123 protein-coding genes, 2 pseudogenes and 1 riboswitch (2 of these 126 cut by a window edge) are annotated in these 115343 nt (G+C 29.2%); of the genes and pseudogenes, 41 read left to right on the top strand and 84 right to left on the bottom strand.

The window, feature by feature from the left end:
• From L8V82_RS00900 to L8V82_RS00890, 3 genes are all read right to left on the bottom strand, one after another.
• Positions 1-109 carry the start of a MotA/TolQ/ExbB proton channel family protein gene (locus L8V82_RS00900; RefSeq protein WP_039626332.1) on the bottom strand. It extends 1223 nt beyond the left edge of the window, so 109 of the gene's 1332 nt are visible here — the first part of the coding sequence; the start codon lies at positions 107-109; the stop codon falls past the left edge of the window.
• A gap of 75 nt (positions 110-184) precedes the next feature.
• Entirely contained in the window at positions 185-1249 is a 1065-nt protein-coding gene (gene fbaA, locus L8V82_RS00895; RefSeq protein ID WP_263723671.1) for a class II fructose-bisphosphate aldolase, read from the bottom strand.
• Positions 1249-2064, bottom strand: a complete 816-nt coding sequence (locus tag L8V82_RS00890; RefSeq protein WP_047208348.1) for a peptidylprolyl isomerase — start codon at positions 2062-2064, stop codon at positions 1249-1251. The genes fbaA and L8V82_RS00890 overlap by 1 nt, the downstream gene beginning before the upstream one ends.
• A 78-nt stretch (positions 2065-2142) precedes the next feature.
• Between L8V82_RS00890 and nth the strand changes: the two genes are divergently transcribed.
• Positions 2143-2769, top strand: coding sequence for an endonuclease III (nth, locus tag L8V82_RS00885; RefSeq protein ID WP_263723670.1), 627 nt, complete (start codon positions 2143-2145; stop codon positions 2767-2769).
• 23 nt (positions 2770-2792) lie between these two features.
• Here nth and gltS read toward each other — a convergent pair whose 3' ends face one another.
• The 4 genes from gltS to L8V82_RS00865 all read right to left on the bottom strand — a co-directional run bounded on the left by gltS (position 2793) and on the right by L8V82_RS00865 (position 8520).
• Complete coding sequence (gltS, locus tag L8V82_RS00880) at positions 2793-4001, bottom strand: sodium/glutamate symporter (protein ID WP_263677566.1); 1209 nt, start codon at positions 3999-4001, stop codon at positions 2793-2795.
• 115 nt (positions 4002-4116) lie between these two features.
• Complete coding sequence (locus tag L8V82_RS00875; RefSeq protein ID WP_263723669.1) at positions 4117-5457, bottom strand: TolC family protein; 1341 nt, start codon at positions 5455-5457, stop codon at positions 4117-4119.
• Between the two features lies 1 nt (position 5458).
• Positions 5459-7390, bottom strand: a complete 1932-nt coding sequence (locus L8V82_RS00870; protein WP_263723668.1) for an ABC transporter permease — start codon at positions 7388-7390, stop codon at positions 5459-5461.
• Entirely contained in the window at positions 7387-8520 is a 1134-nt protein-coding gene (locus L8V82_RS00865) for an efflux RND transporter periplasmic adaptor subunit (protein ID WP_263723667.1), read from the bottom strand. Before L8V82_RS00865 ends, L8V82_RS00870 begins: the two co-directional genes overlap by 4 nt.
• 126 nt (positions 8521-8646) lie before the next feature.
• Here L8V82_RS00865 and L8V82_RS00860 point away from each other — a divergent pair, with 126 nt between their 5' ends.
• From L8V82_RS00860 to mnmH, 9 genes are all read left to right on the top strand, one after another.
• The gene (locus tag L8V82_RS00860; protein WP_263723666.1) at positions 8647-9255 is read left to right on the top strand and encodes an NAD(P)H-dependent oxidoreductase; all 609 of its coding nucleotides are present in this window, start codon (positions 8647-8649) and stop codon (positions 9253-9255) included.
• Positions 9256-9324: 69 nt separating this feature from the next.
• Positions 9325-12837, top strand: a complete 3513-nt coding sequence (locus tag L8V82_RS00855) for an acyl-[ACP]--phospholipid O-acyltransferase (protein ID WP_263723665.1) — start codon at positions 9325-9327, stop codon at positions 12835-12837.
• Positions 12838-13051: 214 nt separating this feature from the next.
• On the top strand, positions 13052-13996 hold the full coding sequence (locus tag L8V82_RS00850; RefSeq protein ID WP_263723664.1) for an NAD(P)-binding domain-containing protein: 945 nt from the start codon (positions 13052-13054) through the stop codon (positions 13994-13996).
• A complete protein-coding gene (locus L8V82_RS00845) occupies positions 13990-14682 on the top strand; it encodes a tRNA1(Val) (adenine(37)-N6)-methyltransferase (RefSeq protein ID WP_263723663.1) in 693 nt (230 codons plus the stop codon). The genes L8V82_RS00850 and L8V82_RS00845 overlap by 7 nt, the downstream gene beginning before the upstream one ends.
• Positions 14672-15043: a YkgJ family cysteine cluster protein gene (locus tag L8V82_RS00840; RefSeq protein ID WP_263723662.1), complete on the top strand. Its 372-nt coding sequence runs from the start codon at positions 14672-14674 to the stop codon at positions 15041-15043. The genes L8V82_RS00845 and L8V82_RS00840 overlap by 11 nt, the downstream gene beginning before the upstream one ends.
• Positions 15019-16254 (top strand): tetratricopeptide repeat protein, encoded by a 1236-nt coding sequence (locus tag L8V82_RS00835; RefSeq protein ID WP_263723661.1) that lies wholly within the window; start codon positions 15019-15021, stop codon positions 16252-16254. Before L8V82_RS00840 ends, L8V82_RS00835 begins: the two co-directional genes overlap by 25 nt.
• On the top strand, positions 16239-16841 hold the full coding sequence (locus L8V82_RS00830; protein ID WP_263674550.1) for an indole-3-glycerol-phosphate synthase TrpC: 603 nt from the start codon (positions 16239-16241) through the stop codon (positions 16839-16841). The genes L8V82_RS00835 and L8V82_RS00830 overlap by 16 nt, the downstream gene beginning before the upstream one ends.
• Positions 16841-17329, top strand: a complete 489-nt coding sequence (locus L8V82_RS00825; protein WP_257396669.1) for an HIT family protein — start codon at positions 16841-16843, stop codon at positions 17327-17329. The genes L8V82_RS00830 and L8V82_RS00825 overlap by 1 nt, the downstream gene beginning before the upstream one ends.
• The gene (mnmH, locus tag L8V82_RS00820; protein ID WP_263723659.1) at positions 17322-18305 is read left to right on the top strand and encodes a tRNA 2-selenouridine(34) synthase MnmH; all 984 of its coding nucleotides are present in this window, start codon (positions 17322-17324) and stop codon (positions 18303-18305) included. The genes L8V82_RS00825 and mnmH overlap by 8 nt, the downstream gene beginning before the upstream one ends.
• Here the strand turns inward: mnmH and L8V82_RS00815 are convergent.
• From L8V82_RS00815 to L8V82_RS00805, 3 genes are read right to left on the bottom strand one after another with little or no spacing between them, the layout of a single operon-like run.
• Positions 18300-19820 carry an inorganic phosphate transporter gene (locus L8V82_RS00815; protein ID WP_039628409.1) on the bottom strand — a complete coding sequence of 507 codons (1521 nt, stop codon included), beginning with the start codon at positions 19818-19820 and terminating at the stop codon, positions 18300-18302. The genes mnmH and L8V82_RS00815 overlap by 6 nt on opposite strands.
• 46 nt (positions 19821-19866) lie before the next feature.
• Positions 19867-20967 (bottom strand): 4-hydroxythreonine-4-phosphate dehydrogenase, encoded by a 1101-nt coding sequence (pdxA, locus tag L8V82_RS00810; RefSeq protein WP_263723658.1) that lies wholly within the window; start codon positions 20965-20967, stop codon positions 19867-19869.
• Positions 20964-21731, bottom strand: coding sequence for a pyridoxine 5'-phosphate synthase (locus L8V82_RS00805; protein WP_263693364.1), 768 nt, complete (start codon positions 21729-21731; stop codon positions 20964-20966). Before L8V82_RS00805 ends, pdxA begins: the two co-directional genes overlap by 4 nt.
• A 55-nt stretch (positions 21732-21786) precedes the next feature.
• Between L8V82_RS00805 and L8V82_RS00800 the strand changes: the two genes are divergently transcribed.
• The 3 genes from L8V82_RS00800 to L8V82_RS00790 are packed head-to-tail and all read left to right on the top strand — an operon-like array spanning position 21787 to position 23850.
• Positions 21787-22746, top strand: a complete 960-nt coding sequence (locus tag L8V82_RS00800; RefSeq protein ID WP_263723657.1) for a Ppx/GppA family phosphatase — start codon at positions 21787-21789, stop codon at positions 22744-22746.
• Positions 22747-22756: 10 nt separating this feature from the next.
• Entirely contained in the window at positions 22757-23200 is a 444-nt protein-coding gene (locus L8V82_RS00795; protein ID WP_263723656.1) for a GatB/YqeY domain-containing protein, read from the top strand.
• Positions 23197-23850, top strand: a complete 654-nt coding sequence (locus L8V82_RS00790) for a DNA/RNA non-specific endonuclease (RefSeq protein ID WP_263723655.1) — start codon at positions 23197-23199, stop codon at positions 23848-23850. Before L8V82_RS00795 ends, L8V82_RS00790 begins: the two co-directional genes overlap by 4 nt.
• A 31-nt stretch (positions 23851-23881) precedes the next feature.
• On the opposite strand, the gene dnaK is transcribed toward L8V82_RS00790, so the two are convergent.
• Genes dnaK through L8V82_RS00775 form a run of 3 tightly spaced genes read right to left on the bottom strand, consistent with a single transcriptional unit; the run spans position 23882 to position 27055 of the window.
• Positions 23882-25744, bottom strand: coding sequence for a molecular chaperone DnaK (gene dnaK / locus L8V82_RS00785; RefSeq protein WP_114640400.1), 1863 nt, complete (start codon positions 25742-25744; stop codon positions 23882-23884).
• A gap of 22 nt (positions 25745-25766) precedes the next feature.
• The gene (grpE, locus tag L8V82_RS00780; RefSeq protein ID WP_263723654.1) at positions 25767-26276 is read right to left on the bottom strand and encodes a nucleotide exchange factor GrpE; all 510 of its coding nucleotides are present in this window, start codon (positions 26274-26276) and stop codon (positions 25767-25769) included.
• Positions 26273-27055, bottom strand: coding sequence for an HrcA family transcriptional regulator (locus L8V82_RS00775; protein ID WP_263723653.1), 783 nt, complete (start codon positions 27053-27055; stop codon positions 26273-26275). Before L8V82_RS00775 ends, grpE begins: the two co-directional genes overlap by 4 nt.
• Before the next feature lie 238 nt (positions 27056-27293).
• Here L8V82_RS00775 and L8V82_RS00770 point away from each other — a divergent pair, with 238 nt between their 5' ends.
• Positions 27294-27425, top strand: coding sequence for a hypothetical protein (locus L8V82_RS00770; protein ID WP_256374638.1), 132 nt, complete (start codon positions 27294-27296; stop codon positions 27423-27425).
• Here L8V82_RS00770 and L8V82_RS00765 read toward each other — a convergent pair.
• From L8V82_RS00765 to L8V82_RS00745, 5 genes are read right to left on the bottom strand one after another with little or no spacing between them, the layout of a single operon-like run.
• Positions 27414-28043, bottom strand: a complete 630-nt coding sequence (locus L8V82_RS00765; RefSeq protein WP_263723652.1) for a hypothetical protein — start codon at positions 28041-28043, stop codon at positions 27414-27416. The two genes, L8V82_RS00770 and L8V82_RS00765, sit on opposite strands and share 12 nt — an antisense overlap.
• Complete coding sequence (locus tag L8V82_RS00760; protein WP_039626390.1) at positions 28040-28276, bottom strand: hypothetical protein; 237 nt, start codon at positions 28274-28276, stop codon at positions 28040-28042. The genes L8V82_RS00765 and L8V82_RS00760 overlap by 4 nt, the downstream gene beginning before the upstream one ends.
• On the bottom strand, positions 28260-29312 hold the full coding sequence (locus L8V82_RS00755) for a DHH family phosphoesterase (RefSeq protein ID WP_039618500.1): 1053 nt from the start codon (positions 29310-29312) through the stop codon (positions 28260-28262). The genes L8V82_RS00760 and L8V82_RS00755 overlap by 17 nt, the downstream gene beginning before the upstream one ends.
• 9 nt (positions 29313-29321) lie before the next feature.
• Positions 29322-31481: a flagellar biosynthesis protein FlhA gene (gene flhA / locus L8V82_RS00750; RefSeq protein WP_263723651.1), complete on the bottom strand. Its 2160-nt coding sequence runs from the start codon at positions 31479-31481 to the stop codon at positions 29322-29324.
• Positions 31474-31878, bottom strand: coding sequence for an Rrf2 family transcriptional regulator (locus L8V82_RS00745; RefSeq protein ID WP_263695407.1), 405 nt, complete (start codon positions 31876-31878; stop codon positions 31474-31476). The genes flhA and L8V82_RS00745 overlap by 8 nt, the downstream gene beginning before the upstream one ends.
• A 185-nt stretch (positions 31879-32063) precedes the next feature.
• On the opposite strand from L8V82_RS00745, the gene rpsO reads away from it, so the two are divergent.
• On the top strand, positions 32064-32336 hold the full coding sequence (gene rpsO / locus L8V82_RS00740) for a 30S ribosomal protein S15 (protein ID WP_039618506.1): 273 nt from the start codon (positions 32064-32066) through the stop codon (positions 32334-32336).
• A 188-nt stretch (positions 32337-32524) separates the two neighbouring features.
• Here the strand turns inward: rpsO and L8V82_RS00735 are convergent, their stop codons facing one another.
• The 5 genes from L8V82_RS00735 to ilvC are packed head-to-tail and all read right to left on the bottom strand — an operon-like array spanning position 32525 to position 36633.
• The gene (locus L8V82_RS00735; protein WP_263723650.1) at positions 32525-33418 is read right to left on the bottom strand and encodes an RsmB/NOP family class I SAM-dependent RNA methyltransferase; all 894 of its coding nucleotides are present in this window, start codon (positions 33416-33418) and stop codon (positions 32525-32527) included.
• On the bottom strand, positions 33405-33791 hold the full coding sequence (gene ruvX, locus L8V82_RS00730; protein ID WP_263723649.1) for a Holliday junction resolvase RuvX: 387 nt from the start codon (positions 33789-33791) through the stop codon (positions 33405-33407). Before ruvX ends, L8V82_RS00735 begins: the two co-directional genes overlap by 14 nt.
• Complete coding sequence (locus L8V82_RS00725) at positions 33788-34555, bottom strand: DNA-processing protein DprA (RefSeq protein WP_263723648.1); 768 nt, start codon at positions 34553-34555, stop codon at positions 33788-33790. Before L8V82_RS00725 ends, ruvX begins: the two co-directional genes overlap by 4 nt.
• Positions 34542-35609, bottom strand: coding sequence for a divergent polysaccharide deacetylase family protein (locus L8V82_RS00720; RefSeq protein WP_263723647.1), 1068 nt, complete (start codon positions 35607-35609; stop codon positions 34542-34544). The genes L8V82_RS00725 and L8V82_RS00720 overlap by 14 nt, the downstream gene beginning before the upstream one ends.
• Before the next feature lies 1 nt (position 35610).
• Positions 35611-36633: a ketol-acid reductoisomerase gene (ilvC, locus tag L8V82_RS00715; RefSeq protein WP_012661655.1), complete on the bottom strand. Its 1023-nt coding sequence runs from the start codon at positions 36631-36633 to the stop codon at positions 35611-35613.
• 107 nt (positions 36634-36740) lie between these two features.
• On the opposite strand from ilvC, the gene L8V82_RS00710 reads away from it, so the two are divergent.
• The 6 genes from L8V82_RS00710 (at position 36741) to L8V82_RS00685 (ending at position 41600) form a co-directional block, all read left to right on the top strand.
• On the top strand, positions 36741-38681 hold the full coding sequence (locus tag L8V82_RS00710) for an RNB domain-containing ribonuclease (protein WP_047208373.1): 1941 nt from the start codon (positions 36741-36743) through the stop codon (positions 38679-38681).
• The gene (gene holA / locus L8V82_RS00705; protein WP_263723646.1) at positions 38674-39639 is read left to right on the top strand and encodes a DNA polymerase III subunit delta; all 966 of its coding nucleotides are present in this window, start codon (positions 38674-38676) and stop codon (positions 39637-39639) included. The genes L8V82_RS00710 and holA overlap by 8 nt, the downstream gene beginning before the upstream one ends.
• Positions 39640-39729: 90 nt before the next feature.
• The gene (rpsF, locus tag L8V82_RS00700) at positions 39730-40104 is read left to right on the top strand and encodes a 30S ribosomal protein S6 (RefSeq protein WP_012661658.1); all 375 of its coding nucleotides are present in this window, start codon (positions 39730-39732) and stop codon (positions 40102-40104) included.
• Positions 40105-40107: 3 nt separating this feature from the next.
• Positions 40108-40635: a single-stranded DNA-binding protein gene (locus L8V82_RS00695; protein WP_047208374.1), complete on the top strand. Its 528-nt coding sequence runs from the start codon at positions 40108-40110 to the stop codon at positions 40633-40635.
• Positions 40636-40646: 11 nt separating this feature from the next.
• Positions 40647-40907, top strand: coding sequence for a 30S ribosomal protein S18 (gene rpsR / locus L8V82_RS00690; RefSeq protein ID WP_039618521.1), 261 nt, complete (start codon positions 40647-40649; stop codon positions 40905-40907).
• Positions 40908-40958: 51 nt separating this feature from the next.
• A complete protein-coding gene (locus tag L8V82_RS00685) occupies positions 40959-41600 on the top strand; it encodes a MarC family protein (protein WP_047208375.1) in 642 nt (213 codons plus the stop codon).
• Here the strand turns inward: L8V82_RS00685 and L8V82_RS00680 are convergent.
• The 5 genes from L8V82_RS00680 to fliW are packed head-to-tail and all read right to left on the bottom strand — an operon-like array spanning position 41582 to position 44129.
• Positions 41582-42004: a hypothetical protein gene (locus L8V82_RS00680; protein ID WP_257927458.1), complete on the bottom strand. Its 423-nt coding sequence runs from the start codon at positions 42002-42004 to the stop codon at positions 41582-41584. The genes L8V82_RS00685 and L8V82_RS00680 overlap by 19 nt on opposite strands.
• Entirely contained in the window at positions 42001-42729 is a 729-nt protein-coding gene (locus tag L8V82_RS00675; protein ID WP_263692460.1) for a type II secretion system protein, read from the bottom strand. Before L8V82_RS00675 ends, L8V82_RS00680 begins: the two co-directional genes overlap by 4 nt.
• Entirely contained in the window at positions 42713-43009 is a 297-nt protein-coding gene (locus L8V82_RS00670; protein WP_039628432.1) for a hypothetical protein, read from the bottom strand. Before L8V82_RS00670 ends, L8V82_RS00675 begins: the two co-directional genes overlap by 17 nt.
• Positions 43006-43734: a pyrroline-5-carboxylate reductase gene (locus L8V82_RS00665; protein ID WP_039628434.1), complete on the bottom strand. Its 729-nt coding sequence runs from the start codon at positions 43732-43734 to the stop codon at positions 43006-43008. Before L8V82_RS00665 ends, L8V82_RS00670 begins: the two co-directional genes overlap by 4 nt.
• Positions 43734-44129, bottom strand: a complete 396-nt coding sequence (fliW, locus tag L8V82_RS00660) for a flagellar assembly protein FliW (protein WP_012661666.1) — start codon at positions 44127-44129, stop codon at positions 43734-43736. The genes L8V82_RS00665 and fliW overlap by 1 nt, the downstream gene beginning before the upstream one ends.
• Positions 44130-44305: 176 nt before the next feature.
• On the opposite strand from fliW, the gene bamD reads away from it, so the two are divergent.
• Positions 44306-44962 carry an outer membrane protein assembly factor BamD gene (gene bamD / locus L8V82_RS00655; RefSeq protein ID WP_263663167.1) on the top strand — a complete coding sequence of 219 codons (657 nt, stop codon included), beginning with the start codon at positions 44306-44308 and terminating at the stop codon, positions 44960-44962.
• Positions 44962-47340, top strand: coding sequence for an endopeptidase La (gene lon / locus L8V82_RS00650; RefSeq protein WP_263723645.1), 2379 nt, complete (start codon positions 44962-44964; stop codon positions 47338-47340). The genes bamD and lon overlap by 1 nt, the downstream gene beginning before the upstream one ends.
• Before the next feature lie 16 nt (positions 47341-47356).
• Here the strand turns inward: lon and L8V82_RS07755 are convergent, their stop codons facing one another.
• The 10 genes from L8V82_RS07755 to L8V82_RS00600 form a co-directional block, all read right to left on the bottom strand.
• Complete coding sequence (locus L8V82_RS07755) at positions 47357-48091, bottom strand: methyl-accepting chemotaxis protein (protein WP_412175305.1); 735 nt, start codon at positions 48089-48091, stop codon at positions 47357-47359.
• Positions 48092-48741: 650 nt separating this feature from the next.
• On the bottom strand, positions 48742-49233 hold the full coding sequence (locus L8V82_RS00640) for a PAS domain-containing protein (protein WP_263723644.1): 492 nt from the start codon (positions 49231-49233) through the stop codon (positions 48742-48744).
• Between the two features lie 43 nt (positions 49234-49276).
• Positions 49277-50488 (bottom strand): threonine ammonia-lyase, encoded by a 1212-nt coding sequence (gene ilvA, locus L8V82_RS00635; RefSeq protein WP_012661672.1) that lies wholly within the window; start codon positions 50486-50488, stop codon positions 49277-49279.
• A 2-nt stretch (positions 50489-50490) separates the two neighbouring features.
• Positions 50491-50850: a CoA-binding protein gene (locus L8V82_RS00630; protein ID WP_052243414.1), complete on the bottom strand. Its 360-nt coding sequence runs from the start codon at positions 50848-50850 to the stop codon at positions 50491-50493.
• Between the two features lie 69 nt (positions 50851-50919).
• Positions 50920-52092 (bottom strand): MFS transporter, encoded by a 1173-nt coding sequence (locus L8V82_RS00625; RefSeq protein WP_263723643.1) that lies wholly within the window; start codon positions 52090-52092, stop codon positions 50920-50922.
• Positions 52093-52103: 11 nt separating this feature from the next.
• A complete protein-coding gene (locus tag L8V82_RS00620) occupies positions 52104-52445 on the bottom strand; it encodes a MarR family winged helix-turn-helix transcriptional regulator (protein ID WP_263674730.1) in 342 nt (113 codons plus the stop codon).
• A gap of 135 nt (positions 52446-52580) precedes the next feature.
• Positions 52581-53621 carry a tRNA (uridine(54)-C5)-methyltransferase TrmA gene (gene trmA, locus L8V82_RS00615; RefSeq protein ID WP_263723642.1) on the bottom strand — a complete coding sequence of 347 codons (1041 nt, stop codon included), beginning with the start codon at positions 53619-53621 and terminating at the stop codon, positions 52581-52583.
• On the bottom strand, positions 53622-55334 hold the full coding sequence (locus tag L8V82_RS00610) for a Na+/H+ antiporter NhaC family protein (protein ID WP_263723641.1): 1713 nt from the start codon (positions 55332-55334) through the stop codon (positions 53622-53624).
• A 16-nt stretch (positions 55335-55350) separates the two neighbouring features.
• Positions 55351-56097 carry a short-chain dehydrogenase/reductase, subgroup 5 gene (locus tag L8V82_RS00605; RefSeq protein ID WP_039618550.1) on the bottom strand — a complete coding sequence of 249 codons (747 nt, stop codon included), beginning with the start codon at positions 56095-56097 and terminating at the stop codon, positions 55351-55353.
• Entirely contained in the window at positions 56094-57341 is a 1248-nt protein-coding gene (locus L8V82_RS00600; protein ID WP_263723640.1) for an ankyrin repeat domain-containing protein, read from the bottom strand. Before L8V82_RS00600 ends, L8V82_RS00605 begins: the two co-directional genes overlap by 4 nt.
• Positions 57342-57450: 109 nt before the next feature.
• Here L8V82_RS00600 and L8V82_RS00595 point away from each other — a divergent pair, with 109 nt between their 5' ends.
• Together L8V82_RS00595 and L8V82_RS00590 are read left to right on the top strand one after the other, a co-directional pair.
• Entirely contained in the window at positions 57451-57903 is a 453-nt protein-coding gene (locus tag L8V82_RS00595; RefSeq protein WP_263723639.1) for a methylated-DNA--[protein]-cysteine S-methyltransferase, read from the top strand.
• 1 nt (position 57904) lies between these two features.
• Positions 57905-58783, top strand: a complete 879-nt coding sequence (locus L8V82_RS00590; protein WP_263723638.1) for an EamA family transporter — start codon at positions 57905-57907, stop codon at positions 58781-58783.
• On the opposite strand, the gene truA is transcribed toward L8V82_RS00590, so the two are convergent.
• From truA to glmU, 7 genes are read right to left on the bottom strand one after another with little or no spacing between them, the layout of a single operon-like run.
• Positions 58737-59471 carry a tRNA pseudouridine(38-40) synthase TruA gene (truA, locus tag L8V82_RS00585; RefSeq protein WP_263723637.1) on the bottom strand — a complete coding sequence of 245 codons (735 nt, stop codon included), beginning with the start codon at positions 59469-59471 and terminating at the stop codon, positions 58737-58739. The two genes, L8V82_RS00590 and truA, sit on opposite strands and share 47 nt — an antisense overlap.
• Entirely contained in the window at positions 59471-60496 is a 1026-nt protein-coding gene (locus L8V82_RS00580) for an LptF/LptG family permease (protein ID WP_263723636.1), read from the bottom strand. Before L8V82_RS00580 ends, truA begins: the two co-directional genes overlap by 1 nt.
• Complete coding sequence (locus L8V82_RS00575) at positions 60493-61242, bottom strand: prepilin peptidase (protein WP_263723635.1); 750 nt, start codon at positions 61240-61242, stop codon at positions 60493-60495. The genes L8V82_RS00580 and L8V82_RS00575 overlap by 4 nt, the downstream gene beginning before the upstream one ends.
• The gene (gene uppS / locus L8V82_RS00570) at positions 61239-61907 is read right to left on the bottom strand and encodes a polyprenyl diphosphate synthase (RefSeq protein WP_263674584.1); all 669 of its coding nucleotides are present in this window, start codon (positions 61905-61907) and stop codon (positions 61239-61241) included. The genes L8V82_RS00575 and uppS overlap by 4 nt, the downstream gene beginning before the upstream one ends.
• Position 61908: 1 nt before the next feature.
• Positions 61909-62529 carry a hypothetical protein gene (locus tag L8V82_RS00565; RefSeq protein WP_263664407.1) on the bottom strand — a complete coding sequence of 207 codons (621 nt, stop codon included), beginning with the start codon at positions 62527-62529 and terminating at the stop codon, positions 61909-61911.
• A complete protein-coding gene (gene coaBC / locus L8V82_RS00560; protein ID WP_263723634.1) occupies positions 62526-63689 on the bottom strand; it encodes a bifunctional phosphopantothenoylcysteine decarboxylase/phosphopantothenate--cysteine ligase CoaBC in 1164 nt (387 codons plus the stop codon). The genes L8V82_RS00565 and coaBC overlap by 4 nt, the downstream gene beginning before the upstream one ends.
• Positions 63686-64978, bottom strand: coding sequence for a bifunctional UDP-N-acetylglucosamine diphosphorylase/glucosamine-1-phosphate N-acetyltransferase GlmU (glmU, locus tag L8V82_RS00555; RefSeq protein ID WP_257938473.1), 1293 nt, complete (start codon positions 64976-64978; stop codon positions 63686-63688). Before glmU ends, coaBC begins: the two co-directional genes overlap by 4 nt.
• Before the next feature lie 137 nt (positions 64979-65115).
• On the opposite strand from glmU, the gene fliP reads away from it, so the two are divergent.
• The 7 genes and pseudogenes from fliP to L8V82_RS00520 all read left to right on the top strand — a co-directional run bounded on the left by fliP (position 65116) and on the right by L8V82_RS00520 (position 74141).
• The gene (gene fliP, locus L8V82_RS00550; protein WP_012661688.1) at positions 65116-65850 is read left to right on the top strand and encodes a flagellar type III secretion system pore protein FliP; all 735 of its coding nucleotides are present in this window, start codon (positions 65116-65118) and stop codon (positions 65848-65850) included.
• Between the two features lie 9 nt (positions 65851-65859).
• Positions 65860-66769: pseudogene (locus L8V82_RS00545) on the top strand (AEC family transporter).
• A gap of 8 nt (positions 66770-66777) precedes the next feature.
• Positions 66778-68526, top strand: a complete 1749-nt coding sequence (locus L8V82_RS00540; protein ID WP_263723633.1) for a bifunctional anthranilate synthase component I family protein/class IV aminotransferase — start codon at positions 66778-66780, stop codon at positions 68524-68526.
• A complete protein-coding gene (locus L8V82_RS00535; RefSeq protein ID WP_263723632.1) occupies positions 68523-69095 on the top strand; it encodes an anthranilate synthase component II in 573 nt (190 codons plus the stop codon). The genes L8V82_RS00540 and L8V82_RS00535 overlap by 4 nt, the downstream gene beginning before the upstream one ends.
• Positions 69096-69130: 35 nt before the next feature.
• Positions 69131-70387 carry a TolC family protein gene (locus L8V82_RS00530; protein WP_263723631.1) on the top strand — a complete coding sequence of 419 codons (1257 nt, stop codon included), beginning with the start codon at positions 69131-69133 and terminating at the stop codon, positions 70385-70387.
• Positions 70384-71124: an efflux RND transporter periplasmic adaptor subunit gene (locus tag L8V82_RS00525; RefSeq protein WP_263723630.1), complete on the top strand. Its 741-nt coding sequence runs from the start codon at positions 70384-70386 to the stop codon at positions 71122-71124. The genes L8V82_RS00530 and L8V82_RS00525 overlap by 4 nt, the downstream gene beginning before the upstream one ends.
• A 2-nt stretch (positions 71125-71126) precedes the next feature.
• Positions 71127-74141, top strand: a complete 3015-nt coding sequence (locus L8V82_RS00520) for an efflux RND transporter permease subunit (protein WP_263723629.1) — start codon at positions 71127-71129, stop codon at positions 74139-74141.
• Here L8V82_RS00520 and L8V82_RS00515 read toward each other — a convergent pair whose 3' ends face one another.
• The 18 genes from L8V82_RS00515 to L8V82_RS00430 form a co-directional block, all read right to left on the bottom strand.
• Positions 74142-74471, bottom strand: coding sequence for an ArsC/Spx/MgsR family protein (locus L8V82_RS00515; protein ID WP_263723628.1), 330 nt, complete (start codon positions 74469-74471; stop codon positions 74142-74144).
• The gene (locus tag L8V82_RS00510; RefSeq protein ID WP_263723627.1) at positions 74465-75805 is read right to left on the bottom strand and encodes a class II 3-deoxy-7-phosphoheptulonate synthase; all 1341 of its coding nucleotides are present in this window, start codon (positions 75803-75805) and stop codon (positions 74465-74467) included. The genes L8V82_RS00515 and L8V82_RS00510 overlap by 7 nt, the downstream gene beginning before the upstream one ends.
• Positions 75806-76040: 235 nt before the next feature.
• On the bottom strand, positions 76041-76211 hold the full coding sequence (locus tag L8V82_RS00505; RefSeq protein ID WP_263723626.1) for a hypothetical protein: 171 nt from the start codon (positions 76209-76211) through the stop codon (positions 76041-76043).
• 2 nt (positions 76212-76213) lie between these two features.
• Complete coding sequence (gene rplS, locus L8V82_RS00500; RefSeq protein ID WP_012661698.1) at positions 76214-76570, bottom strand: 50S ribosomal protein L19; 357 nt, start codon at positions 76568-76570, stop codon at positions 76214-76216.
• Between the two features lie 11 nt (positions 76571-76581).
• Positions 76582-77286 carry a tRNA (guanosine(37)-N1)-methyltransferase TrmD gene (trmD, locus tag L8V82_RS00495; RefSeq protein WP_263723625.1) on the bottom strand — a complete coding sequence of 235 codons (705 nt, stop codon included), beginning with the start codon at positions 77284-77286 and terminating at the stop codon, positions 76582-76584.
• Positions 77283-77807, bottom strand: coding sequence for a ribosome maturation factor RimM (rimM, locus tag L8V82_RS00490; protein WP_263723624.1), 525 nt, complete (start codon positions 77805-77807; stop codon positions 77283-77285). The genes trmD and rimM overlap by 4 nt, the downstream gene beginning before the upstream one ends.
• Positions 77797-78042, bottom strand: coding sequence for a KH domain-containing protein (locus L8V82_RS00485; RefSeq protein WP_012661701.1), 246 nt, complete (start codon positions 78040-78042; stop codon positions 77797-77799). The genes rimM and L8V82_RS00485 overlap by 11 nt, the downstream gene beginning before the upstream one ends.
• A 2-nt stretch (positions 78043-78044) precedes the next feature.
• Positions 78045-78272 (bottom strand): 30S ribosomal protein S16, encoded by a 228-nt coding sequence (rpsP, locus tag L8V82_RS00480; RefSeq protein ID WP_012661702.1) that lies wholly within the window; start codon positions 78270-78272, stop codon positions 78045-78047.
• Positions 78273-78343: 71 nt separating this feature from the next.
• Positions 78344-79681, bottom strand: a complete 1338-nt coding sequence (gene ffh, locus L8V82_RS00475) for a signal recognition particle protein (RefSeq protein WP_263723623.1) — start codon at positions 79679-79681, stop codon at positions 78344-78346.
• Between the two features lie 64 nt (positions 79682-79745).
• A complete protein-coding gene (locus L8V82_RS00470; RefSeq protein ID WP_263723622.1) occupies positions 79746-80498 on the bottom strand; it encodes a pseudouridine synthase family protein in 753 nt (250 codons plus the stop codon).
• On the bottom strand, positions 80479-81663 hold the full coding sequence (gene waaA, locus L8V82_RS00465; RefSeq protein WP_263723621.1) for a lipid IV(A) 3-deoxy-D-manno-octulosonic acid transferase: 1185 nt from the start codon (positions 81661-81663) through the stop codon (positions 80479-80481). Before waaA ends, L8V82_RS00470 begins: the two co-directional genes overlap by 20 nt.
• Positions 81660-82379: a zinc ribbon domain-containing protein gene (locus tag L8V82_RS00460; RefSeq protein WP_263723620.1), complete on the bottom strand. Its 720-nt coding sequence runs from the start codon at positions 82377-82379 to the stop codon at positions 81660-81662. Before L8V82_RS00460 ends, waaA begins: the two co-directional genes overlap by 4 nt.
• Positions 82380-82390: 11 nt before the next feature.
• Positions 82391-83116 (bottom strand): Nif3-like dinuclear metal center hexameric protein, encoded by a 726-nt coding sequence (locus tag L8V82_RS00455; protein ID WP_263723619.1) that lies wholly within the window; start codon positions 83114-83116, stop codon positions 82391-82393.
• Positions 83106-83966: a glycine--tRNA ligase subunit alpha gene (gene glyQ / locus L8V82_RS00450; RefSeq protein WP_039618598.1), complete on the bottom strand. Its 861-nt coding sequence runs from the start codon at positions 83964-83966 to the stop codon at positions 83106-83108. Before glyQ ends, L8V82_RS00455 begins: the two co-directional genes overlap by 11 nt.
• A complete protein-coding gene (locus L8V82_RS00445) occupies positions 83963-84469 on the bottom strand; it encodes a DUF3972 domain-containing protein (RefSeq protein WP_263695382.1) in 507 nt (168 codons plus the stop codon). Before L8V82_RS00445 ends, glyQ begins: the two co-directional genes overlap by 4 nt.
• 9 nt (positions 84470-84478) lie before the next feature.
• A complete protein-coding gene (purE, locus tag L8V82_RS00440) occupies positions 84479-84973 on the bottom strand; it encodes a 5-(carboxyamino)imidazole ribonucleotide mutase (RefSeq protein ID WP_263677245.1) in 495 nt (164 codons plus the stop codon).
• Positions 84970-86226 (bottom strand): peptidase U32 family protein, encoded by a 1257-nt coding sequence (locus L8V82_RS00435; protein WP_263683893.1) that lies wholly within the window; start codon positions 86224-86226, stop codon positions 84970-84972. Before L8V82_RS00435 ends, purE begins: the two co-directional genes overlap by 4 nt.
• Positions 86223-86930 (bottom strand): protein phosphatase CheZ, encoded by a 708-nt coding sequence (locus tag L8V82_RS00430; RefSeq protein WP_263723618.1) that lies wholly within the window; start codon positions 86928-86930, stop codon positions 86223-86225. The genes L8V82_RS00435 and L8V82_RS00430 overlap by 4 nt, the downstream gene beginning before the upstream one ends.
• Before the next feature lie 201 nt (positions 86931-87131).
• On the opposite strand from L8V82_RS00430, the gene glnA reads away from it, so the two are divergent.
• On the top strand, positions 87132-88562 hold the full coding sequence (glnA, locus tag L8V82_RS00425) for a type I glutamate--ammonia ligase (protein ID WP_263695379.1): 1431 nt from the start codon (positions 87132-87134) through the stop codon (positions 88560-88562).
• A 28-nt stretch (positions 88563-88590) separates the two neighbouring features.
• On the opposite strand, the gene purU is transcribed toward glnA, so the two are convergent.
• The 14 genes from purU to L8V82_RS00355 form a co-directional block, all read right to left on the bottom strand.
• Positions 88591-89418: a formyltetrahydrofolate deformylase gene (gene purU, locus L8V82_RS00420; protein WP_263723617.1), complete on the bottom strand. Its 828-nt coding sequence runs from the start codon at positions 89416-89418 to the stop codon at positions 88591-88593.
• Positions 89415-90524, bottom strand: a complete 1110-nt coding sequence (locus tag L8V82_RS00415) for a CCA tRNA nucleotidyltransferase (RefSeq protein WP_263723616.1) — start codon at positions 90522-90524, stop codon at positions 89415-89417. Before L8V82_RS00415 ends, purU begins: the two co-directional genes overlap by 4 nt.
• Positions 90493-90930, bottom strand: coding sequence for an effector protein CiaD (gene ciaD / locus L8V82_RS00410; RefSeq protein WP_263723615.1), 438 nt, complete (start codon positions 90928-90930; stop codon positions 90493-90495). Before ciaD ends, L8V82_RS00415 begins: the two co-directional genes overlap by 32 nt.
• Entirely contained in the window at positions 90927-91175 is a 249-nt protein-coding gene (locus L8V82_RS00405; RefSeq protein ID WP_263723801.1) for a hypothetical protein, read from the bottom strand. Before L8V82_RS00405 ends, ciaD begins: the two co-directional genes overlap by 4 nt.
• A 62-nt stretch (positions 91176-91237) precedes the next feature.
• A complete protein-coding gene (locus tag L8V82_RS00400) occupies positions 91238-92410 on the bottom strand; it encodes an MFS transporter (RefSeq protein WP_263723614.1) in 1173 nt (390 codons plus the stop codon).
• A 2-nt stretch (positions 92411-92412) separates the two neighbouring features.
• The gene (locus tag L8V82_RS00395; RefSeq protein WP_263674658.1) at positions 92413-92580 is read right to left on the bottom strand and encodes a hypothetical protein; all 168 of its coding nucleotides are present in this window, start codon (positions 92578-92580) and stop codon (positions 92413-92415) included.
• Between the two features lie 2 nt (positions 92581-92582).
• Positions 92583-92918 carry a chaperone NapD gene (locus L8V82_RS00390; RefSeq protein WP_039641788.1) on the bottom strand — a complete coding sequence of 112 codons (336 nt, stop codon included), beginning with the start codon at positions 92916-92918 and terminating at the stop codon, positions 92583-92585.
• Positions 92905-93831 (bottom strand): WD40 repeat domain-containing protein, encoded by a 927-nt coding sequence (locus L8V82_RS00385; protein ID WP_263723613.1) that lies wholly within the window; start codon positions 93829-93831, stop codon positions 92905-92907. The genes L8V82_RS00390 and L8V82_RS00385 overlap by 14 nt, the downstream gene beginning before the upstream one ends.
• Positions 93832-93835: 4 nt before the next feature.
• Complete coding sequence (locus tag L8V82_RS00380; RefSeq protein WP_039626505.1) at positions 93836-94354, bottom strand: periplasmic nitrate reductase, small subunit, cytochrome c550 protein; 519 nt, start codon at positions 94352-94354, stop codon at positions 93836-93838.
• A complete protein-coding gene (gene napH / locus L8V82_RS00375) occupies positions 94344-95135 on the bottom strand; it encodes a quinol dehydrogenase ferredoxin subunit NapH (protein WP_263723612.1) in 792 nt (263 codons plus the stop codon). Before napH ends, L8V82_RS00380 begins: the two co-directional genes overlap by 11 nt.
• Positions 95132-95881, bottom strand: coding sequence for a ferredoxin-type protein NapG (gene napG, locus L8V82_RS00370; protein ID WP_263723611.1), 750 nt, complete (start codon positions 95879-95881; stop codon positions 95132-95134). Before napG ends, napH begins: the two co-directional genes overlap by 4 nt.
• Before the next feature lie 2 nt (positions 95882-95883).
• On the bottom strand, positions 95884-98658 hold the full coding sequence (gene napA / locus L8V82_RS00365) for a periplasmic nitrate reductase subunit alpha (RefSeq protein WP_263723610.1): 2775 nt from the start codon (positions 98656-98658) through the stop codon (positions 95884-95886).
• Between the two features lie 168 nt (positions 98659-98826).
• Positions 98827-99621 (bottom strand): flagellar basal-body rod protein FlgG, encoded by a 795-nt coding sequence (flgG, locus tag L8V82_RS00360; protein WP_039626513.1) that lies wholly within the window; start codon positions 99619-99621, stop codon positions 98827-98829.
• 17 nt (positions 99622-99638) lie between these two features.
• Positions 99639-100451 (bottom strand): flagellar hook-basal body protein, encoded by an 813-nt coding sequence (locus tag L8V82_RS00355; RefSeq protein ID WP_263723609.1) that lies wholly within the window; start codon positions 100449-100451, stop codon positions 99639-99641.
• A 134-nt stretch (positions 100452-100585) separates the two neighbouring features.
• On the opposite strand from L8V82_RS00355, the gene rpoD reads away from it, so the two are divergent.
• Positions 100586-102463 (top strand): RNA polymerase sigma factor RpoD, encoded by a 1878-nt coding sequence (gene rpoD, locus L8V82_RS00350; RefSeq protein ID WP_263677227.1) that lies wholly within the window; start codon positions 100586-100588, stop codon positions 102461-102463.
• Between the two features lie 20 nt (positions 102464-102483).
• Here the strand turns inward: rpoD and L8V82_RS00345 are convergent, their stop codons facing one another.
• On the bottom strand, positions 102484-104577 hold the full coding sequence (locus L8V82_RS00345; RefSeq protein ID WP_263723607.1) for an RNA degradosome polyphosphate kinase: 2094 nt from the start codon (positions 104575-104577) through the stop codon (positions 102484-102486).
• A 226-nt stretch (positions 104578-104803) separates the two neighbouring features.
• Here L8V82_RS00345 and nrfH point away from each other — a divergent pair, with 226 nt between their 5' ends.
• Positions 104804-105298 (top strand): cytochrome c nitrite reductase small subunit, encoded by a 495-nt coding sequence (gene nrfH, locus L8V82_RS00340; RefSeq protein WP_039618639.1) that lies wholly within the window; start codon positions 104804-104806, stop codon positions 105296-105298.
• Positions 105299-105314: 16 nt separating this feature from the next.
• Positions 105315-107132: an ammonia-forming cytochrome c nitrite reductase subunit c552 gene (locus L8V82_RS00335; protein WP_263723606.1), complete on the top strand. Its 1818-nt coding sequence runs from the start codon at positions 105315-105317 to the stop codon at positions 107130-107132.
• A 27-nt stretch (positions 107133-107159) separates the two neighbouring features.
• Here the strand turns inward: L8V82_RS00335 and thiC are convergent, their stop codons facing one another.
• The 3 genes from thiC to rpe all read right to left on the bottom strand — a co-directional run bounded on the left by thiC (position 107160) and on the right by rpe (position 110048).
• Complete coding sequence (gene thiC, locus L8V82_RS00330; RefSeq protein WP_263723605.1) at positions 107160-108458, bottom strand: phosphomethylpyrimidine synthase ThiC; 1299 nt, start codon at positions 108456-108458, stop codon at positions 107160-107162.
• 44 nt (positions 108459-108502) lie between these two features.
• Positions 108503-108607, bottom strand: a riboswitch (TPP riboswitch).
• A 32-nt stretch (positions 108608-108639) separates the two neighbouring features.
• Complete coding sequence (locus tag L8V82_RS00325; protein ID WP_263723604.1) at positions 108640-109404, bottom strand: 3'-5' exonuclease; 765 nt, start codon at positions 109402-109404, stop codon at positions 108640-108642.
• Positions 109401-110048 carry a ribulose-phosphate 3-epimerase gene (rpe, locus tag L8V82_RS00320; protein ID WP_263723603.1) on the bottom strand — a complete coding sequence of 216 codons (648 nt, stop codon included), beginning with the start codon at positions 110046-110048 and terminating at the stop codon, positions 109401-109403. The genes L8V82_RS00325 and rpe overlap by 4 nt, the downstream gene beginning before the upstream one ends.
• Before the next feature lie 144 nt (positions 110049-110192).
• Here rpe and rpmB point away from each other — a divergent pair, with 144 nt between their 5' ends.
• The 5 genes and pseudogenes from rpmB (at position 110193) to L8V82_RS07745 (ending at position 112967) form a co-directional block, all read left to right on the top strand.
• Entirely contained in the window at positions 110193-110387 is a 195-nt protein-coding gene (rpmB, locus tag L8V82_RS00315) for a 50S ribosomal protein L28 (RefSeq protein ID WP_012661734.1), read from the top strand.
• A gap of 25 nt (positions 110388-110412) precedes the next feature.
• Positions 110413-111540 carry a potassium channel family protein gene (locus tag L8V82_RS00310; RefSeq protein WP_263723602.1) on the top strand — a complete coding sequence of 376 codons (1128 nt, stop codon included), beginning with the start codon at positions 110413-110415 and terminating at the stop codon, positions 111538-111540.
• 47 nt (positions 111541-111587) lie between these two features.
• Positions 111588-111803 (top strand): YdcH family protein, encoded by a 216-nt coding sequence (locus tag L8V82_RS00305; protein WP_012661736.1) that lies wholly within the window; start codon positions 111588-111590, stop codon positions 111801-111803.
• A gap of 429 nt (positions 111804-112232) precedes the next feature.
• Positions 112233-112520, top strand: a pseudogene (locus L8V82_RS07750) (methyl-accepting chemotaxis protein); the annotation flags it as partial.
• On the top strand, positions 112503-112967 hold the full coding sequence (locus L8V82_RS07745) for a CZB domain-containing protein (protein WP_412175304.1): 465 nt from the start codon (positions 112503-112505) through the stop codon (positions 112965-112967). The pseudogene L8V82_RS07750 and the gene L8V82_RS07745, both read left to right, overlap by 18 nt.
• A 10-nt stretch (positions 112968-112977) precedes the next feature.
• On the opposite strand, the gene L8V82_RS00295 is transcribed toward L8V82_RS07745, so the two are convergent.
• The 3 genes from L8V82_RS00295 to groL form a co-directional block, all read right to left on the bottom strand.
• Complete coding sequence (locus tag L8V82_RS00295) at positions 112978-113547, bottom strand: NUDIX domain-containing protein (protein WP_263674675.1); 570 nt, start codon at positions 113545-113547, stop codon at positions 112978-112980.
• A 19-nt stretch (positions 113548-113566) separates the two neighbouring features.
• On the bottom strand, positions 113567-115156 hold the full coding sequence (locus L8V82_RS00290; RefSeq protein WP_263723600.1) for a DUF262 domain-containing protein: 1590 nt from the start codon (positions 115154-115156) through the stop codon (positions 113567-113569).
• A 67-nt stretch (positions 115157-115223) separates the two neighbouring features.
• Positions 115224-115343, bottom strand: partial view of a chaperonin GroEL gene (groL, locus tag L8V82_RS00285; RefSeq protein ID WP_070256698.1) — the 3' portion only. It continues 1518 nt past the right edge of the window; only the last 120 of its 1638 coding nucleotides appear in the window; the start codon falls outside the window, past its right edge; the stop codon is at positions 115224-115226.

Genomic DNA, 115343 nt, shown 5'->3' with positions numbered 1-115343 from the left:
ACAATATAGCAGGGATAAAAATAATCTTTAAATAAGCAACAATTCCTGTACTACCTTTTCCCTCAGGCAATACAAGATCAGAAAAATCATCAGTTGTTTTAACTTCCATTTTATAAACCTTTGTTAATTTTACTCTAAAAATTTGAAATCTTCACAGGAAAATCAACTAAGAGTTATAAAACTCTTAGTTTCTATCGATACAATTTAAATCACTAAAAGCACACTCTAAGCGTTTGATCATACTCTCTTCGCCCGCTCTAAGCCATACTCTTGGATCATAGTATTTTTTATTTGGCTTATCATCGCCTTCAGGATTACCAATTTGTCCTTGCAAATAAGCTTTATTTTTAAGCTCATATTCTCTAACACCATCCCAAAAAGCCCATTGCGTATCTGTATCAATATTCATCTTAATCACACCATAGCTAAGTGCAGTTTTGATATCTTCTATATCACTACCACTGCCACCATGGAAAACAAAATTGATTGGTTTATCTTCACCAAGATTGAATTTTTCTTTTACATAATTTTGAGAGTTTTTAAGAATTTCAGGTCTTAAAATCACATTTCCTGGTTTATATACTCCATGTACATTACCAAAGCTAGCTGCGATTGAAAATCTATCACTAATTTTAGAAAGTCTTTCATAAGCTAATGCTACATCCTCAGGCTGAGTGTATAATTTTGCATTATCGATATTAGTATTATCCACCCCATCTTCTTCACCGCCCGTACATCCTAGCTCAAGCTCTAAAGAAATTCCAAGTTCAGACATTTGTTTTAGATAATTTTCGCAAGTACTTAGATTACTTTCTAAATCCTCTTCACTTAAGTCAATCATATGAGAGCTAAACAAAGGTTTGTCTGTTTCTTTTTTAAACTCAATATTTGCTTCAATCAAAGCATCAATCCAAGGAAGTAGTTTTCTAGCAGCATGATCTGTGTGTAAAATCACCGGAATTCCATAAGCTTTTGCCATTAAATGCACATGTCTTGCACCACTTATAGCACCAAGTACATCAGCTTTTGGGCAAGCTTTTCCTGCTACAAATTTAGCTCCTCCATTTGAAAACTGAATAATCACAGGTGAATTAACTTTTTTAGCACTTTCTAAAACCGCATTGATAGAATTTGTCCCCACGACATTTACCGCAGGGATAGCAAATCCTTCTTTTTTTGCATGATTATATACGATATTTAGATCATCACCACTTAAAACACCTGGTTTAACAAGATCTAATACACCCATTATTTGTATTCCACTTTTGCTTTTTGAAGAAGTTCTTGAGCTTTTTTATTCATAAGTTCTTTAAATTCTTCCATTTTGATATTGCTTTCAATACCTGCTTTTACTTCATTATAGCTCATAGTACTTTTTGCTCTAGCATCTTCTTTTAAGATAACATGATATCCAAAATCACTCTTTATAGGTGTTTTAGAAATAGTACCTTTTTTCATAGAAAAAGCTGCATCAGCAAATGGTTTTACCATAGTTGATTCAGCAAACCAACCAAGATCACCACCTTGAGCTGAAGAACCTTTGTCGATTGATTTTTCTTTTGCAAGTTGAGCAAATTTATCATTTAAAGCTTTTCCACTTAGCTTACTAAGCTCGGCAATAATATCTTTAGCTTCTTTTTCACTAGTTACCAAAATATGCTTAGCTTTTACCTGAGCTGGTTTAGTAAATTTATCTTTATTTGCTTCATAGAATTTTTTAGCTTTAGCATCATTATTTTTAATTGAATCAAAAATTTTCTTTTGATAGATATTTACTAAAATAGCTTCTTTAGCACGCTCTAATTCTTCTTTATATGAAGGATCGTTTTCTATTTTTTGAGCTTTAGCATCTTTTAATACAAGTTGTTGAACGATATATTGATCAATAATTGCTTTTTTTTGCTCAGCTGGTAAATCAGTGATTTTAGCACCTCTTAACATAGGAGCAAAAAACTCATTCACTTCTGTATCGCTGATATTATTTCCATCAAGGGTTGCAACCACCGCAGCATTTAAACTCAAACCTGTTAATAAAGCCGCAGCAACTAAAGAAATTTTTTTCATTGTTTTTCCTTTGAAATAGTTTTGTTGATTTTATTATATCTAAACTTTATTTAAAGCCGATTAACATACAATAAGTTTATGAAAAGAAATTTAGAAATTAAAAAATTATTTTTAGAGCATTTTGGAGAGGCAAAAACAGAATTAGTTTTTAGTAATGCTTATGAACTTATAGTTTGTGTTATGCTTTCAGCTCAATGCACTGATAAAAGGGTTAATCTCATCACGCCGGCTTTATTTAATGCTTATCCTAGTGTGCAAGATTTAGCTAAGGCAAATTTATCATCTTTAAAGCTTTTGATTAATTCTTGCTCATTTTATAATAATAAAGCACAAAATTTAATCAAAATGGCTCAAGCAGTTTGTGAGCAATTTAATGGCGAAATTCCTATGAATGAGCAAGATTTAAAAACTCTAGCAGGTGTAGGACAAAAGACCGCACATGTAGTGATGATAGAATGGTGTGGGGCTAATTGCATGGCTGTAGATACTCATGTATTTAGAGTTTCACACAGACTTAATCTTAGTAAAGCTAAAACCCCTGAAGAAACTGAAAAAGATTTAACTAAAATTTTTAAAGATAATCTAAACTATCTTCATCAAGCTATGGTGCTTTTTGGACGCTATACATGTAAGGCTAAAAATCCTTTATGTAAAGAGTGTTTTTTAAATCATTTGTGTAAGAGCAAAGATAAAAAATTAATCTAGCACCAAATTAGTGCTAGATGATTTTAATGAAAGAATGGTAGATACAAGAAAGCATTAATCACTAAAGCATTTACTATATCTATGAAAAATGCACCTACTAAAGGCACAATAATAAATGCCATATGGCTCATACCATAGTGATTTGTTACAGTTTGCATATTTACCATAGCTGTCGGAGTAGCACCTAAACCAAAACCACAATGTCCTGCTGCTAAAACTGCTGCATCATAATCTTTTCCACATACTCTAAAGGTTACAAATATAGCAAAAGCAGCCATCATGGCAACTTGTACTACTAAAATTACTAGCATCGGTAGTGCAAGGGTTACTAGATCCCAAAGATTAATAGTCATTAACGCTAAAGCTAAGAATAAAGACAAGCTTACATTACCTAAAACTGATACTTCTCTATCAAACACATGATGAATTTTTGTAGCCGATAAAACATTTCTTAAAACCACACCCACAAAAAGACAATACACAAAAGTTGGTAAAGTAAAACCTGTATTTGTTTTAATATAAGTAGATAAAGCATTACCTATTAATAAACATAAAGCAATCAATGCTAAAGACTCTATAAAAGAAGATGGGGTGATTAATCTTTCTTTTTCTGGAGATTGGAAATTTAAAATCGCATCTTTATCATCATTTTGTTTTGGAACTACTAATTTGTATTTATTAACCAAATATCTTGCAACAGGTCCACCTATGATACCACCTGAGATAAGCCCAAAAGTCGCACAAGCAATAGCAACAGTAGTTGCACTAGAATACAAATAAGGTTCTTTAATAAATTCAGCCGCCCAAGCTGCACCTGTTCCATGGCCACCACTCATTGTAACAGAACCTGCTATAAGTCCCATTAGTGGATTTTGCCCCATAGCACTTGCCACACCTATACCAACTATATTTTGAGCAAAAAGCAAGCCTACAACTACTACTAAAAAAATTGCTAACTTTTTACCACCTTTTTTTAATGAAGCAAAATCAGCCAACAAACCAATACTTGAAAAAAATGCAAGCATTAGCGGATCTTTCATAGATTCATCAAATTTAATATTTAATGAAAAAGAACTATGCAAGATTAAAAGAATAATCGCAGCTATTCCACCACCAACAACTGGCTCAGGGATATTATAATCACGAAGAAATTTTACCCTTTTAATGACAAAAACGCCCAAAAGCAATACTATAACCATAGTAACTAGCGTTGCATAAAAATCAAATTTCATACCTCTCCTTTGTTTGATTTATTCATCAATTGTATTCTAAATGACTTTAAAACAACGCAAATAAATATTATTCTTTACTTAAAATATTACAAAATGAAACATTTTTAAGTCTTTTCTACTCTGAAATTAATACTATATTATGATACAAATTAATATTTTTAAGCAAAGATAGTTTTGCTCTACTAAGCTCTTGGAATGAATTAATAAGCAAAGCATCCGCATCAAGATAATCTTTTAGCTCATTACGCCCTAGTTCGTATTTTTCAAAATATAATTGTGTAATTTTTGCTTGGTTAGTATTGATATCTTTTACTAAATTTAACAAATCATTATAGTATTTATCATTTTCATAACAAAGTTTAAACTCATGAATAGCTCTTTGTAATGCGTCTTTATACTCATATAAGCGTGCTTGGTATGTAAATTCAGAAATTTTTACATTTTGTCTTACTCTATAAAAGTCCAAAAATGGTAAGTCAATAACAACATTACCTCCTAAGATTAAAAATTTAAAACTCTCATCAATATTTTTATCATTCCCATCTAAATTTCCTAATATTTTTATACTAGGTAAAATACTTTTTTGCATACTTGCATAATCCTTATAAGAAGCCATAAGTTGATTTAGCTTTGCTTGAACTTGTGGTCTATAAGCAAGCATTTTTAGCTCTATATCAAAATTAATTTTTTGTAAAGAAAAATCTTCAAGTGTATAATTTAGCATTTTATTAATCAAAAACTCATCATCTTTACCTAGTAAATCTTTTATATTTTTAAGTGTTAAGTCTTTATTTTGCAAATTTGTAATGATATTTTGTTTAGTATTTAATAAAGACTTTTTGATATTTAAAAGATCAATATACTCAACCTTGCCATAATCAAATTTAGTAGTATAAATTTCTAGCATTTGCTCAAGATTTTTTAAATGATTGTTTAGCAAGCGATCTACATCATTAAAATAAATCAATTCAAAAATACTATTAATCGATAAATTAATCGTATCAAGCTCTAAAGAACGCAACTCATATTCGCTTGCTTTTGCTAAAAATTCAGAACTAGCAACTTGATCTGAAATTTTGCCATATATATCAAGCTCATAATTTAACATAATGCCATTTGAGAAACTATGCATTTCTGTGCCATTGTTTAAATTTTTTCTTATATTAGCACCTAAATTTCCACTCAAAGTAGGATAAAGATCTAAATTTAAAAGCTTATATCTAGCTAAAGTGCTTAAAAAATTAATTCTTGCTACATTTAGATCTTTGTTGTTATCAATAATAGCTTTTAAGATATTATTTAAATCTTGATTATTATATTTTTCCCACCAAGCCTTGCTTGCATTAAAATCTTCAAAATATTCTTTTTTTATTTGCTCTTGAGATACTTGCTCTAATTTTACACCTACACAAGCATTTAAAAAAAAGGCTATAAAAAATAATAAAAATATTCTCATCTCATTCCTTTGATAAAGCACTAATAGGATTTAAATTTGCTGCATTTTTTGCCGGAAAAAATCCAAAAACCACTCCGATTAAAACTGAACTTAAAAGCCCTAAAAATACTGAATTTAATGAAAGTATCATCGTAAAACCAAAATTTAAAGAATTAAATACTTCAATGATAATAAAAGAAAGCATTACTCCAAAAATAGCCCCCAAAGAACAAATCAACACAGCTTCGATTAAAAACTGCATTAAAATATCTTCTTTTCTAGCTCCAATAGCCATTCTAACTCCAATTTCCCTTGTACGCTCACTTACTGAAACAAGCATGATATTCATCACACCAATACCACCTACTATCAAAGATACCACCGCAATAGAAGAAATGAGTAAAGTTAAAGTAGCAGTATTTTCCTCAATAGCATTTTTAATCGCGTCAGAATTTATAGTGAAAAAATCTTTTTTTCCGCGTTTAATCTCTAAAATTTTTACCATAGCCTCCTCAGCTAAAGCAGGATTTACCTCATCTTTTACCTTAGTTACTATGGCTCTTATTTGTTTATCCCCTGTGATTTTATTCATCAAAGTAGAATAAGGAGTATAAATTTTAATAGTATTTTCATCAGCTCTAAAGCCTTTATTGTCTCTTTCTTTTTTTAAAACACCAACTATGGTTAAAGGCTGTTTGTTAAAAATCACGCTTTTACCTAAAACATCCTTAGCACTGATATTATCAAATAAAATTCTCAAAGCATTTTCATCTATAATGCAAATATTAGTATTATCTTTTATATCCTCATTATTAATAAACCTACCATCTACCATCACAAAACCTCTAAGTCTTAGATGATTTGGCCCTACTCCATAAATTCTAGCCTGCAAAGAATTATTCTTATAAGTTACTACCCCTATTTTGCCTACATCTGCTTCTACTGCTTCTAAATAAGGCAAAGAGCTTAAAGTTTTTAAATCACTTAAATTTAGTCTTGTTCTACCCGATCGAATATCTCCCAAGCCACGCCCTGAAACAACTTCTATGGTATTAGTCCCAATAGAGCTAATAGAAGCAAGTATATTTTGTTGGGCTCCAAGTCCTAAAGCAACCACGCAAACTACTGAAGCTATACCTATGATAATACCAAGCATAGTAAGCAAAGAACGTAGTTTGTGTGCTACAATGGAAGCTATGGACATTTTCAAACTTTCAAAGAGCTGATTTTTAAGCAAATTAAAGCTTTTTTTCTCTTTTGGCATTAACTTAGCTTTTATTTCATCTGCTTTTTTTGCACCACTATCGCTTATAATCTTACCATCTTTAATTTCTATAACTCTTTTTGCTCTAGCAGCTATTTCCCTATCATGAGTGACTAAAACTACGGTGTGTCCTTGCTCATTTAGTTTATTTAAAATTTCTAAAACTATCTTACCACTTTTAGAATCAAGCGCACCTGTTGGCTCATCTGCTAAAATAAGCTCACCACCATTCATCAAAGCTCTTGCTATGGAAACTCTTTGCTGTTGTCCCCCGCTTAGCTCATTTGGCTTTGATAATTCTTTATGATCAAGCTCTAAAAAAGAAAGTAATTCTTTAGCCTTTTGCGATCTTTCTTGTTTGTTTTTACCTGCATAAACAGCAGGTAAGGCTACATTATCTTTAGCATTTAAAAGACTAAGCAAATTATATCTTTGGAAAATAAAACCTATTTTTTCACGCCTAATCCTTGCTTTTTCATCCTTGCTTAAATTTGTAACTTCATATGCATCTAAAAAATATTTTCCACTACTTGGTTCATCAAGTGTTCCTATAATATTTAAAAGAGAGGTTTTCCCACTACCTGATTGCCCTATAATGGCTACAAATTCTCCCTTTTGAATATAAAGATTAATATTTTCTAAAATAGTTGTATTATTAATCTTTTTTTGTATATTTTCTAAGCGTATCATTTTTTATTTTTACCTATGATAACTAAATCGCCCTCATTAATACCATCTAAAATTTGAGTATTTAAACTATCTTTGATGCCTAATTTAACAGGTGTTTTTACACTTATATTATTGGCTTTTAAAATTTCTACATAATAACCACTTGTATCGCTTTTTATAGCTAAAGTTGGTATAACTAAAGTATTATTTTCTGTTTTAATAGCAATTTCATTTTCTGTACTCATACCTATGCGTAAAAAATTATTATCATTTTTTACAAAAACCCTTGCATAATAATACACAGCGCTAGTGCTAGTACTTGAGTTTGAGTTTAAATTTGTATTGCTTGTTGCATCACTTATGGTAGTATTTGCTGGATCTATACTTGAAATAGTTGCTTCATATTTTTTATCAGGCTCATTTAAAATGCTAAATTTTACCTTTTTTCCAACACTGATTTTATTAATATCAGCTTCAGCTATTTGCATACGAATTTCCATTTCACTTAAATCGGCCAAGCGCACTATACTTGGTGTATTTTGGTTTGCATTTACAGTTTGCCCCTCTTCAACTGCTACATTAATAATCTCACCCTTACTAGGTGCAGTTATAGTAGTATAAGCTAAATCTTTTTGAGCATTTTTTAAAGAAATTTCAAGTTGAGTAGTTTGAGCTTTTAAATCAGCCACATTTGCTCTTAGAGCATAAAAAGTATTTTTAAGATTTTCAAGATTTTCTAAGGAAGTAGCCTTTTTAGTATAAAGCTTTTGTTCTCTTTGGTATTGTTTAGTAGCTATATCAAGAGCGATTTTTTTACTTTCTAAATTTGCCTTTGCGCTTTCAAGTTGAGCTTTGGTAATATCTAAATCATTTTGTTGCTTATCTTTATCAATTTGTGCGATTAAATCACCCTCATTAACATGATCACCTAATTTTACATAAAGTTTAGTAATTTGCCCACTAACTTGTGCACCAACATCAACTTGGGTTTTTGCATAAACTTCGCCAATTGCTTCTATACTTTGAGTGATGTCTTGTTTTTTAACTTCATAAGTTAGATAATTATATTCTTCCTTATTTGCAAAAAAGAAAAAATACACCCCTATAATGAGTATAATCAAAAATATGCTTAAATAAATTATTTTTTTCATTTTAATCCTTTAAAAATCATATAATAAAACATTTGTATGAAGCAAAAATAAAATTGTAACAATAAAATATAATTTTAACAATTTTAAAGCTTATAAGATATAAGATAAATAAAAAAAGGAAAAATAATGCAAGATTATTTAAATTTAATGCAAAATCGCTCTTCTATTAGAGCTTACACCCAAGAAAAAATTTCTAAAGAGAATTTAGAATATATCTTAGAATGCGCTAGATTATCTCCTAGTTCCTTAGGACTTGAACCTTGGAAATTCTTAGTTTTTCAAAAAGATGAACATAAAAAAGAAATTGCTAAAATAGCTAATAATCAAAGCCATGTAGCAAATTGCGCTGCTATTATAGTTGTGATTTCAAGGGCTGATTTTAAAGATTATTTTGAAGAAAAACTAAAAAAGAGAGGTTTAAGCCAAGAAGAATTAAACAAACGCTTGCAAACTTATAAGCCATTTTTAGACGCAATGGATTTGGAACAAAGTTTTATTTATGCAAAAGAACAAAGTTATCTTGCTATTGCAAATATTATCAATGCTGCTTATAGTTTAAATTTGGGCTCATGTATTATCGGTGGCTTTGATAAAGATAAAATCAATCAATATTTAAATTTAGACACCACCAAACAAAGAGTATCTATGCTCGTTACTTTAGGACATACCCAAGAAAATACTAGCGTAGAAAAAGTTCGTTTTGCATTTGATGAAGTGGTAGAATTTAAAGATTAATCAAATATCAAAACTCCATTTAAATTTTATATAATAAAATAATATTTTTAAAATAAAATGGAGTTTTAAATGCAAGGAAATTTTTTAAAGATTTTTGGCGTATTGCCATTTTTAGCAGTAGCTTTTATTAACGCTTTTGTGGATTTAGGACACAAAATCATTATACAAAACACTATCTATAAATTTTATGAAGATAGCACCCAACTTTTTTTAACTGCTATTGTTAATGCTTTAATGCTTTTACCTTTTATCCTTATGCTTTCACCTTCTGGATTTTTAGCAGATAAATTTCCTAAAAATAAAATCATGAAAATATCTGCATTATTTTCAGTAATATTAACTTGTATTATTTGTTTGTGTTATTATATTGGAGCATTTTGGCTTGCTTTTGTAATGACTTTTATCATGGGAGTGCAATCTGCCTTATACTCTCCTGCAAAATATGGTTTTATAAAAGAATTAGTAGGAAAAGAGCTTTTAGCTATGGGAAATGGAGCAGTAAATGCAGTAAGTATTGTGGCTATTTTAGCCGGTATGGCAGTATTTTCTCTAAGCTTTGAAATGCTTTTTGAGCCAAATTTTAACACTCCTTCAGATATTTTAACGCAAATTGCGCCTTTGGGTTTTGTATTAATAGCTTTTGCTGTATTAGAACTTTTTTTAGCTTATAAACTTCCTAGCTTAAAAGAAGAAGATAAAAATTTAAGTTTTGATAAAAAACAATATTTCCAAGGAAAGCTTTTAACCTCTAATTTAAAAACAATATTTTCTCATAAAATCATTTGGCTTTGTATTGTAGGAATTTCACTTTTTTGGGCCATATCACAACTTTATTTAGTAAGTTTTCCTGTATATACAAAAAATGATCTTTTCATAGAAAATACCTTTTATGTACAATGCTCTTTAGCTTTTTCTGGTATAGGAGTGATTATAGGATCGCTTATTAGTGGTAAATTCTCTAAAAATTACATCGAATTAGGTCTTATACCACTAGGTGCTTTAGGGATTTTTCTAATGAGCATTTTAATGCCATTTTTAGAAAACTTACTAAGTTATAGTGTAGTGTTTTTTATTTTTGGTTTAAGCGGAGCATTTTTTATCATACCTTTAAATTCTCTAATACAATTTCATGCAAAAGAAAATGAATTAGGAAAAGTCTTAGCAGGAAATAATTTCATACAAAATATTTTTATGTTAGGCTTTTTAGCACTAGCTACTTTTGCTGCATATGCTAAAATTGAAGTGATAAATTTGTTTTATTTTATCATCGCTGTAGCATTTTTTGGAAGCATTTATGTGTTAAGTAAATTGCCTTTTTCTTTAGTGCGTTTATTAATGAGTATAGCGTTTTTTCAACGCTACCGTTTATTAGTAGAAGGTTTTGAAAATATTCCTGAAAAAGGTGGAGCATTATTGCTTGGCAATCATATATCTTTTATAGATTGGGCTATTGTACAAATGGCTATACCAAGAAAAATTTATTTTGTTATGGAAAAAAGCATTTATTCTAAGTGGTATATTAGAATTTTTCTTGATAAATTTGGAGTTATTCCTGTTTCAAGTGCTTCTAGCAAATCAAGCTTAGAGCTTATTGCTATGCATATTAAAAAAGGAAATTTAGTTTGTCTTTTCCCAGAAGGAGTACTCTCACGCCATGGACAGCTTAATGAATTTAAAGGCGGATTTGAGTTAGTTTGCTCAAAATTAGAAGAACAAGATGGAGTGATTTTGCCTTTTTATATTAGAGGACTTTGGGGAAGTGCTTTTTCAAGAAGTGATGAAGAATTTTCAGCAAGAAATCGTAAAATAAGCAAAAGAAAAATCGCTATTGCTTTTGGAAAAAGCTTGCCAATACACACTAAAAAAGAAGTGGTTAAAACAAAAGTTTTTGAACTTTCTTTTATTGCTTGGAAATCTCAATGTGAAAGTATGCATACTATAGCTAGAGCTTGGATAGATAGCGCTAAAAGAAATTTAAATCAAATAGCTATTGTTGATCCTTTAATAGGTGGTATTACCTATAGAAAAATGCTTGCTTTAAGTTTAGTTTTTAGCTCTTTCATAAAAAATAGATCGCATGAGTTAAATATACAACCTACCCAAGGAAGCTATGCTCCAAAAGAAGAATGCGTGGGAATTTTACTCCCTGCTTCTATGGCTAGTTCTCTTTGTAATCTAGCTGTATTACTTGCAAATAAAATCGTGGTAAATTTAAACTTCACAGCAGGCGTAAAAGCGATTAATCAAGCCATTCAAAGTTCTCAAATTCAACAAATTTATACCTCTAGAAAATTTATGGAAAAATTAGAAAATAAAGGTATAAAACTAGAATTTGAAGAGCATATTAGAATCATTTTTATGGAAGATATTATCGCAAACTTTAAAAGACAAAAACTCAAAATCTTTTCTATGCTTGCTTTAGTAAGTATCTTACCTACTTGTTTAATAAAAGCATTATTTGCGCCTAATAAACAAAACCTTGCCATAGCTGCTATATTATTTAGTAGTGGTAGCGAGGGAACACCTAAAGGAGTAATGCTAAATAATCGCAATATTTTAAGCAATATAGCTCAAATTTCAGATGTATTATGTGCAAAAAATGAAGATGTTGTCTTATCTTCTTTACCACCTTTTCATGCTTTTGGATTAACTGTAACTACTTTTATGCCTTTATTAGAAGGGATTAAAAGCATAACACATGCTGATCCAACAGATGCGCTAGGTGTAGCAAAAGCTATAGTAAAAAATAATGTTAGCATTATGTGTGCTACTTCAACTTTTCTAGGTATTTATGCAAGAAATAAAAAACTTGATGCGATTATGTTTGAAAGCTTAAGGATTATCGTTTCAGGTGCTGAAAAACTCAAAAGCGAAGTAAGAACTGCCTTTGAAATGAAATTTAAAAAACCTATTTTTGAAGGCTATGGAGCCACTGAAACCACTCCGGTTGCAAGTGTAAATTTACCGAATAAATTTGATCCTGATTATTGGATTTTACACCGTGCAAATAAAGAAGGTAGTGTAGGTATGCCTTTACCAGGAAGTGCTATACGCATAGTAGATCCATCTACTTATGAAAGTTTAAATCATGGAGAAGATGGATTAATACTCATTGGTGGCCATCAGGTTATGGTGGGTTATTTAAACAATAAAGAAAAAACCGATGAAGTTATCAAAGAAATCGATGGCATACGCTGGTATAATACCGGCGATAAAGGCCATGTAGATGAGGATGGCTTTTTATATATAGTAGATCGTTATTCTCGTTTTGCAAAAATTGGTGGGGAAATGATATCTTTAGGAGCTTTAGAAGAAGAAATTGCTAAATTTATCAATACAGATGTAGTAAAATTTTGCGCAGTTGCACTAGATGATGATAAAAAAGGTGAAATGGTATGCTTATTAGTAGAATGTCAAGAGCAAGACTTTGATGGAATTTGCGAAGCGATTAAAAACTCTACTATGCCTGCTATTTTTAAACCAAGTAAATATTTTAAAGTAGAACAAATTCCGCTTTTAGGTTCTGGTAAAGTGGATTTAAAAGGCGCTAAAGATTTAGCTAAAATTTTACAAACTCATTAAAATAAGCCTTTGGCTTATTTTAATTCTAAACTAATTTTATAGATAATTTCTTTCATACTTTTTTCTAATTTTTGTAATAGAATTTTCTATTTTATTTATCTTATACATAAGCTAGCCTTTTTTAAATTTTATTAATGAATTTTACTAAAGTTTTTATATTTCATTATCATTTTTTTGATACATTTACACATTAAAAATATTAAAAAGGGAAATAATGAAAATTTTTGATATGGTAGTTATTGGTGCTGGCCCTGCAGGTATTGCAGCGGGAGTAGAAGCTAAAATAAAAAATAAAGAAGTTATTGTTTTAGAAAAAGCTGATGCGATTTGTCAAACCTTAGTAAAATTTTACAAAGAAGGCAAAAGAGTAGATAAAGCTTATAAAGGTTGTGATAGCACAAATCACGGGCATATAAATTTTGAAGATGGAACTAGAGAAAGTACGATAGAAACTTTCCAAAATGCTATCAAAGAGCATAATCTTGAAGTAAAGCTTTCTAGTGAAGTTGAAAGTGTTAAAAAAGATGGAGAAAATTTCATCGTTAGCACTGCAAATGAAAATTATATTTGTAAAAATGCAGTTATTGCCATAGGTAGAATGGGTAAGCCAAATAAGCCAAGCTATACTTTACCTATAACTTTAACAAAAATCATCAATTTTAATGCAAATTCAGCAAGCCAAGGTGAAAAAATCTTAGTTGTAGGTGGTGGAAATTCAGCAGCAGAATATGCTATAGATTTAGCTAAAAATAATGATGTGACGCTTTGCTATAGAAGAGAAACTTTCTCAAGATTAAACGATATTAATCTAGAAGATATTCAAAAAGCTTTTGAACAAGGTAGTGTAAAAGCAAAACTTGGCATAGATATAACTAGCATTGAAGATGAAAGCGGTAAGGCTAAAGTAAATTTTACTAATGACACAAATGAAATTTATGATCGTATTATTTATGCTATTGGGGGTTCAACTCCACTTGATTTCTTACAAAAATGCTCTATAGAAGTTGATGAAAAAGGTGTGCCAAGCTTTGATGAAAATAAAGAGAGCAATGTAAAAGGATTATTCGTAGCAGGTGATATAGCGAGTAAAAACGGAGCTTCTATTGTAGTGGGTTTAAATGATTCATTTAAAATCTGCAATCATCTTTATAAATGCTAAAACTCTTTCAATACTCAAAAGGCTATCGTTATAATAATGATAGCCTTTTGCTTTTTGACTTTTTATCTAAAAATAATTTAAAAGGTAATATCCTTGATATAGGATGTGGTTGTGGAATTTTAGGACTTTTAATAAAGCAAAGATTTCCAAATTCAAATGTTTATCTACTAGATATCCAAGAGCAAAATATCAAACTAAGTTATAAAAATGCTAAAGAAAATAAACTTGAAATTCAAGGCATTTGTGAAGATTTTTTAAACTATAAAAGTGATATAAAATTTGATTTTTTGATCTCTAATCCTCCATTTTATAAAAAAAATACACAAAAAAGCCAAGATTTGCATTTATGTATATCAAGATATCAAGAATTTATGCCACTTGAGAAGATGTTTGTTAAAATAAATACTTTTATCAAGCCAAATGGTAGTTTTTTTATGTGTTATGAGGCAAGTTTTTTGGATGAAATTTGCGCTTATTTAAAACAATTTAAATTAAAACTAGTTTCACTTCAATGTGTTCATACTAATGCACAAACTAACGCAAGACTTGTTTTAATGCATATTAAAAAAAATAGCAAAAGTCCTTGCGCGATAATGCCTACACTTTTTATGTATGAAAATGATATTTTAAATCCAAAAATTAGTGAAATTTATGAAAATACAGGAACTATAAGCTATGATGTGTGAAAAAGGTTTTGATTATTCTTTTGATGAAAGTGCTTGTGAAAAATGCGGCGGGAAGTGTTGCACTGGAGAAAGTGGGTATATCTATGCTAGCAAAGAAGAACTAGAGGCTATTGCTAGTTTTTTAAATTTAAGCTTTGAAGCCTTTAAAGAGCAATACCTCATCAAAGTTGGGTTTAAATATAGCTTTAAAGAAACAAAGTATGAAAATGGCTATCGTTGTATTTTTTTTGATACAATGTATAAAAAATGTTTAATTTACAAGCATAGACCAAAACAATGCAGAACTTTTCCATTTTGGGAGTATTTTAAAACACACAAAGAGGAGTTAAAAAAAGAATGTATAGGAGTTTGCTTTCACTAATTATAGTTTTTATCCTAACAAGCCTTGCTTTAGCTAAAGGTGAAGATAAAATCCTACAAGCACTTATTTATGAAGAGCATGGGCAATTTCAAAAAGCATGTGATATTTATACAAATTTATTTCATGAAAACAATGAAAGTATTTATTTGCAAAAGGCTTTACTTTTAGCTTTAAGTGCTAATTTAAAACAAAAAGATGAGCTTTTAAAAGCTTCTAAAGACTTTTTAGAACACACAGCTATTGCAAGATTAAATGCTTTATATTTTTTTGAAATAGGAGATTATAAACAAGCTGAAGCTATACTTTATAAACTCATTAAAGAAGAACAAGATTATAGAAATTATGAAATATTAGGCGATATTTTTGCCAAAAAAGCTTTATATACTAAAGCTTTAGAGCAATACAATCTTGCTTATAAGCTTTTTGAGCATGAAAATTTATTACTTAAAATAGTTGAAATTAATATCAAAAATAAAAATATCAACCAAGCTAAAAAGGCCTTAGAAGAATTTGTAAAAAGTTCACAATGCACCCTTAAAACATGCACCCTACTTTTAAAAATTTATCAAGAACAAAAAGATCATAAAGCAAGTATTCAAACCCTTGAAAAGCTATATAAACTCAACAATGACATTAAATACATCTACGCTATGATAGAATTACTAGTACAAGAAAAAAATTATACTCAGGCTCTAAATTTAACCCAAAAATATAACATAGATCCTGATACTAAAATTTTCTTATATACACAAACAAAAGATTATAAAAAAGCTTACGAAATAGCTTTAAAACATTATGAACTTAGTAAAGATAAAAAATATCTTTCTATGGCAGGTGTTTTAGAATTTGAAATTCATATGGATCCTAAAAGTAAAAAAGTCACGGACCCAAAAATTCTAGCCTCTATCATGAAAAAATTTGAACAAAGCGTAGATGTGCGCAGTGATGCTTTATATCAAAACTACTATGGCTATGCTTTAATTGAATATGATATTGATATAGCCAAAGGTATGGAGCTAGTAGGCTGGGCGCTTGAACAAGAACCACAAAATCTTTATTATCTTGATTCTTTAGCTTGGGGGTATTATAAACTTAAAGATTGCAAAAAGGCTTATGAAATTTTGCAAAAAACACTGCATGATAAAGAATTTTCAAGCTCAGATGAAAGCAAAGAGCATTTAAAGGCTATTGAAAAATGTTTAAAACAATAGATTTAAAAAATCATTTTTCAAAAACACAAAAAATTCTTGAAAGTAAAAAAGAAATTTTTCCTTATGATATGTTAGGTAGAAGTCTAGCTTCTAATGCCTTTTATCCTAAAGATATTTATACACTTTTACTTGAAGGAAAACTTTCACATTTTTTATATTCTAAAGATTTAAATTTTAATCATGAAAATTTCGATGCCATCATCTTACCAACAAGTCCTTTGCTTAATCAAGATATACAAAATTTAAGTCTTTTTAGACGCTATCATGAAAAACCTATTGTGCAATTTGATTTTATTTTTGATGAATATCAAATTTTAGAAAGCTTAGTATATGGGGCTGATGCGTTTATTGTATTTCCTAAAATGCTAAAAACCATGCAACTAAAAAAACTTTATAATTTTGCAATACATCTTGGTTTGGAAGCCATTTTTTACCTTGAAAGCAAAAGTGACCTTAATAATGCTATTTTAGCTGGAGCTAGAATTTTTTTACTAGAAGATGAAAAGCTATTACCTTTGATACCAAAAAATAAAGCTCTTATAAGTAAAAATATTAAAAATCTACATGCTTGCATAAAGGAGAATTGATGGAGTATTTATACGCACCTTGGAGGGATGTTTATTTTAACAATAAAGATAAAAATTTTTGCCCTTTTTGTCATTGTAAGCATGAACTTAATGAAGATGAAAAACTTGGGGTGATTTTTAGAGCTAAAGAATGTTTTGGCATTATGAATAAATACCCTTATAGTCCGGGTCATTTTATGATTATCCCTTATGAGCATTTAGAAAATATAGAAGATTTAAGTGATGATACATGGCTAGAAATTAGCCATTTTGTGCGTATTGGAGTTAAAATTTTAAAAGAAAACTTTCACGCTAAGGGTGTTAATATAGGTATGAATTTAGGCAGTGCAGCAGGAGCTGGCATAGCACCACATTGTCATTATCATTTAATCCCAAGATGGCAAGGCGATACAAATTTTATCACCACCATAGGACAAACTAGAGTTTGCGGGAGTGATTTAGAAAAAGTTTATACCACCTTATGTAAAGCTTTTAAAGACTATGTATAAAGAAGTTGATTTTGAAAATTTTTTAAAATTTAATTTTGATCTTTTAATTGATGCAAGAAGTCCCAAAGAATACAAACTTGCTCATATAAAATCTGCGCAAAATTACTACGCACTCAATGATAATGAATTTGAAGAAATAGGCACGCTTTATAAGAAAAACAAAGGCTTAGCTAAAGCAAAAGGTGCAAGTTATATTTGTAAAAATATGAGCGAGCATATTAATAAAATTTATCAAAATTATAAAATAGGCTCTTTGGTGGGAATTTATTGTGCAAGGGGTGGTAAAAGATCAAAAGCTATTGCTTTAATCTTGGCTGAACTTGGTTATAGGGTTGCAAGATTAGAGGGTGGATATAAAGCTTATAGAAGTTATGTGAGTGAGTTTTTTAGAAAAGATTTAAATATTAAGTTTTTATGCCTTTGTGGTAATACAGCAAGTGGTAAAAGTGATTTAATCCAAACTTTAGATAATGCTTTAAATTTAGAAAAACTTGCTAATCATCAAGGATCAAGTTTTGGTAAAATTTATGGAGAACAACCAAGCCAAAAAGCTTTTGAAGATGAATTGTTTTATTTTTTAAAAGATTATACTTATAAAACTTGTTTTATAGAAGCTGAAAGCAGACAAATTGGAAATTTAACTATCCCGCTAAATTTATACAATAGCATGCAAAAAGCTAAGAAAATTTGGTGTGAGTGTGATATGAATTTACGTGTTCAAAGAGTTTTGAAAAACTATACTCCAATGGATAAAAAAGTATTTTATCAATGTGTTGAAAAAATATCACCTTATATCAGCAAGGATTTTAAGCTAAAACTTTGTCAAAATTATGAAGAAAACAATTTAGAACTTTGTGTAAAAATGCTTTTTGAATATTATGATAAAGTATATAAAAAACCTTCAAAAATTGATTATTTTATCAATAGTTCTAATTTAGATGAAGCTAAAAAACATCTTATGAGTTTAAACTCATAAGATTGTATTTACAAAGATAATGAAAATAATACTTGAAAGAATTCCAGCAACTGGTAAGGTAATCACCCATGCTAAACCAATAGGTTTCATCATAGCCCATTTGGCATCTTTATTAAATACCCCTATACCTAAAATAGCACCGATTAAAATATGGGTTGAGCTAACTGGAATTCCAAGTTGGGTAGCTAAAAGTATAACAATACTTGCACCAAGTTCAGCACTAAAGCCTGTTGTTGGTTTAATTTCAGCAAGTTTTGAACCCACAGTTTGAATAACTTCTTTACCTAAAAACCAAAGCCCAATAACCAAAGCTATACCAAACATAAGCATTACAGCAAAAGGCACTGGTGAGCTAGGATTAATGGTGTTGTTTTTAAGTACATCTAAAATAGCAGCAAATGGCCCAAGAGCGTTAGCTATATCATTAGCCCCATGTGAAAAAGCAAAACTTGAAGCAGTAAAAATTTGAAACCACGAAAAAATCTTTTCTATGGTCTTATTAACCTGAGTTTTTTTCATCAGCCTCACGACTGCTAAAGTAACAATATAAGCAAAAATAGAAATAATCGAAACTATCCATAAATTTTGCATTACATCTAAAGTAGAAACATTATTTAAACCCTTAAATAAAAACATAGAAGCAATAGTCAATGCACCTACACCTGCTATTAAAGGAACGTGAAATTTCATTCTTGAGAAAACATCTATGTTTTTTTCTTTTTCTTTTAATTCTTTGATTTTTAACTTATATTCACTTCTTTTTTCATCATCATCTAAAACAATAGCACTAAGTTCTTTGATTTGCTCTTCTTGGCTTTTGTTTTTTAAATTTTTAAAATATTCTTCTTTAAAAGCCTTTTTTTCTTTTTTGATTTCTTTTACTACAAGAGTTATTTCTTCTGATGGCTTTAGGATTTTTTTATAAATATAAGCATAAATTAAATACGCCACAAGCCCGCCAAGCAAAGGCGAAATAACCCAACTCATAGCTATTTTATAAATACCATTCCAATTTACCATAGATAATGCTTGATCTTGATCAAAAAATACAAAGCCCATAGCAATACTTGAACCTACAATACCTCCTATAATACTATGAGTAGTAGAAACTGGAAGTCCTTTTTTAGTCGCTACAAAAAGCCAAATTCCTGAACTTAATAAAGCTGAGAGCATTACGCATACAAATACCATAGGATTAATTCCATCAGGTAAAACTACTATACCACTTCTTATAGTATTTGTTACTTCTCCTCCTGCAAACACAGCCCCGCTTAATTCAAATACCGCTGCAATAATCAAAGCTTGTTTTATAGTAACTGTTTTAGCTCCCACGCTAGTACCAAATGAATTTGCTACATCATTACCACCAACATTAAAGGCCATGAAAATACCAAATACACTAGCAAGGATAAATAATATCATAGAATTATTAGGAATATAATTATATCCCCAAACAAAAAAGCATAAAACACTCACAATAAAAATAAAAAATGCAATAGCATTATCTTTACTCAAGCATTCTCCTTAAGAATTTATTTTAATGAATTAATTTTAGTAACTTTTACTTAGTTTTTTCTTTGATCTTTAAAAATTGCAAAGCAGATTTCACTGCTTGCATATAACTTTGTAAATTAATTTTTTCATTTTTATAAGCCCTATCATAAGCTGTACCATGATCAACGCTAGTGCGAATTATAGGTAAATTTAAACTTACATTAATACTTTTTTCAAAATACAAAGCCTTTAAAGGAGCTAAGCCTACATCATGGTACATACTCACTAAATACTTGCATTTACTTAACGCAAAAGGGGTAAAAGCGCTATCAGCCACCAAAGGCTCACTTAAATAAGTATTTTCCTTACAAGAAAGTTCTTTTTCTTTTTGACTTAAAAAATCTTCATTTTCTAAAATTTGTAAATTTAACGCGTGATCTTTTAAAAATACATTTGCCATTCTTATAGCTTTTTTTATTTCCTGCTCTTCTTCTCCGCCTATTACGCCATTATCACTTGCATGAGGGTTAAAACTCAAAACTCCAATTTTTTCAAATAAAGTGCATTGATAAAAATTAATTAAAAATTGCGCAAGTTTAAAAGCCTTAATCTCTTTATAAACATCTCTTAAAGCCATATGCTCAGTATATAAAGCCACAAAAAGCTCATCACACCCTAACATCATAATAGCATCTTGTTTGAAAAAATCTCTTAGTGCCTCAGTATGACCTTTATAACTCACTCCCCCCATTTGCCAAGTCTTTTTATTAATCGGTAAAGTTACCAAAGCATCTAAAAACAAATGCGTGCAATAACTAGCTCCTTCAAAACTTAAAAAAGAATAAACCCCACTTTTAGCGTCTAAATTCGCAGGATTTAACTCAAAATCAAAATCAATAATTTTACTAGCTTGATATGAAAACTCATAAATTAAAAAATTTTCTTTTTCTTCTTTAAAAGCAAAATGTAGTTTTAAAGCATTAGAAATTTCTACTAAATTGATTTTAGATTTAGGATTTATTTTCAAAAGCTTACTTGCTTTTTGAAATAATTCATAATGTACAAAATAATATGGCTCACAAATTTTTACTAGCTCATCATGACAAGATAATAAAATTTGCATACCTATACCATTTAAATCTCCTATGCTAATAGCAATTTTTTTCATCTTTTAATCAAAGCTTTCATTTGCAATATAGCTTTTTCTAAGCCCACAAAAACCGATCTTGCTACTATACTTTGGCCTATATTTAACTCTTCTATTTCTAAAATATCTACGATATTTTTTACATTTTTATAATTAAGCCCATGACCAGCTGCTACTCTTAAATTTAAACTCTTAGCCAAACTTGCACTTTGTCTTAATCTTTGGAGTTCATTTTCTAAAAGCTTTTTGAGTTCATTTTTACTTAAAATTAATTCAGGCAATGCATAAGAAGTTTGATTGATATTGGTATATAGTGCATTATGAATATTAGCATACAAGCCTGTATGAAGCTCTATAAAATCAGCATTTAAAGAAGATGATTTTTTGATATCTTCTAAATTTGGATCAATAAATAAAGAAACTTCGATTTGCTCTTGTTTTAAAGCATTAATGGCTTCTTGTAATTTTTCATTATCTAAATTTAAACCGCCTTCTGTTGTGAGTTCTTGTCTTTTTTCAGGTACTAAAGTAACGCGCGAGGGTTTGTATTTTAAAGCATATTCTATCATATCAATAGAGCATTCTAAATTCACTACACACTTGCAATATTTTAAGATATTTTCTAAATCAAACTCATTAGCATGGCGACGATCTTCTCTTACATGGATAGTGATTTGATCAGCTAAATTTGCACTCAAAAACGCAGCTTCAAGCAAATCAGGATCATTTACTTTTCTAGCTTCTCTTAAAACTGCTATATGATCGATATTAACCCCTAAAAGCATAAGTTTTCCTTATAAGTTTTTTGCTATTATACTTTAAATTTTTTAAGGAGAGCTAGTGCTAGGTATTGATATGGGTTCAAATACATTAAGAGCTGTTTTAATGGATGAGAATTTTAATAAATTAAAAAGCGAAGAATTTATTATAGGGGCAGCTAAAAATATGCAAAATGACATCATTAGTGATGAAGCCATAGAAAGAATTTTTAACGCTTTAAAAATCTTAAAAGAAAAAAATTATGATTTAAGTCAAGCCAAAGCAGTCGCCACAGCTGCTTTTAGAAAAGCAAAAAATACTGAGTTTATTTTTGAAAAAATTCAAAAAGAATTTAAACTTGATATAAAATTAATCGATGCAAAAACCGAAGCAAAACTAAGCATTTTAGGTATGCAAGAGCGTCTTAAAGCTCTTAAACTTTTTAGAAAAGACTTAAACTATTGTGATTTAGGCGGTGCTTCTTGTGAAATTTCAAATGAAAAGTTTAGTAAAAGTTATGATTTTGGAATTATTAGTTTTTATGAAAGAATGCATTTTAAAGCCATAAAACCAAGTGCTTATGTAAGATTTTTTAAAAAATACCCGCAAAATCTTACACGTATTAAAGATAAAAAATTAAAATTTCATCTAAGCCCCTATCCTACGCATTTAAAACAACTTGCCTTAAAAGCATTTAATCTTAGTAAAGATATAAAATTAAAAGGAAATTTTTTCATATTAAATTCAGGAGTACCCACCACACTTTGTGCTTATAAACAAAACATAAAATACAAAGATTACCTAGAAGAAAGTGTAAATGGTAAAATACTCAAACGTAAAGATTTTTTTGATTTTGCATTAAAAATTTGGAATTTAGAACAAGAAAAAGCTAAAATTTATCTTGGAGAAAATAGAAAAAAATACCTCATAGCAGGCTCAATGATACTTTTTGCTTTATTTGATAAGCAAAAGCTCATTGTGATTGATGATGGTGTTAGAGAAGGTGTGTGTATAGCACATTTTAAAAATATCAAATTTTAAAGGAGAAAAAATGAGTTTAAAAGATCAAATTTTAGAAGATATCAAAGAAGCTATGCGTAATAAAGATGATTTTAAAAGAAACACTTTAAGAACTCTTAATGCTAGCTTTAAACAAATAGAAGTTGATGAGAGAATTGCGCTTAGTGATGAAAGAATATACAAAATCATTGCAAGCGAGATTAAAAAACGAAATGAAGCAGCTTTGGCTTTTTCTAAAGGCTCTAGAGAAGATTTAGCACAAAAAGAACTCCAAGAAGTAGCTATTTTAAGTGCTTATTTACCAAAACAACTTAGCGATGAGGAATTAGAAAGTGAGCTAAAAAAACTTATAGATAAATTACAAATTAGCTCTTTAAAAGAACAAGGTATTTTGATGAAAGAAGCTAAAGCAGCTTTTGGCGCAAGCGTTGATGGTAAAAGACTTAATGAAATGGTAAGAAAGCTTTTAGCATGAAAAAAGTTTTAACACTTTGCGCCTTAGCTTTAAGCTCTTTTGCTTATACTCAATATGAATTGCATCCTAGTTTTAAGTCATATTTTAAAGAATGCTCTTTATTGATGGATAAATATTATTATATTAATTGTTATGATTATAATTATAAAGGCACTAAGGCAATTGCTTATAAACTAGAAGCTAAAATTTTAAATCAAGGGCACATCAAAAAACGCCCAAGATTTCAAGAAGATACAAATATACCTAAAAAATACAGAACTTATTGGGAGGATTATCTAAGAAGTGGTTATACAAGAGGGCATGTCGTACCAAATCAATCCATGAATGCAACCCCACAAGCCCAACTTAGTACTTTTTTAATGAGCAATATCACTCCGCAAAAAAAAGATATTAATGCAGAAATTTGGAATGAAATCGAACAAAGAGAAAGATATTTAGCAAAGAAAAATAAAGAATTGGAAGTCTTAAATTTAGTACTTTATGATGATAAGCCAAAACGCATTAAAAACAACATAGCCATTCCTAGTTTTTATATCAAAATTCTTAAGGCTAAAAATTTCACTGAATGTTATAAAGTGCCAAATAATGATAATTTTGCAAGATTTAATAGAAATTATTTTAAGGAAGATTGTAAAAAATATATTGATTAAACTAGAAGCAACAAGGCTTCTAGTTTAATTTTTACTCAACTTCAGCATCAATTACATCATCATCTTTTTTCTTTTGAGCGTTTGGTTCTTCTTTTTTATACATATTTTCTGCTAATTTATGAGAAACTTCACTTAAAGCTTTCATTTTGCCTTCGATTTCTTCTTTAGAAGCATTAGCATTTTTCAATGTCTCTTTTAACTCATCTAAAGCTTTTTGAATATTTGCTTTATCATCATCGCCTACTTTATCTCCAAGCTCACTTAAAGATTTTTCTACTTGATGCACCAAACTATCAGCGGCATTTCTAGCTTCTACTGCTTCTTTGCGTTTTCTATCTTCTTCTTTGTGAAGCTCTGCATCTTTTACCATATTGTTGATTTCTTCTTCACTTAGTCCGCTTGAGCCTGTGATTTTAATCTCTTGAGCTTTACCTGTAGCTTTATCTTTTGCACTAACTGTTAAAATACCATTTGCATCAATATCAAAAGTTACTTCAATTTGTGGCATACCGCGAGGCGCTGGTGGAATTCCTTCAAGATTGAAATTTCCTAAAGATTTATTATCACGGCTAAATTCTCTCTCACCTTGTAAAACATTGATAGTAACTGCGCTTTGATTATCTTCAGCAGTTGAGAAAACTTGTTCTTTTTTAGTTGGTATAGTTGTACCTTTTTCAATGATTTTAGTCATCACACCACCTAAAGTTTCAATACCCAAAGAAAGCGGAGTAACATCAAGCAATAATACATCTTTAACATCACCTTTAATAACCGCACCTTGAATTGCCGCACCTATTGCAACAACTTCATCAGGATTTACTGATTTATTAAGCTCTTTTCCAAAGGCTTTTTTAACTTCTTCTTGTACCAGTGGAACACGGGTAGAACCACCCACCATAACGATTTCTTTTACTTCGCTTTTATCAAGCCCTGCATCTTTTACTACTTCGTTAATTTTGCTAATAGTTTCAGCAACTAAACCATCAATCATACTTTCAAATTTAGCTCTTGTTAGAGTTTTAGTTAAGTGTTTTGGACCACTTGCATCAGCTGTGATAAATGGTAAATTAATATTAGTTTCATTAGCTGAACTTAATTCTTTTTTAGCATTTTCAGCTGCTTCTTTTAATCTTTGTAAAGCCATTACATCGTTTTTAAGATCAATACCTGTTTCATCTTTAAACTCATTTGCTAAAAAGTCGATTAACTTATTATCAAAATCATCGCCACCTAAAAATGCATTACCACCGGTTGCTAAAACTTCTACAACATTATCACCTGTTTCAAGCACAGTAACATCAAATGTACCACCACCTAAATCATAAACTACAATTTTTTCACTTTCTTTTTTATCAAGTCCATACGCCAAAGCTGCTGCAGTTGGTTCATTGATAATTCTTAATACATTTAATCCTGCAATTTGCCCTGCTTCTTTTGTAGCTTTTCTTTGTGCATCATTAAAATACGCTGGAACAGTAATAACCGCATCTTCTACTTTCTCACCCAAGAAAGCTTCTGCATCTTCTTTTAATTTCATTAAAACTTTTGCTGAAATTTCTTGTGGAGTATAAATTTTACCTGCTATTTCAATCGCACAAGCCCCATTTCTCTCTGTGATATGATAAGGTAAGCGATTTTTAGCTTCTTTTGCTGCTTCTTCATTGATCATTAAACCCATAATTCTTTTTATAGAATAAATAGTTTTTTCAGGATTAGTAACCGCTTGACGCTTAGCGCTATCTCCAACTAAAACTTCACCTTTATCTGTAAAAGCAACTACCGAAGGAGTAGTATTTTTACCTTCTTTATTTGGGATAACTTTACTCTCACCTCTTTCATACACACTCACACAAGAATTTGTTGTACCTAAATCTATACCTATAACTTTTGCCATTTTTTATCCTTTTTATTAAATTTTATTTTGCAACACTAACTTTTGCTGATCTAATCACTCTATCATTCATCATATAGCCCTTTTGTAAAAGCTGGACAATATGATTGCTTTCATGATCAGCGCTTTCAACATGAAACATCGCTTCATGCAAATTTGGATCAAACTCACCATTTGCTTCTATAACTTTAACCATATGTTTTTCAAGTTTTTTCAAAAGCAAGTCTAAAGTGTTTTGAACCCCTTCTTTGATTTTCAAACTTATTTCATCATTAGCTTCTACATTAATAGCCGCCTCTAATGCATCAACTACATCAAGCAAATCTTTTGCAAAACTTTCATTTGCATAAATTGTTGCTGAAATTTTTTCTTTTTCCATTCTTTTTTTGATATTTTCAAATTCAGCATTTGCTCTTAAATAAGTATCTTTTAACTCATTATACTCTGCTTGAAGTTTTTCTAATTCATTGTTTTGACTTTCTGAATTTTCCACTGCTTCTTCTTGCATTTGTTCATTTTGCTTTTCTTCGCTCACGCAGCCTCCTTTATAATATTTAACATTGTTTTAAAATCAGAATACACACTACCGGCAAAAACCACATTAGATTCTTTACCTAAAAATGTACTCTTAAGCTTTAACCCCATAAAACCCTCTTCAAATAAAGGATCAAATTGCAATTTATCATTAAAATAAAATCCAATTTGAGGAGATAAAAGCTTAGCAAATTCATCATTTTGATAAATTTGATAAGCTTTACTCTCATTATATCTATAATAAACCATAGCTTCTTTTAGCATAGTTATTTTTTCCAATAACTCTTTAAACTCAACTCTAAAAGCTAAATTTTCAATACTTTTTAGATCAAGTCCTATAAGTCTTTGTAAGAAAATTAAACTATCTTGACTAAATCTTAAAACCAACTCATTTTGTCCAAAATCAAGTATGATAAATTTATCATTAACCTTAGTAATATCTTGTAAAATAAGCTCATCACCACCATAAACTAAGGTATAAATTTCAAACTTATCAAGCAAAAACTCTAACAATGCAAGATCATTAATTACAATCTCATTTTCGCAAAGTTGCTCATACCAATAAGTTTTCATAGCACTAAAAGTTGGTATGCGACCACTGCTAATATGAAGTTGTGTTAATACACCTTCATCACTTAATTTTTTAAAATAAACTCTTATAGTAGAAGCAGGTATGCTAACTTTATGATTTAACTCATTAGAACCTACAGGATTATTACCCTCTAGATAGGTCTCAATGATGGTTTTTAAAATTAAATCTTTTTTGCTATAAGACTTCACCATAAAACCTTATTTTTTATTTTAGCACTCAATGTTTTTAAGTGACAAAATAATTATACAACTTTAGTATAATAATGTCAAGTTATTTTTAAATAAAAATATTTAAAATTATTTAGTCTATATAACTAAAGTTTATTTAGCCATTTATATATAATATATAAAAATTTCTTTTTCAGTTTTTTTAAAAGAAAAGATAATATAATTGCGTCTAGCAATATTTTTTAAAAGGTTTATAATAATGAAAAATCTTACTTTAAGAGAAAAGCAAGATCTTGAAGCTTATGTGTTTTCCAATATAGAAAGAAAAAAAATGGCTTTGAGTAGAATTTTAAAATTATATTATTTAAGATTTTTTAGATTAGTTTTTTAATTTATATTTTCTCATACCCTCTTTTGTGAAGGATAAATCTTTAAAATCAGGGGATGAGATTAACTCCATGCAAGTTTTATCCAAATTTTCCATTCCGCTTACTTGCATACTAGCTTGCAAATTTTCATCTAAATACAAATCAAAAACTACACAAGCTTGATTATTAACCTTATAAAGAATTTTTCCACCTTTTTTCTCATCTAGTTTATATGCTTGTAATTTATCATTTTTACTCATTTTCTTAATTTCATTTGCGAAAGATTTATGTAAGGTATAATAAATCATAAAATCACGCATAATATTTTTAATATCAGCAATTTCTTTTCTTAGTTTTGATAAATCTTTAGCATATAAACTTATAAATTGCGTATTTAAGTATTCATTTAGACTTTTTTCATTTAAATTTTCACACAGTGGATAAATTTTAACCACGAAAGCCTTATTTTTAGCAAGCACTATATCCACACAAGCTTGTTTGTTTTGTTTGTATTCTAAAAATAAAGCTTGACTTGAGCTTAAATTTAGCGTGTTTTGTTTATTGTAAGCAAAATCACTTAGATCCTCATAAATATTTGCATAAGAAAAAATTCCCGCAAAAAGCAATAATAAAATTTTCATTCAAATAAATCTTTATGATGATTTTTTAAGTACTCTACTACTTCTAAGATCTCATCAACTCCTTCTTTTTGAGTATTTTGACAAACCTCATCAATACAATCAATATAAAGTCCAATTGCTTTTTCTAATTTTGCTCTTTTTACCCCAGCAAACAAAAGCATTGCCTCTAAAACTATGCTTAATTCATATTGTAAATTTTCTATTTCTTCTTTAAAATCATGATTTGTTTTCATTATTTTCCTTTAATTCTTTGCTTTTAATTAAATCTACAAATTGTGCTTTTATGAAATCATAATTAGAGCTATCTTTATACGCAGCAAACAATCCACCGCTAGCATTTTTATGCCCTCCCCCATTGACCAAACTTTTAGCCATCAAACTCACATCGATTTTATTATTTGCTCTAAAACTTAAGGTTTTTCTCGAACTAAGATCAACAAAAAAATCAAAATCAGGATTTTGCATTAAAAAATCATTTCCAATTACGGAAGTATTGCCTATATTTGAAGTTAATAAACCTTTACTTCCTTTATAAAATACACTAAATTTTTCTTTATTTACACTTAGTCTTTCTACCACAAATTTTGAAATTAAATTGCTTAAGGTATCATCATTTTCTTTTTTAAAAAAAGATTTTTTTAAGCCATGCAAATCATCATCTAAATTAATATGAGCATTTTTTTGATGAATGTATTTTCTACAAACATCAAAAAGATAAAAAAGATATTTGATATTTTCTTGTGCAAACATTACCCTATTGATTTCTTTTGCTCCAGAAACCATACCAAGCAGTACTTTTCCAAGTTCAAAATTCTCATCTTCACTCAACCAAATATCTACTGCATTTACCACATCTACAAATTCTGACAAAGCCTTATTTTCACCATAACATTTACTAAAAAAATCATAAACAATCTTAGTGGCACATCTTTTATCATCTAAAAAATACCAAGGATATTTTTGCATACATTCTAAGCCACTTTGATGATGATCTAAAAGTAAAAGTTTGATTTTTTTACCTTCTATAGCTTTTTGAAAATCTTCACATTGACTTAAAGTTAAATTTAAATCCGTGATTAAAATCACAAATTCTTCATTAGGATTTTGCTTTAAATCTTCCTCTATATTTTTAAAAATCACATTAAAATTTTCATTAATCTCTTTACCATAATTAGAATTATAAAAATAACAATTCTTAAAATAAAAATCTAGCACATACTGACAAGCATAACCATCTAAATCGGTATGTGAAAGATGATAAATTTTCATATTTTTCCTTTATAAATTATCAACTTTTATGATGCCTTCTGTTTCAAATTTGGTATTTTCTGCAATCTCAGCAAAACTTAAAACCGTAATATTAATACCAAAATTAGAACAAATATCAGCGATAAATTTTCTAAGTTGTGGCTCAACACAAAGCAAGAAAGGTTTAATTCTTGTATTTGCCACACTTGTAAGTTCAGCTTTTAAAGCTTCTACTAAAGCGCCGGTTTGAGCTACATTTATCATTAAATGATACGAACCATCTTTAAACTGCACATGCTCCATTAATTTTGCAGCCGCAGCAGCATCAAAAATATAAAAGCTAATTTGTCCTTTTTCATCCACATATAAATTTGTAATTGCTCTTGCTAAAGAAGCCCTTACATGCTCAATAATCATATCCAAACTCTTACTTACTTCAGCTATATCACTAATTGATTCTAAAATTGTAAGCATATCTTTAATAGGAATATGTTCTTTAAGTAAAGCTTTTAAAACTTTTTGGATTAAACCTATACTAGCAACTCTTAAACAATCATCTACCACGATAGGATAATCATTTTTAATTTTATCCAATAAATTTTGAACCTCTTGTTTAGTTAAAAGCTCTGAAGCATTAGCTTTTATAAGCTCACTCATATGGGTTGAAATCACACTTGCTGGATCAATTACAATATAACCATTTAACGTTGCCTCATCTTTTAAAGATGATTCTATCCACAAAGCATCAGAATTAAAAGCAGGTTCTTTAGTAGCTATACCTTCGATAGGTTCAGTTATAAAACCACTATCCATAGCTAGATATTTATCAGGATAAATTTCAGCACTAGCTATACCCACACCTTTGAGTTTAAAAGTATATTCATTAGGCTTTAATTGTAAATTATCTCTAATTCTAATTTTTGGCATTAAAAAGCCTAAACTTTGAGCTATATTGCGTCTTGTTGATCTAATACGCTCTGTTAATTCACTTTCTGCTAACTTAATAAGTCCATAGCCTAATTCTAATTCTAAAATTTCTAATTTTAAAATATCTGTGATTTTATTTTCTTCTTCTCTTAAAATTTCTTCTTCGCTGCGTTTTTGAGGTTTAGCTTGCTCTTGCTCATCAGCTTCTTGGGATTTTTTAGCCGAAATTGCGTTGATTTGAATTTTACCCTCTTGCACTTGCTTTATCATATAACCAAGACCCAAAAATACTAAAGCCATAAAACCCAAAGAAAAATGTGGTAAACCAGGTACTAAAGCAAAAATAAATAAAACAAAACCTACAATTAGTAGTGTTTTATATTCTCCCAAAAGCTGATTAATAGAACCTTCAGCAAAATTATCCTCATCTTTACTAGCACGCGTGATAATGATAGCAGTTGCTGTTGAAGTTATAAGTCCAGGAATTTGAGAAACAAGTCCATCACCTATTGTTAATATAGTATAAGTTGAGGCACATTCTCCAAGCTCCATATCATGCTGAAAATAACCTATCATAAAGCCACCAATTAAATTTACAATAGTAATGATAATCCCAGCAACAGCGTCTCCTTTTATAAATTTAGAAGAACCATCCATTGCTCCATAAAAATTTGCCTCAGCTATGATTTCTTGACGTCTTGCACGTGCAGTTTTTTCATCAATCAAACCTGCATTTAAATCCGCATCAATAGCCATTTGTTTACCTGGCATTGCATCAAGAGTAAATCTTGCTTGAACCTCAGAAACCCTTGTACTACCTTTAGTTACAACCATAAAATTAATCAAAACCAAAATACAAAAAACAACCATACCTATAACATAATTACCGCCAACAACAAATTCACCAAAACTTGCCACTATATCACTAACAGCAGCTGGTCCTTGATGACCCTCACTCAAAATCATACGCGTTGTAGCTATATTAAGTGAAAGTCTAAAAAGCGTGATAATTAAAATCATAGTTGGAAAAGTTGTTAAATCCGTAGGTTTTGGTATATATAAAGAAATTAAAATAATTAAAACCGAAATTGCTATACTTAAAGCAAGAAAAAAGTCTAAAACTATACTTGGTAAAGGTACTATAATAATAGCTAAAATTGCAATAATTACAGCTACTATAGTTAAGCTTTTTGCCTTTAAAATAGGTGCAACAAGTGGAGCAACCCAAGGCAACACTAAGCTAAAAATATCTCTTTTAGCCATTATTTTGAATAATATCCTCTAAAGTAATAGAAACTAAAAAATCATCGATTTTATTTTGAAGTTTCACCAAAATAGGCATAATTTTACAATTATCTTCTTTTTGAGAAGGACAAATTCCATTGCTACACTCAAAAACATTAATAGATTTTTTCTCTACACTATTAATAATTTCTTTTAAAGTATATTCACTTGGCTTTTTAACAAGCATAAATCCACCTTTAGCACCCTTATAAGATTTCAAAAGTGCGTCTTTGGCAAGTGCTTGTAAAATTTTTGCTAAAAAACTTTTTGGTATATCTAAAACACTTGACATAGTATCTACATCTTGTGGTTCTTGGGATTTCGCTATATGAATTAAAGACAATAAAGCATATTCGCTAGCTTTGGTAAATAACACTTTTTTCCTTTTCATTGAAATATTAATAAACAATATCTATTTTTAACTTTAAATAAAAATTTTAATTATATCAAAAATATGTGTTGTTAAATATTAAATTTCTTATTTTTTAAATTTCAGCATTTTTTTTGTTTTTTTAGTTATAATTGCACTTTTTATTTTAAATACCGCTCAGGAGGTCTATTATGGCTTTAGATTCGGCTAAAAAAGCAGAAATAGTTGCAAAATTTGCTAGAAAAGAAGGAGATACAGGTTCTCCAGAAGTTCAAATCGCACTTTTAAGTGCAAGAATTTCAGATTTAACAGAACACTTAAAAATCTACAAAAAAGATTTTTCTTCTCGTTTAGGTCTTTTAAAGCTTGTTGGTCAAAGAAAAAGACTTTTATCTTATCTAAAAAGAAAAGATTATCAAGCTTACACTAAATTAATCAGCGAATTAAACTTAAGAGATAAATAAGCCTCGTGCTTATTTATCTTTATATATTTTTTATTATATTTATTTACTACTACTTTAATTTAAGCTTTCAAAATTTTGATATTTTATTCACAAGAGTTTCACAATGTGATTTTAGCTTCTAAGCACCTAAAAATAGCACTTTAAGTTTTATGAATAAAAATATTTTTCACATTTAAATTTATTGATTTTTAAAGTTTTTTCACTTTTGCTATAAAAAACCCATCTGCATAGTCATCTGGCAAAACTCTTTTGGCAAATGATAAATCAAATTCATCACTTTTTGAGTAAATAAAATTAACATTAGCTAAATCAAAATCAAGCAATTCTAATTTAAAATTTTCATTTCTTAATGCATTTTCTAAAACTGCTTCATTTTCTTCTCTTAAAAATGTACAAGTGCTATACACTAATTCTCCACCATGTTTTAAAGCTAGTAATGCTGAATGCAAAAGCTTTTTTTGTAAATTTGCTATCTGCTTAATTTCTTTTGTATTTTTTTGTATTTCAAAACCCATTTTTGCAAAAGTTGAGCAAGGTGCATCAAGTAAAATTTTATCAAATTTCAAAGGACAAGCTTTACCTATAGTACGTGCGTCTTTTAAGAAGCATTTTACAATTTTAACTTGATAATTTTCCATAGTTTTTTTTAAGGTAAAAAAACGTGTTTTAGATAATTCACAACTTGCTAAATAACCCTCATTTTGCATAAAATTAGCTAAATTTAAGCTTTTTCCACCAGGAGCTGCACACATATCTAGCACACTCTCACCAGCTTTAACACCCAAAGTTTTAGCGCACAAGTATGAAGAATAATTTTGTATATAAAACTTACCCTCATCAAAAGCTTTCAGTGAACTTAATTTGCTTTTGAAAATACTTGGAATTTTATAACAATTCAGATCAATTTTTTCAAATTTTATATTTTCATTATTTAAAATTTCTTCTAGTTTTTCATTATCAATAAGCAAGGAATTTCTAAAAATATTGACATATTTTTCTTGATTAAAACTTCGAAGGATTTGTTCTTTTTGTTCTTTTGTATAAATTTCATCTAAAGCTGTATTTAAATCAAGTAAGGCCATAAAAATCCTTTAAAAATAAATACGCAGCTAATGAATCAAGTTTGCCATCTTTTTTCTTTAAATTTACCATGCCAAGCTCTTGTGCATTTTTAGAACTAAAACTCTCATCAACAAAAAAAATTTCTTTGTCAAAATCAAGTAAAGATATGAAATGTTCTATCCTTTTTCGCATTTCATCTTCACTAGATCCACCTAAAGGAATTCCTACTACTAAAATATTGATATCATACTCTTTGATATATTTTTTTACCTCATTTGCTGCTTGATTGCGATTTTTTCTAATAATAGCTTCAAGTGGCATAGCTATACTTTTATTAATACACAGTGCAACACCAATACGTTTTAAACCTATATCTAATGCTAAAGTTTTCATAAGCAAGCTCTTATTTTTACTCCAGATATTTCTACCAAACCCTCAAGTTCATACTCATAAACTCTATCGCCAAATTTTTTTAAAACTTTTTCTAAATCATCTTCATGCTTTAAAAAACTTAATAAATCATCTTCGCTTTGCTCTTGATAAGGCTCTCCAAACATTTTTACAAATTCATCAAAATCATGAATTAATTTTGCCTTTTTTGTGGCTAAAAGCAAATTTGTTCCTTCGCTTTCATTTTTCCTATGAGGTAATACATATATAGGTTTATTCATACTTAAAGCAAGTCTTGCACTTTGCATAGAACCACTTTTTAAATCAGCTTGAGCTATTATAACAACCTCACTTAAGGCAATAATAAGTCTATTTCTTAATAAAAAATCATAAGGTTTTGCCTTGTAATTACCTTCATTTTCACTTAAAGCCAAAGCATTTTCATAAATATTTAAAATTTCATTTGTGTTTGCTTTTGGATAAATCTCATCAAGCCCATTAGCAAATATAGCTATGGTTTGAGGATAAGCTATTTTAGCTGCTTGGATATCCACTCCCAAAGCCCCGCCACTTACTACACAAACCTTAGCTTTTTTTAGCAAAGTCACCAATTCAACAAGACAATTTTTAGTATAAACACTCATTTTTCTAGAACCTACAACAGCCACTTTTCTAGCATTTAAAAGCTCTAAATTGCCTTTATAATAAATCTTTGAAGGCGGATTTAAAAGATTTTTAAAATCTTCAATATTCTCAATAAATTTCATTTAAATACACAAGCTCAACTGAATTTAACAAATCTTTACTTTGCACCAAAGCCTTAAAAGTCTTTTCTCTTGGATGACCAATAGCAATAGCAAAACCTTTCTTTTTTGCCTCTTCTACTGCTTGTCTGAGTTGGTTTTTAATATATGCTATATCATCTTCATTATCCAAAAAAACATCTCTAGCTATATAAGGTTGTTCAAAATGACTTACTAAAATTTTAGCTTTAGAATTTCCTATAGTTCTTGAATCTACAAAAATAAAATCATTTTGTTTAAAGGCGCTAAATAATTTTTCCATAGCCTGCTTATTTGCAGTAAATAAACTTCCTGTGTGGTTGTTAATAAATTTTACTTTTGGAAATTGCTCTTTTACAAAAGCTACGCGTTTGCTTATTTTTTGCATATCATCGCTAGGGTGTAAAGTGTTTAATTCTGCCTTGTCATATTTTATAGCAGCAAGGGGCAAATGCACCATAAAAAAGTCAAAATCCTTTGCGAACTCAGCTGTATAAGGATGGCGTTTATCAGGTGGAAAAAAAGATGGGATTAATTTTAAATTTGTTTTTTTAAGCATATCTACATGAGTGTGACTTGCCATATCATCTATAATAATTGCTAGACGAGGTTTGCTATTTTTTTGCACTAGGATTTGAGTTTTATTATTCTCGTTTTTATCTGATATATTTTGCTCTTTATTGATTAATTCTTTACTTGTATTTTGATCTATTACTTCTAAAATTAAAGTTTGATTATCCTCTTTAGTTTGATTTAACTCTGTATTTACAGGGTTTAAATTTAAAATTTCACTAATATTTTTATCTAAAAATTCTAATTTTTCATTTTCTAAAGTCAAATTTATATCATTAAAACTAAAATTATTTTCTTGCTCTTTTGTAGGTGGTAATGGTTCTTTTTTAACTATGGTTTGATTATAGTCTAAGGTTTTATTTTCTTCTTTTTTTAAAAACAAAGCTCCAAATGCAAAAAGAAAAATTCCAAACACAATAAGACAAAGTGCTAGAAGCACTTTGTATTTTTTATTTATAGTTTTCAAATTAGTTTTTATCTTTATCAACTAATTTTTTAGCGCTAATCCAAGGCATCATAGCGCGAAGTTCGCGTCCTGTTTTTTCTATCAAAGAATCATTCATTAATTTACGCTCTGCGTGCATTCTTGCAAAATTTGCTCTTCTTTCTAAGATAAAATCTTTAGCAAAACTTCCATTTTGTATATCTTTTAAAACACCTTTCATAGCCTCTTTAGTTTCTTTGGTAATAATCTTAGGTCCTGTGATATAATCTCCATATTCAGCTGTATTAGAAACAGAATATCTCATATCAGCAATACCACCTTGATAAATCAAATCTACAATTAATTTCATTTCATGTAAACACTCAAAATACGCCATTTCAGGCTCATATCCTGCTTCAACTAAGGTTTCAAAACCAGCTTGGATTAAAGCACTAAGTCCTCCACAAAGCACTGCTTGCTCACCAAATAAATCTGTTTCAGTTTCAGCTTTAAAAGTCGTTTCTATAATACCTGTTCTACCACCACCTATAGCACTAGCATAACTTAAAGCTAAATTTTTAGCATTTTTACTCTCATCTTGGTGAATAGCAATTAAACAAGGAGTACCCCCACCTATACTAAATTCATGTCTTACAGTATGACCAGGAGCTTTAGGAGCTATCATAATCACATCTATGCCTTTTGGAGCAACAATCTGTCCATAATGGATATTAAATCCATGTGCAAATGCTAGAGTTTTACCTGCCTTTAATTCAGGTTTAATTTCTTCATTAAAAATTTCACTTTGAATTTCATCAGGAGCTAAAATCATAATCAAATCTGCTTCTTTAGTAGCTTCTTTTACGCTTTTTACTATAAAATTTGCTTTTTGAGCTTTTGCCCAACTTTGTCCGCCCTCTTTTAAGCCTATGATCACTTCTACACCACTATCTCTTAAATTCATAGCATGAGCATGACCTTGAGAGCCAAAACCTATAATAGCTACTTTTTTTGATTTTATTAAATTAATATCACAATCTTTATCATAATAAATTGATACAGCCATTATGCACTCCTAAAATTAAAATTAAAGCAAAGATTATAACTAAAAAATATAAATTTAATCCTTTTATGATAAAATTTAAGTTTTGAAAAATTACTATAAAGAGTCTTATGAAAGAATTATTTAATCAACTAAGTTATGGTCTAAATGCTAATGAAATTACCAATAAAAACAAGCAAATCATTAGAGAATTATTAACTTGTGATATTATTAAATTTTATAAAAACAAATACTATTTAAAAGATGGCTTTACTTTTGGTAAGATTGATATTTCTGTTAATGGAACGGGATTTTTAGAAAGTTTTGATCCTGCTTTTAAGCGTGATTTGCTCATAGAAAATAAAAATTTAAAAGGAGCAAATTATGCTGATATAGTTGTGGCAAAATTACTCCCTCTTAAAAAAAAGCGTCCAAGTGCTAAAGTTATTTTAATACTTAAAAGAGCCCATGAAACATCTTTGGTTATGACTAAAAAATACGGCGAAGCAGTCCTTGGAGTAAATATTCAAACAGGGCTTACATGTGCCTTAAAAGCCTCTCAAAAATCTTTAAAAGCCCTGCCTTTAGGAACTATTTTAAAAATAGAAAATCATGATAATAATATCACCGAAGTGATAGGGCATATTGATGATGATTTTGTGGATGAAAAAATTTCCTTAGCACTTTTTAATAAAAATGCAATTTTTGATAATTTATGTGAAAATGAAGCAAAAGCTTATGGAGATAAAGTTGATGTAAGTATGTATCCATCAAGAAAAGATCTTAGAAATTTAAATTTTTGCACCATTGATCCAATTGATGCAAAAGATTTTGATGATGCAATTTATTATGATAAAAATGAACATGCCATTTATATAGCCATAGCTGATGTAAGTGCTTATGTGCATGCTTATAGCGCCATTGATAAAGAAGCAAGATCAAGAGGCTTTTCGATTTATTTTCCTCATATTGCCATACCTATGTTGCCAAGAGCTTTGAGTGAAAATATTTGCTCACTAAAACCTAATGAAGATAGGTTAGCATTTTGTTTTAAAATAAGTTTAGATCAAAACAATGAAGTGATTAAAGAAGAGCTTTTTGAGGCTATTATCAACTCAAAACGCCGTTTTAATTATGATGAAGTTGATGAGTATTTACAAACGCAAGAAGATTTAGGTGCGATTAATTGGCTTTATGAAGTTTTTAAAATCACTCAAAATTTACGTAAAAAACGTCTAAAAAATGCTTGTGAGTTTAAAACCCAAGAGCTAAGAATGACTTTAGATGAAAATAACAAACTCATAAAAACACGCCTTGAAAATGACACAGCCTCACATAATTTAATCGAAGATTGCATGCTTTTAGCTAATAAAGCTGCAGCAAAACTCATTGATATAGGAGTTTTTAGAAATCACTTAAGTCCTGATTATAAAAAAATAGATCAATTGCTAGCTGATCTTTCAACACTTAGTATAGATATCAATCCTAAAAATAATGTCATAGAATTATTTAAAGACATTCAAGTCTTAGCAAATGAGCTAAATATAAGAGAAGAAGTAGATAAGCTCATCATCAAAGCGCAAAAAAAGGCAGAATATTCTAGTGAAAATGCGGGACATTTTGGCTTGGGTTTTGATAAATATACCCATTTTACAAGCCCTATTAGAAGATATTCTGATCTTATTTTACATAGACTTTTAAAAGCCAAAATCAACAATGATGAAAAAATGTTTAATTATTTGCTTTTAAATATACAAAGCACTTGTGAGGAATTAAGCTTACTAGAAAGAGAGGCAGATAAAGTTGCTTGGCATTTCATGGATAGAAAATTTGCAAGATGGGCAAAAGAAAATATAGGAAAAAGATTTAAGGCTTTGGTAGTAGAAAATCAAAGTTCATTGCAAGTAAAATTAAATGATGAAATTAAAGGAGCTTTGATTACCATCATAGGTTCAAGGGCAAATTTATTAGAAAATGTAGAAGTAGAAATCACTGAAGTAGATATTGTTAGTGCTAAAATTTTTGGCAAAATCACCAAGCATTTTAGCTTAGAAAGAAACCAAAATGTATAAAAATCAACTCCAAAGCTTGCTTAATGGTAATAGTTTTCCTAATTATTTCTTGCTTTATGGTGCGGATAATTTCCAAATAGAACTTTATGCTAAATTTATTAAAGACAAATACTCTTTTGATGAGAGTTTAAGATTTTATTTTGAAGAATATGATTTTAAGCAAGCTTATGATTATTTATCTAGTGCTTCCTTATTTAGCGAGAGAAAACTGCTAGAAATCAAAACTCAAAAGAAAATCTCAAGTAAAGAGCTCAAGCAACTTTTACAGCTTTGTCAAAATTCGCAAGATAATTATTTTTTACTTGAAATTTATGATGAAAGCTCCAAACAAAGTGAAGCGGAGAAGATTTTTGCTAATAATTTTTGTAGATTTTATAAGGTAAATTCAGCTAAGGAGGGCATGGAATTACTAGCTTTAAAAGCTAAAGAGTTAAATATTAACATCACTCAAAATGCCCTTTATACTCTTTTTTATAATTTTAATGAAAATTTATATTTAGCAGCTAATGAGTTAAATAAATTTAATGGTTTAAATATCGATGAAAAAATCATTCAAGAGCATTGTTATAGTTTAAGTACTATTAGTTTTGAAAGTTTTTTTGATAAATTAATGCAAAAACAAGATTTAAGAAACGAACTTGAAAATATTTTAGAGAATTATAATGAAATAGCATTGATTAATGCCTTATATGCAAATTTTTCTAGACTTTTTAAAATTGCATTACATGTTAAAATTTATGGAAATTTAGACTTAAAAGAAATTTTAGGCTATGCCCCGCCTATTTCTGTGGCACAAAATCTTCAAAAACAAGCTCTTATGATCAAAATATCACAATATAAACATATCTTTTTGACACTTTGTAATTGCGAATATGAATTAAAAAAGAATTCTAAAATAGAAAAAAAAGAATTTTTAATCGCAACACTTTTACAACTTAGCTCCATATTGAAAAGTTAAATTAAGAAAACTTATGGTAAAATAAAATTTGCATTTTATGCAAATCCTTGCCTAAAAATTTTAGGCTTTATATCCATAAGGAGAAATTAAATGAGACATTATGAAGTTTTATTCATATTAAAACCGACACTTACAGAAGAAGAAGTAAGTGCTAAGTTGGAATTCGTAAAAGAAGTCCTTACAAAAAATGGCGCAGAAATTGAAAGCGTAGTTCCAATGGGAACAAGAAAACTTGCGTACAAAATTAAAAAATACGAAAGAGGAACTTATTTTGTGATTTATTTCAAAGCTCCTACAAATTTAATAGCAGAGCTTGAAAGGGTATTAAGAATCACTGAAGAAGTAATTAGATTTTTAATCGTAAAATATGAAAATAAAAAAGAAATTGCGGCTTGGGAAAAACTAAGCAAAGGTATCAAACAAAATAAAAAAGAAATCAAAGCTAGTGAAAGTACAGAAGGCTAATTAATGTTTAATAAAGTCGTTTTAGTAGGTAATCTTACAAGGGATATAGAGATGCGCTATGCTCCATCAGGTAGCGCGATAGGCTCTTCTGCTATAGCTGTAACAAGAAGATTTAGCACAAATACAGGAGAAAAAAGAGAAGAAACCTGCTTTATCGACATTAGTTTTTTTGGTAGAACAGCAGAGATTGCTAATCAATACCTTAACAAAGGTAGTAAAGTTTTAATTGAAGGTCGTTTGAGATTTGAGCAGTGGAGCGATCAAAATGGACAAAATAGATCAAAACACAGTATTCAAGTTGAGAATTTAGAAATGTTAGGTTCAACTGTGCAAAATAACCAACAAAACAATTTTGACAATCAAAATTATGGTTATAATCAAAATTTTAACCAACAACAAAGTTTTGATCCTTATGCTCAAGTACAAACTAGAACAAACCCATCTAATACTTATCAAAATCCTCAAAAAGAACCCCCTATGAAGGAAATTGATATTGATAAATATGATGATGATACAGAATTACCATTTTAAAGGAAAAAATCATGGCAGAAAAAAGAAAATATTCACGTAAATATTGCAAATATACTGAAGCTAAAGTTGATTTCATTGACTATAAAGATACAGCATTATTAAAACATGCTTTATCAGAAAGATTTAAAATTATGCCACGCCGTTTAACAGGCACTAGCAAAAAACACCAAGAAATGGTTGAAGTTGCTATTAAACGCGCAAGACATGTAGCACTTATCCCTTACATCGTAGATAGAAAAGAAGTTGTTACTAATCCTTTTGAGGGACTATAATTATTAAATCAAACCCAAGCTTTTTAGCTTGGGAAAATAAAAGGTTGTTTTATGTTTTCAGATATAGAATCTGAAATTTATGTTATCTTACTTGCTTCTGTTGCTATTATAGCAGTTTTAAATCCTTTTGGAAATCTTCCTCAATTTCTCGCAATGACTGAGGGCTTAGATGCTGATACAAGAAAAAAACTTTTTAGAAATATCATTTATACTGCATTTTGTATTGTTTTAGTTTTTTTACTTTCTGGGCCATTTATCATGAAATATTTATTTAAAATAGATATTAATGATTTACGAGTTGCAGGTGGTTTGATTTTAATCATTATGAGCACTAAAAACTTACTTTTTACTCCATCAAGTTCTCAATTTCAACATTATCAAGGATTAAGTCATAAAGAATTATTGAAAAAAAGTATAGTCCCAATGGCATTTCCTATGCTAGTAGGTCCTGGAACACTTTCAACGATAGTGGTTATTTCAGAAGATCAAAATTTAGCTATAGCTATAGCTTCTGTACTACTTACCTTTGCTTTTATTTTTGTTTTATTCCACTTTTCAGCTACCATTGAAAAAGTCATAGGAAAACTTGTGCTTTATGTTTTTTCACGTATTGCTTTAGTTTTTATTATGGCTATGGGAGTAAAAATGATAGCCATTGGAATTCAAACTTACATTCAATCTAATTTAGGATAAACAAAAAAACTTTTTTGTAAAAACACTTCTTCATTTACTGCTTTATTGTCATTTAATAACACGCTAATATTTACCGCTATAATGCTTTTTGCATTAGCATCATTTGCTATCAATTTATATCCTTTACACTCACCCAAAGGATAGGCATAATCAATTCGTATTTTTATATTATTATATTCAAAATTATATTCATTTAAGCATTCTTTACCCTCTAAATAGGCTTGATATAAAAAATATTTAGAAAGCTCTTTTGCATCATGAAGTAAAATCTTCCCTTGGGTATAAAGAGTTAAATCTTTCATAATTCTTGGAGAATATGAAGAAATTTTTATTACAAATGCCATAACAAAAGAGATAAATAAAATAAAAGATATTGTATAAACCATAGCAAACGATTTTTTCATAAAAACATCCACTTTGATAAACATTCATTTTGACTTTTATCGCATATTAGAACTTTTAGCGTCTTATCATCTTGCTTGAAAATAAGCCTTGAAATATTTTGAGCTAGTAAAAAAGATCGTTTGTTATGATTTAAATCATCTATTTGCATATAAATATTTTCATTTTCTAAATATACTCTAACATAAGCATATAAAATAGTATAAAATCCACTAAATTTCTCACTATTAAAATGGATTTTCTCTCTATCACTAACTAGTGCTTTATAAATTTTTGAATTTTGTATATCATAAAAATACATATAATCATTAGCATATATTTTTAACTTTTTTTCACTATGCATATCTTTATAATTACTTAAAATTCCTTTAGAACTTTCATTTTCTATAAAATGTAAATTGCTTTTTGGACTAAAAAAACTTTCATTGTTTTCTAAAATAATGCCACTAAAGTTTAATTTTTTTAATGATAAATCATAAAAAATATCATCATTTGCACTCATATAGCACTCAAAAGAACTACTTGTCAATGTCGCATTTAAACAAGAGTGATAAATTTTTTCCATACTAAGCAAAGTTTGGTTTAAATTTAAAAATACTGTGTTGGAATTTTTAATTTTATAACTATGATTATAAAGATGTATAGCCGGATTGCTTAAGATAGCAATCAATACACCCAAGATAACAATGCTTAGCGCAAGCTCTAATAAACTAAAAGCTTTTTTCATCTATAAAAGCTTCTTTATAGGATAAATCTTTTACTTTTAAAGATTTGAGTTTAAACTCATCACTAGTGTATTCTAAAAAGTTATAAGTATTTATATTTACTTCTTTTGCTTTATATGAAGGATTTTGCATAAATAACTCTTTTTCTTCATTAAAAAGGATTTGATTTTGCCATATAACATTTAAAGATTTATTTGCAAATATAAGATAATAAGATCCAAAAACAAAAGATAAAATTACAATACAAAAAGCAAGCTCTAGGAGACTAAAAGCTTGCTTCATTTGTTTAAACTTGCATTAAAAGCTTCAAAAAAAGTACCGCGCAAAGCTCTTTTTTCTAAAGCCTCAACTCCTCTTATAGTTACCCCTGCTGGAGAACAAATTTTTTCTTTGATAATAGCAGGATGTGTATGGTTAAACAAAGCACTAAAGCTTTCAAAACAAGCGCGAGTAAGCTCATAGCTAAGCTCATTTTTTAAACCATTTTTAACACCTGCATTTGCTAAACTTTCTGCTACCAAAGCCAAAAACGCAGGAGCACACCCACTTAAAACCATAGCCACATCAAATTCTTTTTCATTTTGCAAACTTATGGCTTTACCAAAAGTATTTAACAAAGATAAAATTTCATCTTTATATGAATCATTTTCCATCAAATACGCAGTCGCTGAGGCTTTAAATTCAGCTGCTGTATTTGGCATGATTTTTATATAATTTTGCGCATTAACACAATGAAGTTGCTCAAAAGTAGTATTTGCTAAAACTGAAATAAGCCATCTTGCCTTGCCTTTTAATTTAACAGCTACTTCTTCTAAAGCATAAGGTTTAAATGCTAAAATAACATTTTTATCTTCTAAATCAAATTCTTCATAAGATAAAACTTCTAAATTTAAACTACTAGCTTTTTTTAAATCTCTAGCAACAATAACTACTTTATAAGTATCTTTTAAACCTTTAGCTATAGCACTTGCCATAGCACCATTTCCTAAAATATAAATTTCAGACATTATTTTGTTTGTTTAATAAAAGCTGAAATCTTTTCAGATTGAAAATAATTAGGATATTTACTTGTATCTAAAATCACTTGCACTAAAGAATTATTATCATAATTCATCACAACAGGTGCTAAAAAATTCACAGTAGATTCTTCTAATGGCTCATTAATAGCCACTATAACAAATACACCAAAATTAGTTTGTTCATTTAAAGCTAATAATTCTTGATAATAATCAGGTACTTCAAAATCATAATCAGGACGGATCATATAAGGATCAATCATTACAAAAGAAAAATCTTTACCATCAAGGCTTTTAAGTCTATAAAAAACTTCATCTATTTTGTAAAAGTTCATATTTTTGGTATCTTCAAACCCCAAAATAGGACATTTAACTTCTAAGTTCATTTTGCCTCCTAAAATCTATTGACTAAGAAATTACAACTCATAAAGCAATTTTAGTTCCAACTTTTTCAATTGTGCTAATTAAAACTTTTTGATTATAATTTTAATTTAAAAATTAACATTTTCATAAACATAAAAACACTATAATTATAAACTATATAAATTTATAAGGTAACATCATGAAAAAACTTTTTATTTTTTCGCTTATTATCGCAGGTTTATTTTTAGGAGCATGTAGCTCAAAAAAAGCTGAAGATTTATATAATCTAAGCTCTATGGAATGGTATCAACAAATTATAAAAGATTTACAAGAAAAAAATCTTGAAGCAGCTGATAAACATTATACTTCAATGGCAGCTGAACATATAGCTGATCCATTATTAGAACAGACTTTGCTTATATTGGCTCAAGCTCACATTAGTGAAGAAGAGTATGAAATGGCAAATTTTTATCTTGATGAATACTTAAATAAATTTGGTGATTCACAAAATGTAGCTTATATAAGATATTTAAAAATCAAAGCCAAATTTGACTCTTTTGCTGTTCCAAATCGTAATCAAGCACTAATGTTAAAAACAATAGAAGAAATCAAAGAATACAATCAAAGCTATCCTAATGTGCAATATAATGATTTAATTGACACCATGCTTACTAAATTTAATCTTGCAGTTTTTTATCTTGATACCAGCATAGCAGAGTTATATCATAAAAAAAATAGAGAGCAAAGCTATGAGATTTATAAGCAAAAAATAGAAAATTCCGATTTTAATAAAATCGATATGATTAAACCAGAACTTCCATGGTATAGAAAAATATTTGAAGAAGGTATAATGTAATGAAATTAGAAAATACTCAAAACTATCCAACAAAACTTCCTGTTCTTGTGGAAGATGAGCTTTTTTTATACCCTTTTATGATAACACCAATTTTTTTAAATGATATGCAAAATATCAAAGCCTTAGATACTGCTTTACAAAATGAAAGCATGATTTTTGTAGCACCATCTAAGATTGAAGGTGGACGTGGTTTTGATGAAATTTATGATTGTGGGGTTATTGGAACCATTATGAGAAAAGTTCCATTGCCTGATGGTAGAATTAAAATTTTATTTCAAGGTTATGCCAAAGCTAAGATAGTTGAAAAAATTTCAGATGACCCCTTACTTGCTCTAGTTGATTTAATCCACCAAGAACCATTATGCAGCACAAAAAAAGAAGCAATCATCGAAGTAGTAAGAGAAAAAGCTAAAGCTTTATCTACTGTGAGTCATTATTTTCCACCCGATCTTTTAAGAACCATAGAAGAAGATGTCGAGCCTGGTAGAATTTGTGATTTAATACTAAATTCCATTAAAATCAAAAAACAACAAGCGTATGAATTTTTCATCGAAACTAATTTAGAAACCAAGCTTTTAAATTTAATTGATTATTTAGCTAAAGAAATTGAAGCAAATAAAATTCAAAAAGAAATCAAAAACAAAGTTCATTCTAAAATAGATAAAGTCAATAAAGAATATTTCCTAAAAGAACAGCTCAAGCAAATTCAAAGAGAGCTTGGAAGTGATATACAAAAAGAAAGCGAAGTAGAAGAATATAATAAAAAATTAGAAAAGAAAAAAGCTTTTATGTATGAAGAAGCTTATAAAGAAATCAAAAAACAAATTCAAAAATATGAAAGAATTCATCAAGATAACTCAGAAGCCTCTATGGTGCAAACTTACATAGAAACGGTTTTAGACATACCTTTTGAACACTCTTCAAAGAAAAAGCTTAATCTAAAAGATGTGTCTTTACAGCTTAACAGCGATCATTATGCATTAGAAAAACCAAAAGAACGTATTGAAGAATATTTTGCAGTAAAAGAGCTTTTAGAAAAACGCAAAATTAAAGATAGAGATGGTGCAAAAGTTATCTTGTGTTTAGTTGGACCTCCAGGTGTTGGTAAGACTTCTTTGGCAAATTCAGTCGCAAAAGCATTAAAAAGAGAATTAGTACGCATAGCTTTAGGCGGTTTAGAAGATGTGAATGAATTAAGAGGGCATAGAAGAACCTATATAGGAGCTATGCCAGGACGCATTATACAAGGACTTATAGAAGCTAAACAAAGTAATCCTGTAGTAGTGCTTGATGAGATTGATAAACTAAGTCGCAATCATAGAGGAGATCCAAGTGCAGTTTTACTTGAAATCTTAGATCCTGAGCAAAATACTAAATTTAGAGATTATTACCTAAATTTCAACATTGATTTAAGTAAAATTATTTTCATAGCTACTGCAAATGATGCTAGTTTAATCCCACCTGCTTTAAAAGATAGAATGGAATTTATAGAGCTTAGCTCTTACACTCCTCAAGAAAAATTCCAAATAGCTAAAAACTATCTCATACCTGATGAAATAAAAAAACATGGACTAAAAGAAAAAGAAATTAGTTTTGATGATGAAGCTATAGAATTAATAGTCAGTGAATATACCAGAGAATCAGGTGTAAGAAATTTAAGAAGAAAAGTTGCAGAAGTTTGTAGAAAATGTGTTAAAAAACTTCTTTTAGAAGAAAATACTAAACACATTCAAATCAATACTGAAAATTTAAAAGATTTTTTAAACAAAAAAGTCTTTGAAATAGAAAAACATGAAAAAGAAAATAAAATCGGTCAAGTAAATGGACTTGCATGGACTGCAGTGGGTGGTGATGTTTTAAAAATAGAAGCTATTAAAATCAAAGGCAAAGGCGAGTTAACTCTTACAGGAAGTTTGGGTGATGTGATGAAAGAATCAGCAAAAATTGCTCAAAGTCTTATTAAAAATTTAATTGATGAAGAACAAATCAAAACACCAAAAAATCTTTTTTATAAAAAAGATGAAAGCATTTACAATCAATACAATCTTCATATTCATGTTCCAGATGGTGCAACACCAAAAGATGGGCCAAGTGCAGGTATAACAATCACTACAGCCATTGCCTCTATTTTTAGTGACAAAAAAGTAAGATCTGATGTTGCAATGACAGGAGAGATTGACCTAATGGGTAATGTTTTACCAATAGGTGGTTTAAAAGAAAAATTAATTGCTGCTTATAAAGCTGATATTAAAACGGCTATTATTCCACATAAAAACTACGAAAGAGATTTAAAAGATATCCCAGAGGAAGTAATAAAAAATATGAAAATAATTGGGGTAAAAACTTTAAATGAAGTATTAAAAATAGCTCTTGTTTAAAAAAACTAGAAGCTCATTAAGCTTCTAGTTTATCCATAATAGCTTTACTTTCTTTTTCTAACTCTTGTATATCACAAACTATTGCATCATATGTATCTTTATCAATATTTTCATTTTTAGAAAGTTCAACCGCGGTATTAGCTTTATTTTGTATCAACTCACGTTTAATATCTAATTCCTTAGGCGAAACAAGCGAGCAAAATACACTTTGAGCATCTTCATCTTTACATAAAGTAGAAATAGGATCTAAGTTTTGAAGTTTTTCTTGTGATCCATTAAGTGTTAAATACACATCAGATTTATATAAAATATGATCTATCTTCATAGCAGAAAGAGTTAAATTAGAAGCAAAACCCACAAATTCTCTTCCTAAATGCAAGCTTTTATCTTCAAGCTCTTTAAATGCTTTGCTAAAATCTAAAATTTTAGTATCCGAAGAATTAGCAATATCATAAACTTTTTCACTATTTTCTTGTATAGAGCCAATCTCTTGATTCATTACTTGAATTGCCAAGGTAATCTCGCCGGTTGCTTTTTGTGTTTTTTCAGCAAGTTGTCTTACCTCATCTGCAACTACCGCAAAACCTCTTCCATGCTCTCCTGCACGTGCAGCTTCAATAGCTGCATTTAAGGCAAGCAAATTTGTTTGATCTGCTATATCTCTAATTACACCTACAATAGAATTAATATTTTGAGAATTTGAAACAAAAGTATTAATCACGCCTTTACTTTCTTCAGCAACCTCCATCATCATATCCACTGAAGATTTTAGTTCATCAACTTCTTTTCCATTTTTTTGTGCGGTATCTGAGATAACCTTAATATCTCCAAAAACTTCCCTCATTAGTTTTATATTATTATTCAAAGCATTAGAAACATTAATCAAATTTTGATTTTGATTATTTAAACTTAAATCCATTAATTTTCTTGATAAAGCATTTTTAAAAACAGACTTTCCTGTTTTTTCTATATCATCTAATGCTTTATTGATGAATTTAATATTATGAACAAAAATCCCTTTCAATCCCTCAGGAATAGCTCTTCTAAAATACTCCCCTTTTTGTGAGCAAGCAATAGAAGTATTAATTTCTCTCAAATAAGCCTCTAAGCCATCTATGGTATTGTTAAGATTATCAGCAATTTGTTTAAGTTTTTTGTCGCTACACTTAATATAAACTACACGTCCATCAAAGTTTCCATTTTTTAATTCTTTACTTAAATTTAAAATTTTATCCACAAATTGTTCATTGGAATTTTCTAAATAAGCACCAAAAATAAATACTAACAACAAAAGCGCAAAAAATCCTACTGAAAAATATTCTTTAAAATATAAAGCACAAAGTATTGCCAAAACATTTAAAATAATTCCACTATATATTATTTTTTTCATCATCCACCTCACTATTTTTGAAGCTCTAAGATTAGTTGATTATAACTCATACCATAAGAATTAACTATTTTGACAAGTTCTTCTACACCAGCTTTTATTCCACCGCTTTTTTCTGTTTCTAAAAGAATTTTATAAACTTGCTCTATGGTCGGTATAGCTTCTCTTTTAGGTTTTCTTCTTACTGAATAATAATTTATAATATTTCCTTGATCATCAAATGAGGCTGTAACATTAGTAAAAACCCAATAATAATCATTTTGTTTGGTTTTATTTTTCACAAAGGCAAAAATTTCTTTTCCATCTTGTATATAATCCCACAAACACTTAAAAACCGTTCTTGGCATATCAGGATGACGCACTATATTATGAGGTTTATATAGAATTTCCTCCATTTTATAACCTGCGTATTTTAAAAAGTCATCATTAGCATAAATAATATCCCCTTTTAAATCTGTTTTAGAGGTTATTAGTGTATCTGGCTCTAAAATTTTTTCTTGCGACATTTTTTTCCTTATTATTTATTTACAAAATATTATATTTCATTTATCATAAAATTTCATTAAAATTAAAACCTTTATCATAAAGTATCTTTCTAACTAATTCTTGATGCTCCTTTCCTTTAGTTTCTAGAGTGATTGAAATCATCGCATCGCCATACTCAAGCTTAGTTGAAAATCTATCATAATCAATTTTAACTATATTTGCTTGAGCTTCTTTAATAGCATCACTTAAAGCACTCAAAGCACCCGGCTTATCAATCAAAGTAACATTAATAAGCATTTTTCTAAAAGCTTTAAATAAACCTTTTTCTATAATGATATTTAGCATTTGCACATCGATATTTCCACCACTTAAAATCACTCCGATTTTTTTATGGTTTTTCAAATCTATTTTTTTATGCAAAAGTGCGGCAACTGCTGATGCTCCTGCTCCTTCGACTGTAATTTTATGCTTTTCAAGTAAATACAATACTGCATTAGCTATTTCTTCATCATCAACTTGAATAAAATCATCAACACATTCAAGAATAATATCAAAATTAATTTTATTCACATCACGCACTGCTATACCATCAGCTATAGTTCTAACAGCTTTTGAATTAATCATTTTTTTGCTTTTAAAACTCTCATACATCGCAGGAGCTCCCTTAGCACTCACTCCAATGACTTTTATAGCAGGATTAATTTGCTTAGCAGCACTTGCCACTCCACTAATCAAACCTCCCCCGCCAACTGGAGCTAAAATCATATCCAAATCACTTATTTCATCAAGCATTTCAAGCATTAAAGTGCCCTGCCCTGCTATAATACTTTCATTTTCAAAAGGATGAATAAAATTTAAATGATGTTCTTTAGCATAATTTAGTGCATAAGCATAAGCCTCGTCAAAATTATCCCCTTTTAAAATCACTTTTGCACCTAAATTCTTAGTCGCACTTACTTTTAACAAAGGCGTAGCTTCAGGCATAACAATCACAGCTTCTATACCAAATTTTTTAGCACTAATTGCTACTCCTTGTGCGTGATTTCCTGCACTTGCAGCTATTACACCTGCTTGTTTTTGTTCTTTAGTTAAATTAGCTATTGTATTATAAGCTCCTCTGATTTTATAAGCACCTGTTTTTTGCAAATTTTCACATTTTAAAAAAACATCAGTTTCTAAAAACTCACTCAAAAAAGAAGAATGCACAAAAGGGGTTTTTAATACAAAATCTGCGATTTTTTGTTTTGCTTGATAAATTTTATTTAATTCAACCATGATTATCCTTTTTGTAGTTCTATTTTAATGCAACGATCTTGAACGCAATTTATACCATATTTTTTACATTTTTGCATTATTTCTTCATTGATAATGCCAAGTTGCATCCAAAAATTTTTAATCTTTTTACTCAAAAGATCTTCAAAAATTTCATTTGCAAAACTTGCTTTTCTAAACATTACAACCGTATCAACTTCAAAAGGGATTTCTTTTAAGTTTCTATAAACTCTTTCATTTAAAATAAAATCTTCTTTAGGATAGATAGGATAAATTTTATAACCTAAATCTTGTAAATATTTACTTACAAAATGAGAAGGTTTATCTTGATTAGGACTAAGTCCTATAATGGCTATATTTTTCATAGTACTTAGTATTTTATAACTATCACACAATGCTTTTTTCCTTTTTAAAGCATTGTATCTAAAATCAAATTAATAAGAAGCTTTTTTTGCAACCAATAAACAATACAAAATCAAAGCCATTGCAACCAATAAAGCACAAAAAGCATAAACATTAGCAAAACCTATACTTGGCTCTATAATGCCTAGCAAATAAGGACTTACTCCTATACCAAAATCTAAGGCTATAAAAAATGTAGAATTAGCCAAGCCCATTTTTTCTTTAGGTGCAAGTTTTATAGCTAAAGCTTGAGAGCTTGAAGTAGCATTAGCATAACCTAACGCACAAAAAACTCCAGCTAAAATAATCATATAAAAATTTAATGCAAAAGCAAGCAAAAGCAAACATACTATAAAACTCAAAAAGGAAAAAATCATCACAATGTTAGCACCATAATTATCAAACACTTTACCAGCAAGTGGTCTAAAAACCATAGAAAACCCAGCATATATTACAAAAAACATAGATCCAGCAAAAGCTAAATTTAAACTTTGGGTATAAGCACTCATATAAGCTATAATAGCACCAAAAGGACATGCGAGTAAAAAAGTCACTAAGGCTAAATTTAAAACTGATTTTTCAAAATAATTATAAATACTAAATTTTCTTTTTGTATGATGATGTTTTTTAAATCTTCTTACTTTTAAAAAAATAGATAAAACTAATGCAAAGACAATACTCAAACAAGCTATTAAAAAACTAAGCCAAAATTGATTGATAGAGTCAAGTTTTATAGCCAAAAAAGGCCCTAAGGCTGAAGTTAAAACAACGCTTGTAGCATAATATCCTATTCCAACTCCTCTTTTATTGCTAGGTATTATCCTAGCAATAGCTGCCCCACAAGCACAAGAGCAAATTCCATAACAAACCCCTGCTAAAAAGCGTATTAAAATTAAAAAATATACATTATAAAATTTCAAATACAGTAAATTAATAAAAAGATAAAACAAAAGTGAAAATACTATAACCTTTTTTATATTAACATCATCGATTATAGAACCAAAATAAAGTCTAGAAAGCAAAGCACCTATAACAAAAGCTCCCATGATAAGACCTGCGGTGCTAGTTTGAAGGTTTAAAACACCTAAAACATAATCTGTACTAGAAATAGTACTCATATAAAAAACAAGACAAATAGCAAAATTTATCCCAAAAATACAGAAAAAATTTACATTAAATAAATTATATTTTTTACTTAATCCCATGAAAAAACCTTTTAAATTTTCTCATTGATATAATCAAGTAATTTTAAAAGTCTTTCTTGATCTTTTACATCTAAGATATCTAAAATATTTCTTTCGTATTTTCTTATATAAGCATTTGCATCTAAAAAAATTTCTTTACCTTTAACGCTTAAAGTAATGATTTTTTCTCTTTTATCATCTGCTTTTAAAAACTCTATATATTCAAGTTTTGCTAATTTAGAAACAACTCTAGAAAGTATAGCTTTATCCATCTGATAAAACTCACATATTGGAGCTAAAGTGCTATAACCATGCTGATTTAAATATACAAAAACCCTCCAATCACTTGATTTTAGTCCAAAGGGTTTTAAAATTTCATTGACTTTATAGAGTATTTTTCTATTTGTATAAGTAATTTTTTGAAATAAAATAAGAAATCCTTTATAAAAATTAATTGATTAAATCAACTATTTTTATAATAACAAAGCTTGTATAAATTCTAACTTATACTAAGCTTTTATTCTTAAATGTACCCCACATTCAAGATGAGGAGTATTAGCAAATTGATCAAAAAAAGCTAAATTTAAAATTTCATGACTTTGACATAAGATTTCAAGATTTTCTTTTAAAGTGATAGGATTACACGAAATATAAATGATATTTTCATAATTTTTAATAAGTTCAATCACGCTTAGATCAAGCCCTGCTCTTGGAGGATCAACCAAAACATGAGATATTTTAAAGCTATCTAAATCTATACCTTTTAAGCGGTTAAATTCTCTTTCTTTTTTCAAAGCTTGACTTAACTCTTCACTAGAAAGCCTTGTAAAAGTTATATTTTCAATAGAATTTAAAACGCAATTTTTTAAAGCAAATTCGATATTTTTTTTAGAAATTTCAGTTGCTAAAACTTTGTTAAAATTTCTTGCTAAAGCTATAGTAAAATTTCCATAACCACAGTAAAGCTCTAATAAATCTTGTTTAAAATCACTTCCAATACAAGATATAACCCATTCAATCATCTTTTCATTGATAAAAGTATTAGGCTGGATAAAACAATCATTATTAAACTCATATAAAAATTCATTTGTATTGATTTTTAAAGCTTGTCTTAAATTTTCCCCATTAAATATAAGTTTTTTACCCCTGCTTCTTGCTATGAGTTTGAGATTTAATTTTTCTGCTAATTCTTGTAAATCTTGTGCAATTAACTCTATATTTTTATGGAAAAGTAAAGTTATACTTAAATCTAATTTTGTAGCTAAAAACTCTACTCCAAAAAGCTTTTGTTTTAAATTTTCATTTAGATTATTTAATAAAATAGGCATATGTTTTTGAATTTTTTCATCTGCTATATCAAATTTTTCAATAGGAATTTTTTTCTTATTTTCAAACATTGCATAAGAAATTTCCCCATTTTCATGATGATATATAGAAAATTCTGCCCTAGTTCTATAAGCTTTTAAAGGTGATTTAAAGCACTGAATTTCTTTATCATATAAAGAAGAAAACAATGCTTTATTTAAAGCAATTTTTTCTTCAAAATGCATTTACGCATCTACCTTTTTGCCAACTACAAAAAGTAAAGCTATCATAGCTAAGATTCCAAAAACAAGCCCTAGCCATACATTAAGTCCTAGTGCTACTGGTAAATAACCACAAAGTATACTAATAGCACAAACACTCAAAGCATAAGGCATTTGCGTGCTAACATGAGCTAAAAGATCGCACTTACTTCCCATAGATGAAAGTATCGTGGTATCAGAAATTGGCGAGCAATGATCTCCAAAAATAGCTCCTGTTAAAACCCCTGAAATATTAATAATCATATATTGGTGCAACTCTGCTCCACTTAATTCATTATGAACCCCAACAGCCATAGCTAAAGGAATAGCTAAAGGCATTAAAATACCCATAGTCCCATAACTAGTTCCCGTTGAAAAAGAAATAATAGAAGCAAAAATAAAAATTGCTGTAGGAAGCAAGTAAATAGGCGTTTTATCTGAAAATAAATCAATTAAATATTTAGAAGTTCCTAAATCCTTGATCACAGAAGCTAACGACCATGCACAAAGTAAAATAATCACAGTCATAATCATAGTTCTCCAACCATGAGTCCAAACCGCAATAGCTTCTTTTAAAGTAAATATTTTTCTATACATTCCTAAAATAATAGCTACTATGGTAGCTAAAAGTGCTGCTTGAAACAATACTACAGAAGCATCAGCTGCGCCAAAAGTTTCTCTAAAAGCAAATAAACTAAGCGGTGCTGCATCAATTTGTGCTTTAATACTCGCATCATCTAGGGCATTATAACCACTAAAATAAAAACCTATAAATGAAAATACAATCAAAACAGCTAAAGGTATAATAGCATTAGAAGCTTGTAATTTTACATGCTCTTTTGGCTCTAAAACCTTATCTTCTATATTATCAATTTGCTCATGACCATGAGAAAATTTACCCGCTCTAGCTCTAAGCTCAGCTTTTAACATAGGTCCAAATTCTCTACCTGTATAAATAGTCAAAACAACAAAAATCAACATAAAAAGATTATAAAATCTATAAGGTAAGGTTTGTACAAAGATTTCAAAAGCATTGATTTCTTCTTTTACTATACCTAAATGCGCAAAAGTTACATTATCGATTAGATCATATCCACTACGAATTAAAGAAATTTCAAGTCCTATCCAAGTAGAAATGATAGCAAGACCAGTAATTGGCGCTGCAGTTGCATCCATGATAAAAGCAAGTTTTTCACGGCTTACTCTAAATTTATCTGTCACTGGACGCATGATAGGACCTACGATTAATGAATTAGCATAATCATCAAAGAAAATAAAAATCCCCATGCACCAAGTAGCAAATTGTGAGCTTTTTGCCTGCTTAGCTTTAGTAGAAAGCCAAACCGCAACCGCTTTTGTACCACCTGTTTTAGTAATAAGAGCTACAACCCCACCTATAGTTAAAACTTGTAATAAAATTCCTGCATTACCCGGACTTGCCATAGCATTTACCACTTTAGAAATAAAGCCTGTAAAAGAAGCAATAATAGCATGATAAATGCTATTTTCAATAAGTCCTAGCATAAAAGTACCACTTAATGCACCAATAAACAACGAAAGCACTACATCTTTAGTAATAAAAGCTAAAATAATAGCTATCACCGGTGGTAAAAGCGTCCAAACTCCAAAAAGCTCTGCATTTGCTTGTGCATCAGCAAATAACAATAAAGGAGCTAATAATAAATAAAAAATTTTCATATTTTTCCTTATGTTTTTATATTTTCTCGCTAAAAGTTCCTGCCCATGTTTGAGTCACAGGCATAAGTTCAATTTCGTTAATATTAATATGCTCAGGTAAGCTAATAATAAAAGTAATAATTTTTGCTATATCTTCAGCTTTAATATATTTAGTATTTTCATAAACCTCATCAGCTTTTTTAATATCACCTTTAAATCTCACTTCACTAAATTCAGTTTTACAAAGCCCTGGTGCTATATTGGTTACTTTTATATTGCTTCCGCGCAAATCCGTTCTTAAAGCTTTAGAAAATTGTGCCACAAAAGCCTTAGTTCCACAATAAACATTACCTCCATAATAAGGCACATTTGCCGCAATTGAACCAAGATTAATCACATGAGCATTTTTTGCCTTTCTAAGTAAAGGTAAAGTAGCTCTTGCTATGTATAAAAAGCCTTTGATATTAGTATCTACCATGGCTTCAATATCTTCAATGTCCAAAGAATCAAACTCATTTAAACCCAAAGCAAGACCTGCATTATTAACAAGCAAAGAAATATTTTGTAAATCTTGAGGTAAATTTTCAATTGCTGTAAAAACTGCTTGTTTATCCCTAACATCAAGCACGATAGGATAAATTTTATCCCCATAAAGCTCTTGTAGTTTTTCTAATCTTTCTTTGCGTCTTGCTATGGCTATAACCTTATAATCAAGCTCTATCAAAGCTTTTAAACTCTCTAGTCCAAAACCTGAACTTACCCCTGTTATTAAAGCAATTTTCATGGTTGCGCCTCTTCATATAACATCAAATTTTCATTTTCTTTTAAACCAAGTTTTTTTAAAAATTTAATATTTTCTTCTTTTTTTGCAATGATGGCAAAATCAAGAGCATTAAACCCTAGATCATCTATTTCTTTATAATTAGCTTTATAATCTATAAGCAACTTAAGCATTTTTACATCAGCATAATTTGCCCCATGCATAAAGATATTTTTAGAAGTATGCTCAAGTGCACATAAGGTAATAAAATATGGCGTATTACTTCCCATACTAGCAATAGAAAGTTTTTCATTATCATTAATGTATTTTTGATTTACATTTGCACCATTTTCAAGCAAAAGCTTGGCAACTTTATAGTTGTTATATTCAACAGCATAAAACAAAGGTGTTTTTCCAAAAGAATTTTTATAATCAACCACCGCTTCATTTTCAAGCAAAAGCTTAACATTTTCTGCATTATCTAGTGCAAAAAATAAAGCAGACTCATAACCTTCATTTATTTTTACACCTAATTTAATAAATTCTCTTATAATCTCACTTTCTCTATTATTCAACAAGGCTGATTTAAAACCATTGTTTAATTCTAAATTACTAATTTTTTTAGTATAAATATACTCTTTAATCTGCTCTAAAGAATTATTTTTATTAGCTACAAATTTTTCAAAATCTGAAATATCTTTAAAAATTTTAGTCTCGCCAACCGCCCAGTTTAAAAATTCATTCAAAGCATTACTAGCAAAATAAATCGCACTTGCTTTATCTAAATTAAATTCTTTTTGAAAATATCTTGTTAAAGGATTAATCGCATTATTATATTCTTTCCAAAATTCCTTAAAAAGTTTAAAATTTCCAATGCTTTGATAAGCCCAAAATCTAAAATACGCTTTTAATTTTGCAAATTTTTCTTCAAGTATTATAGGATCTTGTAAAGTCTTTTGATAGCCTTGTGGATCAAGTGCAATTTCTAATAATTTAAAATCAAATTTTCTCAAATCACTAAAATATTCTCCACCCATACAAGCACTATTGCTTCCTCTAATTTCATTAGCAAGCTCATATAATCTTTTTGTGATTTGATGATTTTTTAAAGAAAAAGCACAATTTAAATCCACTTGAGCAAAATCTTGTGTATTTTTTGGCTCAAATTCTTTAAAAAAATCAGCTTTATTTTCCTTAACATACTCACAACTGTAATCCAAAGCTAAAGCATTTAAACTTATAATCAAACTAAATAATAAAATCTTCAAATATTTTCCTTGAATATAAATTAAATCACTATTTTAACTAAATTTTTGCTTTAATAACAATTAATTAATTTAAAATTCATACAATGCTTGCTTTTAAATAAGGAAAAATATGTATCAAAGTTTTTACAAGGCTAGTTTTGCTTATATTCTTTTACAAAGTGATAAAGATAAGCTTATTAATGTTGATTTTACTATATATAAGCCTGATTTTACCAAAGATAAACACCTTGTTTTAGAACAAGCCTTAGAAGAACTAGACCTTTATTTTAACAAAAAGCTTTTTGCTTTTAGCACTCCCCTAGCTCTTCAGGGAAGCGAATTTGAGCAAAAAGTATATAAAGCTTTGATAAAAATTCCTTATGGACAAACTAAAACTTATCAAGAAATTGCTTCTTTTATCAATCATCCAAAAGCTTTTAGAGCAGTAGGTAATGCAAATTCTAAAAATAAACTTGCAATTTTTATACCTTGCCATAGAGTAGTAGCTAAAAATCACTTAGGTGGATACAATGGTGGTTTATTTATCAAAGAAGCTTTACTTAAATTAGAAGGCGCACTTTAAAATGCCAAGTTTATTACTAGCAAGTTTTATTTGGGCTTTTTCTTTTCCATTAATTGGGCATTTTATTACCTTAGAAATGGATAGTTTTTTTGCAGCATTTGCAAAAGTTTTTTTGTCTTTATTGGTATTTTTACCTTTTTTAAATTTTAAGATAAATTTGCATTTAAAATTAAAACTCATAAGCATTGGGGCTTTGCAACTTGGCATAATGAATTTATTTTATTATCATTCTTTTTTATATTTAAGTGTAAGCGAAGTAGCGCTTTTTACGATTTTTACACCTTTTTACGTTGTGCTTTTTTATGGGCTTTTTTCAAAAAATCTTAGATATTTATATTTTATAAGTATTTTTATATGCATTATGGGTGCTTTTGTAGTTAAATTTGATAATATTAACTCTAATTTTTTATATGGATTTTTACTTATTCAAGGGGCTAATTTAGTATTTGGAGCTGGACAAAGTTTTTATAAAATTTTATTAGAAAAAAATACAAATTTAAGCCAAAAAGAAGCTTTTGCTTATTTTTATCTAGGCGCAACCAGTATAACCTTACCTGCATTTTTATTTTTTGGAGATTATAATAATTTACCATCCAATTTAAGTTCTTGGATAGCTTTGATTTATCTTGGGACTATTGCTTCAGGACTTGGATATTTTTTATGGAATAAAGGCTCTACTGAAGTAGATAGTGGAGTTTTAGCCTTGATGAATAATGCCATTATACCTATAAGTATTTTTATCAACATGAGTATTTTTGGAGTAGATGTAGAGCTGCTACCTTTTTGTATGGGGACTTTAATCATTCTTTTTTCATTTTTTATACATAAAAAAATCATGCATTATTATAATAAGAAATCTTACTCAAATATAAACCACTAGCAGGAGCTAAAAATCTACAATGAGCTTTTTTAGCGTTGATTTGTTCTAAAAGCTCATTTTGGCTCATTTTTCCTTCTAATACTTTTAAAATACTTGCCATCATCATTCTAATTTGCGATCTTAAAAAACCATTTGCTTCAAAATAAAACACAGTGTAATTATTATAAGCATAAACTCTAGTTTTATACATTTTTCTTATGCTTGTTTTATTATCAGAGCCTTCTTTTTGAAAAAGTTTAAAATCATGCTCTCCTTCAAATAAAAATGCAATTTCATTGGCTAATTTAATATTTATTTTTGGATAAAAATGCACATAAGAGGCTAAAAAAGGATTATATTTTTCATGACTTATAATGTAGCGATATGCTCTTTTTTGCACATCAAAACGCACTTGAAAATTTTCTTGCATTCTTTGAATATGCTTTATATGTATAAATGGGTGCGCAAAATGATTGATTTTATTTTTTAAATATACAAAATCTTTAAAATGTTCCCCTGCTTTGACACAAGCGACTGCATTAAATGCATGCACACCTTTATCAGTTCTTGAAGCAAATAAAGGCTTTTCATAAATACCCAAATGCGACAAGGCCTGCGCTAAAGCATCTTGGACACTAAGCTTATGTGGCTGAGTGGCTGAACCTTGAAATTTAGAACCATCATAAGAAAAAGTTAATTTTAAAAGCATTAATACTTACTTGCAATTTTTGCTTTAAAATAAAACAAAGAAGTAATTAAAAAGCTTGAAAAAATCACAGCAATAGCTACAAAAGGAGGATTATAAAAACTAATCAAAAGCGTAAAATAAGCAAAAATAATCACAAAAATTCCAAAATAAGCAAAACCTTTTTCATAACGATAAGTTACTATACCAAAAGAAAGTGCAAAAAGCACGCTAGCTAAAGGAAATAAAGCTATAAGAATATAAATAACAAATTCTTTTGCTTTTTCTTTATTGCTTGTTACATCAGACCAATACCCATAAAAACTTTGAGTATTTAATTCTTTAGAAGAAAGTTTGCTTTTAATTGATAAATTTTTAAAACTAGAAATATGCCAATCTTCTTCTTTAATCTCATAAGCCTTTCCCTCATCTAGCTTAAAAGTAATAACCCCATCATTGGTTTCTAACTTTCCTTCTTTGGCTAAAATCACTTGTTCTTTATCTTGTGGGTTTTTCTTTGGATGATACATTATGATGTTTTTATAAGTTTCATCAGAATTTTTAGCATCAATAAAAACAAGCCATTCCCCATATCTTTGTCCAAATTCTCCTGTTTTTATGCTTACTTTAGCACTTATTTTTTTATAATCTACAAAATTATCAAAAAGTTCAAAAGATATAGGTATAAAAACCAAAACCACCACAAGCATAAAAGCACTTACTAAAGCTGCAATTTTTGCAAAAAAACTTGCTATCATGCTTGGAGCTATACTCAAAGCAAACAACACCGTGCTTTCATTTTCCCTAGAAAGTCTATAAAAGGCCAAAGTTAAAGCAATGAAAAAAGATATGGGTAAAGTAAAAATCAATATCTTTGGTAAAAGAAAAATATATAATTTGATTAATTCAAAAAAAGTAATTTCAATATAAGCAGTAATTTTAGCAAGTTGTATAAAAAATATAATCGAAACAATAATAAATAAAGTAAAAAATAAAGACAACATTGTGCTTAAAAACTGATTAAGCAAATACTTATAAACTAGTTTCATAATATACTTTCTATACTTAGATTAATCAAAATTCCACAAAATAAAAAAGGAATCATAGGCATTTGATAATCTTTCTTGGCTATTTTTATAAACATCAAAAGACTTAAAAAACTTGCAATAAATAAAATCAAAAAGCCTTTTTCATAGCCAAAAATTCCAAAAATCAAAGCTATTATTATAACATCACCTTCCCCTAAACTTTCTAAAATTTCATCTCTTTTTTTAAAATTTTTAATAAAATTAATCACACTTTTTAGTATAAAAATTAACCCCGCTCCAAAACATACTCTAAATAAAAAGCTATCTTGAAAATCCTCTAAATTTAAACCATTTTGCAAAAAATCAAAACAAAAAGCTAAAATAAATAAAATCCAAAGCCAAAGCTCACTCACTGCTTTTAGATAATAATCCATCCAAGAAAGCGCTAATAATATAGCTAGCATACAAGCAAAAATTAAAATTTGAAAAACATCTTCGATTAAATAAAAAGCAAAGACAAACAAACACGCGCAAAGAAATTCATTAAAAGGATAAATCAAAGAAATTCTTTCCTTACAAAAAGCACATTTGCCTTTTAAAAATACAAAAGATAACAAAGGAAAAAGATGATAAAATTTCAAAGTTTTAAGACACTTAGGACATTTTGATCTTGGACTTATTATGCTTTCTTTATTAATCGTTCTTAAAATCAAAACATTGACAAAAGAACCTACACAAAGTCCTAGTAATAAAAAGAAAAATATCATTTACCAAAGGTTCTTTTGCGTTTTTTAAACTCAGTAATAATATTTGCGATTTCTTTTTTAGTAAGTGCAGGAAATAAAGTTTGGCTAAAATAAATTTCTGCATAACTTGATTGCCATAATAAAAAATTTGAAATTCTTTTAGCACTCCCTACTCTTAAAAACAAATCCACATCCTCGCTTAAGTCAAGATTTGCTTGTATATTTGCTTCGTTAATTTCAAGATTTTTTTCAATCACCTTTTTAACCGCTCTAACTATTTCATCCTTACCTCCGTAAGAAATAGCTAAATTAACGCATAATTTTGTGTAATTTTTAGTTTGTTCTTGAAAATTTTGTATTTTTTTTAAGGTTAATTCATCTAAAAGACTTAAATTTCCTATAGCTTTAAAACGCACTTCATTGGCTACAAATTTATTTAAAGACTCATCAAGATATTTATTTAATAGTTTAAAAAGAAACTCCACTTCTTCTTTTGGTCTTTGCCAATTTTCTGTACTAAAAGCATAAAGGGTTAAATTTTGAATTTTTTCATCTATACATACTTCTATGATTTTTTCAACAACTTTAGCACCTTGACTATAGCCAATTTTTTCTAAAAGTCCATTTTTTCTAGCCCATCTTCTATTGCCATCCATTACCACAGCAAGATGTTTTAATTCATTCATTCTATCCCTTTATATCCATCAATCTTTTAAAAACAAACATAGGATTGAGCGTATTAACTACTTCAAATTTAAAATACTCGTTTAAAAAATGTGCTACTTTAGCAAAAGGTGTTTGTATGCGTGTGATTTTACCATTATCAATTATAATTTTTAAAGCACCAAAAATTTCAAAATACAAATACACTTCTAAAATATTTCCATTTTTCTTAGCTTCAAATAAAGCCCTATTTCCCTCATAAACAAAAGGTATATGATAAATTCCTTCAAAAAATGCAAAAAACATTTCCTTATAAATTTCAAACTCATATGCACTTTTGCTTTCCATAAGTCTTTGAATAATGAATTTTTTATACCAAGCTTTTTCATCACCTTCTTGCAAAAGCTTTTCTATGAGTTCAGTTCCTTCTTCAAAAAGTCTAATTTTAGGCTTTTTCAAAAGATTTTTAAAAGAAATTACACCTTTATCTTCATAAACTTCAGCTAAATACTCCTCCCCTACTTCAAGCTCTATCAAACTTTTTGTTTCAAGCTTTTTAGTATTTAAAAGCAATACATAGCGATTATATGCGCGTTTTTCTAAAATTTGCATTCTTACAGGTAAGGTTGAATTGATGATATTCACCAAAGTTTCCTTAATTCTTGTGCTAAAATAAAGCCAAGCTTTTCTTTGCTTTGTTTAGAGCTTTGAGAAATACTATCTTTAGTGATAAAACAAATGCTATTTTCATCACTTCCAAAGTTCATTTGCTCATTTAAGACATTTAAACACACCATATCTAAATTTTTACTAACTAAAGATTTTTTAGCATTTTCTAAAGCATTTTGCGCGTCAAATTCCATCTTAAAGCCTATTTTTTTGCCTTTAAAATCTAAATTTTTTAAGATGTCTTCATTCAGCTTTAATTTTAAATCAAGTCCGTTTAAATGCTCATTTTTCTTAATCTTACCCTTATAAGCTTTTAGAGTAAAATCACTCACAGCAGCAGCCATAATTAAAGCATCAAAATCTTTGTATTTTTGCAATTTTTCTTTTAACTCTAAAGAAGATTTAAATTTTTCTAATTTATAAGGTGTTTTAAACTCTACTGAGCTAACTAACACTACTTTAGCACCTAAAAAATATAAAGCATCAGCAACCGCCTTTGCCATTTTTCCACTTGAAAAATTACTAATACATCTTACATCATCAATTTTTTCTTTAGTCCCACCACCGCTTACAATAAAACTTTTATCTTTAAAAAAATCTTCTTGCATTAAGCTTCTTTTTAAAGCATTTATAATGCTATCAAGCTCAGCCAAACCCCCCAAACCCTCATCTTTGCAAGCTAGAGTTTTAACTATAGGATCAATGATAATATAGCCTTGTTCTTTTAAATTTTTTAAAGAATTTTGAGTACTAAAATGTAAATACATGTTTGTATTTGCAGCGGGTGCGATTAAAAATGGTTTATTTTTATCTACTGCTATTAAAGTTTGAATAAATAAATTATCTGCTATACCATAGTTTAATTTATTGATAGAGTTTATACTAGCAGGCGCAAAAAGCACACAATCACAAGTCTTGCTAAAGGCTATATGATTATTAGTATTTTGCCAACTTTCATTATCTTCACATAAAATTTCATCTGCTAAAGCTTCAAAGCTAAGCTTAGTGCCAAATTTTAAAACTCCCAAGCTTAGCAAAACTTTAACCCTAAAACCTTCTTTTTTTAATAAAGAAATAAGCTCATAAGCTTTATAAAAGGCTATGCTTCCACTTACTGCTAGTAAGATTGTTTTCATTTTTTACCTAGTTTTTTATAGTAAAAATCTTCTATGATTTGCACTTTTGCCCTATTGATATGCAAAGAACCTTTTTCTACATCCTTGCACACAGTGCTTCCTGCTGCGATGATTACCTCATCTTTTATCTCTACTGGAGCGATAAATTGCGTATCTGAACCCACAAAAACATTTTTACCTATTTTAGTTTTATGTTTTTTAACCCCATCATAATTACAAGTGATAGTACCACAACCTATATTAGTTCCCTCATCTATCTCACAATCTCCTAAATAACTCAAATGCCCTGCTTTAACTCCATTCAATAAAGCATTTTTACATTCTACGAAATTTCCTATATGGGTATTTTTAAGCTGACATTTTGGACGCAAATGCGCTAAAGGTCCTACATCGCTATTTTCTACTATACTATCTTCAATCACACTTGAACTTTTAATGATAGAATTAATGATTTTTGATTTTCCTTCTATGCGCACATTTTCATACACTTCACACTCGCCTACAAACTCAACTTCATCTGAAATAAAAGTCGTCGCAGGCATATGAAAAATCACTCCTTGCTTCATCCATTCTTTTTTAATCGCTTCTTGCATAAGATCTTGAGCTAGGCAAAGCTCTACTTTATCATTTACCCCCATAAAATCTTGCTCATTTACAAACACCGCATCGATTTCATAGCCCTTTTCTTTTGCTAAATAAACCGCATCGGTTAAATAATACTCTTTAGCTTTATTATCATTTTTTATCAAAGGCAATACTTCTTTTAAAATTTGTGCTTTTATAGCATAAACACCGCTATTGCAGGTGTTTATAGCAAGTTCTTCTTTGCTTGCATCTTTTGTTTCTACTATTTTTTGAATTTTATTTTCTTTTAATACTATTCTTCCATAACTTTTTGGATCTTTTGCCTCAAAAACTGCCACATTAAAATCACTCTCATTTAAAGCTATTTTTTCTAAATCATCTGCTTTAACCAAAGGCATATCGCCACATAAAATCAAAACTTTTTCATGCTTACTCTCATAACCCCTTAAAGCCCCTGCAGTACCTGGAAAATTTTGCAAGTCTTGTTCTAAAAAACGTGTATTTGGAAAATGCTCTAAAACAACCTGTTCAACCTTTTCTTTTTGATGAGAAAGCACCACACATACATCATCACTAATTTTATATGCTTGTTTTAAAATATGTAAAATCATTGCTTTTGAGCAAATTTTTTGAAGCACTTTTGGATTTTGTGATTTCATACGCGTGCCAAGTCCGGCAGCCAAAATAAGCACAGAAATTTTCATAATTTACCTTTGTTTTAAAAATTATTGCTTATTTTAACAAGCTAAAGTAAAAATTATTATTTTTTATAAAATCATTTTTATTCTTTTAAGAGTAAAATTGCTAAAATAACGCTTTTAATTTTAACCAAGGAAATATTTTGAGGGTTTTACTAGCTTTATTTTTATCAAGCTTGGCTCTTTTAGGCGCTGAAGCAACCATACCAACTGTAAATTTAAGCCTAAGTGCTCCAAATAGCCCACAACAACTCGTAACAACCCTAAATATAGTCATAGTTTTAACCATACTAGCTCTTGCACCTACCATTGTTTTTGTAATGACTTCATTTTTAAGACTTGTTGTAGTATTTTCTTTTTTAAGAACAGCTCTTGGCACTCAAACTATGCCACCAAATACTATTTTGGTTACCTTAGCTTTGATTTTAACTTTTTTCATTATGGAGCCTGTGGCTACAAAATCATACAATGAAGGTATAAAACCCTATATCGCTGAACAAATAGGCTATGAAGAAGCTTTTGCTAAAGGTGTTAAGCCTTTTAAAGATTTTATGCTAAAAAACACCAGGGAAAAAGACTTAGCGCTTTTTTATAGGATTAGAAATTTAGAAAATCCAAAAACCATAGATGATGTGCCTTTAACAGTTTTAGTGCCAGCCTTTATGATAAGCGAGCTTAAAACTGCTTTTGAAATAGGCTTTTTACTTTTCTTGCCATTTTTGGTTATTGATATGGTAGTAAGCTCGGTATTAATGGCTATGGGTATGATGATGCTACCTCCTGTTATGATTTCTATGCCTTTTAAACTTTTGATATTTGTGCTTGTAGATGGATGGAATTTACTCATACAAAATTTAGTCAAAAGCTTTTTAACCTAGCAGAATAAAATGTATATTTTTTCTTCCTTATTTAGTATATTTTGTTTGCTTTTTGGTGGATATTTTGCTAAAAAAATCAAAATTTTAAAACAAAAACAAGCGCGTGCTTTTTTAGATTTTGCTATTATTTTTGCCTTGCCTTGCTTGATTTTTGAGCGTGCTTATCATTTAAATTTTGATTTTTCTTTGATTGTTATTATATTGCTTGGGTTGGGTTGTGCTATTTTTTCAGCATTATGTTGTGTATTTTTAGCTCTTTGCTTTAAATTTAGCAAAAGCACTCTTGTAAGTATTTTTTTACTTTCTAGTTTTGGAAATACTTTATTTGTAGGTATACCTATTATTAGTGGAATTTATCAAGATCCTCATTTTTTAGGCGAAATTATCCTTTATGATGCTCTTGCTACTTCTTTGCCTGTAGCCTTGCTTGCTCCCTTTATCATCTCTTTAGCTAGTGAGCAAAAGGTAAGCTTTTTACAAAATCTTAAAAAAGTTTTTACTTTTCCACCTTTTGTTGCTTTGCTTTTAGGACTTTGTTTTAAGTTTACCACACTTCCTGATTTTATCTTTGAACCTTTGCGTATGCTTGGAGCTAGTGCCACACCTATAGCACTTTTTGCCATAGGTTTAAATTTAGGCTTTTTAAGTATAAAAACTTCTTATAAAGCATATAATAGTCATTTTTGGTAAAATGATACTCACACCTTTAATCTTTTTAGTGCTTTTAAAGCTTTTAAATTTCAAATTAAATCCTAGCTCTATCATCGCCTTACTTGAATCAGCTATGCCTACTATGACAATGGTTGCAGCTATGATTATGAAAGCAAAACTTGATACAAATTTAGCAGTTAGTTCTGTGGCTTTTGGTATAGTTTTTGCCTTTATTTCTTTACCTATTTGGGTATATTTTCTAAGCTAAGGATATAAATGACATTTGCTATCTTTGGAAAATATCTTTATGATGATCTTGCTTTCACTCTTAAAGCCTATACTCAAAAAGAAAGTAAAAAAGCTTTTAAAATCATAGAAAAATACAAAAATCAATATTATTTTTTAGGTTATATTCAATATGAATTTTATAAATATTTAGAAGATAAAAATTATAAAAGTAAAGAGCCTTTTTTGTATTTTTTTGCTTTTAAATCAAAAAAAATCTTTACAAACGAAGAAAAAAATTTAGACTTTTATCCAAGCTTTCCATATAATTTAAATCAAGAAAAGTATTTTGAAAATTTTAACAAAGTTAAAGATGCTATAGCTAAAGGTCAAAGTTATCAAGTTAATCTTACTCAAGAATTACATTTACAATCAAATCTTAATATGTATGAGAGTTTTTTAAGCCTTTATCCTAAGCAAAATACCCCTTATAAAGCTTATATGAAAAATGAATTTTTAGAACTAGCTTCATTTTCACCTGAGCTTTTTTTTAAAATCAAAAATAAAAAAATCATCACAAAACCCATGAAAGGCACAATCAAACGCTCAAATAATCCAAAAGAAGATGAAAATCTAAAAAAATTTTTAAAATGCGATGAAAAAACCATTAGCGAAAATGTAATGATAGTTGATTTATTACGCAATGATATTTCAAAACTCATCAAAAAACATTCTTTAAAATGCGAACTTTTTAAGGTTAAAACCTACCCTACCTTACACCAACTTATTTCAAAAATAAGAGGAAAATTAAAGCAAAAAAATGATTATTTTAAAATTTTCAAAGCCCTTTTTCCATGTGGATCCATCACAGGTGCACCCAAAATAGAAACTATTAAACTCATAGAAAATTTAGAGCAAAGAAAACGCGGGATTTATTGTGGTGCAATAGGTTTAATCCATAAAAACAAAGCAAAATTTAGCGTAGCCATACGCACTTTAGAGAAAAAAAATAATGATGATTTTTTAAGATATGGTGTGGGAAGTGGGCTTGTGTGGGACTCACAAAAGCAAGATGAATTTGAAGAATTAAAACTAAAAAGCAAAATTTTAGAACCTAACTTTTACTTGTTTGAAACAATGTATTATAAAAATCATTCTATTTTATTTTTCAAAGAACATTTACAAAGAATTTTAAACTCAGCTAAATTTTTTGGATTTGATACTCAAAGATTAATACATGATTTTAAAAATATACTAGAGAGTAAAGATAAAAAATTCCATTTTAAATCTTTACAAAATTTTAACAATTTTGTTTTCAATCATCATCATTTTTTTACAAAAAGTAATTTTACTCAAAAAGGTTCAAAAGCTATTAAGCTAAAACTTTTTAAAAATGGCCTTTATGAGTTTGATTTTAGCAATATACAAGAAAATTCAAGTAAAAAACTACTCATAAGTAAAGACATTGTAAAAGTAAATCTTTTAACACACCATAAAACTTCTCTGCGTAGTTTATATGAAGCAAATTCTCATCTATGGAAAGAAAATATTTGCTATGATATAGTTTTTTTTGATGAAAAAGGCATACTTTGTGAGGGTTCAAGAACTAATATTATCATAAATTTAAATGATGAGTATTTTACCCCTTATGCTAAAAACTGCCTCAATGGCATTTATAGACAAGCACTCTTAAAACACAAGCTCATCAAGGAAAAAGATATCACTAAAGATGAGTTTTTAAATGCTAAAGAAATTTATGCTATTAATTCTTTAAGAGGCTTAAAAAGGGTGTTTTTGTGAAAGTTTTGATTATAGATAATTATGATTCTTTTACCTATACCATAGCCTTTTATTTAAAAGAATTAAATATTGCTTATAAAATCATCAAAAACGATAAATTTAAAAATCCAAAAAAGCTTAAAAAATATGATTTTACCCATCTTTTAATCTCCCCTGGACCAAATTCTCCAAAAGAATCAAAGTTAAGCTTAAAAGCTGTAAAATATTTTAAAAAAGATAAAAAAATTCTTGGAATTTGTCTAGGACACCAATGCATAGCACATGTTTTTGGTGGTAAAATTTCTAAACTTCCAAATCCAACTCATGGTAAGGTAAAAACTATAAAATTTAAACCAAACCCACTTTTTAAAAATCTTGAACAAAATTTTAAAATTTGTTTATATCACTCTCTTTATGTTAGCCATATAGGTAAAAAATGTGAAATTTTAGCCCAAAGTGAAGATAATATCATCATGGCTTTAAAACATAAAAAATACGACATTTATGGAGTTCAATTTCATCCTGAAGCCATACTAAGTCAAAATGGCAAAAAGCTACTTAAAAATTTTCTTGCTTTATCATTACTTTAAGTTATATTTTCTATAATAAAACAAAAAGTTTAAAAATGAAAATTTTATATTTACTTTTCTTGCCCTTATTTTTGCTAGCTAATAATCTTAAAGAATTTATAGATTTAAGTTTAAACAATGAAAATTACTTACAAAAGCAACTCCAATTTTCAAAAAGTATTTTAGAACAAGAAAGCGTGCAAAATGCTTATTTGCCAAGTTTACATTTAGGTGTTTCTTATCTTGGCTCAAACAAAGATCGCTTTATCATAGAACCCCAAGAAAGTCTAATGAGTACTCTTTCGCTTAAATTTTTACTTTTTGATGGGGGTAATAGAGAAGCAAAAATCGCTAGCATGCAAAGTCTAAAACAACTTGCTCATCTTGAAAAAGAAAACACGGCAAATTATATGGCACTTAGTGCTAGTGTTTTGTATTTTAATTATCTTAGTTTAGAAAGTATTATAGCAAGTGATAAACAAAAAGAAATTACTCTGCAAAATCAACTCAAGCGCTTAGAAAATTTTTACCAAGCTGGACTTGCTAGCCAAAGTGAGCTTGAGAGCATAAGAGCAAAATTTGAGTTAAGCTCTTATGAATTGGCTCAAAATGAATTAAAACTATATGAATTAAAAAATGAAATTTATAATCTTAGCAAAACGCATTTTACGCCTTCTTTTCAAAATATTTTACAAGAACCAAGTGCAGAAAAAAACAAAAGCTATGAAATAGCCCTTATGCAAGAAAAATTAAATTTAGAAAATTTAAAAATAGACTCTGCTAGAGCTGAGTTGTTTCCAAAAATATTTTTACAAAATAGTTTTAGTTTTTATGATATGAACTACAATCCTAAATTACCGCATGAGCTAAAATCAACAAGCGAAAGCTTTTTAAAAGAACATGGGCAAAGCAATCGTTTTATTTTAGCTTTTGAGTGGAAAATTTTTGATTTTGGCGCTAATCAAAAAGCCTTAGAAGCTCAAAAATATACAAGTAAAATCACTCAATTAGAGCTTGAAAAAACTAAAAGAAAAGTAAATATAGAACTAGATAATCTTTTACAAGAAATTGAAATTTCTAAAGTTAAAATAAAAGCATTAAATGCAAGTTTCAAAGCAGCTAACTTAGCTTTTGAGGCCATTGAGAAAAAATACACCGCAGGACTTTGCTCATATGTAGAATACCTAAATGCATTAGAATTAAAATACAAAAGTCAAAGTCAGCTTGAACTAGCTAAAAATGAACATGAAATCACAAAAGCAAGGTATTATTTTACAGCTGGAATTGATATAAAAACAAAGGTTTTAGAATGAAACTGGTATTTCTAACTTTATTTTCTCTACTCGCTTTAAAAGCTGAAGAAATTTATGCTAGTTTTGATGTGCTCGCACAAAATCAATCAAAATTATCCTTGCAAAGTGCTGGTATAGTTAAGGCAATTTATGTGAATGTTAATGATAAGGTAAAAAAAGATCAAGTTTTACTTAAACTTGAAGATTCTAGCGAGCAAATAGCCTTAAAATTAGCACAAAATGAATACAAACTTGCCACTCTTACACTAGAACATGCTAAAAGTTCTTTAGAAAAATTTAAAAAGGTACAAGAAGTTATAGATAAGCAAAGTTATGAAAATGTTTTATTTGAGTTTCAAAAAGCACAAAGCTTGCAACAAAAAGCCTTTTTAAATATACAACATTACAAAGACTTAATCGATAAAAAAACCCTAAAAGCACCTTATGATGGGATTATTTCTAACAAATATATCGACATAGGCGATGGAGCTAAGGGGATTTCTCATGTTTTATTTGATTTTTTTTCTTATCCAAAAGTAAAATTGCTTTTAAGTTTTGATGAAAAATTTAAAGATAAGATAAAAATCAATGATATTTTTATTTATAAAATAGACTCAAATGAAAAAGAATATCAAGGTAAAATCACACTTATTTATCCAAGTATAGACATAAAAACACGAAAAATTTATGCAGAAGTTGAGGCCTTAAACTTTACTCCAGGTTCTTTTGGAGAAGGAAAAATCATCACCAAGGATTAATCTTGTATCGTTTTGCTATTAATAATCCTATTGCTGTTTTGATGTTTTTTATCGCTTTGGTGATTTTTGGTACTTTTTCTATTTTTAGTATGCCCATTAATCTTTATCCAAAAGTAGATATTCCTTTGATTAAAATTACCACCACTGCGAATGGAGATTTAAAATTCATAGAATCTAAAATAACCAAAGAAATAGAAAATGCAATTTCAGATGTACAAGGGATAAAAAATATCAATTCTACAAGTTATAATAATTTTTCTATTTCTGTTGTTGAATTTGAACTAGGCAAAAACTTAGAAGTAGCTGCAAATGATATTAGAGATAAACTTAATACTATTAATCTTCCAGCAAAGCCAACTTTAGAAAAAATATCCCCTGATGCAGGATCTGTTGTATCATTATTTTTAAGTTCCAAAGATCATTTAAAACTTATGCGCAAGATTGACAATGATATAAAACCATTTTTACAAAAAATTTCAGGAGTTGGAACGATCAATGATATAGCCTTTTTAAAACCACAAGTTCAAATCAAACTCCTGCCTAATGCCTTACAAAAATACCACATTAATGCACTTGATGTAGCTAAAATCATCCAAAGCCATAATTTTAAACAATATCTAGGTGAGTTTGAAAATTCAAAAGATAATTTCACCATCAAAGGATATTTTGAAGCACAAAATTTAAAAGAGCTAGAAAATATACGCATTTTTAGTGGAATATTTTTAAAAGATATAGCAAATATTAGTTATGGCTTAGAAGATCAAAAGCAATTTGCAATGCTTGATACAAAAGATGGGGTATTACTTGAACTTAATAAAATTTCTGGTTATAACTCCTTAAAAGTTATAGAAAATATAAAAAATTCCTTAAAAACACTGCAAACAATAGCAGGCAATGAGGTAGAAATTAAAATAGTTTATGATAAAAGCCAAAATATCTTAAAACATATCAATCAAGTTATTTTTGATATGGTTTTTGGTGTGATTTTAACACTTTTAATAGTGTATGTATTTTTAAGAAATATCAGCGCGACTATTTTAGCTTTTATTGTTTTACCAACTTCAATTATTTCTAGTTTTTTTCTCATTAATCTTTTAGGTTATGATATTAATCGCTTAACCATCATAGCTCTTACTTTAAGTATAGGAATTTTTATAGATGATGCTATAGTCATCATTGAAAGTATAGCCAAAAAAGCAAAAACACTTCCTCCTTTACAAGCTTCATTTGAAGGGATCAAAGAAATAGGCTTTAGCGTCTTAAGTATTAGTGCGGTTTTATTGTGTGTGCTTATACCTATTGCTTATATGAATTCAGTTCCTGGTTTATTTTTTAATGTATTAGCTACTAGCGTTGCTTCTGGTGTGATTATAAGCTATCTTGTAAGTGTATTTTTAATACCTACCTTAAGTGCTAGATTTTTAAATACTAGCGAAAGCACATTTTATAAAAAAAGTGAATTTTTATTTATAAAACTTGACTTATTTTATGAAAAGCTACTTTATAAAGTTTTAGCTAATAAAATTAAATTTATCCTATCAACGCTTGTTGTAATTATTTTATGTTTTTCTTTAGCTCCTAAAATAGGCTTAGATTTTCTACCTATAGAAGAAGATAGTGAAATACAAGTTTTATTAGAAAGCAAAAACGACTTATCTTTAGAAGCTATGAAAGCAAAAAGTTTAAAAGTATATGAAAATATAAAGCAAGATCCAAGTGTTGCTTATGCATATTTACTTATAGGATATAATGACGCAAAAGAAATTAAAAAAGCAAAAATTTATGTAAAATTAAAACCTTTAAATGAAAGAAAATTTAGACAACCTAAGCTTATTAGCCTTTTTCAAGAAAAATTAAACTCCTATGAAGACTTAAAGATAAAAGTTTTAGAACTCCCTAAAATAGAAGGAGCAGGCATTGAAGATCCGGTTCAAATTCAAATTTTAGGTGATGATTTAAAGCTAATAAAAGAAGCCATTGATAGAATGAAAGAAGTGTTTTCAAAACACGAAGGTTTTGTTGCTATAGATGATAATGAAGGGGATTTAAAAGAAGAGATTGCTATTAACATCAATAGAGAAAAAGCTGCCAAACTTGGTATTAACCCTCAAGAACTTGCTTATGTCTTGGCTTATTCATTTGGAAATTTAAGTGTTGGAAATATGGATTATAAAAATTTTAAAGATGAAATTATCCTTAGCTTTGATGAAGCTTTTAAGCAAAATCCAACTAGTTTAGAGCTAATAGAACTTAAAAATCATAACAATGAAAGTATAAAACTTGCTAGTATTGCTAGCTTTTCTTATAAAAAAGATCTTTCTTTAATTAACAGACACAATAAAACTACTAGTATAAAACTCACTTCAAGCATAGAAAACATTTCTTTAGGTGAAGTAAGAAAAATTTTTGAGTCCAATTTAGCTTATATTTTAGGAAAAAATAACCTATCTTTTGCTTATTCTGGCTTTTTGGATTTTTTAGATGATACCATTAGTGGATTTTTGTTTTCTATATCTTTGGGGATGATTTTGATTTATTTAATCCTTGCTTCTTTGTATTCAAGTTTAATACTTCCTTTAATCATCATGATAAGCATGCCTTTGGCTTTTGGTGGAGCTTGTTTTGGAATTTTTATCACAGGAAATCACTTTTCTTTATTTGTACTTGTAGCTATTATTTTGCTTTTTGGAATGGTAGGAAAAAATGCTATATTATTAGTAGATGTGGCTAATAAAAAATGCGATGAAGGTATGGAAGTAGAAAAAGCGCTAATTTATGCAGGAAAAAGTCGTTTAAGAGCCATTTTAATGACAACTTTTGCGATGATTTTTTCCATGCTTCCACTAGCACTTTCAAGGGGTTCTGGTTTTGAAGGAAATTCTCCTATGGCTATTGCTATTATATTTGGTCTTATTAGCTCAACCTTACTTACACTTTTAGTAGTGCCAGCTTTATTTAAATTTGCTCACAATTTAGATGTGAAAATTAAAAAAATCTACCAAAGAGAGAAAATTTAATTAAAAACTCTCATATTCTTTAGCTATAAAAACTTCATCATCTTTTACAATTAATGGGCGTTTTATAAGCGTTGGGTTTTGCAAAATCATCACTTTAATTTCATCTTGGTTTAAATTTTGAAGTTTTTCTTTACTTAAGCCTAATTTTCTAGCACTCATACCCGCTGTATTTACAAGCTCTAAAACACTCCTTTTGCCAAGCCAAAAATCCAAAGTTTCTTCATCTAGCTTTTTAATATCTAAAAATTCAAATTCAATTTTCTTAGAATTTAAATAATCCATAGCTTTTTTAACACTATTGCAATTTTTAATACCATAAAATTTTAACATTTTCTTGCCTTTTTAACTAAGTCTGCTATGATAAATGCTAATTCTAAAGCTTGGTCAGCATTTAATCTTGGATCACATTGTGTTTCATAGCGTTTAGAAAGTTCTTCTTGAGTGATATTTAAAGAACCTCCTACACATTCTGTTACATTTTGCCCTGTCATTTCCAAATGTACCCCACCAGGATATACTCCCTCACTTATAGCTATTTCAAAAAATGCACGCACTTCTTGAATGATTTTATCAAATTCTCTTGTTTTAAAATTACCTGATTTAACTGTGTTTGCATGCATAGGATCTATGCTATAAAGTATATTAAATCCTTCTTGTTTTAACTCTTTAAATAATTTTGGCAAGGCATTTTCTATCTTATCACATCCCATACGAATGATAAAATTTAATCTTCCTGCTTCATTATGTGGATTTAAAATACTTACTAGCTTTTTAATCTCATCTAAATCATAATTAGCACTAAGTTTAACACCAAGTGGATTTTTCACACCGCTTAAAAAATGCACATGTGCTTCATCTGCCTTTCTAGTACGTTCACCTATCCAAAGCATATGTGCTGAACAATCATAAATTTCCCCGCTTAAACTATCTACCCTAGTTAAAGCTTCTTCATAAGGCAAAAGCAAGGCTTCATGAGAAGTATAAAAGGCTGTTTGAGAAAGATTTGGAGTATCAGTGATACCACAAGCTTGCATAAAAGCTAAAGCTTGAGTGATTTTTTCACTAAGTTCATCATATTTTCTCCCAAGTTCTGCTTTTTTTAAAAAACCCAAATTCCACTTATGCACTACTCTTAAATCCGCTAAACCACCTCTTGAAAAAGCTCTTAATAAATTTAAAGTTGTAGCACTTTGATAATACGCTTCTAGCATTCTTTTAGGATCGGCTATTCTTGATTTTTCATTAAATTCAAAACCATTAATAATATCCCCGCGATAACTTGGAAGCTTTACTCCTTCAATTTCTTCAAAATCACTACTTCTTGGCTTTGCAAATTGTCCCGCAACGCGCCCTACTTTAACTATAGGGCAAGATCCTGCAAAAGTAAGCACTATAGCCATTTGAAGCATAACTTTGAACATATCTCTTATATTATCAGCACCAAAATTTACAAAACTCTCTGCGCAATCTCCTCCTTGGAGTAAAAATGCTTGAGAATTTACAACCTTAGCAAGAGATTTTTTTAATTTATCCACCTCACCTGCAAAAACAAGCGGTGGTAATTTTTCTAATTTTTTAACAACATCTTGCAATTCATTTTTATCAGGATATTGTGGTTGTTGCTGAATTTTATAATTTTTCCAAGAATCTTTAGTCCATTTCATAGCTTAACTTCCTAATTTTAGTAAGCTAAAATTATACAAAATGAGGCTTAAATTAAGATTTTAAAACACTTTCAACGCGTTCAAGACTATCTTGCTTATACAAAGTTAAGCGCACTATAGAATCTTCTAGCGCTAAAAGATTATGAACCTCATGATCTTTTAAACTTATACTATCTAGCGTTTTAAGTAAAATTTTTTGGTTTAAAACTCCAAAATCAATGGAGCCTTTTAATACTTATATGGTAATATCAAAAGGCGCTTTATGATCTTTCATAAAGCTATCTTTTGACATAGTTATGCAGATTTCTTTAGCATAAGCATTTTCTATTTTCTTAGATATATTTATGCCGTTTTGAATTTCTTGCTCCCAAGAAATTACTTCATATATTTGAGTTCTAAATTTCACTTTTATTTTTTAAGTTCTTTAATACGAGCAGCCTTACCTCTTCTATCTCTTAGGTAGAATAATCTAGCACGGCGCACACGACCTCTTCTTAATACTGTAATACTTTCTAAACTTTCACTATAAATAGGGAAAATTCTTTCAACGCCTACATTATTAGCGCCGATTTTACGTACGATGAAAGTTTCATCTACACCATTTCCTCTACGTGCTATACAAATACCTTCAAAATTTTGAATTCTTGTTTTATCGCCTTCTTTAATGCGAATAGCAAGTCTTAAAGTATCTCCAGCACGAAATTCTGGAACATTTTTACCTTCAATTTGTTTTTGCTCAAATTGCTCAATGTATTTATTTTTCATAACGATATTCCTTAAAATTTGCGTTCATGCTTTTGATACAAATCAGGACGAAAATATTTCGTTTTGCAAGACGCCAAAGTAGTTTTTAAAGCTGTGATTTTAGCGTGATTTCCCTTTAAAAACTCTGAAGGCACATAAAATTTTTTATTTTCCTTTTCAAAAATAAAAGGTTTAGAAAACGATGGGGCTTCTAATAAGTCATTTTCAAAACTTTCTTCACTTAAGCTTTCACTATTTCCAAGAACATCTTGAATATTTCTGCTAATAGCATCACACATCACCAAAGACGCTAGCTCTCCACCTGTAAGTATAAAATCACCTATAGAAAATACCTCATTAGCAAATTCTTCCACAATGCGCTCATCCAAACCCTCATATCTACTACTTACAAAGCAAACATGGTCTTTCTTACTTAATCTTTTAGCATCAGTTTGTTTAAAAGTCTTAGCACAAGGCAAAAGAAAAACAAAATGAACATTTTTATCTTGCTTTTTAATATGCCTTAAGCAATCATACAAAGGCTGAGCTTGTAATAAAAGCCCTGCGCCTCCTCCTATTTTATAATCATCTACTTTAAAGTGCTTGTTTGTGGTAAAATTTCTAGGATTAACAAAAGCAAATTCTAATATCCCTTTTTCTTTTGCTCTTGCTAAAATAGAAGTTTGAAAATAAGGCTCAATAAGCTCTGGGAATAAACTTACAAAAGTATATTTCATGAATTTTCTAAAATATCTAAAGCAGATTGTGTGAATATCTTTTTATTTTCTACATCAACTTTTTGAATATATTTATCAACATAAGGAATATAAAAGTTTTTAACCTTTGTTTGTAGTTTTTCATCGCATTTTATACAAAATAAAAATCCTGCTCCATTTTCTAAAATGTCTTCAACTACACCTAGTTTTTGCTCATTTTCAATAACATCACATCCAATTATGTCAAAATAAAAATACTCATCTTTTTTTAATTTACAAGTTTCTTTTGTGGCTTCAATAGTTTGAAAAAGAGTAATATTGGTTAAGGTTTTAGCAGTCTCAACACTCTCAAATCCTTCAAATAAAACTAAAGATCTAGTTTTATCAAAAGCCTTTATGGTGTAAATTTTTTGATTAATATCAAAAAATTTAGCACCTATTTTAAACTGCTCATAAAAATCACTAAGATTATGTAATTTTACATAACCTTTTAAACCAACACTTTTCCCAAGTTTAGCAACTTGGATCAAATCATTCTTCAATGGCTTTTACCGTTATACGATATGAAGTTGCATCTTTAACTTTATAAGCCATAATGACTGTTTTTATTGCGTTGATTAATTTTCCATTTTTTCCGATCAACTTACCAGTATCAGATGGATCGACATAAATGATAATTTCAGCAAAATTATTTTCTAAATTTTGTCTTTGTATATCAACTTTTTCAGGAAAATCAACAATTAATTTTGCGTATTCTCTTAAAAAATTTTCAACCATTTTTATTTGCTTGTAATAGCTGCTACTCTATCGCTTAATTTAGCACCTACGCTTTTCCAATAAGCTAAACGCTCAGCATCAAATTTTACCACTTCAGGTTCAACCATAGGATTGTAATATCCAATGCTTTCTATCCAACTACCATCGCGTCTTTTTCTACTATCAGTTACAACTATACGATAAAATGGTCTTTTTTTACGTCCCATTTTTGTAAGTCTGATTACTGTCATTTTAATACTCCTAAAAAAATTAAAATTTTGTTATAGATATTTTAACTCATATATCCATAAAAAAGCTTTAATTATTGCGGTCTTTTAGCTTGCTGCAACATATTCATAAAGTTTTCCATTCCTTTTTTATTTGAAAATTTCTTTGCCAACTTAGCTGCATTACTAAATTGTTTTAAAAAGCGATTTACTTCCATTTGAGATAAACCAGCACCCTCTGCAATACGACGCTTTCTTGCGTTATTTAACAAATCAGGATTTTCTCTTTCTTTTGGCGTCATTGATGAAATCATTGCCTTAATATGAATAATTTCTTTAGAATTATCCAAGTCAATATCTTTAATATTTGCTGCCATAGATGATAAACCAGGTATCATACCAATGATTGATTTCATACTACCAAGTTTTTTAACACTTTCCATTTGATTTAAAAAGTCATTAAAATTAAATTCACCTTTTTTAATTTTCTTATTAAGTTTTTTTGCTTCTTTTTCATCAATAATGGTAGCAGTTTTTTCAGCCAAAGTCGCTAAATCACCCTCGCCCATGATACGATTAACAATCCTATCAGGGATAAACACTTCCAAATCAGCTACTTTCTCACCAACACCTATAAATCTTAAAGGCACACCAATTTGTTTTGCTATACCTAGCGCAACACCACCTTTAGTATCTGCATCAAATTTACTTAAAATAACCCCTGTAATTTCTAAAGCCTCATTAAAACTACTTGCAGTTTTAACTCCATCTTGACCACTCATAGCATCAGCTACATAAAATACTTCATCAGGATTTAAAATAGCTTTTACTTCTTTAAGCTCATTCATCAAAGCCGTATCAATTGCTAAACGGCCGGCAGTATCTACAAGCAAAACATCATACATAGAATTTTTTGCTTTTTCTAAAGCTTGTTTAGCAACATTTAAAGGATTACTTTCATTTTCTATAAAAAATAAATCAAGCTCATTAGCTTGAGTGAGTTGTCTTAATTGCTCTACCGCAGCTAATCTTTGCAAATCACATGCAGCAATTAATACTTTTTTATTTCTTAGTTTTAAGTAATTAGCAATTTTTACCGTAGTAGTAGTTTTACCACCACCTTGCAAACCACACATCAAAACAACCGTAGGTGGCTTACTAGCAAATACAAAACCTTGATTTTTACCTTTAACACTAAGAATTTCTTCTAAATTTTTCTTAATTGAGTCTAAAAATTGTTTTTGACCTATGCCATTAGTTTTTACATCATTTTCTACTAAAGTAAGTAATTCTTTAGTAACTTTATGATGTACATCTGCTTTTAAAAGGGCTTTTTTTAAAGTGTCAAGAGCATTTTTTAAAGCTTTTTCATCATCAACAAAACGAAGTTTATTAACTGCGGATTTAAATGACTCACTAACTATTTCAAACACTTTATTTTCCCTTTATTAAAATTTTAAAAAGCTAAATTATAAACCCTTTTAGCTTTAAACGCCTTTAAAAATTTAAATTTTTTATTTCAAAACCATAAGCATTGAAGCTCTCATCAAGCAAGGCTTTAAATTGATAATCAAAAATATGCGTTTCATAAGAGTGTAAATACATTCTTGATGAACTAATTTTTGCATATTTTTCATCACCGATAATACCGTGTTTTATATGATTTAAATGTACTCTAATTTGATGTGTTCTACCCGTTTTAATGACTGCTTTTATTAAGGTTTTTTTAGCATTTACCATTAAAGGTATAACTTGGGTATGAGCTTCTAAGCCAAATTTATCGATTTTACTAAAAGCTCCGGATTTATTTTTTATAGTAGTTATTTTTTCACAAATTTCAAGTTCTTCAGCGATTACACCATCAACAATAGCTAAATAGCTTTTATAAACATTTTGCTTTTTATATTCTTGGATACATTTTAGTCTAAATTCCTCATCTTTACTTAAAAGTAAAACCCCGCTTGTTTCTTTATCAAGCCTGTTGATTAATTTAGCATTATAAACACTTTCTAAATTCTCACTAATTTCTCCATAAGGCTTATTTAAGGCTATGATTTTATCATCTTCAAAAAGTATTTTTGCTTTTTTTATTTTTTGTACAACAAATCTTGTTTTAGAGCTCATCAAAGCTCTAGCTATAACAACCTTTTTACCCATAGCAAAAACACAGCCTTTGTCAATCAAATCTTTTGCTGCGTTATTAGAAATTTTTTCTTGCATTGCAAGCAATTTATAAGCTTTTTCTTGCATCTAAACCTTCTTTTATACTTAATATAACTTCACTTAAATCACTTTGTTCTTTAAGTTGTGCTTGTGATAATTTTTGCTTTAAAAAATTATTTATATCTTTTACACTCTCACAAATATACAAATCATCAACTTCTTGATATAAACTTTCTTGATTAAAAAAATATTTCCCTGAGATAATAGCATTATTCCATCTAGCTGCTTCTATGGGATTATGTCCACCTATATTATCTACAAAAGAGCCGCATAAAAAAACCACATCACTAATCTTATAAAAACTTTCTAGCTCACCCAAAGTATCTAACAATAAACATTTGGTATTAAAAAAATTTGCAAAATCATTTTCACTTAAAGTAAAGTCTGAAAATTTTTGCATATTATAGTGGTTTTTTTGACAAAAATCTTTTAAAATTCCCTCAACCTCGCCAAAACGCTCCGGATGTCTTGGGGCAATAATCAATTTATCATTTTCTTCTAAATTAATTTCATCAAGCAATAATTGCTCTTCATTTTCATGTGTGCTAGCAAATACAATAATCCTAGCTTTAGGTTTGGAATAGTTTTTCACTTGCTCTTGTTTTATATTAGCTTTAATATTCTTATATGCTATAACATTTTTAGCGCCCAAGCATTCTAATCTTTCTTTGTCTTTTTGACTTTGCGCAAATACAACATCAATATATTTAAAAATCAAACGATAAAAAAAGCCAAAACGCTTGTAATTTTTTAAAGATCTATCGCTAATCCTAGCATTTAATAAAATCACTTTTGCATTATAAAATTTAGCCATAAACACAAGTATAAGCCAAAGCTCTGCTTCAAAAATAACCAAAACTTTACAAGGTCTCATCCAAAAAGGCACAAAAATTTCAAATGGTAAAAAATTTACTTTTTTAGAATGTCTTAAAGCTTCATTAAATCCAGTTTGCGTGATGGTTGAAATTTTACAAGTTGGAAAAAGTTTTATTAAAGGAATAAGGCTTTTAATCTCACCAAAAGAACAAGCATGAAAATATACATCACCTTGTTTTTGTCTTAAATTTTTGTAAAGAAAAAATCTTGATTTTAATGATATTTTATACTTTTCCTTACAAAAACTTAAAATCAACAAAAAAGGAGCTGCAACTACATATATAATCGCAGCAAAAATATAATAAAAAAAAATCAATTTTGATTTTCTTCTTTTTCTTTGTATAAAATTCTTCCACAATGTGGACAAGTTACGATTTCATCGCCTTTTAAAACAGCTAAATAAGTTTTGTCATAAATTCTCATAAAACAGCCATAACAAGCATGTTTTTTTACAGGAACTACAGCGCTATTTCCCGCCCATTTTCTAATTTTTTCATAAAAAGTTAAAACTTTTTGATTTATTTCACCCATTAGTTTAACTTTTTTATCATAAATTTGTAATCTATCTTTTTCAATATCTACTAATACGGCTTTAGTTTGAGCATCGATTTGATCCACTTCATTTTCAAGTTCGCTTCTTTTAGCTTGCAATTCTTGTATGAATTTTTCTTTATTTTCTAAAATTTTATCCAATCTTTCTATTTCTTCATTTGCTGCATCAAGTTGCTCTTTAGCTATATCTTCTTCAATTTTTAAAGCATTTGCTTCTTTTTCAGTTTTTATTGCAGCACTTTTTTTAGCTATTTCTTTAATTTTTACACCAAATTCTGCAATATGGTTATTGTTTTGAACTTTTTGATTTTCTATATCTTTAATATCTTTCTCAAAACTAGCAATTTCCTCTTCAGTTTTATCAAGCAAATTACGCTTTTCTTTTAAATCTTTTGTAGCATCTTCTACTTTATTTGTAAAACCATCAAGTTCTTTATCAATTTGCGATAAAGTTATAAGTTGTTCTAGGTATTTATTCATTGAATTTTTCCTTAAAAATATTGAAATGGATTTTTTGAAACTGATATTATAACTTCTAAATGAAATTTTTGCAAATCTTTTGCTAAAATTTCACTAAAACAAGATTCGCTTTCATAATGTCCTATATCAATCAAACTAAGTTTATTATGATAACTTTCCAAAGCTTGATGATACTTAAAATCTCCACTTAAAAAGCAATCTGCCTTAACACTAGAAATCAAATCTCCCCCACTGCCTGTACATATTGCTAAAGTTTTAATTTTCTCATTACCTGCATTTACAGCTCTTATACAATCAAGCTTTAAACTTTTTTTCACATGAGTAATTAAATCACTAAATTTAAAATCAACATCACAATAAATTAAAAACTCATTTTGCTCTTTGATTTTAAAACCTAAAATTTCATTAGTAAAATAAGCATTTAAATGGCTTAAATCAAAATTCGTATGCATAGTGATTAAGGCTATATTTTTTTGTATCATTTTAGTAAGAATATTTTGCGGATACAACACCCCACTTAAGTTTTTTAAGCCTTTAAAAATTAAAGGATGATGAACTATAAATAGTGAATTTTCACTCGCATTTTCAATTAAATGCATATCCACATCAAGAGCAAGATAAATCTTGTTTATATCTTGATCGAAATTTCCAAGCAATAAGCCACTATTGTCCCATGAACTTTGCGTATTAAATGGACTAATAGTATCTAAATAATCATAAATTTCTTTAATTTTCATCTAAACTTTCTTTATACACCAAAGCACAGTTTTTAGATAATTCTCTAATTTTAAGCATAAAATCTTGTCTTTGAGTTACTGAAATAGCTCCTCTTGCATCAAGCAAGTTAAAAGTATGCGCTGCTAACATACAATAATCATATGCGGGTAAAGCAAGCTTTGCTTCTAATGCATTTTTGCACTCATTATAAGCATTTTCAAATTGCACATTTAAAGTTTTTACATCACTTACTTCAAAATTATATTTACTAAATTCAAACTCACCTTGCTTATGAACATCTTTATAAGTAATTTTTTCGCCGTTAAATTCATTCCAAACTATGTCATATACATTATCTACATCTTGCAAATACATTGCAAGTCTTTCTAAACCATAAGTAATTTCAGCACTTACTAAATCTACGCTTATACCGCCAACTTGCTGAAAATAAGTAAACTGTGTCACTTCCATACCATCAAGCCAAACTTCCCAGCCCAAACCCCAAGCGCCTAGACTTGGGCTTTCCCAGTTATCTTCAACAAAACGAATATCATGCGATTTTAAATCAAAACCTAAATTTTCTAAACTTTTTAAATATAATTCTTGAATATTATCAGGACTTGGTTTAATCAAAACTTGAAATTGATAATAAGCGCCTAACCTATTAGGATTTTCTCCATATCTACCATCAGTTGGTCTTCTACTTGGTGCTACATAAGCAGTTGCCCATGGTTTTTTTCCTAAACTCCTTAAAAAAGTTGCCGGATGAAAAGTCCCTGCACCTGCTGGAAAATCATAAGGTTGCATAATAGCACAACCTTGCTTTTGCCAAAATTCTTGTAAATTTAATATCATTTGAGAAAAGGTCATTTTTCTTCCTTTATTTCTTCTGACTTTTCAGGCGAATTTGCATATAATTCTACTGTTTTATTCCACATCATTTTATATTTTCTTTTTAGAAATTCTACTTCATTGCGTGCATATTTAAGTTGCTCATTAAGATTTTCTATAGTTTTTCTATCCTCATCGTAAAGTTCTTGCATAGAATAAAGAGCATCTTTTAAAAATTTATTCTCACCCTTTAAAGCTTCTAAAGTCTCATCCTTAGCATCAAGAACTTTTTCATGTAAATTTAAAATAGTTCCTATAGTTTTTTCTACAAAACTTTCTCCTGCTAAAGTCATAGAATTTACCATAGCAGGTTGTTTTGAACTCATAGGCACCACACTAAAAGTTCCTTGATTAGCTTCTATATAAATTTTACCCTCTTCTTCTTTGAAATTTAAAGCACCATTTGCCATCATTCCTTTTACAACATCTTCAGATAAATGTACTAATTGACAAAATTCTTTTAATTCCAAGTAAGTTTGCATACATGCTCCTTAAAGAAAAACTTCAATTGTATTAGAATCTTGGATTAATTTTTCTTGTTGTTTTTGTCTATCTTCTAATAATTTTTGCGCTAAAGACTCATCTTCTATTGCTAAAATTTGTACAGCTAAATAAGCTGCATTAATAGCCCCTGCTTTACCTATAGCCACAGTTGCTACAGGAATTCCACTTGGCATTTGCACAGTAGAAAATAAAGAATCCATACTTGCTAAATTACTTCCTGGCATAGGTATACCTAAAACAGGTTTTGTTGTGTGTGCTGCAACAGCCCCTGCTAAATGTGCTGCCATACCTGCTGCGGCAATAAATACTTTAGCACCTTTTTCTTCTGCGTTTTTAATGTATTCTTGAGTTCTTTGAGGACTTCTATGTGCTGAAGTGATTAAAATTTCATATTTAACATCAAATTTTTCCAAAATTCCCAAAGCTTCTTTTACCACATCATAATCACTCTTACTTCCCATCAATATAGAAACAAATTTCATTCAACACTCCTTCTTAAAAAGCTAAATTCTGGAAGCTTAAATGGTAAAGTAATTTCATTTTCATTACCACTATGAATTTCACTAAATTCTTTATTATTTTTGGCTAATAATTGCTTAAAAACTATAAATTTCTTACCATCATTTTCATAAATTAAACCTAGTTTATTTTCTCCTAATTCTATATTAGAATTAACCGGAGCTAAAATTTCATATTCTTTGTTTAATTCTATCTTGCCTTTACATTTAAAAAACTCACCATCTTCACTAATAGCATGCACTTGATGAGTTCCTTCTTCTATGCTTGTATCATGATTAATAGAATCGGTTTTTTCATAAGCTCTTGAAACTAAATATCCATCCGTAAAACCTCTGTGTTTTAAAGTATGAATTTCTTTTTCATATTTGCTCGCATCGAAAGTATTTTGCAATACATCTTGCACTGCCATTTTATAAGTTCTTGTAGTCAAAGCTACATAGTACTCACTTTTTGTTCTTCCTTCTATTTTAAAAGCATGAATACAATTTTCTTGCATAATTTTTTGAATATATGAGCTTAAATTTAAATCTTTAGAATTAAATACATGTGTGCCATTTTCATCTTCTTCTAATCTAAAAAGCGTATTTGTTTCTGGATTTTTCGCATAAAGCTCATAATTAAATCTACAATCATTCGCACAAGAGCCACGATTACTCATACGCCCACTTTGTACTGAACTTATTAAACATCTACCAGAATATGCAAAACACATAGAACCATGCACAAAACTTTCAAGCTCAATATCACAATTATTTTTTAAATCTTTTGCATCTTTTAAACCAAGCTCCCTTGCTATAACAACGCGCTTAGCTCCCATGTCTTTATAAACTTGGGCGTCTAAATAGTTTAAAATATTAGCTTGAGTGGATACATGAAGATTGATTTCAGGTGCAAGTTCTTTAACTAAACGCATAGCACCCACAGAAGCTACTATAAAAGCATCAGGTTTCATTTCTTTTAATTTTAAAATATGCCTTTTTAAACCCTCAATTTGTGAGCTAAAATGAAAACCATTAATGGTTACATAAATTTTTTTTCCTCTTGCATGCGTATAATCAATAGCTTCTTTAAAAGTTTCATAATTAAAATCTCTAGCAGTTCTTGCTCTTAATGAAAAATTACTCACTCCTGCATAAACAGCATCAGCTCCATAAGCTAACGCTATTTTTAATTTTGTAAAATTTCCCGCAGGAGCTACTATTTCAGGAATAATCATTTTTTTCCTAAACTTGCGATTAATGCCTCAATATCATCATTGCTTACAACATCTGTAGTTGTATCCCCTTCAATATGCACAGCCGATCCTACGCGTTTTTCATCATCAATTTTACCTTCAAATAAACTACTCATATATCTACTTAAAGCTCTCATAACATTAATAACACGCTCGATTTTTTGGCGGTGAATATCTTGATATTGCATAGCATCCATTGCCATCATAACTTCATCTTGTCCAGTTTGTAAACAACCTGTAATTTCATCTATAATATTTTTAGCATTATTATTGGTTTCTATAGCCTCTTTAAAGCTTGCAACATTAGGAAATTTTGCATTTAGTTTTTCAAAAATTTCTATATTTTTATTTAAAGCATCACTAATTACACAAAGCTCATTTTCTGAATTTGCAAAAAAATCATTAATAGCTTCTAATTTTTCCATCATTTCAGTAGCTTTGATTTCACTATCTCTTGTAACATCATCAAGTTGATGTACAACTTTATGTTCTTTACTAGGTGGTGGTGGTGGCCAAGCCATATCTGCTCTTGCTTTATAATCGCCGTTAATCATATCGTTTACAATTTGCTGATTTTTTTCCTCATCTTCATACTCTGTTTCAGGTTTTGTTTCTGTTTCTTCTACAGAGTCAAGATCTAAGTCTTCAGTGCTATTCATTAAAGCATCTAATTCTTCTTGAGTCATTGTCACACCTTTTTTAATAATAAAAAACTAATGCGAGATTATATTACAAAAAAATATAAATCAATATTAATTTTAGTTTTTTTATACAAAATAACATTTTTTTATACTTGACTATAAAAAAAATATTAATTTAAACTTAATTTAAAAAAAATATACTACAATCTTAAAAAATAAATTAAAACCTAGTAAAAAGGAGAAAAAATGGGTAAGTTTGTAAATAATATTGATGAGTTTTTTAGCTATTGTCAAGAGCATGAAGTTTTATTTGTTGATTTTAGATTTACTGATATGATAGGCACTTGGCACCATATCACTTACAATATAAAAGCAATTGATGATAAAACTTTTGAAAACGGAATTCCTTTTGATGCAAGCTCTTTGCACGGTTGGCAACCTATAGAAAAATCGGATATGATTTTAAAACCTGATGTAGAAAGTGCGTTTTTAGATCCATTTACAGCAGATCCTACTATCATAGTAATTTGTGATGTATATGATATTTATAAAGATCAAATGTATGAAAAATGTCCAAGAAGTATTGCAAAAAAAGCAATGCAACACTTAAGCACAAGCAACATTGCTGATACTGCTTATTTTGGTCCTGAAAATGAATTTTTTATTTTTGATAATGTAAAAATAGTTGATTCTTCTCACTGTGCAAAATATGAAGTAGATACTGAAGAAGGTGAGTGGAACGATAATAAAGATTTCACAGATAGTTATAATAGTGGACATCGCCCAAGAAATAAAGGTGGATATTTTCCTGTAAGTCCTATTGATTCTAGTGTAGATATTAGAGCTGAAATGGTGCAAGTTTTAGAAAGAGTGGGTTTAAAAACTTTCGTACATCATCATGAAGTAGCACAAGGGCAAGCTGAGATTGGTGTAGAATTTGGAAATTTAGTTGAAGCTGCCGATAATGTACAAATTTATAAATATGTAGTGAAAATGGTAGCGCATTTAAATGGAAAAACAGCAACCTTTATGCCAAAGCCACTCTATGGAGATAATGGAAGCGGTATGCATGTACATATGAGCCTTTGGAAAGATGGAGTAAATTTATTTTATGACAAAGAAGGTTATGGAAAATTAAGCGAATGTGCGATTAATTACATCGGTGGAATTTTAGCTAATGCAAGAAGTGTTGCCGCATTTACTAATCCTAGCTCAAATTCTTATAAAAGAATAGTTCCAGGTTTTGAAGCACCTTGTATATTAACTTATTCTTGTCAAAATCGCTCTGCAAGTTGTCGCGTGCCTTATGGTATTAACGAAAAAAGCGCAAGAGTAGAAATAAGATTTCCTGATAGCACTTCTAATCCTTACCTAGCTTTTACAAGCTTGCTTATGGCAGGACTTGATGGTATTAAAAACAAAACCATACCGGTTGGCCCTATGGATGAAAATTTATTTGCACTAACCCTAGATGAGATTAGAGAAAAAGGTATAGAGCAATTACCTCACACTTTAAGAGGATCTTTAGAAGCACTCATTAGAAAAAATGCTTTCTTAAAACCTGTTATGAGTGATGTGTTTATCGATGATTATCAACACATGAAATTTGAAACCCAAGTATGGCCTGTAGAAGCTAGACCAACTGCATATGAGTTTAAAACTTGTTATTCTTGCTAATTTTTGATGCCTTTTTGGCATCAAAAATTTAAAATACTATTGTTTTATTTTCGTGTATAAAAATCCTATCATCAAACACTAAATCCAAAGCCTTAGAAAAAACATTTTTTTCCACATTGCGTCCTGCTTGTTGCATAGCCTGCCAAGAATATTCATGAGTAACCGGTATAACATCTTGGGTAATGATTGGTCCCTCATCTAGGTTATTATTTACAAAATGTGCTGTTGCGCCTATAATCTTAACCCCTCTTTCATAAGCTTGCTTATAAGGATTAGCTCCTATAAATGCAGGTAAAAAAGAATGATGGATATTAATAATCTTCCCTTCAAAATGCTCCACAAAAGATGGAGATAATATTCTCATATATTTTGCTAAAACAATATAATCAAACTCGTATTGTTTTAAACACTCTAGTAATTTTTCTTCATGCTCTTGCCTACTTAAATCCTGCGCTAAAATAGTATGAAAAGGTATGTTAAATTTATCCACCAAAGGTTTTAACACCTCATAATTTGCAACAACTGCTTTAATATTTGCGTTAAATTCCCCACTAAATTGGCGAATAAGTAATTCACCCAAACAATGAGTTTCTTTGGTAGCTAAAACAATAATATCTTTTTTTCTCTTTGGTGTAATTTCAATTTGTGCATTATCAGGAAGCATGGCCTCAAGCGTTCCTTTAAAAGCTTTTATATCAAGCTCACCTTCTAAATGCGCCCTAAAGAAAAAACGATTTTCTCCAACAAATTCATCATTTTTTATAATGTTGATTCTGTATTTAAAAATAACATCTGAAATTCTATAAATCAATCCTTTTTCATCACTACTTGAAATTTTTAAAATATATTCATTCATTTTTGCTCCTTTATATAGTTTTTTAATTCTTGTAATCTTCTTTTTTCAAGCTCAATCCCAAGTTCTTTCCCGCTAAATCCTTCTTTTAACAAATCATTAGCACTAATTTTACTTTCAAAAGTATGATAATATAAATTTAATTTCTTTGCTTGTGCTATACGCTCATTATCCCAAAGTCCAAGCCATTTGCAAAGTGGTATTTTTAAAGCAATTTTAGCTAAATTAAAATTATCAATTTTACCTAAAATAAACTCTTGTTCACATTTTTTTAACAGTTCTTTTTTTAATTTTGTTTTTTTAAAAAATTCCTCTTTATTTATATGAAAAAAATTCAAATACAAATACAAAAACAAAGCCTCATTGCAAATTAATTTTTGACTTTGTTCTAATAGCCTTTCAAATTCTTCATTGCAACTTTGATGAAAAAAGATTTTTTCTTCTAAATTTAAAATTTTTAAATACTCATAAGCTTTATTTAGTCTTGAAGTTTTAAAAATCTTGTAAAGTTCGTTATTAATGCGTTCTTTAGATAAATCACTTATATCCATAGTTTGCATTAATTTTAAACTTTCTTTTGCAATTGTTAAATCAAACCTGCATGCAAAAGAAATTCCACGAAGCACTCTTAAACTATCTTCAACAAAACTTTTATCATCAATATGTCTTATAATCTTTGCTTGCAAATCTTGCAAACCATTAAAAAAATCTAAAAATTTAAAATCAAAAATATTTACCATCAATGCATTAATGGTAAAATCCCTTCTTTTAGCTCCTTCTTGCTCATCATTACAAACTTTAACCTCAAAACCTCTATGGCCTGTAGAAATTTTATTTTCATAACGTGCTAGAGCTAAATCAAATTTTTTATATTTATATACAAAAAAACTTTTTCCTACTCCATTTGCACCAAGTTTTTTCATAAGCTCATCAAAAAGCTTAGGCTCAATATCATAAATTTCTATATCATAATCATCACTAGATAAATCTAAAAAAGAATTCCTTACACAACCACCTACTAAATAAGCTCTTTGCGTGTAAGGTTTAAGTGCGTTTTTAATCCTTAAAAAATCTTGGTCATTTTTTAAGTCTATCTTCAATCTTTGCAAGCAAAAACTCTAAAAAAGTAATGGTCATATCTAATCTTTTTTCCATATGCTCATCTTTGGTATTTTTTAATCCTTCAAATAAAACCAAAATACGCTCTCTAAGATTTTTTAAGAAAAATTCTTCATTGTTTATAATACTTTCTTCTTTTTCTTCTAAAGCTTCAACCTTAATAGCGACATTTTGCTTCTCATCTTTTACTTTTACTTCTAAATCATCTAATTCTTGAATTAGCTCTTGTGCAACCTTGCTAATTTCTTCTTTGATTTTTTTTTCTTGAGTATTAACACTTTTTTCTTGAGTAATTTCTTCTACCATAGGAGCAAATTTATCGTTTTTACTTTTTTTATTATCTAACTCTGAATTAACTTCACTAATAGCCATTTTTGCTAAATCTTCTATGTTCATAGTTTTATCAACCACCTTTTAAATTCATTAATTTCTTCTTCACTTTTCATATTGACAAAAAAATCAAGCATATCATAATTTAAATTTTCATGATTAGAACGCAAGCCACTTAAACGCCTTATAGCATCAATGGCATTTTTATTTTGCGGATCTTGTTTTAATATATTTTTATAAATCTCCAAAGCTTCATCTTTTAAACCTTGTGCTTCATAAATAGAAGCTTCTGTTACTGTATATCGCATTATCAACTCACAAAAAAATAAAATGCCAAAATTCTAACAAAAAAGACTTTAATTTATTTTAATTTTTACTTAATCACAGGAGCTTTATATGCTAAAAATACAAAAATATTAAGTGTTATAGCTACCATAATAAGCATAATAAAACCTAAAGTAAAATTTCCAAAGCTATCATGAAGCATACCTATAATCCAAGGTGCTTGAGCTGCTATTAAATACCCTATGCCTTGTGACATAGCAGAAAGTTTGGCTGCTATAAAAGAAGTTGAACTTTTTATAGCAATAAACAATAATGAAATTGTAAAAACCCCACTAGATGCAAAACCTAAAAAAATAGCTGCTAACAACAACACTAACTTTACATCGCAAAAAAATACCAAAATAAAACTTAAGACATATAAAAAACCTAATATTATAATAACAAAACTCTTAGCATGAGCTCTTAGTTTTCCTAAAACAATAGGCAATAAAAATGCTACGGGCATGCCTATGATTTGAGAAAGTAACAAAACATTAGAACCAAAATCAATTCCAAAACCTTTTTCACTTATCATCACACTAAGCCAAGCAAAAAGACTGTAAGATAAAAAACTTTGCAGCCCCATTACAATAGTAACTTTCCAAGCTGTTAAATTTAAAAAAAGATTTATTTTATTGATATTTTTCTTTTTAGGACGCAATAATCTTTTATTTTTCAAATGTGGAAAATAAAAAAACAAAGCAATCAAAGCTAAAACAACCCAAAAAAACATAGCTTGAGGTACTTCAAAAATTTTAAGCAAAGGAAGTGATAAAGCTACTCCAGCAATTGAAGATAAACCTATAATTGATCCATATAAACCCATTATTTTATAAGCATTTTTTGCAAATTTTTCCTTTACAAAAGAAGGTAATAAAACATTAGCTATTGCAATGCCTGCTCCAATTAAAAAAACCCCATAAAATAAACCTATATTACCTCCATAACTTCTGATAAGCTCTCCAAAAACAATTAAACACAAAGCAAAAAACAAAGCTTTAATTTGTGAAAAATATGCTACAAAAAAAGATATAAGACCAAAAGCTATCAAAGGTAAAGTTGTAAGCATTCCTGCTAGGGCTGAATTTATCTTATAGTATTCTTGAATGTATTCTATCATAGGACCTATAGAGGTTATAGGTGCTCTTAAATTTAAAGCAAGGGTAATTACAACTAAAATATTAATCCAAAAGAATTTTTTATATGAAATTTGCGTATGCATGATTATTTTTGATTTAATATATTTTCAAGATATTTTTGTTTATCTTGCTTAATATCTTTTTGTTCTATTTGTTTTTGCTCTTTTATTATTTCATTTTCTTTAGAAAAATAAAAATGATCAATGATAAAAATAGAAGATATGATTACTATTAAAGGTATTAAAAAAACCATAATCAATATTTCCTAAAGACATTGCCATAATATTCTATATTATCTTTTTTTAAATTCTCATCAAAAGCATTTGCCTCAAAATTTGCTTTTAAAATTTTTTCTCTTTCTTCATCTAAATCTTGATAAGAAAAAACCATATTAATACTCACTACCCCATCAAGCTGTTCTAATTGTTTATATGCTTTTAACTCATCATCTAAATTTTCACTTTCTATTACTACTATAATTTTTTCATCCTGAGCTAATTCCACACTACAACAAGGTGTTTGCTGAATTTGCTTTTTAAGTTTTTCTAATTTTTCTTCTTTAGTTAAAATCAACACACTAGAAAGATTCATCTATACTCCAAAATATAATTTTGTTTTCATAACCTGCACTAATAAACTCATGCTCGTTTAAAAATATAAGATATTCTAGCAAAAAATCTTTATTTTGGAATTTTTTTATTGTTTTTAAATTTTTAGTATCTATAAGTTCTATGATATTTTTTTCATTATCTCCAAAAACTGCTATTGAGCCATCTTTATTTAAAGCACAAGTATAAATCAAAAAATCTCTTTCTATATTTTTTTCTTGGTCATTTTGCACTATACCTAATTTTCTATCAGTGCTACAACTTGCAATAATTGTGTTTTTAAAATCAAGTTGATAAATATTATCCTTATGAATACTCTTATAACTTTTTATTTTTTGCCATTTCTTCACATCAAAAAGTATTATTTCGCCACTTTCAAAACCTGCCACTAATTGAGTTTTTGTTTCATTTAAAACCACATCACTTAAGCTTGAACTAGAAAAAGTAAAATTTTTTACAACACTTTTTGTTTTTAGATCAAAAAGCTCTATATTAGAACCTAGCAAGGCTAATAAAATAGTATTATCATCTAAAAACAAAGCCTTTTTTACCCCATCATTAGCTAAATCATGGCTTAAAAGTTGTTTATTTTTATAAACATGTAATTTTTTACTTCCAAAATCACCTTCACTTAAAATCAAAATAGCCCCATTTAAGTAATCAATACTATAAATTCTAGGGCTAAGATTTTCTTCATAAAAATTTTTAATCTTATCTAACTGAGTGATTTTTTGCATTTTTTTATCTTTAATGAAGTATTCATTTATTTCTCCATTATCAAGCCCTATAAACAAACTATCATCGACAAGTTTCAAAGCATTTAAATTTGAATCAAGTTTAAGCTCATAGCTAAATACATAAATACTCACTAACAAGATTAAAAATATTTTTTTCATAATTTTATTTTACACCTTCATTTAAAACATCTAAGAAATTAGATTTTTTCTTTGATTCCTCGCTTTTAAATTTAGCTTCAAAGCTATTTCCCACTAAAGGTTTAGCATCGCTTTGTGGTACATGACACTGCGTACAATTAAATCTTGCATCACTTACCATATCTTTAGTAGATTTATTTTTTCTTAAATCAAAATAATGACTACTTGGAAGTGCTGTTGCAGCTAAATCTTTTGCTACTGCTTTATCATGACAACTTAAGCAAATATTATTATCTTTGGTAATTGGAAGCATATCCTCTAAAGTATGTGGAATCAATGGTGGAGCATTTTCAAACGACCTCTCAATCAAAACAGATTCACCAGCTAAAGCTTGAGAGTATTTAGCATCTAATAACTCTACATTTTCACTTTCTAAACTTGTTTTTCTTAAACCTATATCTTTTGAATCAACACTTTTAACAGCAAGCCCACAAGCACTTATTAAAACAGCTGCTGCTAAGGATAAAAAGATTTTATTTTTCATTTTCTCTCCTTAAATTTATTATACTAAAACCTAAAGCATCATCACCGCAAACATCAATACATTTTCCACATCTTATACATTCACCCGATTTTATATCTTGATTTTCTTTGCCTATCATCCAAAGCACTTGCTTTTCAGGACATACCCCAAGGCATTTATAACACTTGGTGCATTTTTGCAAGTTATATCTTACTTTTAGTAATGAAAAATGCGAACTTAAAGCCCAAAAAGCTCCTAAAGGACAAAAATGCGAACAAGTAAATCTTGGACTAAAAAATGTATCTATACAAAAAATAATCAAAGCTACAAAAAGCCAAGAAACACCGCCAAAAATAATCCCTCTTTGGATTATTCCTATATAAGAAAATTCCTCAAAAACAGGAAAAGAAAAAAGAAAAGAAAAAATCAAAACAAAAGCTAAAACATAATAACGTAAATTTTTATTTACATTAAAAACTCTTGCTTGATTAAAGCCTAATTTATTTCTAATAAAATAGGCAAAATCAGTAATGATATTTACAGGACAAACCCAAGCACAAAACGCTCTTCCAGCAAAAACAGCATAAAATAAAAATACTATTAAAGCACCACTTAAAGCCATTAAATCTACTTGCAAACTTGCTAAAGCAAGTTGAATAAATGCAAAAGGATCGCTTAGTGGCACCGAAGAAAATAAAACCGAAGAGCTTAAATTTCCTTTTAATATAAAATTAAATACACCAAAAGAAAAAAAAGTCAAAATAGACAATTGCACTATTCTTCTTAAAATAAGATATTTCATAGCAATTCTCCATCATTAAGATAATCTTTAGCCTTATTTTTATTGAAATTTTTATCCGTATTTACATCTTGTAAACGTTTTTCATCTTTTTCATCCCAACCTTTGATGTAATTATCCCCAACTTTTCCTAAAACAAATTCTCTAGGTAAAACTCTAATAGCTGCTTTTTGTGTTATACAGGCTTTTTCACAAATCCCACATCCAACACACACTTCATGATCTACCATAGGTAGTAAAAATGCATGCTTTGCGGTTCTTTCATTGCGTTTTGTTTCAAGTTTTAATGCTTTATCTATTAAAGGACAAGCTCTATAGCAAGCATCACATTGAATTCCCCAATAAGCAACACAACTTGCACTATCAATTATAGCTATACCCATTTTTGTTTTATAAATTCCATTATTTTGCTCTAGATATTTATGATCTAGCGCATTTGTAGGACAATCTCTTATACAAGGTATATCCTCGCACAATCTACAAGGATTTTCTCTTGCTACAAAAAAAGGTGTGCCATTTTTAGCACTATTTTCTAAATTTGCTAGTTTTAAAACATCATAAGGACAAGCTTTTACACAAAGTCCACATCGTATACATTTTGACAAAAACTCTTTTTCATCATCTGCTCCAGGAGGTCTTAAAAAATACTCCTGATTTGAGCTAAATGCTAAACTTGCCAAAAATGCACTTCCGCTTCCTATGCATAAAAGCTTAAAGGTAAAGGCTAAAAATTCTCTTCTGTTTTTCATTTTTATGCTTTAGTAATTTTTACGGCACATTTTTTGAAATCTGTTTGATTAGACAATGGACAAGTTGCATCTAGTGTAACTTTATTTATATACACATTCTCATCAAACCAAGGCACATACACAAGGCCTTTAGAAGGTTTATTTCTACCACGAAAATCTACTCTAGCTTTTACTTTACCACGGCGTGATTCTACCCATACAATATCGCCTTGATTAATTTTCATAGCCTTAGCATCATCTTCATTCATATAACAAAGTGCTTCAGGTACTGCACGGAAAAGCTCAGGAACCCTCATAGTCATAGTTCCGCTATGCCAATGCTCTAAAACCCTACCAGTACATAACCAGAATGGATATTCTTTACTTGGTCTTTCAGGTGCTTTCATAAATGGTCTAAAGAAAATTTTCACTTTATTTTTTAAGCTATATTTTTCTTTAGTTTGTGGAGCTAGTAAATCTCCTTTTGGTAATTCTTTAGCAAAACCTCCATAAAATGCAAAGTCTGAATTTGGAGCAGCTTTTTTAGCATAATAATCAAATTTGGTATTAAATCTCCATTGAGTTTCTTTGCCATTTACTACAGGCCATCTTAAACCTCTTACTTTATGATAAGTATCAAAATCAGCTAAATCATGTCCATGACCTAAACCAAATTTGCGGTATTCTTCCCATAGATATTTTTGTACAAAAAATCCATACCCATTAAATTCTTTACCATCACTACCTATAACTTTTCTCTCATCACCAAATACTTCAGAATTATCAAATCCTTTTGCGATATTATCTTTAGCTTTGAAAGATTTTGCTTCTTTATTAGCAAATAATACATCATATAAAGTATCATCTTCACTATAACCCATAGCTTTAGCTTCTTCTAAAACACTTGGCAGAGTAAGCTTATCATTTACCTTAGTTTCACCCCAAACTTCTTTTAATTTAAAGCGTTTTGCAAATTCCATAATTTGCCAAGTATCACTCATAGCTTCACCTACAGGCAGCACTTGCTGTTTCCAGTGTTGAGTTCTTCTTTCAGCATTACCATAAGCACCCCATTTTTCATAAATCATAGCACTTGGTAAAATTAAATCTGCCACTTTAGCACTAATTCCTGGGTAACAATCACTCACAACGATAAAATTATCCATTTCTCTAGCCGCTGCTATCCAGTGATTTGCATTAGCTGTATTTTGCCAAGGATTATTTACTTGCACCCAAGCAAATTTGATATTTCCATCTTCTAAATCCCTCATGATTTTTAAGTATGGAGCACCTGGTTTAGGATTGATTGTTTTTGCAGGAACTTTCCAAATTTTTTCACTAATTTCTCTGTGTTTAGGATTTGCAACCACCATATCAGCAGGTAAACGATGTGAAAAAGTCCCTACTTCTCTTGCAGTTCCACAAGCACTTGGTTGCCCTGTCAATGAAAACGCACCATTACCTGGTTTAGCTTGTTTACCAAGTAAAAAATGCACCATATAAGCTTGCTCATTTACCCAAGTACCTCTTGTGTGTTGATTAAAGCCCATAGTCCAAAAACTTACAACTTTTCTATTTTTTTCTATATATAAATTTGCTAATTCTTGAAGTTTTTTCTTAAATTCTTCTATACTTTCATCTTCATTGCCCTTAGCAACTTTAGCAACATAATCAAGCGTATAAGGCTCTAAAGCTTTTTTGAAATCTTCAAATGAAATTTCCCAATGCGCATCAGGAGCACTTTGGTGTTTCATTTCAAATTTATCGCCTGCTTTTACCCCTAAATAAGCCAAAGATACTGCTTCTTCTTCGTCTACAATAATAGCATTTTGTTTTGCTACGGTATCTTTTTCACTCGCTTTAAATTTAGGATGGTTTGGATTATTTCTCATTCCATAACCAATATCAGCATAACCTGTTGTAAAAATACAATGTTTTTCAATAAATTCTTTATCCATAGCTTCAGGATGATTATAAACAATTTCCCTTGCTATATAATTCCAAATAGCTAAATCAGTATTTGGCTTGAAAATAATTTCAGTATCTGCTATATGAGAGGTTCTATTAGAAAAAGTAGATAAATTTACGATTTTAACTTTATCTAAATTACTTAATTTTCTATCACTTACCCTTGACCATAAAATCGGATGCATTTCTGCCATATTTGCACCCCAAGTAATGATAGTATCAGTAAGTTCTATATCATCATAACAACCAGAAGGCTCATCAACCCCAAAAGTTTGCATAAAACCAACAACAGCACTAGCCATACAATGACGTGCATTTGGATCTATATTGTTTGATCTAAAACCAGCTTTTACTAATTTTGCAGCAGCATATCCTTCTTGTATAGTATATTGACCACTTGCAAAAATTCCAATTCCCTCAGCACCTTTTTCTTTGTAAGCTTTTTTGAATTGTTTTTCCATTTCATCAAAAGCTCTTTGCCAAGAAACTTGTTGAAATTTTCCTTTTTTATCAAACTCACCTTTTGCATTTACACGAAGTAAAGGTGTTACTAAGCGATCTTCTCCATACATAATTTTTGCATTAAAATAACCTTTAATACAATTTAACCCACGATTTACCGGAGCTGCTGGGTCTCCTTTTACAGCAACAATTTTACCATCTAAACTTGCAACTAAAATTCCACAGCCTGTACCACAAAATCTACAAACAGCCTTATCCCAACGCCATTTATTCTCAGTATTTGCAAGCACACTACTTGGAACACTAAGACCTGCAACACCACAAGCACTAGCAATAGCGGTATTTTTAATGAAGTCTCTTCTGTTCATTATATCCCTCGTTATTGTTTATTCAATGCATTTTAATACATCTTCAAAATATTACTACATTTATGGTAAATTTAAATTATAAAAAAGAATATTTTATAAATATTTATAAATAGGAGTTTTTTGGTATTTTTTTAATATTTTTTGCATATTATAAAACGCTAGTTAATTCTAGCGTTTTAATTGATTTACAATTCCAAGCATATCATCACTTGTAGTGATTGCCTTTGAGCCTGCCTCATAAGCTCTTTGCCCTGTGATAAGATCTGTCATTTCTTCTACAAGCTGAACATTACTTAGCTCTACAAAGCCATGTTTGATTACAGAAAATCCATTCTCTCCCGCTATACCTGCAATAGGCGCTCCACTTGCATCAGTTTCTACTAAAAGATTATCTCCCAAAGCATGCAAGCCCGCTGGATTAATAAAATTTACAAGCTCAATTTGACCTATTTGAGTTTCAGCTGTATTTCCTGGCTGCATAACAGAAACTGTTCCATCGCTTGCTACGTTAATAGCTGTAGCATCCTCAGGTATAGTCATTTCCGGCAAAAGTCTATAACCATCTGAATTTACTATATTTCCTTCAGCATCTTTAGTAAATTGACCATTTCTAGTATAAGCTATAGTTCCATCAGGCATTTGAATTTGAAAAAAGCCATTATTACCTGCAATTGCCATATCAAGGCCTGAAGTTGATGTTTGTTTTAAACTACCTTCACTAAAAATTTTACTCACAGCTGTCACTCTTGAGCCAAGACCCACTTCTATACCACTTGGGTGTTTTGTAGTGCTTGAAGTTGAAGTACCTGCGTATTTCATCGTTTGATACATTAAATCTGCAAATTCTGCACGCGATTTTTTATAACCTACTGTATTAACATTTGAAATATTATTTGAAGTTACATCAATTTGTGTTTGTTGTGATACCATCCCTGATGCTGCTGTGTATAATGATCTTAACATTTTATCTATCCTTAGTTTTATTTAGTACTTGCTAATTTATTAATAGCTTCTTGATTTAAATCATCCATATGAGATGTCATAACTTTTTGATACATCTCAACCATTCTATTTGCTTCGATTAATCCTACCATTTCTGTAACTGGATTAACATTTGATCCTTGAGTAAAACCTTGCTTAATGGCGTTTGAATTTGGCAAGTCTCTAATTTTGTTTAAATTATCGATTTTATACATATTATCGCCATCTTTTTGCAAATCTCTTAAGTCATCAACTTGCGCTACGAATAATCTTGCTATATCTTGATTAGACGCACTAATAACTCCGTTTTTATCCACATTAATAAAAGAAGTAGAATCTCCTATGCGTATACCATCATTTTCAGGATTGTTAAAATAATCACTACTTAAAACTCTATATCCTTGACGATTTACCAAATAGCCCTCATCATCAAGCTGGAAATTTCCATCTTGGCTTAATCTTACTTCGCCATTATTTGTTTTAATTAAGTAAAAAGTATCTTCGCGAGTAAGAGCTAAATCCAAAGGATTATGCGTCATTTTCATAGAACCTACGCTAAAATTTGTATAGACGTGATTAACTTGTGGAACTCTATCTATAGTTGTATTTACAAATCTTGCAGCATCTCTTGTGTGATTTTGTATAGGCAACTCATCTTGAGTTTCTTTAAAAATCCTTTTAAAATCTGCAATAACAACATTATCTCTTTTATAGCCACTTGTATTTACATTTGCTAGGTTATTAGTTACAACATCTAAGCGATTAAACTGCGTAACCATAGCACCAGTGGCTTGATAATACCCATTTTGCATTGTTTTTCCTAACTAAAATCTTAATTTTTCACTAACAAAGCAAAAGCTGTTCCAAAATGTTTTTATTTGTTTTTAATTAATCTTTAGGCATAATATTTAGTTTTACACTCATTACTTAAATACAAGGAGTATCCATGGCTAATGAAACCAATGTTTTAGAAGAACTTTTCAAAGAAAATTCTAAAGATTATATCACATATGAAAAACTTGTCAAGTATTTTGCAAAGCTTCCAAATGCAACAAGTGCAAAAAAAATCCGTGATTTAATGGATAAATACAAAGTAGAATTAATCTCTTCAGCCGAAATTGCTAAAAAAAGAAATTTAGAAGAAGCAAAAAAATTACAAGAAGAAAAACAAAAATTACAAGATACAAGTTTAGAAAATGAATTTGATTTAGCCAATGAAAATGATTTATTAGAATGGAGTAGATCAGACTCACCTGTTAGAATGTATTTAAGAGAAATGGGGCAAATTGCTCTTTTAAACAAAGATGAGGAAGTTGAAATTTCTAAAAAAATTGAACTAGGCGAAGACATTATCATCGATGCTTTTTGTTCGGTGCCTTATTTGATTGATTTTATACTTGATTATAAAGAACCTTTAATCAATAGAGAAAGAAGAGTAAAAGAGCTTTTTAAAAGCTTTGAAGATGATGATAAAAGCGATGATGATAAAAGCGATGATGAAATAGATTCTGAAGAAGAAAATGAAAACGAAGAAAATGAAAGCTCAAGCGAAAAAAAACCTAAAAAAACAAGCAAAAAAGAAGACGAAAGAACCTTAAAAGTTATAGAAAGTTTTAAAGCTTTAGAAAAAGCAAAAAAAGAATGGTTAAAAACCATATCTACTATTAATGCAGAAAAAAACGATGATGAATTATTAGATAAATTAATTATTGCTTTTAAGAAAAATATATTAAAAGAAAAACTAATGGATCTAGGTCCAACTTCAAAACTTATCTCTGAAATCGTAAAATCCATGGAAACAGCTTTAAAAAGCGATGAAGAATTTGACAAAGAATTAAAACGCTTAGAATATCGCTTGCCAATGTTTTCAGAAGAATTAAAACAAAGACACCAAGATATCTTAAAAGATATTACCAAACTTAGCAAAGAAGAAATCGCTGAACGCGCACTAGAAACTACCATGGTAAGCACTTATATGGAGATAAAAAAACTCATTCAAACCAAAGAGGCTAGTCAAAATTCTTTTGATTTAGAAAAAGATCAACTAAAAGAAATTTTAGAGCAAATCAAACGCGGTAAAAAAATCTCAGATGAGGCTAAAACTAGAATGGCAAAATCAAATTTACGCTTGGTTGTAAGCATTGCCAAAAGATATACCAATCGTGGATTACCATTTTTAGATTTGATCCAAGAGGGCAATATAGGCTTAATGAAAGCGGTAGATAAATTTGAATATAAACGCGGTTATAAATTTTCAACCTATGCAACTTGGTGGATTAGACAAGCCATCTCAAGAGCAATTGCCGATCAAGCAAGAACGATTAGAATTCCTATTCATATGATAGAAACTATTAATCAAATCAATAAAATCATTCGTGAATACTTACAAAAAGAAGGTAAAGAACCGGATGTAAGTATTATTGCTAAAGAAGTAGGACTTAGCGTAGATAAAGTAAAACAAGTGATTAAAATCACTAAAGAACCAATTTCTCTAGAAGCACCTATTAGCAATGAAGATGATGGTAAATTTGGAGACTTTGTAGAAGATAGAACTTCAATTTCTCCTATGGATCATATCTTAAAAGATGATTTAAAAGAACAAATTGATGAAGTTTTAGATCAGCTTAATGATAGAGAAAAAGCTGTTATTAGAATGCGTTTTGGTTTAATGGATGATGAAAGTGATAGAACCTTAGAAGAAATCGGTAAAGAATTAAATGTCACAAGAGAAAGAGTAAGACAAATAGAAAGCTCAGCCATAAAAAAACTCAAACACCCAAAAGTTGGTAGAAAACTTAAAAATTATATAGAAGGTTGGAAATAATCCTTGCTAAAAAGCAAGGATTAGCTATCTCTAAAAAGTTTCGTTGCTAAATGTGCTGCTCTACTATGATCAGTATCTTTTTTTAAGGTATTAAAAATTCTACTAATATATTCTTCTAAAATTTGTTGAGAATTATTATTTTTTTCTGCTTCATTTAAAGTAATCTTACGATATCTTCCTTCGCTGTCTAACTCATAAGCTAAATCATTGTCGCTTAATTGCAGTTTTAAAATTTGAGCTAGTTTTGCACGCGAATGCTCATCAAAAATAGGAGTCATTAATTCTAATCTTCTTTCTAAATTTCTTGGCATCCAATCAGCACTTGAAATAAAATAATTTGGCTCAGTGTGCTTAAAATATAAAATTCTAGCATGCTCTAAATATTTTCCTACTATACTTCTAACCTTTATATTTTCACTATATCCTTTTACCCCAGGTCTTAAACAACAAATTCCACGCACAATAAGATCTATTTTAACACCCTTATTTGAAGCATCATATAAAGCTTTAATCACATCACCATCTACCAAAGCATTCATTTTAGCTATGATTACCCCATCTTTTCCATGATTTGCTTCAGTAGTTATCATATCCAAAATTCTTTCTTTGATTTGCTTTGGACTCATTGATAAAGTCTTTAGGCGACGACTTTTGCTATATCCTGAAAGTATATGAAAAAAGGTTGTGGTATCTTGAGAGTATTCTTCTTTTGAAGTAAAATAACTTACATCAGTATAAATTTTAGCCGAACTTGCATTATAATTACCCGTACTTAGATGATTATAAATTTTTAATTTTTCCCCTTCTTTTCTAATCACTTGAGCTACTTTTGCATGTACTTTAAAACCCGTAATGCCATATATTACATGAGCTCCTGCATTTTCTAATGATTTTGCCCAGTGTAAGTTATTTTCCTCATCAAAGCGTGCTTTTAATTCCACCATTACTGTAACTTGCTTGCCATCACTGGCTGCATCAATTAAAGCTTGGACTATGTTTGAATTTTTTTCAACCCTATAAAGAGTCATTCTTATAGAAACAACCTTAGGGTCTTTGCTTGCTTCTTTGATAAATTGATACACAGGTTCAAAACTCTCATAAGGCTGTATAGCCAAAATATCTTGTTTATCAATTGCGCTAAAAATAGATACATTATCTCCAAAAGGTGGTAAAATTTTTGGTGTATATACAGGGTTTAGCAAGTGTGTAAATTCTTTATTAGAAATAATTTGCCACAGTGATGGTAAATTTAAAAGTATACTGTATTCGTAAATATCTTTATGAAAAATATTCATATGAGAACTTAAAAACTCAATCAACTGCTCATCTGCGCCTTTTTCTATTTGCAAGCGTATAAAAGCACCTTTTCTACGAAGCTTTAAACCCTGCTCTAAAATCAACATAAAATCATCAGCCTCTTCTTCTTCTATCTCCATATCTGCATTTCTGGTTACTCTAAAAGCAGCAGATGATAAAAGCTTATAGCCAGGAAAAATATGCTCAGTATGGTGACGTACTATACTTTCTATAGGCACATAAATATTCGAACTTACTTGGTAAAATCTTGGTAAAACCCTAGGTATGCGTATCATGCCAAATTTTAAAAGTTCAGGATGCATAGGATCACAAAGCTTTACTGCCAAAGAAAATGAAAGATTGTTTAAATGCGGAAAAGGATGGGTTGCATCAACTGCAATAGGTACTATCACAGGAAAAATATTGGAAAAAAAATGCTCATTACATTGCTGTTTTAAATCCTCATCAAGCTCTTCGTAAGAACGAATAAATAAATTTTCTTTTTCTAAATCTTGAGTTATTTTAGTAAAATACTGCTCTACTACATATTTTTCTTCATGTAAATAATTTCTAATGGCTTTAAGTTGCGCAAGTGGGGTCATTTCATCATTGCTTGCTGTGCTTATTCCTGCTACAAAAAGCTGTTTTAATCCTGCTACTCTTATCATATAAAACTCATCTAAATTTGTACAATATATAGCAATAAATTTAAGTTTTTCGAGCAAAGGAAGATCTTTAGAGCATTGATCCAAAACACGAGAATTAAATGCAAGCCAAGAAAGTTCTCTATTGATATACATTGATGGTTGAATTTGCATAATACACCTACCTTATTTTCTAGTATTTAATATTTTAGTATTTCTTTCATTAAAATTTATTTTATTTTTATAATAGTAAATAAAATTATATAAAAAATAATACTTTTTTTCTCTTATTAAAAAAATAATAAATGATTAATAAACTTATATTTACTTTTTAAGTTTTATAGTGTAATATAATTGCACTTAAGTTCTTGTAACTTAAACTTCATTCAAAGGAGAGACTTTGAAAAAAGCAAACTCAAAACTTTTTGCTGTTTTCCTCTTCTTACTTGTAATTTTAGCAGGCGTGGGAATGTATACTTTCCATAATGCCAAAGGCACTTCTTATTTTAGCGATGCTAGTGAAAGCTGTAATAATTGTCACATTATGAACGAAGTTTATAATGATTATTTGAAAGCTTCACACTCTAAAGAAGTTGATGGTAAGCCAAGAGCAACCTGTAATGATTGCCATTTACCACATAGCTTTTTTGAAAAATGGATTGCTAAAGCTCAAAGTGGCTTAGGACATGCTTATGCATTTACTTTCAAACTTGATTCTTTGCCTACGCATTTGAGTGCAAATGCAAAAAGTAAAGAAATAGTCCAAAATAACTGTATAGAATGTCACAAAGAAATTGCGAGTAACACTATCAACCCTACTCTAGATCCACATAAAGATAATGCTTTAAGTTGTGTGTCTTGTCACCAAGGTGTTGGCCATAAGAGAGGATTTTAAATGAAAGGAGTATTTAATGAATAACAAAGGCATTTTATATAGTGCTATTAGTGCTACTATAGTAGCTATTGCGGGCGTATTGTGGTTAAATCAAGATATCACAGCCAAAACAAACGATTCAGTAGGTGGAATCATCTCTCAAGAAATTGTAAAACTTGGCGATGAAAACCCTACTTTTGACTACTGGGGAAAGAATTTTCCTGATTATTTAGACATGCATACAGCGGTGGAAAAACAAGCACCTAATGCAACAGAATTTGGCGGAAATTTAGCTTATTCAAAACTAATTCGCTATCCACAATTAACTGTTCTTTGGGCTGGCTATCCATTCAGTATTGATGCCAATGAAGAAAGAGGTCACTTTTGGGTTCAAGTAGACCAAATGGATACAGCTAGAAACAATAAAGATTTCTTAAATGCACACGGTTTTGCAGGATTTGGTGGCCAACCAACAGCTTGTATGAATTGTCATAGCGGATGGACCCCTTGGCTTTTAAACAACACTGCAAAAGGTGATTGGGTAGCATTTAACTCTGCAAAATATTGGACTATGATTAAAACAGTTCCTGCAGTAAATGGAGCTAAAGAAAACTCACCTGAGCACAGTGGACCTCATGGTGGAAAAAGAATGGGTGTAACATGTGCAGATTGCCATAACCCAACAGATATGAGTTTAAGACTTACAAGACCAGCTTTAATCAAAGCATTAATTTCAAGAGGCTATGAAGCGGATGAAAAACAAGGCATTAAAGCTTCAAGAAGCGAAATGAGAACCTTAGTATGCTCTCAATGTCACGTTGAATACTACTTCAAACCAACAGGCACCAAAGTAAAAACTATCGGGGAAAGTATAGCTAACGATAGCTCTAAAAAATGGTGGAATGGTACTCAAAAAACTTATGATGAATTTGATTCTTGGAGAGATGGAAATAAACCAATTGAAATTGAAGTTGATGGTATAGAACTAGCATTTCCTTGGAGTGAGTGGAAAAAAGGTGAGCCATTTAGAATAGAAATGTTTGATGATTATTATGAAAAAAATAGAGAAAATTTCCCAAGTGATTGGGTTCATAAAATCACCAAAGCACCTATGCTAAAAATTCAACACCCAGAAAGTGAACTTTATAGTGGCGGTGTACATGCTGCAAATGGTGTAAGTTGTGCAGATTGCCATATGCCTTATATTAGAAAAGGTGCAAAAAAAGTTACCAACCATAACATCACTTCGCCTTTAGTTGATATCAACTCAGCTTGTAAAACTTGTCACACTCAAAGCGAAAGCTATTTAGCTAAACAAGTAAAAGATATACAAAATTCAGTAGCTCATGATTTAAGAACAGCTGAATATTCTTTAGTAAGCTTGATTAAAGATGTAGAAACTATTCGTGCAGAGCTTGGAAAAATGCCTAAATTCCAAACGGATGGCAAAGCAGATGATGCTAAAATTTCAGCTGAATTAAAAGAAGTATTAGAACTACATAGAAAATCTCAAGTAAGAGCAGACTTTGTAGGTGCTGAAAACTCAACAGGTTTCCATAATCCTAGAGAAGCTTCAAGAATGCTTTTACAATCAGTTGATATGTCAAGACAAGGACAAACTAAACTAGTAGAAATTGCAGCCAAAAATGGTATTAAAGATTTCAAAACTTCAAATTTAGGTTTTGAAGATATTCAAAAATTAAATCCAGGTGAAATTCACTATAAAGTAGATTTAAACGGCAACAAAGCAGGTGATCGCTACTATAAACATCAAGAAGTAAATGGTAATCCACCAGCAAAACTTCTTGAAGATGATAAAAATCTAAAACCTTATAATTATAAAGTGATAGATTAATCAAAATAAACCCTCATAATCGAGGGTTTATTCTTTTATCAAACTAACATCCTCGCCTTTTAAAATTTTATTCATAGTGTTCATAGCACACATTTTTCCACACATTGAACAAGAATTAAGCTCTTCAGGCTTTCTTTCATTAAACATTTTCTTAGCCTTTTCTCCATCAATTGCTAATTTAAACATTTTTTCCCAATCAATATCTTGTCTTGCTTTACTCATTTCATCATCTATTTTTCTTTCTTTAGGAAGTTTGGCTATATCTCCTGCATGAGCTGCTATTTTAGTCGCTACTATACCATCTCTTACATCTTCTAAATTTGGAAGTCTTAAATGTTCAGCAGGGGTTACATAGCAAAGTATATCAGCACCAGCTGCGGCTGCAACTGCTCCACCGATTGCTCCACTTATATGATCATATCCTGCACCTATATCAGTAACCAATGGTCCTAAAACATAAAATGGAGCTCCATTGCAAATTCTTTTTTCAAGTTGCATATTAGCTTCTATTTCATTAATGGCCATATGACCAGGTCCTTCTATCATCACTTGCACATCTTGAGCCCATGCTCTTTTAGTTAATAACGAAAGTTCGATAAGTTCAGCAATTTGAGCTCCATCACTTGCATCATGAGTGCAACCAGGTCTTAGCGCATCACCCAAAGAAAGCGTCACATCAAATTCCTTGCATATAGCAAGCAAATCATCATAATATTCATAGAATGGATTTTCAGCATCATTCATTTGCATCCAAGCATAAAGAACCGAACCTCCTCTTGAAACTATATTAGTAATCCTATCACACTCTTTAAAAACCCTAGCAGCACGAGAATTTATCCCTGCATGAATTGTCATAAAATCCACTCCACTTTTAGCATGATGATATACTACATCTAAAAAATCTTTTGCTTTAATATCTTTTAAATCTTTTTCCAAAAAACCTACCGCATCATAAACAGGCACAGTGCCTATCATAGCTTTTGAAGTAGCAATTAGCTCATCCCTAAAACGACTAGTTTTACCATAATTACTAAGATCCATAATAGCTTCTATATTAAATTTATGAGCTAACTCTACCTTTTTCATTTCTTCACTATAATCTACACAATCATTTGAAACACCTAAATTTACATTTACTTTTGTTTTAAGTCCATAGCCAATACCATTTGGATCTAGTGCTTTATGATTAATATTTGCAGGAATGACAATTTTTCCACATGCTATATTTTCAAGCAAAAAATCTTCACTTACTTGCTCTTTTTGTGCAACAATTTGCATTTGTTTTGTGAAAATTCCTTCTTTTGCATAAGACATTTGAGTTTTCATTTAAATTTATCCTTAAAATAAAATTTGGATAAATGAAGGGTATGTGAGTAGTTGATAAATTATCCCAACGCTAGCATTATCTAGTTCTGGTGCGGTCTAAGCTTTTAGCTTACTCTCAGCCTGTATCACAAGCTCCCGTCATTTATGCAAAGCAAGTATAGCAATAAATATAAAACAAAGTTTATTTTTTTATTTGATTTTTAGCTTGCTTGCTAAAATGTAACAATTCTTCGGTAGTTTTTATATAAAAAGGAATTTTTTTAAGACAGTATTTTAAAATTTCACTTGCAGCTAAAGCATCACTTAAGGCTCTATGATGCTTACTTTCGATACACAAAAACTCTTTTAGTGCATCAAGACCGTATTTGGGACTTTCAATGCATTTTTTAGCTAAATCAATAGTACATAATCTTCTATTTAAAAGTACTCCAAAATCATTTTCATACATAGCTTTAGATATAAAATGATAATCAAAACGCACATTGTGTGCTACAAAAATGCTATCTTTTAAAAACAACTTAAAATCACTTAACACAGTTTTTAAAGAAGGTGCATTTTCTACCATATCCAAACTAATCCCTGTTAATTCTGTAATATTTTCAGGTATGCTTTCTACTTTTATAAAACTCTCAAATCTATCAATTTCTTTATAATTTTGAATTTTCACCGCACCTATTTCTAAAATTTGACCACTTTTTATCCCACCGGTGCTTTCAATATCTACAACACAAAAAATCTCATCTTTTATTTTTGTATTTTTACTTTTTAAGCACAAGCAATTTTGTGCATTAAGCTCTACCCCTAGCCCTAAAAGCTCAAAAATATATAAATCAAAATCATAATGATTTAATTCTTCTATTTTTGCAAGCTCTTTTAAAACCCAAGGAAAGGGCTTGTTTTCTTTGCTTAGCTTGATGATTAACTCATCGATTTGTTGTTGGCTCAAAATTCAAGCTTTAAAGAATTGATTGCTGTTTTTTTATCTTGCGAGGAAAAGATATAACTACCTGCGACTAAAATATCAGCTCCTGCTTCATCTAAATCAGGCGCGTTTAAGCCATTTACCCCACCATCTACTTCTATAAAAACTTTAAGATTTTTTCTATCTATCATTTCTCTTAACTGTCGAATTTTATCATACACTAAAGGTAAAAAACTTTGCCCACCAAAGCCTGGATTAACACTCATTAAAAGCACCATATCTACAAATTCTAAAATATGCTCTATACTTGAAACTGGGGTATGTGGATTTAAAACAATAGCAGGATGAATGCCATTTTTTCTTATATACTCACACACTCTAATAGGATGATTTTCAGCCTCTAAATGAAAACTAATGAATTTTGGTTTTACCGGAATAAATAAATCCACAAAACTACTAACATTATGCACCATTAAATGCACATCTAAAGGCACTGAAGTAATTTTTGAAATATTTTCAACTACACAAGGACCAAAAGTAAGATTTGGCACAAAATGCCCATCCATTACATCAATGTGTAACAAATCAGCCCCTGCTTGAGATACTTCTTTAATCTCATTTTCTAAATTTAAAAAATTTGCAGACAATAAACTTGGTGCTACATACATTTTATATCTCCAAATAAAAGTAAAAAATAATTTTATCATACTTATTATCAAATTTTCTTTATGTATTTTTGATAATATTTGATTTTTTTAAGCTTGCTTTAGATATAATGCTAAAAATTATTTTTATTTCATAAGGAAAAATTTATGTCAAGAATTTGCCAAATTACAGGAAAAGGACCTATGGTAGGTAACAATGTTAGCCATGCTAACAATAAAACTAAAAGACGCTTTTTGCCAAATTTAAGAACAGTTCGCATCACTTTAGAAGATGGAACTACTAGAAAAGTTAGAGTAGCTGCTTCAACTTTAAGAACACTCAAAAAGCAAAGTAGTAAATAATCCTTAATGTAAACGAGGAATTGTTATGTCTTTTTTGAAAAAGCTACAGAAATTCCTCAACTGGTCTCCTTCTCCAAAACCTTCAATTAATCTCAATGACGAGCTTTATGAGCAACTTAGATTTTTAAGAATTCCTCTTATTGCTGTTGTAATGATGACGCTAATTGGGGCTTTTGGTTATATGCTCACAAGTAATTACAACCTTAACGATGCTATTTATCAAGCTGGTATGACTTTTACCACTTTAGGTTATACTGAAGTTAATCCTATACCAACAGCAGGTAGAATTTTTACTGTTGTATATGTATTATTAACTTTTACAATATTTACTTTTTGTATGGGTTTGGTAATAGAAATAGTCAAAAAAGGTGTTTTGTCTAAGATCATCAAGGAAAGAAGAATGCTTCATAAAGTTGCAAGATTAAAAAATCATTTTGTAATATGTTACCATAATGATTTTACCATAGAATTAGCACAGCAATTTAGAGAAAATCATATTCCTTTTGTTGTAGTTGATGAAGTTGAAAATTTTAATGAGATTGCTGAAAAATATAATTATCCTTATTATATAGAAAGCGCACCTCATACCAATACAGCCTTTTTAAAAACCAATCTTTCTAGCGCAAAAGGCGTAATTACTCTTAGTAATAACATAGCAGATAATATTGCTATCATTGCCTCGGTAAGATTATTTGAAAAAGAATTACAAAGAATCAATCCTTATTTTATACTAGCTAGCTCAAGCAATGAAGATGAAACAGAAAAACTCAAAAAACTTGGAGCAAATTCAATAGTTTCTGCTACAAAATTAGTTGCACAAAGACTTAGCGCGATGTCGGCAAGACCGGATATGGAAAATTTATTAGAAAATTATCTTTATAAAAAAAATAGCCCTATTGATCTAGAAGAGGTTAAAATTCCTGATGAATCATGGGTAAGATTTAAAAGATTAAAAGAAATTCATTTAAGAGATATGGCAAATGTAAGTATAGTAGGAATTTTAGAAAATAAAAAATTCACACCTATGCCAAGAGGTGACACTTTAATAGGTACTGGGGCAAAATTATTAATCGTAGGTACAGCAGATAGTATAAAAATAGCTAAAAAGATTATCAAAAATAAACAAAAACCTGATGAGTTAAAATATATTTAACTTATTTTAAGTTATAATCAAACATTAATTTTAAAAAGGAGGCTTATATGCTACACGAATTTAGAGATTTAATCACTGAGTTAAAAGGCAAAGATATGCACTTTGATAAACTATTTGAAGAGCATAACGAACTTGACCATAAAATCAAAGACGCAGAAGAAGGCAGAATTCACTTAGATAGCTTAGAAATAGCTAATCTAAAAAAAGAAAAATTAAGATTAAAGGATGAGTTAAATACTTACTTATCAAATTATAAAAAATAATTCTCTATGAAATTTTTACTTTAAGGATAAAACATGTTTGGGAAAAAAAGTCAATCAAAACAAGACTTTGAAGAATTACAAAATAAAATCAAAGAATTAGAAGAAGAAAACAAAAAACTTCTTTTGGAAAAGCAAGAATTAATTGAGAATTATGAAAAACAACTTCAAGGTGATTGCGGTAAAACTGAGCTTGAAACTCATCTTTTAGAAATGCTACTAACTAGCGTTTTAAAAGGCATTTCAAATGTTCAAAGTGATATGCAAGAAAATGTCAATAAAGCAGAAATGATTTCTCAGTACTCTGATTCTTCTTTAGAAGATATGCAAGAATTAAATTCCATCACACATTCAATTATATCCTCACTTCAAAGCATTATTGAATCAGCTAATCGTTCAAGAGATACAGCAGGTAACTTACACCGCAGTGTTGATGAGATCACCAATGTTATTAACTTAATCAAAGATGTATCTGATCAAACCAACCTATTAGCACTAAATGCCGCTATAGAAGCTGCCAGAGCAGGAGAGCATGGTAGAGGTTTTGCTGTTGTTGCTGATGAAGTTAGAAAACTTGCTGAAAAAACACAAAAAGCAACCTCTGAAGTAGAATTAAACATTAATCTACTCAAACAAAATGCAGATGAAATGTATGGACAAAGCGAACAAGTAGAAAAAGTGTCATTAGAATCAAACGAACACATAGTACAATTTTCTAGCAAATTTACTCAACTTATTTCAAATGCAAACTCAACTAGCTCACACGCTAAACGTATTGCTTCTGAAATTTTTGTTTCTTTAGCTAAACTAGATCACGTTGCTTTTAAACTCAATGGCTATAATGAAATCATTCATGCTTCTGGTAAAGCACTATCTGATCATTTAAGCTGTAGACTTGCAAAATGGATCGCAGGAGTTGGTAAAGAAAGATTTTCTAGCGGAAGAGCTTTTGGTAAGTTAAATTTACCACACCAAAAAGTGCATGAAAATATCAACCAAGCTGTTGCTTTAGCTCATGATGAAGATACAAGCAACAAACTAGTACAAAATCAAATTTTAGACAAATGTTCTAATGCTGAAAAAGCCTCAGAAGATTTATTTAACATCTTTAAAGAAATGCTTGATGAAAAAGATCCAAACATTGAAAACAAGGAAGAAAAAAAATAAAAAGGTAAGATTAATTCTTACCTTTAAACCATAAATAAGCATATTCAAGTAAAGGAGTTTTGATAGGATTTTCTTTAGAAAATTTTTCAAAGTCTTTTCTTTTTATCCATACTGCTTGAATATCTTCTCCCTCAATTCCACCACCATGGCCAATTTTATTATCTTCATTAATTTCAGCATAGAATAAAAACTGTCTACTAACACCTGAACCAAAACCTGTATAAAATTCCCCTATTTTTTCTACAACCTTAGGAGCATAACCCAATTCTTCTATACATTCTTCTTTAGCTATTTCTTCCAAACTCAAATCTTTATCAACAAGCCCTGAACAAAGTTCTATACTAAATCCTATCTCATCTAAATACAAATTATTACGTTTTTGATAATCCCATAAAGGAATTCTAAATTGCTTTACAAAAACAAAAGAATCTTTTTGAGTATGATATAAAAAAACAGAAACACTATCTAATGCTTCTATAAAATCCCAAGTATATTTTTTATCATCTTTGCCTATATAAGTGTATCTTTTAGGTTTAATGTATTTTGAGTTGGAAAATTGTTCTTCTTGTAAATTTTTCACTTTGCGATACCTTTTGCAATTAAATTCTTTTTAAAATTTCTTCAGCTAACGCATTAGCTCTTTTGTCTAAAAACAAATTATAGTCTACAAAATCATCGTGTACAATAAAATGAGATTTTAATGCCTCATCGATATTACTATTTTCTTTTTCAAAATATTTTATATACTCTTGAGGATTTCTATCCCTTATAATTCTTTTATTTAAATAATCATCCACTAGCGTTATGTTAGCTAATGCATTTGCATTATCGGTATTGTTTATTCTTTTCAAATATGCTTTTGGAAAAAAATGATGATAATTTTTAGAAGAAGCTATACTAAGATAAGAATTATCTAATCTTACTTTTGAATTGTCGCTAAATTTTTTAGGTTCATTATAAGCTAATATACAAAGAACTGCTTTATCAAAAGCATTTGATGATGAAAAATCTTCTTTTAAAAGCTCAATAAAATAATTTTTTTGTTTGTTTTGCAATGGTAATTCTTTATCAAAATTTACATTTATATTGTTTTTGATATTTTCAATTATTTTTATATCAGAATTTAATTTACTTTCAACAGAAGAAGAAAACCTCCAACTGATTGCACATCTAAAAAAATATCTTTCAATTTGTTTTAATTGAGTATTAGTTGGAGGTTTAAAATCATTAATTCTATAAAAATAAGCAATTGGAACTATTAAAACATAATAAGGCAAAAGTTTTGATACTTCTATTTTAAAATAATCTCTTATTTTATCAATCGCTAATTTTAATGCCTTAATTGTATTATCCCATTCATCTATAAATTGATTTTTATTTATAGATAAAATTGCACTTGTTTTAGAATTTTTTATTAAATTTAAAGATAATAATTGTAAAATAATAGTTTTATTTTCGGCTATTGTTTCATATGCACTAATTTCTAATTCTCTTATGAGATTATTGTAACTATCTTCTAAATCAAATTTTTTATTTTCATCATAGACTTTAGCATTCATTATTTCAAATAATGTTAAATCTTTTCCCGTTGTATTAATTCTTGTAAAAATTTCAGTTATTCTCTCTATAGAAGTATCATCAATCTCTATAGTTGAAAATTCATACGATTTTATCCAATCTCTTATTTTTTCTATTTTATGTATTTTATCTAAGTCTTTATTAAAATTATTTACCAAATCCACAATAGAAGCATTCATTAAATCATAAAAACTTATATAATTTCCCTTGCCTTTTTCTATACTGCAAATTTCTTCATTTGTTTCAAGTTTATCTAAATTAATATAGAGTTCTTTGTAGTCTTCTTTTTCTATTTGAACGCCATTTATGGCAAGATATAACGAAGTCATTCTTTGTTGGCCATCTAAAACATATAAAACAAAATCACCTTCTTTTATATCATTTAGAAAATAATTACCAATTTTTTTTAATGATCTTAATCTTTCTTTGGTTTTCCATAAAATAAAACTTCCTATAGGAAATCCCTTGATTAAACTATCAATTAATTTAGCAACCTGCTCTTTTTTCCATACAAAATCCCTTTGAAATTTTGGAATTTGATAGAAACCTTCATTTATATTTCTAATTATATCTTCATACTTTCTTGTAATAGGTTTTGGTTGAATAAGCATTTTAACCTCAGAGATAATACAAATAAAGCAAGGAAAATCCTTGCTTTTAAAAAAAATTAAAAATGGGTTACATCATACCGCCCATGCCTCCCATACCGCCCATGCCACTCATATCAGGCATAGCAGGTTTATCTTCTTTGATTTCACTAATTGTAGCTTCAGTTGTTAAAAGCATACTAGCTACTGA

The organism is Campylobacter sp. IFREMER_LSEM_CL2151, assembly GCF_025771725.1.
Taxonomy (GTDB): domain Bacteria; phylum Campylobacterota; class Campylobacteria; order Campylobacterales; family Campylobacteraceae; genus Campylobacter_D; species Campylobacter_D lari_C.
Note: the sequence above shows the minus strand (reverse complement) of the source record. Positions and strands in the feature narration are given on the sequence as shown.

Bases quoted from the DNA above. Each gene is read 5' to 3' on its own strand.
- fbaA (WP_263723671.1), bottom strand. From the start codon at position 1,249: ATGGGTGTATTAGATCTTGTTAAACCAGGTGTTTTAAGTGGTGATGAT.
- L8V82_RS00890 (WP_047208348.1), bottom strand. From the start codon at position 2,064: ATGAAAAAAATTTCTTTAGTTGCTGCGGCTTTATTAACAGGTTTGAGT.
- nth (WP_263723670.1), top strand. From the start codon at position 2,143: ATGAAAAGAAATTTAGAAATTAAAAAATTATTTTTAGAGCATTTTGGA.
- gltS (WP_263677566.1), bottom strand. From the start codon at position 4,001: ATGAAATTTGATTTTTATGCAACGCTAGTTACTATGGTTATAGTATTG.
- L8V82_RS00875 (WP_263723669.1), bottom strand. From the start codon at position 5,457: ATGAGAATATTTTTATTATTTTTTATAGCCTTTTTTTTAAATGCTTGT.
- L8V82_RS00870 (WP_263723668.1), bottom strand. From the start codon at position 7,390: ATGATACGCTTAGAAAATATACAAAAAAAGATTAATAATACAACTATT.
- L8V82_RS00865 (WP_263723667.1), bottom strand. From the start codon at position 8,520: ATGAAAAAAATAATTTATTTAAGCATATTTTTGATTATACTCATTATA.
- L8V82_RS00860 (WP_263723666.1), top strand. From the start codon at position 8,647: ATGCAAGATTATTTAAATTTAATGCAAAATCGCTCTTCTATTAGAGCT.
- L8V82_RS00855 (WP_263723665.1), top strand. From the start codon at position 9,325: ATGCAAGGAAATTTTTTAAAGATTTTTGGCGTATTGCCATTTTTAGCA.
- L8V82_RS00850 (WP_263723664.1), top strand. From the start codon at position 13,052: ATGAAAATTTTTGATATGGTAGTTATTGGTGCTGGCCCTGCAGGTATT.
- L8V82_RS00845 (WP_263723663.1), top strand. From the start codon at position 13,990: ATGCTAAAACTCTTTCAATACTCAAAAGGCTATCGTTATAATAATGAT.
- L8V82_RS00840 (WP_263723662.1), top strand. From the start codon at position 14,672: ATGATGTGTGAAAAAGGTTTTGATTATTCTTTTGATGAAAGTGCTTGT.
- L8V82_RS00835 (WP_263723661.1), top strand. From the start codon at position 15,019: ATGTATAGGAGTTTGCTTTCACTAATTATAGTTTTTATCCTAACAAGC.
- L8V82_RS00830 (WP_263674550.1), top strand. From the start codon at position 16,239: ATGTTTAAAACAATAGATTTAAAAAATCATTTTTCAAAAACACAAAAA.
- L8V82_RS00825 (WP_257396669.1), top strand. From the start codon at position 16,841: ATGGAGTATTTATACGCACCTTGGAGGGATGTTTATTTTAACAATAAA.
- mnmH (WP_263723659.1), top strand. From the start codon at position 17,322: ATGTATAAAGAAGTTGATTTTGAAAATTTTTTAAAATTTAATTTTGAT.
- pdxA (WP_263723658.1), bottom strand. From the start codon at position 20,967: ATGAAAAAAATTGCTATTAGCATAGGAGATTTAAATGGTATAGGTATG.
- L8V82_RS00805 (WP_263693364.1), bottom strand. From the start codon at position 21,731: ATGCTTTTAGGGGTTAATATCGATCATATAGCAGTTTTAAGAGAAGCT.
- L8V82_RS00795 (WP_263723656.1), top strand. From the start codon at position 22,757: ATGAGTTTAAAAGATCAAATTTTAGAAGATATCAAAGAAGCTATGCGT.
- L8V82_RS00790 (WP_263723655.1), top strand. From the start codon at position 23,197: ATGAAAAAAGTTTTAACACTTTGCGCCTTAGCTTTAAGCTCTTTTGCT.
- dnaK (WP_114640400.1), bottom strand. From the start codon at position 25,744: ATGGCAAAAGTTATAGGTATAGATTTAGGTACAACAAATTCTTGTGTG.
- L8V82_RS00770 (WP_256374638.1), top strand. From the start codon at position 27,294: ATGAAAAATCTTACTTTAAGAGAAAAGCAAGATCTTGAAGCTTATGTG.
- L8V82_RS00765 (WP_263723652.1), bottom strand. From the start codon at position 28,043: ATGAAAATTTTATTATTGCTTTTTGCGGGAATTTTTTCTTATGCAAAT.
- L8V82_RS00760 (WP_039626390.1), bottom strand. From the start codon at position 28,276: ATGAAAACAAATCATGATTTTAAAGAAGAAATAGAAAATTTACAATAT.
- L8V82_RS00755 (WP_039618500.1), bottom strand. From the start codon at position 29,312: ATGAAAATTTATCATCTTTCACATACCGATTTAGATGGTTATGCTTGT.
- flhA (WP_263723651.1), bottom strand. From the start codon at position 31,481: ATGGCTAAAAGAGATATTTTTAGCTTAGTGTTGCCTTGGGTTGCTCCA.
- rpsO (WP_039618506.1), top strand. From the start codon at position 32,064: ATGGCTTTAGATTCGGCTAAAAAAGCAGAAATAGTTGCAAAATTTGCT.
- L8V82_RS00735 (WP_263723650.1), bottom strand. From the start codon at position 33,418: ATGGCCTTACTTGATTTAAATACAGCTTTAGATGAAATTTATACAAAA.
- ruvX (WP_263723649.1), bottom strand. From the start codon at position 33,791: ATGAAAACTTTAGCATTAGATATAGGTTTAAAACGTATTGGTGTTGCA.
- L8V82_RS00725 (WP_263723648.1), bottom strand. From the start codon at position 34,555: ATGAAATTTATTGAGAATATTGAAGATTTTAAAAATCTTTTAAATCCG.
- ilvC (WP_012661655.1), bottom strand. From the start codon at position 36,633: ATGGCTGTATCAATTTATTATGATAAAGATTGTGATATTAATTTAATA.
- L8V82_RS00710 (WP_047208373.1), top strand. From the start codon at position 36,741: ATGAAAGAATTATTTAATCAACTAAGTTATGGTCTAAATGCTAATGAA.
- holA (WP_263723646.1), top strand. From the start codon at position 38,674: ATGTATAAAAATCAACTCCAAAGCTTGCTTAATGGTAATAGTTTTCCT.
- rpsF (WP_012661658.1), top strand. From the start codon at position 39,730: ATGAGACATTATGAAGTTTTATTCATATTAAAACCGACACTTACAGAA.
- L8V82_RS00695 (WP_047208374.1), top strand. From the start codon at position 40,108: ATGTTTAATAAAGTCGTTTTAGTAGGTAATCTTACAAGGGATATAGAG.
- rpsR (WP_039618521.1), top strand. From the start codon at position 40,647: ATGGCAGAAAAAAGAAAATATTCACGTAAATATTGCAAATATACTGAA.
- L8V82_RS00685 (WP_047208375.1), top strand. From the start codon at position 40,959: ATGTTTTCAGATATAGAATCTGAAATTTATGTTATCTTACTTGCTTCT.
- L8V82_RS00680 (WP_257927458.1), bottom strand. From the start codon at position 42,004: ATGAAAAAATCGTTTGCTATGGTTTATACAATATCTTTTATTTTATTT.
- L8V82_RS00675 (WP_263692460.1), bottom strand. From the start codon at position 42,729: ATGAAAAAAGCTTTTAGTTTATTAGAGCTTGCGCTAAGCATTGTTATC.
- L8V82_RS00670 (WP_039628432.1), bottom strand. From the start codon at position 43,009: ATGAAGCAAGCTTTTAGTCTCCTAGAGCTTGCTTTTTGTATTGTAATT.
- L8V82_RS00665 (WP_039628434.1), bottom strand. From the start codon at position 43,734: ATGTCTGAAATTTATATTTTAGGAAATGGTGCTATGGCAAGTGCTATA.
- fliW (WP_012661666.1), bottom strand. From the start codon at position 44,129: ATGAACTTAGAAGTTAAATGTCCTATTTTGGGGTTTGAAGATACCAAA.
- bamD (WP_263663167.1), top strand. From the start codon at position 44,306: ATGAAAAAACTTTTTATTTTTTCGCTTATTATCGCAGGTTTATTTTTA.
- lon (WP_263723645.1), top strand. From the start codon at position 44,962: ATGAAATTAGAAAATACTCAAAACTATCCAACAAAACTTCCTGTTCTT.
- L8V82_RS07755 (WP_412175305.1), bottom strand. From the start codon at position 48,091: ATGATGGAGGTTGCTGAAGAAAGTAAAGGCGTGATTAATACTTTTGTT.
- L8V82_RS00640 (WP_263723644.1), bottom strand. From the start codon at position 49,233: ATGTCGCAAGAAAAAATTTTAGAGCCAGATACACTAATAACCTCTAAA.
- ilvA (WP_012661672.1), bottom strand. From the start codon at position 50,488: ATGGTTGAATTAAATAAAATTTATCAAGCAAAACAAAAAATCGCAGAT.
- L8V82_RS00630 (WP_052243414.1), bottom strand. From the start codon at position 50,850: ATGAAAAATATAGCCATTATAGGACTTAGTCCTAATCAAGATAAACCT.
- L8V82_RS00625 (WP_263723643.1), bottom strand. From the start codon at position 52,092: ATGGGATTAAGTAAAAAATATAATTTATTTAATGTAAATTTTTTCTGT.
- trmA (WP_263723642.1), bottom strand. From the start codon at position 53,621: ATGCATTTTGAAGAAAAAATTGCTTTAAATAAAGCATTGTTTTCTTCT.
- L8V82_RS00610 (WP_263723641.1), bottom strand. From the start codon at position 55,334: ATGAAAATTTTTTATTTATTATTAGCTCCTTTATTGTTATTTGCTGAT.
- L8V82_RS00605 (WP_039618550.1), bottom strand. From the start codon at position 56,097: ATGAAAATTGCTTTAATAACAGGGGTAAGTTCAGGTTTTGGACTAGAG.
- L8V82_RS00595 (WP_263723639.1), top strand. From the start codon at position 57,451: ATGTATCAAAGTTTTTACAAGGCTAGTTTTGCTTATATTCTTTTACAA.
- L8V82_RS00590 (WP_263723638.1), top strand. From the start codon at position 57,905: ATGCCAAGTTTATTACTAGCAAGTTTTATTTGGGCTTTTTCTTTTCCA.
- truA (WP_263723637.1), bottom strand. From the start codon at position 59,471: ATGCTTTTAAAATTAACTTTTTCTTATGATGGTTCTAAATTTCAAGGT.
- L8V82_RS00580 (WP_263723636.1), bottom strand. From the start codon at position 60,496: ATGAAACTAGTTTATAAGTATTTGCTTAATCAGTTTTTAAGCACAATG.
- L8V82_RS00575 (WP_263723635.1), bottom strand. From the start codon at position 61,242: ATGATATTTTTCTTTTTATTACTAGGACTTTGTGTAGGTTCTTTTGTC.
- uppS (WP_263674584.1), bottom strand. From the start codon at position 61,907: ATGAATGAATTAAAACATCTTGCTGTGGTAATGGATGGCAATAGAAGA.
- coaBC (WP_263723634.1), bottom strand. From the start codon at position 63,689: ATGAAAACAATCTTACTAGCAGTAAGTGGAAGCATAGCCTTTTATAAA.
- glmU (WP_257938473.1), bottom strand. From the start codon at position 64,978: ATGAAAATTTCTGTGCTTATTTTGGCTGCCGGACTTGGCACGCGTATG.
- L8V82_RS00540 (WP_263723633.1), top strand. From the start codon at position 66,778: ATGACATTTGCTATCTTTGGAAAATATCTTTATGATGATCTTGCTTTC.
- L8V82_RS00530 (WP_263723631.1), top strand. From the start codon at position 69,131: ATGAAAATTTTATATTTACTTTTCTTGCCCTTATTTTTGCTAGCTAAT.
- L8V82_RS00525 (WP_263723630.1), top strand. From the start codon at position 70,384: ATGAAACTGGTATTTCTAACTTTATTTTCTCTACTCGCTTTAAAAGCT.
- L8V82_RS00515 (WP_263723628.1), bottom strand. From the start codon at position 74,471: ATGTTAAAATTTTATGGTATTAAAAATTGCAATAGTGTTAAAAAAGCT.
- L8V82_RS00510 (WP_263723627.1), bottom strand. From the start codon at position 75,805: ATGAAATGGACTAAAGATTCTTGGAAAAATTATAAAATTCAGCAACAA.
- rplS (WP_012661698.1), bottom strand. From the start codon at position 76,570: ATGAAAAATAAATACATTGAGCAATTTGAGCAAAAACAAATTGAAGGT.
- trmD (WP_263723625.1), bottom strand. From the start codon at position 77,286: ATGAAATATACTTTTGTAAGTTTATTCCCAGAGCTTATTGAGCCTTAT.
- L8V82_RS00485 (WP_012661701.1), bottom strand. From the start codon at position 78,042: ATGGTTGAAAATTTTTTAAGAGAATACGCAAAATTAATTGTTGATTTT.
- rpsP (WP_012661702.1), bottom strand. From the start codon at position 78,272: ATGACAGTAATCAGACTTACAAAAATGGGACGTAAAAAAAGACCATTT.
- L8V82_RS00470 (WP_263723622.1), bottom strand. From the start codon at position 80,498: ATGCAAGAAAAAGCTTATAAATTGCTTGCAATGCAAGAAAAAATTTCT.
- L8V82_RS00460 (WP_263723620.1), bottom strand. From the start codon at position 82,379: ATGAATAAATACCTAGAACAACTTATAACTTTATCGCAAATTGATAAA.
- L8V82_RS00455 (WP_263723619.1), bottom strand. From the start codon at position 83,116: ATGAAAATTAAAGAAATTTATGATTATTTAGATACTATTAGTCCATTT.
- glyQ (WP_039618598.1), bottom strand. From the start codon at position 83,966: ATGACCTTTTCTCAAATGATATTAAATTTACAAGAATTTTGGCAAAAG.
- L8V82_RS00445 (WP_263695382.1), bottom strand. From the start codon at position 84,469: ATGCAAACTTACTTGGAATTAAAAGAATTTTGTCAATTAGTACATTTA.
- purE (WP_263677245.1), bottom strand. From the start codon at position 84,973: ATGAAATTTGTTTCTATATTGATGGGAAGTAAGAGTGATTATGATGTG.
- L8V82_RS00435 (WP_263683893.1), bottom strand. From the start codon at position 86,226: ATGATTATTCCTGAAATAGTAGCTCCTGCGGGAAATTTTACAAAATTA.
- L8V82_RS00430 (WP_263723618.1), bottom strand. From the start codon at position 86,930: ATGACTCAAGAAGAATTAGATGCTTTAATGAATAGCACTGAAGACTTA.
- glnA (WP_263695379.1), top strand. From the start codon at position 87,132: ATGGGTAAGTTTGTAAATAATATTGATGAGTTTTTTAGCTATTGTCAA.
- purU (WP_263723617.1), bottom strand. From the start codon at position 89,418: ATGAATGAATATATTTTAAAAATTTCAAGTAGTGATGAAAAAGGATTG.
- ciaD (WP_263723615.1), bottom strand. From the start codon at position 90,930: ATGAACATAGAAGATTTAGCAAAAATGGCTATTAGTGAAGTTAATTCA.
- L8V82_RS00400 (WP_263723614.1), bottom strand. From the start codon at position 92,410: ATGCATACGCAAATTTCATATAAAAAATTCTTTTGGATTAATATTTTA.
- L8V82_RS00395 (WP_263674658.1), bottom strand. From the start codon at position 92,580: ATGGTTTTTTTAATACCTTTAATAGTAATCATATCTTCTATTTTTATC.
- L8V82_RS00390 (WP_039641788.1), bottom strand. From the start codon at position 92,918: ATGAATCTTTCTAGTGTGTTGATTTTAACTAAAGAAGAAAAATTAGAA.
- L8V82_RS00385 (WP_263723613.1), bottom strand. From the start codon at position 93,831: ATGAAAAAAATATTTTTAATCTTGTTAGTGAGTATTTATGTATTTAGC.
- L8V82_RS00380 (WP_039626505.1), bottom strand. From the start codon at position 94,354: ATGAAAAATAAAATCTTTTTATCCTTAGCAGCAGCTGTTTTAATAAGT.
- napH (WP_263723612.1), bottom strand. From the start codon at position 95,135: ATGAAATATCTTATTTTAAGAAGAATAGTGCAATTGTCTATTTTGACT.
- napG (WP_263723611.1), bottom strand. From the start codon at position 95,881: ATGAAAAACAGAAGAGAATTTTTAGCCTTTACCTTTAAGCTTTTATGC.
- napA (WP_263723610.1), bottom strand. From the start codon at position 98,658: ATGAACAGAAGAGACTTCATTAAAAATACCGCTATTGCTAGTGCTTGT.
- flgG (WP_039626513.1), bottom strand. From the start codon at position 99,621: ATGTTAAGATCATTATACACAGCAGCATCAGGGATGGTATCACAACAA.
- L8V82_RS00355 (WP_263723609.1), bottom strand. From the start codon at position 100,451: ATGCAAAATGGGTATTATCAAGCCACTGGTGCTATGGTTACGCAGTTT.
- rpoD (WP_263677227.1), top strand. From the start codon at position 100,586: ATGGCTAATGAAACCAATGTTTTAGAAGAACTTTTCAAAGAAAATTCT.
- L8V82_RS00345 (WP_263723607.1), bottom strand. From the start codon at position 104,577: ATGCAAATTCAACCATCAATGTATATCAATAGAGAACTTTCTTGGCTT.
- L8V82_RS00335 (WP_263723606.1), top strand. From the start codon at position 105,315: ATGAATAACAAAGGCATTTTATATAGTGCTATTAGTGCTACTATAGTA.
- thiC (WP_263723605.1), bottom strand. From the start codon at position 108,458: ATGAAAACTCAAATGTCTTATGCAAAAGAAGGAATTTTCACAAAACAA.
- rpe (WP_263723603.1), bottom strand. From the start codon at position 110,048: ATGTATGTAGCACCAAGTTTATTGTCTGCAAATTTTTTAAATTTAGAA.
- rpmB (WP_012661734.1), top strand. From the start codon at position 110,193: ATGTCAAGAATTTGCCAAATTACAGGAAAAGGACCTATGGTAGGTAAC.
- L8V82_RS00310 (WP_263723602.1), top strand. From the start codon at position 110,413: ATGTCTTTTTTGAAAAAGCTACAGAAATTCCTCAACTGGTCTCCTTCT.
- L8V82_RS00305 (WP_012661736.1), top strand. From the start codon at position 111,588: ATGCTACACGAATTTAGAGATTTAATCACTGAGTTAAAAGGCAAAGAT.
- L8V82_RS00290 (WP_263723600.1), bottom strand. From the start codon at position 115,156: ATGCTTATTCAACCAAAACCTATTACAAGAAAGTATGAAGATATAATT.